Annotated in this window: 108 protein-coding genes, 3 tRNA genes and 2 pseudogenes (1 of these 113 running past the window's edge); 63 read left to right on the forward strand and 50 right to left on the reverse strand. The window is 66.7% G+C overall.

Going from position 1 to position 110474, the window contains the following annotated elements; translation table 11 throughout:
• Positions 1-210 precede the first annotated feature (210 nt).
• The 4 genes from AVMA1855_RS10695 to AVMA1855_RS10710 all read right to left on the reverse strand — a co-directional run bounded on the left by AVMA1855_RS10695 (position 211) and on the right by AVMA1855_RS10710 (position 3997).
• The gene (locus AVMA1855_RS10695; RefSeq protein WP_284425695.1) at positions 211-1248 is read right to left on the reverse strand and encodes a replication initiation protein; all 1038 of its coding nucleotides are present in this window, start codon (positions 1246-1248) and stop codon (positions 211-213) included.
• Between the two features lie 290 nt (positions 1249-1538).
• Positions 1539-2852, reverse strand: a complete 1314-nt coding sequence (locus AVMA1855_RS10700) for a site-specific integrase (protein WP_284425696.1) — start codon at positions 2850-2852, stop codon at positions 1539-1541.
• Between the two features lie 109 nt (positions 2853-2961).
• Positions 2962-3035, reverse strand: a tRNA-Gly gene (locus AVMA1855_RS10705).
• Positions 3036-3046: 11 nt separating this feature from the next.
• Positions 3047-3997 (reverse strand): pseudouridine synthase, encoded by a 951-nt coding sequence (locus AVMA1855_RS10710; RefSeq protein WP_284425697.1) that lies wholly within the window; start codon positions 3995-3997, stop codon positions 3047-3049.
• A 148-nt stretch (positions 3998-4145) separates the two neighbouring features.
• On the opposite strand from AVMA1855_RS10710, the gene AVMA1855_RS10715 reads away from it, so the two are divergent.
• Positions 4146-4613: a hypothetical protein gene (locus tag AVMA1855_RS10715; RefSeq protein WP_284425698.1), complete on the forward strand. Its 468-nt coding sequence runs from the start codon at positions 4146-4148 to the stop codon at positions 4611-4613.
• 73 nt (positions 4614-4686) lie between these two features.
• Here AVMA1855_RS10715 and AVMA1855_RS10720 read toward each other — a convergent pair whose 3' ends face one another.
• Entirely contained in the window at positions 4687-6291 is a 1605-nt protein-coding gene (locus AVMA1855_RS10720; RefSeq protein ID WP_284425810.1) for a rhodanese-related sulfurtransferase, read from the reverse strand.
• 5 nt (positions 6292-6296) lie between these two features.
• Complete coding sequence (locus AVMA1855_RS10725) at positions 6297-6965, reverse strand: cysteine dioxygenase family protein (RefSeq protein ID WP_284425699.1); 669 nt, start codon at positions 6963-6965, stop codon at positions 6297-6299.
• 208 nt (positions 6966-7173) lie between these two features.
• Here AVMA1855_RS10725 and AVMA1855_RS10730 point away from each other — a divergent pair, with 208 nt between their 5' ends.
• Positions 7174-8280, forward strand: a complete 1107-nt coding sequence (locus tag AVMA1855_RS10730) for an LLM class flavin-dependent oxidoreductase (RefSeq protein ID WP_284425700.1) — start codon at positions 7174-7176, stop codon at positions 8278-8280.
• 71 nt (positions 8281-8351) lie between these two features.
• On the opposite strand, the pseudogene AVMA1855_RS10735 reads toward AVMA1855_RS10730, so the two are convergent.
• Positions 8352-9667, reverse strand: a pseudogene (locus AVMA1855_RS10735) (MFS transporter).
• A 96-nt stretch (positions 9668-9763) separates the two neighbouring features.
• On the opposite strand from AVMA1855_RS10735, the gene AVMA1855_RS10740 reads away from it, so the two are divergent.
• Positions 9764-10726, forward strand: a complete 963-nt coding sequence (locus tag AVMA1855_RS10740; protein WP_284425701.1) for a LysR substrate-binding domain-containing protein — start codon at positions 9764-9766, stop codon at positions 10724-10726.
• Positions 10727-10954: 228 nt separating this feature from the next.
• Here AVMA1855_RS10740 and AVMA1855_RS10745 read toward each other — a convergent pair whose 3' ends face one another.
• Positions 10955-11908 carry an aromatic alcohol reductase gene (locus tag AVMA1855_RS10745; protein ID WP_284425702.1) on the reverse strand — a complete coding sequence of 318 codons (954 nt, stop codon included), beginning with the start codon at positions 11906-11908 and terminating at the stop codon, positions 10955-10957.
• A 95-nt stretch (positions 11909-12003) separates the two neighbouring features.
• On the opposite strand from AVMA1855_RS10745, the gene AVMA1855_RS10750 reads away from it, so the two are divergent.
• Positions 12004-12417 carry a winged helix-turn-helix transcriptional regulator gene (locus tag AVMA1855_RS10750; protein ID WP_284425703.1) on the forward strand — a complete coding sequence of 138 codons (414 nt, stop codon included), beginning with the start codon at positions 12004-12006 and terminating at the stop codon, positions 12415-12417.
• Positions 12418-12522: 105 nt separating this feature from the next.
• Here AVMA1855_RS10750 and AVMA1855_RS10755 read toward each other — a convergent pair whose 3' ends face one another.
• The gene (locus tag AVMA1855_RS10755; RefSeq protein WP_502870310.1) at positions 12523-13155 is read right to left on the reverse strand and encodes a DUF7822 domain-containing protein; all 633 of its coding nucleotides are present in this window, start codon (positions 13153-13155) and stop codon (positions 12523-12525) included.
• Positions 13156-13554: 399 nt separating this feature from the next.
• Positions 13555-14520: a LysR family transcriptional regulator gene (locus tag AVMA1855_RS10760; protein WP_284425705.1), complete on the reverse strand. Its 966-nt coding sequence runs from the start codon at positions 14518-14520 to the stop codon at positions 13555-13557.
• A gap of 99 nt (positions 14521-14619) precedes the next feature.
• Here AVMA1855_RS10760 and AVMA1855_RS10765 point away from each other — a divergent pair, with 99 nt between their 5' ends.
• Positions 14620-15852 (forward strand): MFS transporter, encoded by a 1233-nt coding sequence (locus AVMA1855_RS10765; protein ID WP_284425706.1) that lies wholly within the window; start codon positions 14620-14622, stop codon positions 15850-15852.
• 18 nt (positions 15853-15870) lie between these two features.
• Here the strand turns inward: AVMA1855_RS10765 and AVMA1855_RS10770 are convergent, their stop codons facing one another.
• Positions 15871-16905 (reverse strand): ABC transporter substrate-binding protein, encoded by a 1035-nt coding sequence (locus tag AVMA1855_RS10770; protein ID WP_284425707.1) that lies wholly within the window; start codon positions 16903-16905, stop codon positions 15871-15873.
• Between the two features lie 235 nt (positions 16906-17140).
• Between AVMA1855_RS10770 and AVMA1855_RS10775 the strand changes: the two genes are divergently transcribed.
• From AVMA1855_RS10775 to AVMA1855_RS10795, 5 genes are all read left to right on the forward strand, one after another.
• Positions 17141-17956, forward strand: a complete 816-nt coding sequence (locus AVMA1855_RS10775; RefSeq protein WP_284425708.1) for a class II aldolase/adducin family protein — start codon at positions 17141-17143, stop codon at positions 17954-17956.
• Positions 17953-19098 (forward strand): acyl-CoA dehydrogenase family protein, encoded by a 1146-nt coding sequence (locus AVMA1855_RS10780; protein WP_284425709.1) that lies wholly within the window; start codon positions 17953-17955, stop codon positions 19096-19098. Before AVMA1855_RS10775 ends, AVMA1855_RS10780 begins: the two co-directional genes overlap by 4 nt.
• Positions 19099-19180: 82 nt before the next feature.
• On the forward strand, positions 19181-20140 hold the full coding sequence (locus AVMA1855_RS10785) for an ABC transporter substrate-binding protein (protein WP_284412869.1): 960 nt from the start codon (positions 19181-19183) through the stop codon (positions 20138-20140).
• 344 nt (positions 20141-20484) lie between these two features.
• Entirely contained in the window at positions 20485-21552 is a 1068-nt protein-coding gene (locus AVMA1855_RS10790) for a methionine ABC transporter ATP-binding protein (protein WP_284425710.1), read from the forward strand.
• 1 nt (position 21553) lies between these two features.
• Positions 21554-22219 (forward strand): methionine ABC transporter permease, encoded by a 666-nt coding sequence (locus AVMA1855_RS10795; RefSeq protein ID WP_272547794.1) that lies wholly within the window; start codon positions 21554-21556, stop codon positions 22217-22219.
• A 55-nt stretch (positions 22220-22274) separates the two neighbouring features.
• Here the strand turns inward: AVMA1855_RS10795 and AVMA1855_RS10800 are convergent, their stop codons facing one another.
• Positions 22275-23060, reverse strand: coding sequence for a GNAT family N-acetyltransferase (locus tag AVMA1855_RS10800; RefSeq protein ID WP_284425711.1), 786 nt, complete (start codon positions 23058-23060; stop codon positions 22275-22277).
• 131 nt (positions 23061-23191) lie between these two features.
• Between AVMA1855_RS10800 and AVMA1855_RS10805 the strand changes: the two genes are divergently transcribed.
• The 8 genes from AVMA1855_RS10805 to AVMA1855_RS10840 all read left to right on the forward strand — a co-directional run bounded on the left by AVMA1855_RS10805 (position 23192) and on the right by AVMA1855_RS10840 (position 30973).
• Complete coding sequence (locus AVMA1855_RS10805) at positions 23192-23989, forward strand: MetQ/NlpA family ABC transporter substrate-binding protein (protein WP_284401167.1); 798 nt, start codon at positions 23192-23194, stop codon at positions 23987-23989.
• Between the two features lie 242 nt (positions 23990-24231).
• Positions 24232-24711 carry a rhodanese-like domain-containing protein gene (locus tag AVMA1855_RS10810; RefSeq protein WP_284425712.1) on the forward strand — a complete coding sequence of 160 codons (480 nt, stop codon included), beginning with the start codon at positions 24232-24234 and terminating at the stop codon, positions 24709-24711.
• A gap of 70 nt (positions 24712-24781) precedes the next feature.
• The gene (epsC, locus tag AVMA1855_RS10815) at positions 24782-25681 is read left to right on the forward strand and encodes a serine O-acetyltransferase EpsC (protein WP_284425713.1); all 900 of its coding nucleotides are present in this window, start codon (positions 24782-24784) and stop codon (positions 25679-25681) included.
• Between the two features lie 69 nt (positions 25682-25750).
• Positions 25751-26020, forward strand: a complete 270-nt coding sequence (locus AVMA1855_RS10820) for a helix-turn-helix domain-containing protein (RefSeq protein ID WP_272569047.1) — start codon at positions 25751-25753, stop codon at positions 26018-26020.
• 60 nt (positions 26021-26080) lie between these two features.
• The gene (locus AVMA1855_RS10825; protein WP_284425714.1) at positions 26081-27013 is read left to right on the forward strand and encodes a family 2A encapsulin nanocompartment shell protein; all 933 of its coding nucleotides are present in this window, start codon (positions 26081-26083) and stop codon (positions 27011-27013) included.
• A gap of 16 nt (positions 27014-27029) precedes the next feature.
• Positions 27030-29078 (forward strand): family 2A encapsulin nanocompartment cargo protein cysteine desulfurase, encoded by a 2049-nt coding sequence (locus tag AVMA1855_RS10830; protein ID WP_284425715.1) that lies wholly within the window; start codon positions 27030-27032, stop codon positions 29076-29078.
• Between the two features lie 260 nt (positions 29079-29338).
• Positions 29339-29893, forward strand: coding sequence for an NADPH-dependent FMN reductase (locus AVMA1855_RS10835; protein WP_284412884.1), 555 nt, complete (start codon positions 29339-29341; stop codon positions 29891-29893).
• A 123-nt stretch (positions 29894-30016) separates the two neighbouring features.
• Positions 30017-30973, forward strand: coding sequence for a bifunctional helix-turn-helix transcriptional regulator/GNAT family N-acetyltransferase (locus AVMA1855_RS10840; RefSeq protein ID WP_284425716.1), 957 nt, complete (start codon positions 30017-30019; stop codon positions 30971-30973).
• Positions 30974-31045: 72 nt separating this feature from the next.
• Here AVMA1855_RS10840 and AVMA1855_RS10845 read toward each other — a convergent pair whose 3' ends face one another.
• A complete protein-coding gene (locus AVMA1855_RS10845; RefSeq protein ID WP_284425717.1) occupies positions 31046-31690 on the reverse strand; it encodes an FMN-dependent NADH-azoreductase in 645 nt (214 codons plus the stop codon).
• A 136-nt stretch (positions 31691-31826) separates the two neighbouring features.
• Between AVMA1855_RS10845 and AVMA1855_RS10850 the strand changes: the two genes are divergently transcribed.
• The 7 genes from AVMA1855_RS10850 to AVMA1855_RS10880 all read left to right on the forward strand — a co-directional run bounded on the left by AVMA1855_RS10850 (position 31827) and on the right by AVMA1855_RS10880 (position 38389).
• Entirely contained in the window at positions 31827-32783 is a 957-nt protein-coding gene (locus AVMA1855_RS10850) for a LysR substrate-binding domain-containing protein (protein WP_284425718.1), read from the forward strand.
• 181 nt (positions 32784-32964) lie between these two features.
• Positions 32965-33642: an RBBP9/YdeN family alpha/beta hydrolase gene (locus AVMA1855_RS10855; RefSeq protein ID WP_284425719.1), complete on the forward strand. Its 678-nt coding sequence runs from the start codon at positions 32965-32967 to the stop codon at positions 33640-33642.
• Positions 33643-33846: 204 nt separating this feature from the next.
• Positions 33847-34857, forward strand: coding sequence for a sulfate ABC transporter substrate-binding protein (locus AVMA1855_RS10860; protein WP_272569056.1), 1011 nt, complete (start codon positions 33847-33849; stop codon positions 34855-34857).
• 3 nt (positions 34858-34860) lie between these two features.
• Complete coding sequence (cysT, locus tag AVMA1855_RS10865) at positions 34861-35748, forward strand: sulfate ABC transporter permease subunit CysT (protein WP_272569058.1); 888 nt, start codon at positions 34861-34863, stop codon at positions 35746-35748.
• Positions 35745-36671 (forward strand): sulfate ABC transporter permease subunit CysW, encoded by a 927-nt coding sequence (gene cysW / locus AVMA1855_RS10870; RefSeq protein ID WP_284425720.1) that lies wholly within the window; start codon positions 35745-35747, stop codon positions 36669-36671. Before cysT ends, cysW begins: the two co-directional genes overlap by 4 nt.
• 13 nt (positions 36672-36684) lie before the next feature.
• Positions 36685-37809 carry a sulfate/molybdate ABC transporter ATP-binding protein gene (locus tag AVMA1855_RS10875; RefSeq protein WP_272569061.1) on the forward strand — a complete coding sequence of 375 codons (1125 nt, stop codon included), beginning with the start codon at positions 36685-36687 and terminating at the stop codon, positions 37807-37809.
• A gap of 46 nt (positions 37810-37855) precedes the next feature.
• Positions 37856-38389, forward strand: coding sequence for a disulfide bond formation protein B (locus AVMA1855_RS10880; RefSeq protein ID WP_284425721.1), 534 nt, complete (start codon positions 37856-37858; stop codon positions 38387-38389).
• Between the two features lie 72 nt (positions 38390-38461).
• Here the strand turns inward: AVMA1855_RS10880 and trhO are convergent, their stop codons facing one another.
• Both trhO and AVMA1855_RS10895 read right to left on the reverse strand, forming a co-directional pair.
• Complete coding sequence (trhO, locus tag AVMA1855_RS26620; RefSeq protein WP_349817102.1) at positions 38462-40135, reverse strand: oxygen-dependent tRNA uridine(34) hydroxylase TrhO; 1674 nt, start codon at positions 40133-40135, stop codon at positions 38462-38464.
• 53 nt (positions 40136-40188) lie between these two features.
• Positions 40189-41067 (reverse strand): LysR family transcriptional regulator, encoded by an 879-nt coding sequence (locus AVMA1855_RS10895; RefSeq protein ID WP_284425722.1) that lies wholly within the window; start codon positions 41065-41067, stop codon positions 40189-40191.
• A gap of 129 nt (positions 41068-41196) precedes the next feature.
• Between AVMA1855_RS10895 and bla the strand changes: the two are divergent.
• Positions 41197-42131: pseudogene (bla, locus tag AVMA1855_RS10900) on the forward strand (class A beta-lactamase).
• A 28-nt stretch (positions 42132-42159) separates the two neighbouring features.
• Here bla and argA read toward each other — a convergent pair.
• The 3 genes from argA to AVMA1855_RS10915 form a co-directional block, all read right to left on the reverse strand.
• A complete protein-coding gene (gene argA, locus AVMA1855_RS10905) occupies positions 42160-43506 on the reverse strand; it encodes an amino-acid N-acetyltransferase (protein WP_284412906.1) in 1347 nt (448 codons plus the stop codon).
• A gap of 88 nt (positions 43507-43594) precedes the next feature.
• Positions 43595-44956, reverse strand: coding sequence for an NAD(P)/FAD-dependent oxidoreductase (locus tag AVMA1855_RS10910; protein WP_284425723.1), 1362 nt, complete (start codon positions 44954-44956; stop codon positions 43595-43597).
• 126 nt (positions 44957-45082) lie between these two features.
• A complete protein-coding gene (locus tag AVMA1855_RS10915; RefSeq protein WP_272569067.1) occupies positions 45083-45325 on the reverse strand; it encodes a hypothetical protein in 243 nt (80 codons plus the stop codon).
• A 343-nt stretch (positions 45326-45668) separates the two neighbouring features.
• On the opposite strand from AVMA1855_RS10915, the gene hrpA reads away from it, so the two are divergent.
• Complete coding sequence (hrpA, locus tag AVMA1855_RS10920) at positions 45669-49850, forward strand: ATP-dependent RNA helicase HrpA (protein ID WP_284425724.1); 4182 nt, start codon at positions 45669-45671, stop codon at positions 49848-49850.
• 200 nt (positions 49851-50050) lie between these two features.
• Here the strand turns inward: hrpA and AVMA1855_RS10925 are convergent, their stop codons facing one another.
• Together AVMA1855_RS10925 and lexA are read right to left on the reverse strand one after the other, a co-directional pair.
• Positions 50051-50173, reverse strand: a complete 123-nt coding sequence (locus AVMA1855_RS10925; protein WP_272569070.1) for a hypothetical protein — start codon at positions 50171-50173, stop codon at positions 50051-50053.
• 610 nt (positions 50174-50783) lie between these two features.
• Positions 50784-51458: a transcriptional repressor LexA gene (lexA, locus tag AVMA1855_RS10930; protein WP_284401200.1), complete on the reverse strand. Its 675-nt coding sequence runs from the start codon at positions 51456-51458 to the stop codon at positions 50784-50786.
• Between the two features lie 84 nt (positions 51459-51542).
• Here lexA and AVMA1855_RS10935 point away from each other — a divergent pair, with 84 nt between their 5' ends.
• Positions 51543-52511: an asparaginase gene (locus AVMA1855_RS10935; RefSeq protein ID WP_284425725.1), complete on the forward strand. Its 969-nt coding sequence runs from the start codon at positions 51543-51545 to the stop codon at positions 52509-52511.
• Between the two features lie 68 nt (positions 52512-52579).
• Here the strand turns inward: AVMA1855_RS10935 and adk are convergent, their stop codons facing one another.
• From adk to AVMA1855_RS10965, 6 genes are all read right to left on the reverse strand, one after another.
• A complete protein-coding gene (gene adk, locus AVMA1855_RS10940; RefSeq protein WP_284425726.1) occupies positions 52580-53236 on the reverse strand; it encodes an adenylate kinase in 657 nt (218 codons plus the stop codon).
• 140 nt (positions 53237-53376) lie between these two features.
• Entirely contained in the window at positions 53377-54174 is a 798-nt protein-coding gene (gene kdsB, locus AVMA1855_RS10945; protein ID WP_284425727.1) for a 3-deoxy-manno-octulosonate cytidylyltransferase, read from the reverse strand.
• The gene (locus tag AVMA1855_RS10950) at positions 54171-54353 is read right to left on the reverse strand and encodes a Trm112 family protein (protein WP_272547767.1); all 183 of its coding nucleotides are present in this window, start codon (positions 54351-54353) and stop codon (positions 54171-54173) included. Before AVMA1855_RS10950 ends, kdsB begins: the two co-directional genes overlap by 4 nt.
• Positions 54354-54372: 19 nt before the next feature.
• Positions 54373-55434, reverse strand: coding sequence for a tetraacyldisaccharide 4'-kinase (gene lpxK / locus AVMA1855_RS10955; RefSeq protein ID WP_284425728.1), 1062 nt, complete (start codon positions 55432-55434; stop codon positions 54373-54375).
• 5 nt (positions 55435-55439) lie between these two features.
• Positions 55440-55865 carry an ExbD/TolR family protein gene (locus AVMA1855_RS10960; RefSeq protein ID WP_284403947.1) on the reverse strand — a complete coding sequence of 142 codons (426 nt, stop codon included), beginning with the start codon at positions 55863-55865 and terminating at the stop codon, positions 55440-55442.
• 32 nt (positions 55866-55897) lie between these two features.
• A complete protein-coding gene (locus AVMA1855_RS10965) occupies positions 55898-56527 on the reverse strand; it encodes a MotA/TolQ/ExbB proton channel family protein (protein WP_284425729.1) in 630 nt (209 codons plus the stop codon).
• On the opposite strand from AVMA1855_RS10965, the gene AVMA1855_RS10970 reads away from it, so the two are divergent.
• From AVMA1855_RS10970 to AVMA1855_RS10980, 3 genes are all read left to right on the forward strand, one after another.
• Entirely contained in the window at positions 56514-56897 is a 384-nt protein-coding gene (locus tag AVMA1855_RS10970) for a hypothetical protein (protein WP_284425730.1), read from the forward strand. The genes AVMA1855_RS10965 and AVMA1855_RS10970 overlap by 14 nt on opposite strands.
• Before the next feature lie 4 nt (positions 56898-56901).
• Entirely contained in the window at positions 56902-58224 is a 1323-nt protein-coding gene (xseA, locus tag AVMA1855_RS10975; protein WP_284425731.1) for an exodeoxyribonuclease VII large subunit, read from the forward strand.
• A gap of 147 nt (positions 58225-58371) precedes the next feature.
• Entirely contained in the window at positions 58372-58953 is a 582-nt protein-coding gene (locus AVMA1855_RS10980; RefSeq protein ID WP_272569080.1) for a superoxide dismutase, read from the forward strand.
• A 96-nt stretch (positions 58954-59049) separates the two neighbouring features.
• Here the strand turns inward: AVMA1855_RS10980 and AVMA1855_RS10985 are convergent, their stop codons facing one another.
• Both AVMA1855_RS10985 and AVMA1855_RS10990 read right to left on the reverse strand, forming a co-directional pair.
• Positions 59050-59538, reverse strand: a complete 489-nt coding sequence (locus AVMA1855_RS10985) for a DUF192 domain-containing protein (RefSeq protein WP_284425732.1) — start codon at positions 59536-59538, stop codon at positions 59050-59052.
• Between the two features lie 130 nt (positions 59539-59668).
• Positions 59669-59896, reverse strand: a complete 228-nt coding sequence (locus tag AVMA1855_RS10990; RefSeq protein WP_284401218.1) for a hypothetical protein — start codon at positions 59894-59896, stop codon at positions 59669-59671.
• 190 nt (positions 59897-60086) lie between these two features.
• On the opposite strand from AVMA1855_RS10990, the gene icd reads away from it, so the two are divergent.
• On the forward strand, positions 60087-61346 hold the full coding sequence (gene icd, locus AVMA1855_RS10995) for an NADP-dependent isocitrate dehydrogenase (RefSeq protein ID WP_284401220.1): 1260 nt from the start codon (positions 60087-60089) through the stop codon (positions 61344-61346).
• Between the two features lie 128 nt (positions 61347-61474).
• On the opposite strand, the gene AVMA1855_RS11000 is transcribed toward icd, so the two are convergent.
• From AVMA1855_RS11000 to AVMA1855_RS11045, 10 genes are all read right to left on the reverse strand, one after another.
• Positions 61475-62794 (reverse strand): S8 family serine peptidase, encoded by a 1320-nt coding sequence (locus AVMA1855_RS11000; protein ID WP_284425733.1) that lies wholly within the window; start codon positions 62792-62794, stop codon positions 61475-61477.
• Positions 62791-63468, reverse strand: coding sequence for an anti-sigma factor family protein (locus AVMA1855_RS11005; RefSeq protein WP_284425734.1), 678 nt, complete (start codon positions 63466-63468; stop codon positions 62791-62793). The genes AVMA1855_RS11000 and AVMA1855_RS11005 overlap by 4 nt, the downstream gene beginning before the upstream one ends.
• A 9-nt stretch (positions 63469-63477) precedes the next feature.
• Complete coding sequence (locus AVMA1855_RS11010; protein WP_284425735.1) at positions 63478-64056, reverse strand: RNA polymerase sigma factor; 579 nt, start codon at positions 64054-64056, stop codon at positions 63478-63480.
• Positions 64057-64141: 85 nt separating this feature from the next.
• Positions 64142-64852, reverse strand: coding sequence for a TorF family putative porin (locus AVMA1855_RS11015; protein ID WP_284425736.1), 711 nt, complete (start codon positions 64850-64852; stop codon positions 64142-64144).
• Between the two features lie 27 nt (positions 64853-64879).
• A complete protein-coding gene (locus AVMA1855_RS11020; protein ID WP_284412940.1) occupies positions 64880-66214 on the reverse strand; it encodes an enolase C-terminal domain-like protein in 1335 nt (444 codons plus the stop codon).
• 49 nt (positions 66215-66263) lie between these two features.
• Positions 66264-67232, reverse strand: coding sequence for a 2-hydroxyacid dehydrogenase (locus AVMA1855_RS11025; protein WP_284425737.1), 969 nt, complete (start codon positions 67230-67232; stop codon positions 66264-66266).
• Between the two features lie 128 nt (positions 67233-67360).
• Positions 67361-67819 carry a nuclear transport factor 2 family protein gene (locus AVMA1855_RS11030; RefSeq protein ID WP_284425738.1) on the reverse strand — a complete coding sequence of 153 codons (459 nt, stop codon included), beginning with the start codon at positions 67817-67819 and terminating at the stop codon, positions 67361-67363.
• A gap of 103 nt (positions 67820-67922) precedes the next feature.
• On the reverse strand, positions 67923-68834 hold the full coding sequence (gene kdgD / locus AVMA1855_RS11035) for a 5-dehydro-4-deoxyglucarate dehydratase (RefSeq protein ID WP_284425739.1): 912 nt from the start codon (positions 68832-68834) through the stop codon (positions 67923-67925).
• A gap of 42 nt (positions 68835-68876) precedes the next feature.
• On the reverse strand, positions 68877-69848 hold the full coding sequence (locus AVMA1855_RS11040; protein ID WP_284425740.1) for a Bug family tripartite tricarboxylate transporter substrate binding protein: 972 nt from the start codon (positions 69846-69848) through the stop codon (positions 68877-68879).
• Positions 69849-70000: 152 nt separating this feature from the next.
• Positions 70001-70828 (reverse strand): FadR/GntR family transcriptional regulator, encoded by an 828-nt coding sequence (locus tag AVMA1855_RS11045; protein ID WP_272569095.1) that lies wholly within the window; start codon positions 70826-70828, stop codon positions 70001-70003.
• Positions 70829-70893: 65 nt separating this feature from the next.
• On the opposite strand from AVMA1855_RS11045, the gene AVMA1855_RS11050 reads away from it, so the two are divergent.
• From AVMA1855_RS11050 to AVMA1855_RS11090, 9 genes are all read left to right on the forward strand, one after another.
• Complete coding sequence (locus AVMA1855_RS11050; protein ID WP_284412947.1) at positions 70894-71706, forward strand: NAD-dependent epimerase/dehydratase family protein; 813 nt, start codon at positions 70894-70896, stop codon at positions 71704-71706.
• A 5-nt stretch (positions 71707-71711) separates the two neighbouring features.
• Positions 71712-72641 (forward strand): SMP-30/gluconolactonase/LRE family protein, encoded by a 930-nt coding sequence (locus AVMA1855_RS11055; protein WP_502870311.1) that lies wholly within the window; start codon positions 71712-71714, stop codon positions 72639-72641.
• 73 nt (positions 72642-72714) lie between these two features.
• Positions 72715-73686, forward strand: a complete 972-nt coding sequence (locus AVMA1855_RS11060; RefSeq protein ID WP_284425742.1) for a TRAP transporter substrate-binding protein — start codon at positions 72715-72717, stop codon at positions 73684-73686.
• 104 nt (positions 73687-73790) lie between these two features.
• Positions 73791-74279 (forward strand): TRAP transporter small permease, encoded by a 489-nt coding sequence (locus AVMA1855_RS11065; protein WP_272569100.1) that lies wholly within the window; start codon positions 73791-73793, stop codon positions 74277-74279.
• Between the two features lie 8 nt (positions 74280-74287).
• Entirely contained in the window at positions 74288-75583 is a 1296-nt protein-coding gene (locus AVMA1855_RS11070) for a TRAP transporter large permease (RefSeq protein ID WP_272569102.1), read from the forward strand.
• A gap of 20 nt (positions 75584-75603) precedes the next feature.
• Positions 75604-76704, forward strand: a complete 1101-nt coding sequence (locus AVMA1855_RS11075; protein ID WP_284425743.1) for a lactonase family protein — start codon at positions 75604-75606, stop codon at positions 76702-76704.
• Between the two features lie 106 nt (positions 76705-76810).
• On the forward strand, positions 76811-77866 hold the full coding sequence (locus AVMA1855_RS11080) for an SMP-30/gluconolactonase/LRE family protein (protein ID WP_502870312.1): 1056 nt from the start codon (positions 76811-76813) through the stop codon (positions 77864-77866).
• Positions 77867-77891: 25 nt separating this feature from the next.
• Positions 77892-78887 (forward strand): Bug family tripartite tricarboxylate transporter substrate binding protein, encoded by a 996-nt coding sequence (locus AVMA1855_RS11085; protein ID WP_284425744.1) that lies wholly within the window; start codon positions 77892-77894, stop codon positions 78885-78887.
• Positions 78888-79083: 196 nt separating this feature from the next.
• The gene (locus AVMA1855_RS11090; RefSeq protein WP_284425745.1) at positions 79084-80463 is read left to right on the forward strand and encodes a PQQ-dependent sugar dehydrogenase; all 1380 of its coding nucleotides are present in this window, start codon (positions 79084-79086) and stop codon (positions 80461-80463) included.
• A 17-nt stretch (positions 80464-80480) separates the two neighbouring features.
• Here the strand turns inward: AVMA1855_RS11090 and AVMA1855_RS11095 are convergent, their stop codons facing one another.
• From AVMA1855_RS11095 to AVMA1855_RS11120, 6 genes are all read right to left on the reverse strand, one after another.
• Entirely contained in the window at positions 80481-81536 is a 1056-nt protein-coding gene (locus AVMA1855_RS11095) for a phytanoyl-CoA dioxygenase family protein (RefSeq protein ID WP_284425746.1), read from the reverse strand.
• 4 nt (positions 81537-81540) lie between these two features.
• Positions 81541-82854, reverse strand: coding sequence for a type II toxin-antitoxin system HipA family toxin (locus AVMA1855_RS11100; RefSeq protein WP_284425747.1), 1314 nt, complete (start codon positions 82852-82854; stop codon positions 81541-81543).
• 20 nt (positions 82855-82874) lie between these two features.
• Positions 82875-83183, reverse strand: coding sequence for a helix-turn-helix domain-containing protein (locus tag AVMA1855_RS11105; RefSeq protein WP_284412961.1), 309 nt, complete (start codon positions 83181-83183; stop codon positions 82875-82877).
• 131 nt (positions 83184-83314) lie between these two features.
• The gene (locus AVMA1855_RS11110) at positions 83315-83530 is read right to left on the reverse strand and encodes a YjfB family protein (protein WP_272569111.1); all 216 of its coding nucleotides are present in this window, start codon (positions 83528-83530) and stop codon (positions 83315-83317) included.
• A 99-nt stretch (positions 83531-83629) separates the two neighbouring features.
• Positions 83630-85042: a dihydrolipoyl dehydrogenase gene (locus AVMA1855_RS11115; RefSeq protein ID WP_284425748.1), complete on the reverse strand. Its 1413-nt coding sequence runs from the start codon at positions 85040-85042 to the stop codon at positions 83630-83632.
• Positions 85043-85140: 98 nt separating this feature from the next.
• Positions 85141-85728 carry an IMPACT family protein gene (locus AVMA1855_RS11120; protein ID WP_284425749.1) on the reverse strand — a complete coding sequence of 196 codons (588 nt, stop codon included), beginning with the start codon at positions 85726-85728 and terminating at the stop codon, positions 85141-85143.
• 186 nt (positions 85729-85914) lie between these two features.
• On the opposite strand from AVMA1855_RS11120, the gene azu reads away from it, so the two are divergent.
• The 3 genes from azu (at position 85915) to AVMA1855_RS11135 (ending at position 89311) form a co-directional block, all read left to right on the forward strand.
• The gene (azu, locus tag AVMA1855_RS11125) at positions 85915-86367 is read left to right on the forward strand and encodes an azurin (protein ID WP_284412969.1); all 453 of its coding nucleotides are present in this window, start codon (positions 85915-85917) and stop codon (positions 86365-86367) included.
• 131 nt (positions 86368-86498) lie between these two features.
• Positions 86499-86708 carry a hypothetical protein gene (locus tag AVMA1855_RS11130; RefSeq protein ID WP_284401284.1) on the forward strand — a complete coding sequence of 70 codons (210 nt, stop codon included), beginning with the start codon at positions 86499-86501 and terminating at the stop codon, positions 86706-86708.
• A 167-nt stretch (positions 86709-86875) separates the two neighbouring features.
• Complete coding sequence (locus tag AVMA1855_RS11135) at positions 86876-89311, forward strand: YgiQ family radical SAM protein (RefSeq protein WP_284425750.1); 2436 nt, start codon at positions 86876-86878, stop codon at positions 89309-89311.
• Here the strand turns inward: AVMA1855_RS11135 and AVMA1855_RS11140 are convergent.
• Entirely contained in the window at positions 89252-91807 is a 2556-nt protein-coding gene (locus AVMA1855_RS11140; protein ID WP_284425751.1) for an EAL domain-containing protein, read from the reverse strand. The genes AVMA1855_RS11135 and AVMA1855_RS11140 overlap by 60 nt on opposite strands.
• Positions 91808-92005: 198 nt before the next feature.
• Positions 92006-92422, reverse strand: coding sequence for a hypothetical protein (locus tag AVMA1855_RS11145; RefSeq protein WP_272569117.1), 417 nt, complete (start codon positions 92420-92422; stop codon positions 92006-92008).
• Here AVMA1855_RS11145 and AVMA1855_RS11150 point away from each other — a divergent pair.
• A complete protein-coding gene (locus AVMA1855_RS11150) occupies positions 92421-92606 on the forward strand; it encodes a hypothetical protein (protein WP_284425752.1) in 186 nt (61 codons plus the stop codon). The two genes, AVMA1855_RS11145 and AVMA1855_RS11150, sit on opposite strands and share 2 nt — an antisense overlap.
• On the opposite strand, the gene AVMA1855_RS11155 is transcribed toward AVMA1855_RS11150, so the two are convergent.
• Both AVMA1855_RS11155 and AVMA1855_RS11160 read right to left on the reverse strand, forming a co-directional pair.
• Positions 92595-93374, reverse strand: coding sequence for a DUF1294 domain-containing protein (locus AVMA1855_RS11155; protein ID WP_284425753.1), 780 nt, complete (start codon positions 93372-93374; stop codon positions 92595-92597). The two genes, AVMA1855_RS11150 and AVMA1855_RS11155, sit on opposite strands and share 12 nt — an antisense overlap.
• A gap of 3 nt (positions 93375-93377) precedes the next feature.
• Positions 93378-94259 (reverse strand): CoA transferase, encoded by an 882-nt coding sequence (locus tag AVMA1855_RS11160; RefSeq protein ID WP_284425754.1) that lies wholly within the window; start codon positions 94257-94259, stop codon positions 93378-93380.
• Between the two features lie 219 nt (positions 94260-94478).
• Here AVMA1855_RS11160 and ygiD point away from each other — a divergent pair, with 219 nt between their 5' ends.
• A complete protein-coding gene (gene ygiD, locus AVMA1855_RS11165) occupies positions 94479-95339 on the forward strand; it encodes a 4,5-DOPA-extradiol-dioxygenase (RefSeq protein WP_284425813.1) in 861 nt (286 codons plus the stop codon).
• A gap of 113 nt (positions 95340-95452) precedes the next feature.
• Here the strand turns inward: ygiD and AVMA1855_RS11170 are convergent, their stop codons facing one another.
• Positions 95453-96649 carry an amino acid aminotransferase gene (locus tag AVMA1855_RS11170; RefSeq protein ID WP_284425755.1) on the reverse strand — a complete coding sequence of 399 codons (1197 nt, stop codon included), beginning with the start codon at positions 96647-96649 and terminating at the stop codon, positions 95453-95455.
• 108 nt (positions 96650-96757) lie between these two features.
• On the opposite strand from AVMA1855_RS11170, the gene uvrB reads away from it, so the two are divergent.
• The 16 genes from uvrB (at position 96758) to AVMA1855_RS11250 (ending at position 109037) form a co-directional block, all read left to right on the forward strand.
• Entirely contained in the window at positions 96758-98839 is a 2082-nt protein-coding gene (uvrB, locus tag AVMA1855_RS11175; protein WP_284404007.1) for an excinuclease ABC subunit UvrB, read from the forward strand.
• A 251-nt stretch (positions 98840-99090) separates the two neighbouring features.
• Positions 99091-99627, forward strand: a complete 537-nt coding sequence (gene iscR / locus AVMA1855_RS11180) for a Fe-S cluster assembly transcriptional regulator IscR (RefSeq protein WP_092739258.1) — start codon at positions 99091-99093, stop codon at positions 99625-99627.
• Between the two features lie 87 nt (positions 99628-99714).
• The gene (locus tag AVMA1855_RS11185) at positions 99715-100935 is read left to right on the forward strand and encodes an IscS subfamily cysteine desulfurase (protein WP_284404008.1); all 1221 of its coding nucleotides are present in this window, start codon (positions 99715-99717) and stop codon (positions 100933-100935) included.
• Between the two features lie 34 nt (positions 100936-100969).
• On the forward strand, positions 100970-101368 hold the full coding sequence (gene iscU, locus AVMA1855_RS11190; RefSeq protein WP_272553075.1) for a Fe-S cluster assembly scaffold IscU: 399 nt from the start codon (positions 100970-100972) through the stop codon (positions 101366-101368).
• Between the two features lie 15 nt (positions 101369-101383).
• Positions 101384-101707 (forward strand): iron-sulfur cluster assembly protein IscA, encoded by a 324-nt coding sequence (iscA, locus tag AVMA1855_RS11195; protein WP_092739252.1) that lies wholly within the window; start codon positions 101384-101386, stop codon positions 101705-101707.
• 66 nt (positions 101708-101773) lie between these two features.
• Complete coding sequence (hscB, locus tag AVMA1855_RS11200; protein WP_272569126.1) at positions 101774-102292, forward strand: Fe-S protein assembly co-chaperone HscB; 519 nt, start codon at positions 101774-101776, stop codon at positions 102290-102292.
• A gap of 77 nt (positions 102293-102369) precedes the next feature.
• Entirely contained in the window at positions 102370-104241 is a 1872-nt protein-coding gene (gene hscA / locus AVMA1855_RS11205) for a Fe-S protein assembly chaperone HscA (protein WP_284425756.1), read from the forward strand.
• A 16-nt stretch (positions 104242-104257) separates the two neighbouring features.
• Entirely contained in the window at positions 104258-104596 is a 339-nt protein-coding gene (fdx, locus tag AVMA1855_RS11210) for an ISC system 2Fe-2S type ferredoxin (RefSeq protein WP_272569129.1), read from the forward strand.
• Positions 104596-105324, forward strand: a complete 729-nt coding sequence (gene dnaQ, locus AVMA1855_RS11215; RefSeq protein WP_272569130.1) for a DNA polymerase III subunit epsilon — start codon at positions 104596-104598, stop codon at positions 105322-105324. Before fdx ends, dnaQ begins: the two co-directional genes overlap by 1 nt.
• Before the next feature lie 25 nt (positions 105325-105349).
• Positions 105350-105424, forward strand: a tRNA-Val gene (locus tag AVMA1855_RS11220).
• Positions 105425-105465: 41 nt separating this feature from the next.
• Positions 105466-105540 (forward strand) — tRNA-Val (locus tag AVMA1855_RS11225).
• Between the two features lie 146 nt (positions 105541-105686).
• Positions 105687-106742, forward strand: a complete 1056-nt coding sequence (locus AVMA1855_RS11230) for a histone deacetylase family protein (RefSeq protein WP_284425814.1) — start codon at positions 105687-105689, stop codon at positions 106740-106742.
• Complete coding sequence (locus tag AVMA1855_RS11235) at positions 106739-107842, forward strand: NAD(P)/FAD-dependent oxidoreductase (RefSeq protein WP_284425757.1); 1104 nt, start codon at positions 106739-106741, stop codon at positions 107840-107842. The genes AVMA1855_RS11230 and AVMA1855_RS11235 overlap by 4 nt, the downstream gene beginning before the upstream one ends.
• Before the next feature lie 125 nt (positions 107843-107967).
• Positions 107968-108276, forward strand: coding sequence for an ElaB/YgaM/YqjD family protein (locus tag AVMA1855_RS11240; RefSeq protein ID WP_284425815.1), 309 nt, complete (start codon positions 107968-107970; stop codon positions 108274-108276).
• Between the two features lie 43 nt (positions 108277-108319).
• Entirely contained in the window at positions 108320-108715 is a 396-nt protein-coding gene (locus AVMA1855_RS11245) for a phage holin family protein (RefSeq protein WP_284404019.1), read from the forward strand.
• 4 nt (positions 108716-108719) lie between these two features.
• A complete protein-coding gene (locus tag AVMA1855_RS11250; RefSeq protein WP_284425758.1) occupies positions 108720-109037 on the forward strand; it encodes a hypothetical protein in 318 nt (105 codons plus the stop codon).
• Between the two features lie 79 nt (positions 109038-109116).
• Here the strand turns inward: AVMA1855_RS11250 and AVMA1855_RS11255 are convergent, their stop codons facing one another.
• Complete coding sequence (locus AVMA1855_RS11255) at positions 109117-110187, reverse strand: quinone-dependent dihydroorotate dehydrogenase (protein ID WP_284425759.1); 1071 nt, start codon at positions 110185-110187, stop codon at positions 109117-109119.
• A gap of 36 nt (positions 110188-110223) precedes the next feature.
• Here AVMA1855_RS11255 and rpiA point away from each other — a divergent pair, with 36 nt between their 5' ends.
• A protein-coding gene (rpiA, locus tag AVMA1855_RS11260) for a ribose-5-phosphate isomerase RpiA (RefSeq protein ID WP_284425760.1) crosses the window boundary here: on the forward strand, positions 110224-110474 show its 5' end (the start). It continues 439 nt past the right edge of the window; the window shows 251 of its 690 coding nt (coding positions 1-251); its start codon is at positions 110224-110226; its stop codon lies beyond the right edge, outside the window.

Here is a 110474-nt window from a genome sequence, read left to right on the forward strand (position 1 = left end):
TCTTGTGTTGGCGCGAGGCCTCAGCGAACAGGTCGAACTTCAGGGCGCTACGGGGAGTGATCATGGCAAAGGATGGAGCACGCGTTCTCGATCAACAAGGGACCGGATGGGTTTTGAGAGGTTCCCAAAGGATGGAGCACGCGTTCTCGATCAACAAGGGACCGGATGGGTTTTGAGAGGTTCCCAGTAGTTAAATTCAACTAAGTGTTTTTACTTCTTCTCGTATAGACCAACCTGCGTGTCCACATAGTTCCAGTGATTTTTAACTGTTCTCATTGAGACATCAGCACGGATGGCTACAGATTGCTGAGTAATGGGGATACCTAGAGCCTTCAAACCGATAGCAGCTTGAAGGACCGCTTCTCTGGTGGATTGCTTGGCAGAGTTGTTTGCATGTGCATAGGAGGCACCAGCAACTTGTTTGGCCGTCTTGGGCATGTCTGCTGGTAGCTGCATAATCCCACGGTTCTTTTGCTGTCCTATGGTGCTCCTGTGCCTCCATGTCCAATTGCCTACAGATTTAGCAGTAGAGAGCACTTCTTTGGCGGGGAGAACACCTTTTTCACAGTCTAGAAAGACTTCATTAAGTGACAAAGCTTTTGAGTCCACATCTTGCTGAAAAGGTTCGTAAGAGCTTTGATGTAATACGTCTTGGTATGCCCAGAGCCTTAAAGTATCAAAGAGAGTGGTATTGCGGCCCTCTGGTGATTCTTTGAGGCACTGCTTATTCTTTTTACCCTTGAGTTCAACACCCCATTCCATAAAGTCTTCTAATTCGTATCTAACTGGATGTTGAATTAGCCGCCAGTGGGGATGAAGAGGATTCTTTATGAAGTGACCTACATAGCCTAGATCAGCTCCCAATAAGGTAGTTAGAGCTATATCCGTGGCTTCAAAGAACTTTTGTGGAGCTCTACGTGCTTGCTCTGTATAGTAGACAGGTGTTTTAAGTTCGTAGAGATAGTGGCAATGTGCATTCTCCGGATTGACGATAACAAAGGTAGGTGGGGGAAGCCCAACGCTGTCCCAGAAATATGCAGACCCTGGTTTGTCTATGTCTAATGCAATGTATTTTTTATAAAACTGGGGAAGCTCTACATATAAATGTTGTAGAGCTTTTCTTTTCTTCCTAAACTTACAGCCATACTGAAAATCATCTGTACTTCTCACCTTGTCAGGCAGGGCATTGATAAAAGCATTCAACATAAAATTCCTTTCTTTCTTGCGAAATTCAGGAATTAAATTCATACCCTTGACAATCAGATTTAAATACGTTTAAATATTCTCATCAGGCAGCCCGTTCAAAGCTTTTTTCCTGAAATTCTAAATACCTCTAGCTTCCAACTGGAGGTATTTTTCATTACTCTCTTGTTGTACGAAAATTTCCCGCGCATGTCAAATTTGGAAATATAAAGAGAACACGTCCCGATATTTGACTTTCTGGAGTTTTATGCTTTAATCTTTTTGACAAGCCAAGTGAGGCAATGTGAGGTATATCCTCAAAATAGAAAAAGCCACCGCAAGGTGGCTTTTTCGTCTCAATCAAAAACGGTGAATGCGTGCAGATAGTCAAACCCACTAAAACTAATTTTCTCGTGCCAATCCAGCTTCTCAATGGCATCTTTGAGTGTCTTCATAGGCAACTCATGCAGATAGTTGTAGTGGGTTGACTTGTCACTTACGTGACCCGACAGAGTGTAAATAGTTGAATTATTAACATTCCTTGCCACAAGCCTAGTGATTACCGTGTGCCTCAAGGAATAAAAGCAATTGTCATCTTGTTTGACTTCAATCTCTTCAAGGTACAGAGAGAAATTACGGGACAGGTTCTTTTTAGTCCCATTGTGCCCATTCTTCAAGTACCAGAACAATTTTTCCTTAGGCTTGACCCTTTCAATATAATCCAGTAATCCCAGCTTGATCAATTGTGAATGAATGGGAATAGGGCGAACTCCAGCAGGCGTTTTTGCATCTTTCACCTGAAAGAAGTAAATTCCATCATCCTGCCTAATATTTTTAACCTCAAGCGTTGTTATTTCTTCTGGGCGCATGCCAGTGTAGAGGCAGATAAGAGGCCCCCAGAAATAATCTGGCTTCTTGGCATAGGCTTTATAGTTTGTCCACTCAAAAATAGCCTGCAAGTCGTCTTCATAGAACTGATCTCTGGACTTCAACTGCTTTTTGCTATTCTTGATATACATGCCTTCAACTGGATTTGTTTGCTCTGTCCTCAGTCCATTCTTGATGGCATAGTCAAACAATCCACGCAAGCACCCCAAAAATCCATTAATAGTATGGGGCACCTTCTTCTCTGCCAGCATCTTATTTTTGAATGTCTTGATGTCCTCCTTTGAATAGGAGTTGATATCTACACTTGAGAAATAATTGCGGAAAAACTCAAAGGATTTTTTGTATTTGTAGACCGTGGTACTTTTGAGAGTGGGAGTGAGCTCAGCCAGAAAATCAGTCACTGCCTCGTCATAGGTAGTGATTTTGGTGTTATTAACTGGTGCTGCTTGCAGTGAAGACCCAGCCGCTTGGGCTTTGCCCATAGCCTCCAGGATTTTCAATCCGCGCTCCTGCTCTTCAGCGGTGTCAGCCTGAAAAATTCCATTTTTCAGGTCAATATTGATAAGCTCACGGATATTGTCAAAATCAATGAATGGCTTGGTCATTTCAACTCGCAGATTGAGGACAGCAGCTTTTGCTCTTGCTACCTTATTTTCACGAGTTTTGAGGGAGAAATACAGGCACTTCCGTTGTGTGCCAGCTACTGCACGCGGCAGCACCAGTCTGAAGAAGTAGACACCTGACTTCTGGTCGCGGACCAGTCTCGGCATGGGGATCGGCACGTTGGAGGCTCCAACTGCCTAAATTTCTAGCAACTGTGTGAGTTCTAGGTGTGAGTTGCGTTCTTCATCTTTTGGCAAAAATCGTTATAAATCAACGACTTACAAGAGATGGAGCGGGTGAAGGGAATCGAACCCTCGTATGAAGCTTGGGAAGCTGCCGTTCTACCATTGAACTACACCCGCAGCGGTGCGGATTATAGGCATGGCGGGGCGCGATTCGATCGATCCACCCCTCCGTCCAGCGGCCGCAGTTCGCGGGCGCTGTCGAAACGCCGCGCGGCGCCCGTCACCGGATCGTCGAACACCAGCGACCGCGCCAGCAACTGCAGCGGCTGCGAAAAGTCGCCCTCGGGCGGATCGTTGACCACGGGATAGAACGCGTCGCCGCGCAGCGGCAGCCCCAGCGCGGCCATGTGCACGCGCAACTGGTGGCGCTTGCCCGTCACGGGCGACAGGCGGTAGCGGGCCCAGGCGCCGGCCACCTGCAACACCTCGATGCGCGTGAGCGTGTTGGGCTCTCCCGGCACTTCCTGCATGCGAAAGAACTGCGGGCTTTCCTCCATGCGGCTGGCGTGCTCGCGGGGAAAGGCCAGGCCGTCGCGCCACGGCGCCACGGCTTCATAGGTCTTGGCGATGCGGCGGTCACGGAAGAGGGCTTGGTAGGCGCCGCGCGTTTCGCGTTGCACCGAAAACAGCACCAGCCCGGCGGTGTCGCGGTCGATGCGGTGTACGGGCGCGAGGTCGGGCAGGTTCAGGCGGCGCTTGAGCCGCACCAGCAGCGTGTGCTGCAGGTAGCGGCCCGTGGGCACCACGGGCAGGAAATGCGGCTTGTCGGCCACGAGGATGTGGTCGTCCCGGTAGAGCACGGCTTCCTCGAAGGGAATGGCGGTTTCCTGCTCCAGGGCCCGGTAGTAGTACAGCCGGATGCCGGGGGCGAAGGGCCGCTCGGCCGTGGCCGGCACGCCGAACTCGTCGACCACTTCGCGCGCGGCCATGCGTTGCAGCCAGCCTTCGCGGCCCACGGCGGGCAAGCGCTCCACGAGAAAGTCCAGCAGGCTGCCTTCGCCAGTCGAGGGCAGCGCCACGCAACTGGGGCTCACCCCGTTGCGCATGGGCAGGACGCGGGGATCGTGGCGGTTGTGCATGGCGGGCCGATTGTAGTGAGCCGCTCCGCCTGGTCCCGGTGCCGCCGCGCCATGCGGATTTCGTGGCGCCCCCACCGAAGGGGGGTTGGCTGGAATGGCCCGGCATGGTCCATTAGGGGCCCGAAATCTCTCACCCGAAGGAACTGCCATGCCAGACAGCGCGACGCCACTCCGTTGCAGGATGCAATGGCCCGCCATGGGCGTGGCGGCCGGCCTGGCCTGCGTGCTGTCGGGCTGCGCGCTGACCGGCGCGGCCGGCTATCCGCCGAGCGCATCGCGGGTTCTGGCCGTGCCCGCCGACCTCTCCAATCCGCAACTGTTCGACTGCGCCGCGGCTGGCCTGGCGCGCATGTCCGAGACCAGCAGTGCGTGGCCGGGGATCACGCGCAGGGACGATGCACAGGGCCTTCTGGAGTCGGGCCACTTTCCGGAGTGGAACCGCAGCGGCTTTCGCGTGCGCATCGAGCGCCCGCCCGGGGCCGGCGAGGCCACACTGGCCCTCAAGGCCGGTGGCGCTTACCTCGCCGACCTGGGTGCGGCGCAGGCGATGAACGATTTCGAGGCGGTGTTGAGGCCCTGCATTGGCGCCGCAGGCGGCGGCAGAACTCAAGGCTGAAAGCCTGAAGCCTTTTGGGCCCGATGCCCTAGGATTTCTTGCCCATCTTGCTATCAATTAAATAGCAAAACATTCAGGCGACCGCAAAGCCGTGCGTGCCGTCGCGCGCCAGTTGCTCCACCAGCCCGAACTCCCAGTCCAGATAGCCCTGCATAGCTTCGCGCGGGGCGTCGGTGCCTTCGTAGGGGCGGCGGTAGCGGTCGATGCGCGGGGAGGCCAGGCGCGTCTCGCCATGCTCCAGGGGCAGGTTTTCTTCGATCCACGCCAGCGTGCCGCCTTGCAGCACGGCCGTGGGCGCGCCGGTCAGCCGGGCGACAGCTTCGGCGGCATGGCGGGCGAGGGCGCTGGTGCCGCAGGTCAGCACATAGCGGCTGGCGGGCGGCACGTGTTCCAGTGCCTGCGCCAACTGGGACCGCAGGACGAACCAGGCACCGGGGATGTGGCGCCGAACGTATTGGGCGCTGGCGGTGAAATCCAGAACGGCTGTGTGCCCTTCGGGCTCTTCCCGCAGCCAGCGCGCGAGCTGCCGCGGCGCGACCCAGGTCAGCGGCCCGTGCGGCTCGGGCGCGAGCGGCGGGGGCTGGCCCGTCTCCAGCGCGGCGGCAGGATCGGCGCCGTCCAGCACCCATACGTCCCAGCCCATCTGGGCCAGCCACGAGGCGGTCATGTTCGCTCGCGTGCCATCGTCGTCGGCCAGCACGATGCGGGCGCCGCGCACGGGCGCCGCATGGTCGGTTTCCTGCACGAGCTGGCCGCCCGGCGCGCTGCGAAAACCGGGCAGGTGCCCGGCCTCGTACTCCTCGGGCGTGCGCACGTCGAAGCGGTAGGTGGTGCGGCCGGCTTCGGCGGCGAAGCGGGTGAGATCGGCCGTGCTGGCCCGGCGCACGCCGGCGCGGTCCGCCACCGCACGGGCGCGGGCGGCGGCAGCGGCGCGCTGCTCCGGCGGCACGGGCAGGAAGCGGCGGTCGGCGCCATGCTCCAGCGTCTGGCCGGCCAGCAGCCAGCCGATGGTGCCGTTGCGCAGCGCGGCCACCGGATTGGGCAGGCCCGCGTTCACCAGCGACTGCGTGCCGATGATGCTGCGCGTGCGCCCGGCGCAGTTCACGATGATGCGGGTGGCCGGATCGGGCGCGAGCGCCTGGGCGCGCAGCACCAGTTCCGCGCCGGGCACGCTGATGCCGCCCGGGATGTTCATGGTCTGGTACTCGTCGAAGCGGCGCGCATCCAGCACCACCACGTCGGCCTTGGCCTGCAGCAGCGCCTGCACCTCCTCGGCCGGTAGCGAGGGCGTGTGGCGTTCGCTCTCCACCAGTTCGCCGAAGGCCTTGCTGGGCACGTTCACGTCGATGAAGAGCTCGCCGCCGGCCTCCTTCCAGCCCTGCAGGCCGCCTTCCAGCAGCGACACGTCGCTGTAGCCCAGCGCGCGCAGGGTGCGCGCCGCGGGCTCGGCCAGGCCTTCGCCGTGGTCGTACACCACGATGGGCGTGGTCCGGCGGGGAATGCGGGTCCAGGCGTCCAGCTCGATCCGCCCGGCGGGCAGGTTGGCGGCGAACAGCGGGTGGCCTTCGGCGAACGGGGCCTCTTCGCGCACGTCGAGCAGTGCGATCTCCTGCTGGTCGAGCAGCGCCTGGCGGACCTGGTGGGGGCGGGTGGTGGCAAAGGCGGCGGTATCGGTCATGGCACTCATGGGGCGGCGGAGGCGGAGGGAGAGGTGTGGGAGGCCGGGCCGGCGAGCGGCTGGTTCCAGAGGTTGGGCAGGGTGGCGTTGCTGTAGCCGGAGACGAAGGGGCGCACGGAGCCGTCCGCGCGGTACACCGACCGCTGCACGGCCCCGATGTTGGCGCCGTACACATGGATGCTGATGGATGTCTCGTCGGCCAGCGCGTTGCTCACGCGGTGCACGTCGCCGATGGTGGGCGAGACGGCCTCGGTGTCGCCCGGCTGCAGCCGGTGGGGGGCGCCGCGGGGCTGCCACCGGCCATCGCCGTCCTGCCCGTAGGCCTGAGACAGCTCCGCGCCGCGCAGCATGCCCACCAGGCCCCACACCGTGTGGTCGTGGATGGGCGTGGCCTGGCCCGGCCCCCAGACGAAGCTCACCACTGAAAAGCGCCCCAGCGCATCGGCATGCAGCAGGTATTGCTGGTAGCGCTCGGGATCAGGCTGGGCATATTCCGGTGGCAGCCAGTCGTCGTGCGAGACCAGGTCGGCCAGCAGGGCGCTCCCGCGCGCGAGGATGTCGGGCTCGGCCGGGCGGGGCTCCAGCAGGGCGGCGATCTGCTGCACGAAGTGGCGCAGGCGGGCCGTGTTGGGCGGGTTGTTCACGGGGGCGGTGGGCAAGGAGGCGGTTGGCATGCCGCCATTGCACCAGCCCGGCCACCGGCAAGGGAAGCGGGTTTTTCATATGCATGCATGTTTTTCTTCTTTCCTGCAGCGCCCCGGACCCACGGCGCCCCCGGCAGAAACCGAATGACCACAGGCGTTTTTCTTCGTTGGCGCGGGTGGGCGCGATGCCCATCATCGGTGGCTCGCTGTCTGTCTCACGTTCCTTCAAGGAGTCTCCATGGGTGTCCAGTTCATCGGCATGATCCAGCCGCACGAGGTGTCAGAAACCATCGCCCGCAAGGGCCCGGCCGTGGACCCGGCGTACGTGCGGGCCTTTGCCCAGGCGCATGAGCACGCGGGCTTCGACCGCATCCTGGTGCCGGCCAGCGGCACCAGCCCCGACACGCTGCTGACCGTGGCCTACGCCGCCTCGGCGACGCAGAAAATCGCCTTCCTGCTGGCGCACCGCCCCGGCTTCGTGGCGCCGACCCTGGCCGCGCGCCAACTGGCCACGCTGGACCACTACACCGGCGGCCGTGTGGCGGTGCACTACATCTCGGGCGGCTCCGATGCCGACCAGCAGCGCGACGGCGATTTCCTGGGCCACGACGAGCGCTATGCCCGCACCGACGAATACCTCACGCTGCTGCGGCGCGTGTGGACCGAGGACCGCCCCTTCGACCACCAGGGCACCTACTACCAGGTGAAAGCCGCCGCGTCCGAGGTCAAGCCGCTGCAGGCGCCCTATGTGCCCATCTACTTCGGCGGCGCCTCCGCGCCCGCGCTGAAGGTGGCCGGCAAGCATGCCGACGTGTATGCCCTGTGGGGCGAGTCGCTCGCCCAGGCCGGTGACCTGGTGCGCCAGGTGCGCGCCGAGGCCGCGCAGCATGGCCGGCACATCGAGTTCAGCATCTCGTTCCGCCCCATCCTGGGCCGCACCGAAGAAGAGGCCTGGGCCCGCGCGGACCAGATCCTGGAAACCACCCGCCGCCTGGGCGTGCCCCAGGGCCACGCGCGCGGCGCCGGACCACAGCAGAGCGAGGGTGCGCAGCGCCTGCTGGCCGATGCAGCCAAGGGCGACCGCGTGGACGAGCGGCTGTGGACGGCCATCGCGCGCGAGACCGGCGGTCGGTCCAACTCCACCTCGCTCGTGGGCACGCCCGAGCAGGTGGCCGACGCGCTGCTCAAGTACTACGACTTAGGGATCACCACGTTCCTGATCCGCGGCTTCGACCCCCTGGTGGATGCCATCGAGTACGGCCGCGAACTGTTGCCGCTGGTGCGGGCGAAGGTGGCCGAGCGGGATCGGGTGAATGCCAATCGCGCCGCGTTGAAGGTGGCGTGAACCTGCGCCGCGTTGTCGATCTGACCCGGAATGACCCGGAATGACCCGGGTTGGCGGGGGCGACGGCCTGCTTAGGTGGACCGTCTCCATTCCGTTTTCACGACCGTGTTTTTGACGGCTGCGGCCGCGGCACGGGGCACCAGCAACGGCATGGCCACCAGCGCGCAGCCGCTGGCAGCGAGCCACACCACCGGCCAGCCTTGCAACGTGAGCAGGTGCGGGATCGCGAGGGGCGTGACGAAACACACCAGAAACACACTGGTGTTCGCCATGCCCAACGCGGTCCCCGCACGCGCCGCGCCGGCCAGTGTGGCGAGCTCGGTGTACGCGACGCCGTGCCATGCCGACACGCAAACACCGCTCACGCCGAGCAATCCCACGAGTGCGACGCGCATCGCCAATGGGTCGGCGGCGTGCGTGCCCGCCGCCAGTACGAGTGCCGCCAGCCCGGCGAACAGCAGCGCGCTGAGCGCGCTGCAGGCGCGCAGATAGGCAGGCCGGTTGCGACGGCGGTCGGTCCACCGGCCGCTCCACACACGCACCACCATTGCACCGACCTGCGTGAACACCATGGTGGCGGTGATCGTTGCAAGGCCCGCATGGCCGAAGTCGTTCAGGAACACCGTGCCGAACGACAGCACCGCGAACTGCGGCGTACAGAGAATGCCGATCCCCAGCACGATGCGCCAGACACGCCGATTGCGCAGGGGATGGATGTGGGAGGCGGGCGCTGATTCCGCCACGCGCGCATCGGAGCGCTGCACGACCGGCGGTTCGTGCACCCAGGCCCAGCCCATGACTGCGCTCAGGGCGCAGAGCGCCGCCAGCATGCCGTAAAGCACCGCGAAGCCGAAGTGCAGCGCCACGTACGGAAGTACGAGCGCTCCGACACCGCCGCCCAGCGGCACGGCGGTTTGGCGGTTTGGCGGATGCTCATGGCGAACCCGCGCTCGCTGGAGTCGAACCACGTCATCACCGCACGGCCGCTCGCGCCGTTCACGCTGCCACCCAGCAGGCCGACCAGCAACAGCCCCGCGCCCAGCCAGGCAAGGTCGGGGATGTGCTGCGCACTCGGCGCGGCCCAGAGCGCCATCGCCATGAGGGCGAGCGCGGTGCTGCCCAGGCCGGTCAGTAGCACGGGCCTGTCTCCCCAGCGGTCGGTCAGCATGCCCCACGGCAGCTCGCTGATCGCAATGCCCAAGCCCATGAGGCCGAGCACGAGACCGAGTGCGGCGTTGTCGAGCCGGTAGCCGGTGCGCATGAGCACCGCAGTCATCGGAATGCCGCTGAAAGCCACGGAAAACGCCGCGTTGGCGGCAACGCCTGCGGTCAGCACCTTCCAGCGGTGGCCAGATAAATCCGTCGATGGGGAAGTCGTTGAGGTCATGGTGCAACGCAGTTTCCGCTGGTTCGAAGGTTTTGAAAATCAGAAACTAATGCACCATTCGTCCTGGAAAACAGGATGATGAAAAGGAGTTGCCTCATGAGCCAGGTGATGTTCGATCTCGACGTACTGCGCACTTTCTCCACCGGTATTGCGCTGGGCAGCTATGCGCGCGCGGCCGACAGGCTGGGGCGCTCGACCTCCGCCGTGAGCGCGCAGCTGAAAAAACTGGAGTCGCAGGCCGGTGCGGTGCTGTTTCGCAAGAAGGGGCGTGGCCTGGTGCTCACGGATGCGGGCGAAACGCTCCTGGCCTACGCCCATCGCATGCTCGAACTGAACGACGAGGCCGGTGCGGCGCTTCGTGGCGCCGACTTGCAAGGCTGGGTGCGACTGGGATTGCAGGAGGACTTCGGCGAGACGCTGCTGCCAAACGTGCTGGGGCGCTTCGCCCGCGCCCACCCCAAGGTGCGCATCGAAGCCTATGTGGCGCGCAGTGGCGAGTTGCGAGAGCGACTCGAACTCGGCCATCTCGATCTGGCGCTGGCATGGGACGTGGGAGACCAGCCGCTGTCGCCGTATGCCGAGCGCGTGGCGCGGCTTCCGTTGCTATGGATCGGCCCGACCACGCCCGGGCGGGTCGAGGCCCCATGGTGGACAGAGCGAGAACACCGCGGCTCCGCGGCACGCCAGCCGAAAACCACGGAGCCGCTGCCCCTCATCATGCTCGACGCGCCGTGCCCATTGCGTGAGATCGTCATCGCCGCGCTGGATCGTGCCGGCCTGCCGTGGCGCCGAGCCTTCGGCAGTGCGAGCCTGGCCGCGCTGTGGGCCGCCACGTCGGCCGGGCTGGGACTCACGGTCCGCACGCCGTTCGGGCTGCCCTCGCATGTGCGCGCGCTCGATCGCGCAGAACTCTCGCTGCCGGCGCTGCCGCAGATCTCACTTTTGCTGTATCGCGCGCAGGCCCATTCCGAAGCCCCGGCGAGCCGTCTGGCAACACTGTTGCTGGAGGCGGTGCGCCAGCAGGTGCACCCCATGTCGGAGCCGAGCCGGCCCCGCTAAGCCCCGTCAGGTTCGCTGGTGCGTTGGCAGCAAGGCCGCTTCAGCCCGTTGCAGTCGATGGCTTCGCGCAGACCCATGACGGCTTTGCGCCGCTCCTTTGGCCGCCGAGCTGATTTTTGGAGGCAACGATGGAGCCCAAAGCGGTCGCCCGGGCATGGGCGCCGCGTTCGGGAAACGGGGGGAGGCCCAGTCATTGATGCAACGCATCCAGCAGATGCGACAACCCGATTACTCTCGGCGGCCGAATGCAAGGTTTGCATTGATCCACGACGACACGTCGGTCACGGGAATGGCGCGGCGCTGATTGAACGTCCCGCTCTTGTCCCATGCGACGCCCCGTCCTTGGGCAAATGCCGCTCGGTACTTTCGCATCATGTTCTGCGGCTCGCGCGCCAATTGGTCGAGCAGATACTGTTCAGTCCACTGCGACCGGCTGAAGGGGCGGCCAAGAGCTGCTTGCAGCTTGTCCGCTACCTCGCCGTATGTCACGGTGTCGCCAGCGAGAAACACGATCTCGTTGCGGATGCGCGGTCGGGCGAACACGACAGCAGCTGTCAGAGCTCCGATATCGTCGGGCGTGGTCACCGTCACCGCCGTGTCAAGGTTGCCCAGGGCATGGACTGCGTTGTTCTGCAGGTCAACGACGCCGAATTCCGGCTCGAACAGGTAGCTCATGAACATGCCGGTGGAGATGATGACCCACTCCGTCTGGTCCTGGCTACGCAGCAAATCTCGCACATCCAATTGGGCGTCGAAAATGTCCTGCGGGCTGCCGCGACCGATCACGTCGAAATCCACCCCGAACTGCCAGGGGAAGTACCTTGGAATGCGCGCCTGCAAGGCGGCCCGCGCGAGCTTGATCGGCGTATCGATCCCGGCGGCGTAGCCCGCGCAGCCGATCACCGTGTCGTAGTGCGCGAACACCATGGCAAGCTCATCAATGGAGCTGTTCACCAGATCGCCCACGACGATCTCGATACCGAGGTTTCGGATCTCTGCAACATCCCGCTGCTTGCCTGGCTCGGTGGATTGGACGGCACTGGCGCGCAGCAGCACGCTGATCTTCGCCCCATCCACGTCCTTCGCGCGGCGTGCCAGGTTGCGAAGCACCGGAAGGCCGAGTTCACCGGCCCCGAGGACGAGAATGTTTTGAGACGTCGCGTTAGGATCTGATTGGTTCATCGTGCTGCCCACTGAAGAGAGAGTTGGGCCAGTCTAGCCATGCATCGCAGGCAATGTAAGAAGGCACACGCGTGATACCGGGGAGCAAAACCACAGTGAATCGAGACGAAATTCTTCAGTACGCACAGACCGTGTGTGACGGCTTGCGGGACGATGACGATGGGGTGCGGCGAGAGGTGCTCGCACACGCCGGAAGCCGTTGGTCCCTCGGTATCGTCCACACGCTTGGCGTATACGGCAGGCTGCGCCACGCTGAGATTGGCAGGCGCATGCACGGGGTGACCCAGCGCATGTTGACGCTGACCTTGCGGCAACTGGAGCGTGATGGGCTGGTGCTCCGTCACGACTTCGAAGAGGTACCGCCCAAAGTCGAGTACGAATTGACAGATGCGGGGATGGAGCTGCTTGTACGCATGGTCCCGCTGTGGACATGGATTGTGGAAAATGCGGACCTTTTCCGAGAAGCTCGGCAGCGCTTCGACAGCCAACACCGCGAAGCAAACTCCTAGCCACCACAGCAATGACTTGGAAGCCGATTCGACGGCCGTTAATCGAATGGGTGCGGTCTACAGAGTGCGGCCTGCGACGTCAAGAGACCGCTTTGGGCGGCACCGTCACTTTCCGAGCGCTTCCGAGGCCGCACCTGAATGGTCCAACGTGTAGTAGAGCTGGTTGGACCAATGTCCGAGCCCGACGCTGCGTACGCTCGCCAGCGGGTCGACGGCAGGCTCGCGCGCCCGGGGCGTGCGCCCGAATACTCTGGCAAGAAAGCCCTGCCGAGCCCGTGCAGCACGAGGCAGGATGGTCAGCGTTTCAAGCGCAGCTTCAACCTCTGCCTCCATTTTCCGGATGCTGTCGTGCAGCTGAAGGTTCTGCTCGGCGAGGGGCTCGTCGTTCATCTCCAGGATTTCGCCGGGCTCCAGAAGAAAATAACGCCCCCGGTTGGTGGACGCTTTCAGAAAAGCCTTGGCTTGTTCCACCAGGGGCTGTGCCTCGGCCAGGGTGATGCGCTCCAGAAAGGCGTCGAGGCGAACCACGCCTTCGTCATACCCGCCCATCAGTGCGATCTCGCCCGCGTCGGGCCAGATGGCAGACCGGGAGATCGTGACGTTGCCTGATACCAGCAGTTTGAAGACGAGCGGAATGTCGTAATTCCACTCGGAGATTCCTTTCGGCTGGTGCGGCATGCCAACGGGTTCCGCGCCGGGTCGGTGGTCGGTTGAATAGAGGTAGCTTCGGTTTGCCATGGCACGCGACGATACCGTAGCCGTTCATGTGGCTGCTCCCGCCCCATGCCAGATGAGCTTAGGCGGGCAGATGAGCCAACCATGAAGGTGGAAGGTCGTTGCTATTGCGGCGCCATCGAATACGAAACGCAAGTCTGCCGAGCCCAATCCGGTTCTGCCTTCCGGGCCAGCATTGCCGCACTGGCAGCGGGGTTCCGGCGGGTCAAGGGCACTTTGGCGAAGTCTGCGGGAGTTCGCTGTATGCCTGTGCTCTGGAGAATCCCCGGTCGTATCCATTGCGGATCGGCACGGTGCGGCAACGGCAGGAACGCGTCACCCCGCAGCGCCAGATTTGGGGCCGCCGTAGGTCGCGCAGATCGGTGATGCTGCGGTTTTAGGCCAGAGCCGCCATCCCGAACATCAACCGGCCGTACTCGGCGCCCGCATTCCACTCAGCGTGGGCAATGTGGCGCGCATCGCATCCAGAAACCGCCGCAGCCGCGCCGGGTAGAACCGCGCATGCGGATAGACCAGATACACCGGCAACGGCGCCGCCTGCCACGCGGGCGCCAAGTGCCGCAGGCGGCCCTGGCGCAGGTCGGCCTCCACGGCCCAGGCGGAGGCAATCGCCGCGCCCAGGCCGGCCAGCGCCGCGCTGCGCAGGGCGTAGAGGCTGTCGGTGCCCATGCGCGGGTGGATGGCGAAGCGCTCCACCGCGCCGTCCGGCAGGCGGGTGAGGGACACCTCGCGCTGGTAGTAGGTGCGCAGGGCCAGCCAGGGCAGGTCGCGCAGCGCGCTCGCGTGCTCTGGCACCGCGCCGCCCGGCAGCAGCTGCGGCGCCGCGACCACGATGCGCGGCACCTCGGCCAGGTGGATGGCGACCACAGAAGGGTCGTCCACCGCCCCGACCTGCACGGCGCAGTCGATGCCCTCGGCGATGAAGTCGGGCCGGCGGTCGTGCAGCAGCCACTCGACCGACACCTCGGGATACTGCCGCAGGTAGTCTACCAACGGCGCGATGAGCTGCTCCTGTCCGAAGGCATGCGGCACCAGCACGCGCAGCGTGCCGCGCGGGGCATCGTGCGCGCCGCGCAGGTCGGCCTCCATCGCGCGCCAGTCGTCCAGCAGCGCCTTGGCATGCGCGAAGCAGCGCTCGCCGTCTTCGGTGAGCTTCATGACATGGGTGGAGCGCTGCAGCAGCCTGAGTCCCAGCGACCGCTCCAGCGCCTGCAGACGCCGGCTCACCGTGGGTTGTGTGGTGCCCAACTGCTGCGCGGCGGCCGACAGGTTGCCGGCCTCGACGATGCGCACGAAGGTCTGCATCAGTTCGATGCGGTCCACGCCGGCAAGGGGTGTGGCGGCAGATGGGGTGGCGGCTCGCTTCATGCGCCAAGCGTATAGCAGATCTGCGCCGCAGCCCACTACCCAGACGGGGTTGCATCGCACACACTCCGCCCCATCGCTTTTCATTCAAGGGTCTTCCCCATGTCTTCCATTCCCAACGCGCATGCAGCCCCCGGTGGTGGTTCCACGGGCGTGCCGGCTCCGCTGTTATTGCTGCTGGCCACGGCCGCGGGCCTGAGCGTGGCCTCTCTCTACTACAGCCAGCCCATGCTGGGCGTGCTGGGCGCGGACATCCACGCCGGCGACCGGGCGGTGGGCCTGGTGCCCACGCTCACGCAACTGGGCTATGCGCTGGGCATCCTGCTGCTGGCCCCGCTGGGCGACCGCTACGACCGCCGCCGCATCATCCTGGCCAAGGCGGCGGTCCTCGCCCTGGCCCTGCTGCTGAGCGGCTTCGCGCCGGGCATCGGCTGGCTGCTGGCCGCCAGCCTGGCCGTGGGGCTGTCCGCGACACTGGCCCAGGACGTGGTGCCGGCCGCGGCCACCCTGGCACCCGTGGCGCACCGCGGCAAGGTGGTGGGCACGGTGATGACCGGGCTGCTGCTGGGCATCTTGCTGTCGCGCGTGGTGAGCGGTTTCGTGGCCGAGCATTTCGGCTGGCGCGCGGTGTACGTGGCGGCGGCGGGCGCCATCGCACTCGTGGGGGTGGCCGCATGGCGTGGCCTGCCGAAGTTCGAGCCCACGACCACGCTGCCCTACCGGGCGCTGATCGGTTCGATGGTGGCGCTTTGGCGCCGCCATGGAGCGCTGCGCCGCGCGGCCTGGGCGCAGGGGCTGCTGTCGATGGGGTTCAGCGCGTTCTGGTCCACGCTGGCGGTGATGCTGCACGGCTCGTTCCACCTGGGCAGCGCCGCGGCCGGGGCCTTCGGGCTGGCGGGGGCGGCGGGTGCCCTGGCCGCGCCGCTGGCCGGCCGCATCGCCGACCGCAGCGGCCCGGAGCGGGTGACGCGGCTCGGCGCCGGGCTGGCCGTGGTCTCGTTCGCCGCCATGGGCCTGGCCCACTGGCTGCCGCCGCAAGCCCAGCTGGGGCTGATCGTGGCGAGCGCCATCGGGTTCGACTTCGGGGTGCAGGCCACGCTGGTGGCGCATCAGACCATCGTGTACGGCATCGAGCCCGCCGCCCGCAGCCGCCTGAATGCGCTGCTGTTCACCGGCATGTTCGTGGGCATGTCGGCCGGTGCGGCGCTGGGTAGCCTGGCGCTGGCGCAATGGGGCTGGCTGGGGGTGGTGGCGCTGGCCACCGCTGCCTCGGCCACGGCCCTGGCCGTGCGGTGCCTGCCGGGCCGCGGGGCCGCCACCGCCGCGGCGATCTGAGCGTGTGGAGCGCGGTGCTCAGGCGGCAGCGGGGTCCGCGCCCGCCAGCACCGGGCCGAAGCTGCGGTCCCACAGCGGCGCCACCTGGGCCTTGCCGTCGAGCACGCCCAGTTGCAGGAAGGCATCGGCCACGGACTGGTGGCCCTGCACCACGGCATCGGTCACGGGGCGAAGGTCGTAGTCGGTGCTGCGGTTGTTCCACAGCTCGATCAGATCGCCCACCGGCACCCGGGTTTCGGCGGCCTGGGCCCGCGCGTAGTCCAGGTAATTGCCGTTAGCCCACAGGTAGGCGCGGCGCAGCCGCTGCAGGTAGTCGGCCAATGCCGCATGGCGCAGTGGATCGGCCACCGCGCGCGGGTTGGCGTAGAGCGGAAAGTTGCCAGAGAGGTACCCCACCCCGGTCTTGAGCACCCGCGCGCCGTAGCGCAGCCGGGCGATCTGCCCGTTGTAGCCGTAGATGGCCCAGGCATCCAGGTCGCCCCGGTCGAAGGCCGACAGGCCATCGGACGGCGTGAGGCTGACCGGCGTGATGTCCGCGAACGACAGGCCCGCCTCGGCCAACTGGCGGCTCAGGAAGTAATGCGAGGTGGTGGCCCGCACATAGCCCACGCGCTTGCCTTTCAAATCAGCGATGCGGTGGATGGGCGCGTCCTTGCGCGCCAGCGTGACCTGGTTGTTGAGGTCCTCGCGCGTCACGGCCACGAAGCGCACCTGGGCCTTTTGCCGCGCCGCGAACAGCGCGGGGATTTCGCTGCCCGACCCCAGGTCCAGCGCATCGCCGTTGATGGCCTCGATGTGCAGCACGCCGTTGTTCAGCTCGCGCCACTCGATGCGGTAGGGCGTGTTGGCCAGGCCGGCCGCGCTGATCAGCGGGCGCCACAGGCCCTTGTAGGTGCCGATGCGCAAGGTGACGCCGGACAGGTCGGTCCCCGCAGCCGGTGGCCGCGCCAGGGCCGGCAGGCCCAGCGCGGCGGCGGCACCGGTGGCCAGCGAGCGTTGCAGCAGCGCGCGGCGCTGCGGGGACGGGGGATGGGTGGCGGTGTCGGGGCGCATGGCGGGTTCTCGCTTCGGGCGGTTTGGTCGAAGGCCCGAGCGTGCGGCCGGCGGGCGCCGTCGCCAACGATGGATCCGTAGCAAGCTCATGCGGAAAAGCCTCGACGGCCCCCGGGGTGCGCCTCATGCCGAAACCGCATGTGTTCACGCGCTTTTCTTCGTTGGTGGGGGCGCCGCACGCTCCTAAGGTGGGCGCAGTCCCCTCCTTCGTCTCCGACCGAAAGCCCGACCCACGATGTCTGCCGTTCTCTCGCTCCCGACCGCCGCGCTGCAGCGCCGCCCCGATCCCCAGCGCAAGGACTGGTTCGACGCGCCGCCGCCGCGCCCCACGGTCGAGGCCGAGCGCCGCCACCGGCAGGAGCAGCTCGCGGTGGCGTTTCGCCTGTTCGCGCGGCATGGCTTCGACCACGGGCTGGCGGGCCACATCACGGCGCGCGATCCCGAGTGGCACGACCACTTCTGGGTGAACCCGCTGGGCCTGCACTTCTCGCGCATCCGCGTGTCGGACCTGCTGCTGGTGAACGCGCGCGGCGAGATCGCCATCGGCGAGGGGCCGCTCAACCGCGCGGCGTTCGCCATCCACGCGGCGCTGCACGAGGCGCGGCCCGACATCGTGGCCGCCGCGCACACGCACTCCACGTACGGCAAGGCATGGTCCACGCTGGGGCGCAGGCTCGATCCGCTGTCGCAGGACGCCTGCATCTTCTACGAGGACCATGCGCTGTTCGACGACTTCACGGGCGTAGTGTGGGAAACGGACGAGGGCTTTCGCATCAGCGAGGCGCTGGGTGCGCGCAAGGCGGTCATCCTGAAGAACCACGGCATCCTCACGGCCGGGCCCAGCGTGGAGTCGGCCGCGTGGTGGTACATCGCGCTGGAAAACGCCTGCCACACCCAGTTGCTGGCCGAGGCCGCCGGCACGCCGCAGCCCATCCGGCACGAGGTGGCGCGCCACACCCATGGGCAGATCGGCGGGCCGGGCGGGGCGCATTTCACGTTCAAGAGCCTGTTCGAGACCGTGGTGCGCGAAGACCCCGGGGTGCTGCAGTGAACGCACCGCTCACCGCCGGCCAGCGGGCCCGCACGCTGGCCGCCGAGTTCGGCGCGCGCGCGGCGGCGCACGACCGCGAGGCCAGTTTTCCGCACCAGAACTTCGCCGACTTGCAGCAGGCCGGGCTGCTGGCGCTCGCCGCACCCCGGTCCCTGGGCGGGCAGGGCGCGAGTGCCGCGCAACTGGGCGAAGTGGTCGGCGCGGTGGCGCAAGGCTGCCCCGCCACGGCCCTGGTGTTGACGATGCAATACATCCAGCACCGCGGCATGGGCCGGCCAGGCTCCGCGTGGCCGGTGGAGCGGGCCCGCCAGCTGGTGCACGAGGCGGTGCAGGGCGTGTCGCTCATCAACGCGCTGCGGGTGGAGCCCGAGCTGGGCTCGCCCGCGCGCGGCGGGCTGCCGGCCACCGTGGCGCGGCGCACGGCAGAGGGCTGGCGGCTCAGCGGGCACAAGGTGTACAGCACCGGCGCGCCGGCGCTGCGCTGGTACGTGGTGTGGGCGCGCACGGACGATGCCGAACCGCGCACGGGCTCCTTCCTCGTGCGGGCCGGCCAGCCCGGCGTGCGCATCGAGCCCACATGGGACCACCTGGGCCTGCGGGCCAGCGGCAGCCACGATGTGCTGTTCGATGAGGTGGCGGTGCCCGCCGACCACGTGCTGGAGTTGAGGCTCCCCAAGGACTGGGCGCGCGGCGAGCCCGCCATGCAGGCCGAGATGGCGGTGATGCTGGGCTCGCTCTACACCGGCGTGGCCCGCGCGGCGCGCCACTGGCTGGTGGGTTTTCTGCAGGAGCGAAAGCCGGCCAGCCTGGGCGCGCCGCTGGCCACGCTGGCGCGCGCGCAGGAGGCGGTGGGCCGCATCGAAGGCCTGCTGTTCACCAACGACCGGCTCATCGCCGGGCTGGCCGCCGCGCTCGACACCGGCGCTCCGCTGCCCTCCGAGGAGAGCGGGCTGGTCAAGGCCATCACCACCCACAACGCCATCGAAGCGGTGCAGTCGGCCCTGGCGCTGACCAGCAACCACGGCCTGGCGCGCAAAAACCCGCTGGAGCGCCACCTGCGCGACGTGCTGTGCGGGCGCGTGCACACCCCGCAGGACGACAGCGTGTACCTGGCGGCCGGGCGCCGCGCGCTGGGGCTGTGATCGTTGGCGCGCGGGGCGCGGTGGCGCCGTCTCCTTCCTTTTCCTCAGCCTTTTTTCTTCCCTTTCAGAACACGGAGCTTCCATGGCCTTGCAACGGCGACATTTCCACCGCTTCATGACGGCCTCGGTGGCCGCGGCGTCCTTTCTCTCGCCCGTGCTGGGTCACGCGCAGCAGCGGATCGCACTGCGCGCGGGCGACCAGAAGGGCGGGCTGCGCGCGCTGCTGGAGGCGGCGGGCGAGTTGAAGGGCCTGCCCTATGACATCCAGTGGAGCGAGTTCCCGGCCGCCGCCCCGTTGGCCGAGGCGCTGAACGCGAACGCGGTGGACTTCGGCCCCATCGGCGACGCGCCGCTGCTCTTCACCCTGGCGGCCGGCAGCCAGGTGCGGGCATTCGCCGCCAACCGCTCCGACCCGTACGGCACGGCGGTGCTGGTGCGGCCCGACTCACCCTTGAAGACGGCGGCCGACCTCAAGGGCAAGCGCATCGCCACCAACCGCGGCTCCATCGGCCACTTCGTCACGCTCAAGGCGCTGGAGTCCGCGGGCCTGAAGGGTGCGGACGCCGACGTGCGGTTCATCCCGCCGGCCGACTCCAAGCTCGCGCTCACCCAGGGCTCGGTCGATGCCTGGGCCACCTGGGAGCCCTACACGGCGCTGGCCGAGACGAGCGGGCATGCGCGCGTGCTGGTCAACGGGCGGGGTTTGTCGAGCGGGCTCAGCTTTCTCGCGGCCACGCAGGGGGCGCTGGATACCAAACGCGAGGCCCTGCACGACTTCAAGGAGCGCGTGGAGCGCGCGCAACTCTGGTCGTACCGTAACGCCCGGCCGTTCGCTGAATCGCTGTCGCGCATCATCGGCATCCCGGTGGAGGCGGCGCAACTGCAGTTCGAGCGCCGCGCGACGAAATGGGTGGACATCGACGCCGCGGTGGTGGCCGACCAGCAGCGCACGGCCGACTTCTACCTGGCGGCCGGGCTGCTGCGCCAGCGGCTGGACGTGCGGCAGACCTTCGATACGGGGTTCAACCGGGGCCAGGCGTGAGCCGGGGCCTTGGCTGGAGTTTTGGATGAAATATGCCTCCGGAACAATATCCACTAGGGCATATTGCTATAAAATAAATAGCAATTGAATCCACCCGGTGCCGGGCGGGCGTGGGTCGAGGCCTGCTGCGACCCACCGCCCGGCCATCCCGAACGGCCCGAAACCCCAGCGCGGGAAAAGATCGTTTTGCCACGACTTCGGCGCGGCTACATAACCGCAATGTCTTAGCACCCAATTTCAGGGTCGTTGGCGTTTGGGGTGCAAGCCCGTACATTCCCGCATCCGCATTTTTCCTTTTCAGCGCCGCCGCGGCCTGCGGGCCCCGGTGGCGCCATGGCATTTTCATGATCGATTTACGGGGTATCACCCAGATTTACCAGGGCTCGCAGGGGCCGGTGGAGGCGCTGCGCGGCATCGACCTGCACATCACGCCGGGCGAAGTGTTCGGCATCATCGGGCGTAGCGGTGCGGGCAAGAGCTCGCTGGTGCGCGTCATCAACCTGCTGAACCGACCCACCCGGGGCGAGGTGATCGTGGCGGGTCGCGACCTGACCCGGCTCAATGATGCGCAACTGCGCGAGGCGCGGCGCGAGATCGGCATGGTGTTCCAGCACTTCAACCTGCTGTCCTCACGCACGGTGTTCGAGAACGCGGCCCTGCCGCTGGAACTGGCCGGCATGGACAAGGCGGCCATCCGCGGCCGGGTCGATCCGCTGCTGGAGCTGGTGGGCCTGTCGGCCCTGCGCGACCGCTATCCGGCGCAGATCAGCGGTGGGCAAAAGCAGCGCGTGGGCATCGCCCGGGCACTGGCCAGCCGGCCCAAGGTGCTGCTGTCGGACGAGGCCACCTCGGCCCTCGACCCGGAAACGACCCGCTCCATCCTTGCGCTGCTGCGCCAGGTGAACCAGGAGCTGGGCCTGACGGTGGTGCTCATCACCCACCAGATGCAGGTCATCAAGCAGGTGGCCGACCGCGTGGCCGTGATCGATGCCGGCCGCATCGTGGAGCAGGGCCCGGTGCTGGACGTTTTCACCCGGCCCCAGCAGCCCATCACCAAAAGCCTGATCGACGAGATCGTGCCGCAGGAACTGCCCGCCAGCGTGTTGGACCACGTGCGCCACCTGGCGTCGCAGCTGCGGGCCGCGGGCCAGGGCGGCGTGGGCCAGCTGCTGCGCCTGTCGTATGCCGGCGAGCGCGCCTACCAGCCCATCCTGTCGCGCCTGATCCGTGAGCACGGGCTGGACCTGTCGATCCTGCACGGGCAGATCGACGAGATCCAGGGCCAGACCTTCGGCTCGCTCGCGGTGTATGCCAGCGGCGACGCCGCGCGGCTGGCCACGGCGATCGCGCAATTGCGCACTGAAGGGGTGGTGGTGCAGGAAGTGCAAGCGAGCGAAGAGAGCGGGGCCTGAGATGTTCGAGAATTTTTCGGAAATGATGCTGGAGCTGTTTGCCACCTCGCTGTGGGAGACGGTCATCATGGTGGGCATCTCGGGCGTGGTCGGCGCGCTGCTGGGCATCCCGCTGGGCGTGTTCCTGCGGCTGACCGACCGCGGCGGCGTGCTGGAGAACGGCCCGCTGAACAAAACGGTGGGCTGGATCGTGAACGCAGTGCGCTCCACGCCGTTCATCATCCTGCTGGTGGCGATCATCCCGTTCACGCGGCTCATCACCGGCTCGTCCATCGGCACGGCCGCGGCCGTGGTGCCGCTGACGCTGGCCGCGGCGCCGTTCGTGGCGCGGCTGGTGGAAGCCTCGCTGCGCGAGGTGGACAACGGCCTGATCGAGGCGGCCCAGGCCATGGGCGCCACCACGGGGCAGATCGTCTGGAAGGTGCTGCTGCCCGAGGCGCTGCCCGGCATCGTCGCGGGCCTGACCATCACCTTCGTCAGCCTGACGGGCTACTCCGCCATGGCTGGCGCGATCGGCGGCGGCGGCCTGGGCGACCTGGGCATCCGCTACGGCTACCAGCGTTTCCTGCCCGATGTGATGCTGGCGGTGGTGGTGGTGCTGATCTTCTTCGTGCAGGCCGTGCAGAGCCTGGGCGACTGGGCGGTGCGCCGGCTGAGCCACCGCTGAGCGGCCCGCAGGGAGGGCGCGCGGGCCGGATCACCTGGTCCGGCGGCCGCCCGAATCAAGGGGTGGATCCAGGGTCTGCCGGCACCCGGTAGTGGTAGCGGTAGGTGTCGGTGAACCCCAGCGCGGCGTACAGCCGCCGGGCCGTGGCGTTCTCGCCGCGCACCTGCAGGTAGGCCGAACCCGCGCCGCCCGTGCGGCCCCATTGCATCAGCGCCTGGACCAGCGCTCTGCCATGGCCCTGACCGCGGTGCGCGGGCGCCACCACGATGTCGAACAAGCCGACGGCCCCGCGCTCGCGCACACCCAGACCGAAGCCCACGGCGCGGCCGTGCTGGCGCACGGTGGCGAAGGCGCAGGGCAGGGCGATCGACTGCACCATGGCATGGTGCGTGGCGTGGTGCGCCGCTGCCACGCCGTTGGCGGCGGCGAACCCGTCCAGCCATTCGGCCGTTGGCGCCTGCGCGATTTCCACCGAGGGCTGCAGCGGCGCGCCCTCCGGCAGAGGCGCCTGCATGACCCACGTGGGCTCGAAAAGCGCATAGCCCGCGTCCTGCAGCGACTGCTCGGCGCTGGCGCTCACCAGCGGCGAGATCCGGAACACGGGCCGCAGGCCCTGGCTGGCGTAGAGCGCTTGCGCCGCCTCGAGCACGCCGTCGAACGGCATTCCGGGCTCCAGCGCATTGACCGAATTGGCCCGCTTGGTGAAACCGCCGGACAGGCGGAACACCCAGCCCTGGTGGAAAACGGTCTGGCGGGCGGGCCAGGCATTGAACGCGCGTTCTTCCAGCGCACGCACGGTGGGCAGGTCGAAATCCGGAGCAGAGGTGGCATGGGAAGGCATGCAGGATTTATAGCAGCGCCATCTGCCCTTGTTTTTATGTCCACCTGTAGTAAGGAAATGAAAACGTATTCTTATGGGTTTTATAAGGCAAACCCTAAGATGCCCACATCTCTTCTCAAAAGGTGTTTTCCGTGAACAAGCGTTTCCTGCTGCAATCGACCCTCGCCCTGGCCCTGGCCGCTGGCTTCCAGACCGGCGCCCTGGCGCAGGACAAGCCGCTGAAGATTGGCGTCACCGCCGGCCCGCATGCGCAGATCTTCGAACAGGTCAAGAAGGTCGCTGAAAAGGACGGCCTCAAGCTCCAGATCGTCGAGTTCAGCGACTACGTGCAGCCCAATGCGGCGCTGGCGTCCGGCGACCTGGATGCCAACAGCTACCAGCACAAGCCCTACCTGGACGCGCAGGTCAAGGACCGTGGCTACAAGCTTGTGTCGGCGGGCTACACGGTCAACTTCCCGATCGGCCTGTATTCCAAGAAGGTCAAGAAGCTCGAAGACCTGAAGGAAGGCGCCAAGTTCGGCATTCCCAACGACCCGACCAACGGCGGTCGCGTGCTGCTGGTGCTGCAGGACAAGGGCCTCATCAAGCTCAAGGAAGGCGCCGGCCTGAAGGCCACGCCGCTGGACGTCGTCTCCAACCCCAAGAAGCTGAAGTTCGTCGAACTCGATGCCGCGCAGCTGGCCCGCTCGCTGGACGATCTGGACGCCGCCGCGGTCAACACCAACTTCGCGCTGTCCGCCGGTCTGAACCCCGCCAAGGACGCCATCGCGCAGGAAAGCGCCAAGAGCCCCTACGTCAACCTGATCGCCGTGCGCGAGGCCGACAAGGACAAGCCCTGGGTCGCCAAGCTCGTGAAGGCCTACCAGTCGGAAGAAATCCGCCAGTACATCCAGACGGAATTCAAGGGCGCCGTGCTGCCGGGCTTCTGATCGGCCCGCGTTCGATCAAGCCGCCAGCGCCTTCCCGGGTGCTGGCGGCTTTTTTCATGGGTGCGGGGCGCCGAGGTGGGCCGTCAACGAGTTAACGGGCTGCTTAGATGTTTTTCGATGGAGAAACCGATTTTTTATTCGTTGGATTCGCGCCGAAGCGGTTCTACATTGGCTTGGACGGCCAGGCCCCGCCAAACGGGCGGCTGCAGCCACCCATTCACACAGGTCCAAAGGAACGATCCATGTCCACCGCTGTGCAAGACACCGAACTGCCCACCGCATTGCAAGCCGCCCACAACGACGCTCAGGCCTCGGGCCTGGCCCACGCCGGCGGCGTGCCGCCCACGGTCGCGTGGGACCTCTTCACCGCGGGCCAGGCCCTGCTGGTGGATGTGCGATCAGGCGAGGAACGCAAGTTCGTCGGCCATGTGCCGGGCAGCCTGCACGTGGCCTGGGCCACGGGCACGGCGCTCACCCGCAACCCCCGCTTCGTGCGCGAACTGGAGGCCGCCATCACCAAGGCCGCCACGCGCGATGCCCCCGTGCTGCTGCTGTGCCGCAGCGGCAAGCGCTCGGTGCTGGCGGCGGAGGCCGCGGCCAAGGCGGGCTTGCAGAATGTCTTCAATGTGACCGAGGGCTTCGAAGGCGAGATCGACGACCGCCAGCAGCGCGGCGCGTCGGACGGCTGGCGCCATCACCGCCTGCCCTGGGTGCAGGACTGACGGCGGCCTCGCGGCCCCACCGACGGCCCGCTGCGGGCCGCCATTTTTTCATCCCAGGCAGGAGGCCTTGATGGCTGTCTTCGAGATCGATCACATCGTGCAGTCGCTGCACGCCGTCCGCCGCGAATGGCGCGATTCGCAAAAGCGCTCCCAGGAGCCGGGCGGGCGCGAATTTCCGTCGCGCGATGCGCTGGCGCAGGCGCTGGAGCAACTGAAGGGCGCGCTCTTTCCCATGCGGCTGGGGCCGCACGACCTGTGCCAGGAAAGCGAGGACTGGTACGTGGGCCACACGCTCGATCTGGCGCTGCACACCTTGCTGGCGCAGATCCGGCTGGAGCTGCGCTACGTCGCGCGCCAGCAGGGCACGGGCGACGGCACGGCCATCGAGCCGCAGGCGCTGGAGGCCGCGCAGGCGTTCGCCGCATCGCTGCCGGACATCCGCCGGCTGCTGGACAGCGACGTGCTCGCCGCCTACCAGGGCGACCCCGCCGCGCGCAGCGTGGACGAGGTGCTGCTGTGCTATCCGGGCGTGCTGGCCATGATCCACCACCGCATCGCGCACCGCCTCTACACGCTGGGCCTGCCGCTGCTGGCGCGCATCGTGGCCGAACTGGCGCACGGCCAGACCGGCATCGACATCCATCCGGGCGCGCAGATCGGGGCGGGTTTTTTCATCGACCACGGCACAGGCGTCGTGATCGGCGAGACGGCGGTGATCGGTGAGCGCGTGCGCCTGTACCAGGCCGTCACGCTGGGCGCCAAGCGCTTTCCCACGGATGCCGACGGGACTCTGCAGAAAGGTTTGCCGCGCCATCCGATCGTGGAGGACGACGTGGTCATCTATGCGGGCGCGACCGTGCTGGGCCGGGTCACTCTGGGACGTGGGGCAGTCATCGGCGGCAACGTGTGGGTTACCCATGACGTGCCGCCGGGCGGCAACGTCACGCAGGCGGTGTCGCGAGAAGGGTAGGTGCGGCGCAGTCCCCGAAAACAGGGCGCAGCGCTGTAAAAGTATCAGCAAAAAGAAACAGGGAAACGCATGTCTGTACTGATCAAGAACTTCGGGGTCGCGGTGCGCCAGTCGCGCGAGGCGCAAGGCTGGTCGCAGGAACGGCTGGCCGAGCATTCGGACCTGAACCGCTCCTACGTCGGGGAGATCGAGCGGGGTGCCGCCATCGCCTCGCTGCTCACGGTGGAAAAGCTGGCCGGCGCCCTGGGCGTGCGGCCCTCGGCGCTGGTCACGCGGGGCGAGTCGATCGGCCATGCGAATCTCGTGCGGGGACTGCAATTGACGGCTATAGCCTGTTGAGCGATGCGTTGGAAGCTTTGACACTGCCCAGGCTTTCTTCAACAACGCACGGAGTTTTCCATGTCTGCAACTGTGGGCGGTACGACCGCCTTGGGTGACAACGCCGCACGGCAATTGGCCAACGCGACCAAGACGGTCCCCCAACTCGAAACCATCAGCCCCCGCTGGCTCACGCACCTGCTGCAATGGGTGCCGGTGGAGGCGGGCATCTACCGCCTGAACAAGGTCAAGAACCCGGAATCCATCCGCGTCACCTGCACGGCCAAGGAAGAAGAAAACCAGCTGCCGCGCACCTTCGTCGACTACGAAGAAAACCCGCGCGAATTCTTCCTGAACGCCGTGAGCACGGTGCTGGACGTGCACACCCGCGTGTCGGACCTGTACAGCAGCCCGCACGACCAGATCAAGGAGCAGCTGCGCCTGACGATCGAGACGATCAAGGAAAACCAGGAAAGCGAGCTCATCAACAACCCCGACTACGGCCTGCTGGCCCAGGTGACCGACGCGCAGCGCATCTTCCCGCTCACCGGTGCGCCCACGCCGGACGACCTGGACGAGCTGCTCACCAAGGTGTGGAAGGAGCCCGCATTCTTCCTCACCCACCCGCTCGCCATTGCCGCTTTCGGCCGCGAGGCCACGCGCCGCGGCACGCCGCCGCCCACGGTGAGCCTGTTCGGCTCGCAGTTCATCACGTGGCGCGGCATTCCGCTCATTCCGTCCGACAAGGTGCCGGTGGCCGACGGCAAGAGCAAGATCCTGCTGCTGCGCGTGGGCGACAAGCGCCAGGGCGTGGTGGGCCTGTTCCAGCCGGGCCTGGCGGGCGAGCAGGGGCCGGGCCTGTCGGTGCGCTTCATGGGGATCAACAACCACGCCATCGCGTCCGACCTGATCTCGCAGTACTGCTCGCTGGCCGTGCTCACCAGCGATGCGCTGGCCGTGCTGGACGATGTCGAGGTGAACAAGTACCACGACTACCCGGACACCTACAAGTGAAGCGCAAGGAGCGGCCATGACCCTCGCTTCCTTCTCGCCGGGCGCCGACGCGTCCGGCGCCCCCATCGACCCGGCGCTGATCGCACGCATGGCCAATGCCCTGTTCTCGGCGCTGCCGGGCGAGGCGGCATCGCCTGCAGGCGTGCACTCCGCGGGCGGCCTGCCTTCGGTGCCGCCTGCGTCCGTGCCCGGCCTGGGCGCCGTGCCGCCGGGCGTGCAGGCGCCGGCCAACATCGCGCCGCCCGGCTCGCCCCTGGCCAGCCCCGCCGGCTTCGGGCCCAGCGTGCCCGGCACGCCGATCCCGCAGGGCCAGGTGCCCGGCACCAACCTGCTGCCGGCTTCGCCCACGCAGGTGCTGTCGCTCGGCCACCGCGCCCCCGCGCTGCTGCCGCACGCCACGGCGGCCAACGGCCTGCCCGACACGGTGGTGAGCACGCTGCCGGCCTACGAGCCGCGCCTTGGCAGCGGGGTGCTGGGCGTGCCCGAGGCCTCGGGCGCGAGCGCGTCGCAGGCCGCCGCCTATCCGGCAGCGCCTGCCTCTCCGGCCTCGCCTTACTACTTCGTCGGCGAGCGCCATGCACAGCCATCGCCTGGGGGCGCGCCGGTGCCCAGGGCGCCGTCCGGCGACCGGCTGGATGCGCTGGCGCGCCTGCCGTTCGCGCAGCCGCAGGCAGCGCATGCGGGCCAGGCCCCGGCCGCACCGGCCGGCCTGGCGGCCACGCCGTCGTCCGATCCGAAGTTCTACTTCGTGGACGCGGTGGTGCTGCCCAGCGGCTACGTCACCCCGGCCAAGCCCGCGCCGCACGGTACGGTGCCGCTGGCGGGCCAGGGGCAGCACCCGCCGTTCGACGTGCACGCCATCCGGCGCGACTTTCCCGTGCTGTCCGAGCGCGTGAACGGCCGCCAGCTGGTGTGGTTCGACAATGCGGCTACCACGCACAAGCCGAAGGCGGTGATCGACCGCATCAGCCACTTCTACGCGCACGAGAACTCGAACATCCACCGCGCGGCGCATGAACTTGCCGCCCGCGCCACGGATGCCTACGAAGGCGCCCGCCAGCGCGTGAAGACGTTCATCAACGCGCCCGACGTGAACGAGGTGATCTTCGTGCGCGGCACCACCGAGGCCATCAACCTGGTGGCCAAGAGCTGGGGCGGCCAGCACGTGGGCGAGGGCGACGAGATCATCGTCAGCCATCTGGAGCACCACGCCAACATCGTGCCCTGGCAGCAACTCGCTGCCGCCAAGGGGGCGAGGCTGCGCGTGATTCCGGTGGACGACTCGGGCCAGGTGCTGCTCGATGAGTACCAGAAGCTCCTGAACGACCGCACGAAGATCGTTGCCGTCACGCAGGTCTCCAACGCGTTGGGCACCGTGGTGCCGGTCAAGGAGATCGTGGCGCTGGCCCACCGTGCGGGCGCGAAGGCGCTGGTCGATGGCGCGCAGTCGGTCTCGCACATGCGGGTGGACGTGCAGGACATCGGGGCGGACTTCTTCGTGTTCTCGGGCCACAAGGTGTTCGGGCCGACCGGCATCGGCGTGGTCTGGGGCAAGCGCGAAGTGCTCGAAGACATGCCCCCGTGGCAGGGCGGCGGCAACATGATTGCCGACGTGACGTTCGAGAAGACCGTGTTCCAGCCGATTCCGAACAAGTTCGAGGCCGGCACGGGCAACATCGCCGACGCGGTGGGCCTGGGCGCGGCGATCGACTACGTGAACCGCGTGGGGATCGAGAACATCGCGCGCTACGAGCACGAGTTGCTGGTGTACGGCATGCAGCAGTTGCGCGCCATCCCGGGCGTGCGGCTGATCGGCACGGCCGACGACAAGGCCAGTGTGATGTCGTTCGTGCTGGCCGGCTACTCGACCGAGGAAGTGGGCAAGGCGCTGAACGACGAAGGCATCGCCGTGCGCACCGGGCACCATTGCGCGCAGCCCATCCTGCGGCGATTCGGCGTGGAGACCACCGTGCGGCCGTCGCTCGCGTTCTACAACACGTTCGACGAGATCGACCGGCTGGTGCATGTGGTGCGCCGCCTCGCCGGCCAGCGCCGCGCCGGGTAGGACAAGCGCGCGTTTGCGCCTTGCCCGCACCCCCGGATGCTGCGCTGCAGCGCCGGGGGTGTTTTGCTCGAAAAAGGCGCAAGCGCAATCGATACTAGGGCATATAGCTACAAAAATAATAGCAAATGGCGCTTTGGCGTTCCTCGAAAGCGGGCCCTGAAGGCGCCGCGCGCAGCGTCGGGACGCCGCAGGCCGTGTCTATCATGGCCCGTTGCGGCACCGCGCCGTTCCGTCTTTTGGCTGTTTCACAAGGAGTGCTCATGGACCAATACCAGATCGCCGTCATCGTCGGCAGTCTCCGAAAGGACTCGTTCAACCGCAAGCTGGCCACGGCGCTGGCCCGGCTCGCACCGCCGGACTTCCACTTCACGCAGCTGCGCATCGACGACCTGCCGCTGTACAACCAGGACGACGATGCCCATCCGGCTCCCGCCGTGCTGCGCCTGAAGACCGAGATCGCCCAGTCGCAGGGCCTGCTGTTCGTCACGCCCGAATACAACCGGTCGATTCCCGGCGTGCTCAAGAACGCGCTGGACCACGCCTCCCGCCCCTATGGGCAGAGCGCCTGGGGTGGCAAGCCGGCCGGCGTGATCGGGGTATCGATCGGCGCCATCGGCACGGCCATGGCCCAGCAGCATCTGCGCAACGTGCTGGCTTACCTCGACGTGCCCACGCTGGGCCAGCCCGAAGCCTTCGTTCAGGCCAAGGATGGCCTGTTCGATGACGACGGCAACATCGGCGAGGCCAGCCGCCAGTTCCTGCAGGGCTGGGTCGAGAAGTACGTGGCCTGGGTCAAGCAGCACGCCAAGCTCTGACCAGCCGCTGGTTTTCAGCGCCTCCAGTCCGGCCGCCCTGTGATGGGTGGCCGGACTTTTTATTTGCCATTCGCGTTATTGGTTGCTAAAGTCAATCAATTGTTTGATGAAGGCAAATGAAAAATGGCGTCAGATCCCCAGGTCGCTCCCGCGCCTGCGCCCGTCCCTTCGGCAGCGGTCAAGGCGCTTCGGCAATTCAACCGGTTTTTCACGCGCCGCATCGGCGTGCTCGACGCCTATCTGGGCAGCGACCTGTCCCTGACCGACGTGCGCGTGCTCTACGAGCTGGCCCACCGCACCGAGCCTGTTGCCACCGACATCGCCAGGGACCTGGGCCTGGACGCCGGCTATCTGAGCCGCATCCTGCGCCGGTTCGAGAAGGCCGGCTGGCTGGAGCGCCGCCCGGGCGCACGGGATGCGCGCCAGAGCCTGCTGCGCCTGACCGACGCCGGACACACCGCGTTCGCCCCGCTGCAGCAGCGCTCGCGCGACGAGGCGGCAGTCATCCTGGCGCGCTTGTCGCCCACGCAGCAGGCCGACGCGCTGGCCGCCATGCAGCGGCTGGAGACGCTGCTGTCTCCCGAGCCGGCCAGCCGCCCCCGCCTCGTGGTGCTGCGCGACCCGGTGCCCGGTGACATGGGCTGGGTGGTGCAGATGCATGGCGAAATCTACTGGCGCGAATACGGCTGGAACCAGGCGTTCGAGGCCATGGTGGCCGAGATCGCCGCGCGATTCGTGCGCGAATTCCAGCCCGGGTTCGACAGGTGCTGGATCGCCGAGGTGGATGGCGAGCGCATAGGGGCGGCCTTCGTGGTGCGCGAGTCCGACACCACCGCCCGGCTGCGCATGCTGATCCTGGCGCCCCAGGCGCGGGGCATGGGACTGGGCGGTCGGCTGGTGGACGAGTGCATCGCCTTCGCGCGGGGCCAGGGCTACGCGGAGATGACGCTGTGGACCAACAGCTGCCTGGCCGCGGCCCGCCACCTGTATGCGCAGCGCGGCTTCACGCTCGTGGCCTCGGAACCCTACACCGCCTACGGCCAGTCCCTGGTGGGCGAGACCTGGACGCGTGCGCTATAGGCGCCTTGCAGCGCACGCAAAAAAAGCCGGCGCAAGGCCGGCTTTCCGGGGACTGCGCAGTTGTCCGGTGGATCAGGCGGCTTCGGCCACGGCTTCCTGGCGGGATTGCGCCACGTGTGCCCGGATGTCGGAATCCGCGCTGTCCAGGGCCTTGGACTTGGCGTCTGGGCCCATGGCCACGCCTTCGGCGCGCACGAAGCGCACGTCGGTGATGCCGAAGAAGGCGAACACGGTCTGCAGGTAGCTCTCCTGGTGTTCCATGGCGCGGCCGGCATCGCTCGTCGAATACACACCGCCGCGGCTGGAGGCGACGATCACCGTCTTGCCCTTGGCCAGGCCCTGTGGGCCAGCGGCGGTATAGGTGAACGTGCGGCCCGGCTGGGCGATGCGGTCGATCCAGGCCTTGAGCTGCGTGGGAATGCCGAAGTTGTAGAGCGGCGCGCCGACGACGATGACATCGGCCGCCAGGAACTGGCTCACCAGCTGTTCGGACACGGCGTTTTCACGGCGCTGTGTTTCACTCAGGCCTTCGGTCTGGCCGGTGCGCGGCGCCATGGCCTCCATCGTGAAATGGGCCGGTGCCTGGGCGACCAGGTCCAGGTGCTGCACTTGCGTGCCGGGATGGGCTTCGACCCACGCCGCCACGGTGCGGGCGGTGAGTTGGCGCGAGACGGACTGTTCGCCGGTGATGGCGGAATCAATGTGCAGCAGTTGCATGGAAGGTTCTCCTCGGGATGGGGGCCGCACCCGGTGTGCAGCGTTGGATAGATTGTGCAGATGAGCGCATTGATTGATAAGTCGGCACGTTTGCGATAGATTGTTCTATGGGTGGAACAATCTGCGAGGGGTGACGGTGCAAGATCTCAACGACATGCTGTATTTCGCCGAGGTGGTCGAGCGCGGAGGGTTTGCCGCTGCGGGCCGGGCGCTCGGCATCCCCAAGTCGCGCCTGTCGCGCCGCGTCTCCGATCTGGAGGCACACCTGGGCGTGCGGCTGCTGCAGCGCACCACGCGCAAGCTGTCGCTCACCGAGGTGGGCGAGGCCTATCTGCGCCACTGCCAGGCCATGCGCGAGTCCGCGCAGGCGGCGGCCGACACGGTGGCCCACGTCCAGGCCGAGCCGCGCGGCACGATCCGCGTGGTGTGCCCCGTCACGATCGCGCAGACCCTGCTGGGCGAGATGATGCCGGTGTTCATGGCGCGCTACCCCCTCGTGCGGGTGGAGATCCAGGTGAGCAACCGCGTGGTCAACCTGGTGGAGGAGGGCGTCGATGTGGCGCTGCGCGTGCGGGCCAAGCTGGACGACAGCGGCAGCATGGTCATCAAGCGGCTGAGCGAGGGCGACCTGCTGCTGGTCGCCAGCCCTGCCCAACTGGCGCGCCAGGGCACGCCGCACACCCTGGAGGAACTGGCGCGCATGGACAGCATCGCCATGTCGGCCGCCGACGGCCGTGCGTCGCTGCGTCTGGTCGGCCCCGGAGGGCAGGAGGCCGTGTGGCAGCACAGCCCGCGCTATGTGGCCGACGACCTGCTCACGCTCAAGTTGGCCGCGCAGGGCGGCGTGGGCATCTGCTGGCTGCCCGACTACATGTGCCAGGACGAGCTGCGCAGTGGCCGGCTGGTGCATCTGCTGCCTGACTGGGCCCCGGAGCGTGGTGTGATGCACGCGGTGTTTCCCTCCCGCCGCGGCCTGACGCCCGCGGTCCGGCGGTTTCTGGACTTTCTGGGCGAGACGCTGCAAGGCGCGACAACGGCGGCGCCGGCATCCGATACCGAGGGCCTCGGCAGCGCGGCATCGATCGCTTCTTAAGATCAATTCGCGATTAATTCAAAAGAATATATTCGTTTGGGTTTTAAGGGCGGAATCGCAGAATGGGCCGCATCCACCGTTGAGGAGCCTGTTCCATGGCCACTGCACTGTCGTTCCGCACCTCCTGTGGGGTTCGAATCTTTCCCTTGTTCCATGCCCTGGCCACCGTGCCCTGCCGGCCATGAGCAGCAGCGCACCCACGCCTTTGTCCGCATCCGGGCGGCCGGTCGGCCGGCTCGACGGCGGAGCGCCGCAGGCGGCCCCGTCCGCACGCACCGCTGCGGGCGGCCCGGTCTCGGTGGTCATCGTCCCGGGCTGGCGCGATTCCGGACCCGGCCACTGGCAGAGCCTGTGGGCGGAGCGGCTGCCCGGCGCACGGCGCGTGGTGCAGGACGACTGGGTCACGCCCGCGCGGGCGCCCTGGGTGGCGGCGCTGGAGCGCACCGTGCTGGAGGCGCCGCACCCCGTCGTGCTGGTGGCGCACAGCCTGGGCTGCATCACCGCGACGCACATGGGCGAACCGGCTGCGGCCCGGGTGCAGGGCGCTTTGCTGGTCGCCCCGGCCGATCCGGAACGCCGGGCGGTGCTGAGCGACTTCGCCCCCGTGCCTTATGCGCCGCTGCCTTACCGCAGCATCCTGGTGGCGAGCAGCAACGATCCCTACTGCCCCATCCGCCTGGCCGGCGCCTACGCGAGGGCCTGGGGCAGCGAGTTCGTTCGCCTGCCGCAGGCGGGGCATGTGAATGTGGACTCGGGCCATGGCGAATGGCCCCTGGGCTGGGCACTGCTGCATTCGCTGGTGGATGGCGCGGAGTGGGGCCTCGGCCAGGGTGCCACGGAGACCCGTTCCGCCGCCTGATGGGGTTGCTATTATTTTTGTAGCTATATGCCCTAGTATCCATTGCACTAGGGGCCTTTTTGGCTGAAACCTGCTGCACCGCCCCTTGTTTTTGCCGGGGTTCTATATTCTGGAAGTCGATTAATTAACAAGAATATATTCTTTTGAGTTTTAAGCACTGCCGCCCACAATCGGTTTCACTTTTTCAGTAACGAGGGCGCAGACATGACTTCCCGGACAAAACTCAAGACTTTCCTGGCCGTGGTGGCCCTGGTGGCTGGCGGCGTCGCGTCGGCACAGACGTCCACGCTGCTGAACGCTTCCTACGACGTGGCCCGCGAGTTCTACAAGGACTACAACCCTGCCTTCGCCGCCCACTACAAGAAGACCACCGGCAAGGACGTGAAGATCGACCAGGCCCATGGCGGCTCCAGCGCCCAGGCCCGTGCGGTGAACGACGGCCTCGACGCCGACGTGGTCACGATGAACACCACGACCGACATCGACTTCCTCGCCACCAACGGCGTGGTCGCCAAGGACTGGGCCAAGCGCTTTCCCAACGATGCATCGCCCACCACCTCGACCATGCTGTTCCTGGTGCGCAAGGGCAATCCCAAGAACATCAAGGACTGGGACGACCTCGCCAAGCCCGGCGTGCAGGTCGTCGTGGTGAACCCCAAGACCGGCGGCAACGGCCGCTACGCCTACTTGGCAGCCTGGGGCAGCGTGCGCGAGAAGGGCGGCACCGACGCCCAGGCCGCTGAGTTCGTGGGCCAGGTGTTCAAGAACGTCCCCGTGCTGGGCAAGGGCGGGCGCGATGCCACCAGCATCTTCCTGCAGCGCAACACGGGCGATGTGCTGATCACGTTCGAATCCGAGGTGCTGTCCATCGAGCGCGAATTCGGCAAGGGCAAGGTCGATGCGGTGTACCCCTCCAGCAGCGTGCTGGCCGAAAACCCCGTCGCGGTGGTCGAGCGCACCGTCGCCAAGAAAGGCACGGGCGAACTGGCCAAGGCCTATCTGGACTACCTCTACTCCGATGAGGCGCAGGAGATCGCGGCCCGCCACGCGCTGCGTCCGCGTTCCGAAGCGGTGCTGAAAAAGCACGCCGACCTGTTCAAGCCCGTCAAGCTGTTTACCGTGGCCAAGTACTTCGGCTCCCTCGGCGAGGCACAGAAGGTGCACTTCAACGACGGCGGTCAGTTCGACAAGCTCTACACCCCCGGCGCCAAGTAAGACATGAACGCTGCGACCTCTGCCTTGCCCGGCGCCGCCGTGGCGTCCACGGGCGGGGCCCGGCGCAGCCCGAAGCGGGTCCTGCCCGGCTTCGGCCTGACGCTGGGCTACACCATCTTCTACCTGAGCATCATCGTGCTCATCCCGCTGTCGGCGCTGGTCTTCAAGACCTTCACGCTGACCTGGGACCAGTTCTGGACCGCCATCAGCGCGCCACGCGTGCTGGCGTCCTACCGGCTCACCTTCGGCGCGTCGTTCATCGCGGCGGTGGTCAACCTCGTGTTCGGCCTGCTGATCGCCTGGGTGCTGGTGCGCTACCGCTTTCCGGGCAAGAAGATCGTCGATGCCCTGGTGGACCTGCCGTTCGCGCTGCCCACGGCGGTGGCGGGCATTTCGCTCACCGCCTTGCTGGCCGGCAACGGCTGGGTGGGGCAGTACCTGGAGCCGCTGGGCATCCAGCTGGCCTTCAAGCCCGCCGGTGTGGTGATCGCGCTGATCTTCATCGGGCTGCCCTTCGTGGTGCGCACGGTGCAGCCGGTGCTGGAAGACGCCGAGAAGGAACTGGAAGAAGCCGCCACCAGCCTGGGCGCCACGCGCTGGCAGATCTTCACGCGCGTCATCCTGCCCGCGATCACCCCGGCGCTGCTCACGGGCTTTGCCATGGCGTTCGCGCGGGCGGTGGGTGAATACGGCTCGGTCATCTTCATCGCGGGCAACATGCCCATGATCTCCGAGATCACGCCCCTCATCATCATCGGCAAGCTGGAGCAGTACGACTACGCGGGCGCCACGGCGGTCGCGGTGGTGATGCTGGTGATCTCCTTCGCGCTGCTGCTTGTCATCAACGCATTGCAGGCCTGGCAGCGTCGCCACGCAGGAGCCCCGGCATGACTTCCACCGCTTCCAACTCCGGCGGGCGCAACGTGGTGCGCCGCGCCCAGGCCGGCACGACCGAGGCCCCCTGGGTGCGCTGGACGCTGATCGGCATCGCGCTCGCGTTCCTGCTGCTGTTCCTCGTGCTGCCGCTGGCCGCCGTGTTCACCGAGGCGCTGCGCAAGGGCTTCGGTGCCTACGTGGCGGCGCTCAAGGAGCCCGATGCATGGGCCGCCATCCGGCTGACCCTCATCACCGCAGCCATCGCGGTGCCGTTGAATCTGGTGTTCGGCGTGGCGGCGGCCTGGGCCATCGCCAAGTACGAGTTCCGGGGCAAGGCGTTCCTGACGACGCTGGTGGACCTGCCGTTTTCCGTCTCGCCCGTGGTGGCCGGCCTGGTGTATGTGCTGATGTTCGGCGCCAACGGCTGGTTCGGCCCCTGGCTGGCGGCGCACGACGTCAAGATCATCTTCGCCGTGCCGGGCATCGTGCTGGCGACGATCTTCGTGACCTTCCCGTTCATCGCGCGCGAGCTGATTCCGCTCATGCAGGCCCAGGGGAGCGACGAAGAGCAGGCGGCCATCGTGCTGGGCGCGAGCGGTTGGCAGACCTTCTGGTACGTGACGCTGCCCAACATCAAGTGGGGCCTGCTGTACGGCGTGATCCTGTGCAATGCGCGCGCCATGGGCGAGTTCGGCGCGGTGTCGGTCGTCTCGGGCCACATCCGCGGGCAGACCAACACCATTCCGCTGCACGTGGAGATTCTCTACAACGAATACCAGTCCGTGGCGGCGTTCGCCGCGGCCTCGCTGCTGGCCCTGCTGGCCTTGGTCACGCTGGTCATCAAGTCCATTGCCGAATGGCGCAACGAGCAGGAGCGCAAGGCCGCGGCCGCACTGCCGCCCGAGCGCCCCGCACCCGCCACCGTGGGCGCGCGCTGAACGAAAGCACACCATGAGCATTGAAATCCGCAACATCAGCAAGCAGTTCGGCAGCTTTCAGGCACTGCGCGACGTGAGCCTGGACATCCAGTCCGGCGAACTGATCGCGCTGCTCGGCCCCTCGGGCTGCGGCAAGACCACGCTGCTGCGCATCATCGCGGGGCTGGAGACGCCCGACGTGGGCACCATCCATTTCTCGGGCGAGGACACCACCGACGTGCACGTGCGCGACCGTGGCGTGGGCTTCGTCTTCCAGCACTACGCGCTGTTCCGGCACATGACGGTGTTCGAGAACGTCGCCTTCGGCCTGCGCGTGAAGCCGCGCGGCGAGCGCCCGAGCGATGCGCAGATCAAGCAGAAGGTGACCGACCTGCTCAAGCTCGTGCAGCTCGACTGGCTGGCCGACCGCTATCCGTCGCAATTGTCCGGCGGCCAGCGCCAGCGCATCGCCCTTGCGCGCGCCCTGGCGGTGGAGCCCAAGGTGCTGCTGCTGGACGAGCCCTTCGGCGCGCTCGATGCCAAGGTGCGCAAAGAGCTGCGCCGGTGGCTGCGCCGCCTGCACGACGAACTGCACGTGACCAGCATCTTCGTGACCCACGACCAGGAGGAAGCCCTGGAAGTGGCCGACCGCGTGGTGGTCATCAACCAGGGCCGGATCGAGCAGAGCGGCTCGCCCCAGGAGGTGTGGGACCAGCCGGCCAGCCCGTTCGTCTATGGCTTCCTGGGCGACGTGAACCTGTTTCGCGGCCGCGCCCACGAAGGGCTGGTGCACGTGGAGGGCATGGCCATCGATTCGCCCGAGCATGCGGGCGCCCAGAACGCCAGCGCCTTTGCCTATGTGCGTCCGCACGACCTGGACGTACAGCGCTACTCGCCCGGCGAGGGCGTGGACGCCGACGGGCGCCCGCGCGGCATCGTCGCGCAGCTCAGCCGTGCCATCGTCGTGGGGCCGATCGCGCGCCTGGAACTTATTCCCGATGCCGACCACAAACCAGCGGACAATGCGAGCCCCGACTCGGTGATCGAAGCGCAGATTCCTGCGCAGCAGTACCGGGAGATGGGTTTCAGGGAGGGTGAAACGCTGGTGGTCACACCGCGCCGCGCCCGCGTTTTTCTGGACCACGCCGCCGGTATCTGATGCAGCCTTCGAGGGTTGCCGACCGCGGCCTTCAAGGACAAGAACAATGGTGTTGAACTGGTTGGATGCCGCGCCCCGCCGCGTGCTGGGCCTCATCGCGGCGGCCTGCGTGGCCATGCTGGCTTTTGGCATGTACCTGCAGCATGTCGTGGGGCTCGAGCCCTGCCCGATGTGCATCGTGCAGCGCTATGCGCTCATCGGGGTCGCCGTGTTTGCGGCCCTGGCCAGCGCCCGGGGCACCCGGGGCTGGTGGATGTCGTGGGCCGTCCTGGCGCTGCTGTCGTCGGGATTCGGCGCCTTCGTGGCGGCGCGGCAAAGCTGGCTGCAGTGGTACCCGCCCGAGATCGCCACCTGCGGTCGCGACTTCTACGGAATGATCGAGCACTTCCCCATCGGCCGCGCGATCCCCATGATCTTCCGCGGTTCGGGCGACTGCGCCGCGGTGGACTGGACCTTCCTCGGAGGCTCCATCGCCAACTGGTCGTTCATCTGCTTCGTGCTCATGGCCGTCGTGCTGCTGGTGCTGCTGGCCCGCGGCGGGCGAGGGGGCGCCAACCGCCGCCGGCTGGCTGCGGCTTGAAACCCGCCTGCACTCCGTTGAATGAAAAAGGCGCCTTGAACAGGCGCCTTTTTCTTGGGCGTTGCAAATCCGTCAGATCGGTGCCGGCGCTGCCACGGGCTCCTGGGCGGGAAACACCGGGCCCCGGGTTCCGGGCACCCAGGGCGCCATCTTGTCCATCACCTGCGTGAACGCGGTGCTGGCCTCCCATGCTGTCAGCCACTTTCGCACATGGGGCCAGGGGCCCCCCTGCCAGGCCATGGCGTCGATGCCCGCGAACTGGCGCACGAACGGCATGATGGCCACGTCGGCCAGCGTGGGCTGCGGGCCGCACAGGAAGGCGTGTTGCGCCAGCCGCGCGTCCCATTGGGCCAGGAACGCGGTGGCGGTGGCCTGGGGCGTTAGCGCGTCCTCCACGCCGTTTACCGTGCCGGTCTGCTGCGGATAGCGGTTCGGGTACTTGCAGCGGTCCAGGGCCTGTTTGAAGGTGCCGTCGCAGGCCGCGATGAGCGCATCGGCGTCCCGGGCCGTTGCGGCATCTTCGGCCATCCAGCCCTGCGGGTCGTGGCGAGCGAGCGCCCAGCGCATGATCTCCAGGCTTTGTTCCAGCACCTGGCCATCGGGCAGCACCAGCACGGGCACCGTGGCTTTGGGCGATGCGTCCCGCAACGCTTGCGGCTTGTCGCGCAACACCACCTCGCGCAATTCACAGGCCTGCCCGCTGGCCGCGATCGCCATGCGGGCGCGCATGGCGTAGGGGCAGCGGCGAAAGGAATACAGCACGGGCAGGCCGCTGGGCGTGTCTGAGGGTTGATCATCGGACTGCGCCGCACCCGAGGTGCCCAGGCGCGCGCCGATGTGTTCCTGCCCGCGCTGCCGCGCGAGCTCCATCTGTTGCTCGCGCTCGGCCAGGGCGCGCTCCTGCTCGGGCGTGCGCGTGCCATGGCAATAGGGGCAGCTCACGCCGGGGCGGTACTGGGGCGATGCGAGTTCGGCCTCGCCCAGCGGCATGCGGCAGGACCGGCACAACTGGTGCCGGCCCGTGGACAGGCCATGGCCCACCGACACGCGTTCGTCGAACACGAAACAATCGCCGTGCCAGCGGCTGTCTTCGGCGGGCACGTCTTCCAGGTACTGCAGGATGCCGCCGTCCAGGTGGAACACCTCGTCGAAGCCCTGCGACTTGAGCAGGGCGGTGGACTTCTCGCACCGGATGCCGCCCGTGCAGAACATGGCCACCTTGGGCCGGTGTGCCAGCACGCCGCCCGGCGCGCGCTGCTGCGCCACCCAGGCCGGAAACTCCGTGAAGCTGCGCGTGCGCGGGTTGATGGCCCGGGCGAAGCTGCCGATGCCCACTTCATAGTCGTTGCGCACGTCGATCACCACCACCTCGGGGTCATCGATCAGGGCGTTCCATTGCGCCGGCGGCACGTGCGTGCCGGCATTGCGCGCCGGGTCCAGTCCGGTCACGCCCAGGGTGACGATCTCGCGCTTGAGCCGCACCCGCATGCGGTAGAACGGCATACGGTCGCCCAGCGCTTCCTTGTGGCGCAGGCCGGCCAGCCGCTCATCGGCACGAAGCCAGGCCAGCACGGCCCGCACACCTGCGGGCTCCCCCGCGATCGTTCCGTTGATCCCCTCGGGCGCCAGCAGCAGCAGGCCCCGCACGCCATGGGTCTCGCACACGGATTGCAGCGGTGGCTGCAGTGCGGCGCAGTCGGGCAGATCGACGAAATGGTAGAGGGCGGCGGTGAGGATCTCGGGCATGGGGTGGCGATGATAGCGGTGCGTTTGGAGCGGGCGGAGCGTGTAAGGGGCGATCAGGCCGGTTCTCCCGGCAGGCTGCCGCAGCCGGCCAGCAGCCAGCCGCGGAAGGCCTGCAGCGCAGCACTGGGCGGGCGGGATTTCAAGCGCGTGAGCCAGTAGGCACCCAGGGCGATGTGCGTGCCGAAGGGCTGCACGAGCCGCCCTTGTTGCAGCTCCCTTTGAAAAAGCCGCACCGGCAGCAGCGCCACGCCCGCGCCCTGCGCGGCGGCCTCGGCCAAGGCCAGGGAGGAGTCGAACACCGTGCCACGCACCAGCGGGCAGGGCACACCGGCGGCGCTGAACCAGGCGGCCCACTCGTCCGCGCGGTACGAACGCAGCAGCGATTCGTGCGCCAGGTCGGCCGGCGCCCGCAGCCGCGGGGCGATGGAGGGCGCGCACATGGCGGACAGCGGCGCTTCCAGCAGGCGGTCGGCCTCGGTGCCATGCCAGGCGCCGTCCCCGAACCGGATGGCGCAGTCCAGTCCCTCGCCCGCGATGTCCACCCGGTTGTTGTGCGTGAGCAGGCGCAGGTCCACGAAGGGGCACGCCTGCTGGAACTCGCGCAGCCGCGGCAGCAGCCACCCCACGGCGAAGGTGCCCACGGCGCCGACGGTGAGCACTTCGCGGGGGCGGGTGTCGCTGAACTGCTCCAGGGCGCCGGCAATGCGGCCGAACGCGTCGGCCAGCACCGGCAGCAGGGCCAGGCCTTCGTCCGTCAATGCCAGTCCGCGCGGCAGGCGCCGGAACAGCGGCTTGCCCAGGCGCTCTTCGAGGTTGCGGATGTGCTGGCTGACCGCGGTCTGGGTCACGCACAGCTCCTGGGCTGCACGGGTGAGGTTGAGGTGGCGCGCCGAGACCTCGAAGGCGCGCAGGGCATTGAGGGGCAGGTGCATGGCGTCGGAATCAGGCAGGCAAGTAGCAAGCAGTTTTTCTTGGGGCTCTTCCCGATTATTGTCGATGGTGCTCTGGCCGACATGTCTCTATCGTTCGGGTCTTCTTGCTTCCAACGACAGGTTCATTCCATGCAAAGACGCCAGTTTTCCTTTGATCTCTTCGCCGCCGTGGCCGCCGCTTCGACGGCCGCCTTGTGGGCCGGCCCGGCCCATGCCGCCGCGCCAGCGGGCGAGCGCAACCCGCGGGAGGTGGCCTGGCAGGCCGCCATGCGGCAGCTTGAATTGGCACTGGACGGCCACCCCAAGGCGCGGCTCGGGGTCGCCATGCTCGACACGGGCTCCGGGCTGTCGCTGGGCTGGCGCCAGGACGAGCGCTTTCCCATGGCCAGCACCTTCAAGCTGCTGCTGGCCGCGTGGATGCTGGAGCGGGTCGACCGGGGCCAGGAGGCGTTGGACCGCCGGGTGCATTTCGAAGCGTCGGCGCTCGTGGCCTATTCGCCGGTGACGGAAAAGCGGGTGGGCGACGTCGGCATCACGGTCGGCGAGCTGTGCGAAGGCACCGTCACGCTGAGCGACAACACCGCAGCCAACCTGCTGCTCGCGCGCCACGGCGGCCCGCAGGGCTTCACCGCCTTCGCGCGGAGCCTGGGCGACACGGTGACGCGGCTGGACCGCACCGAGCCCACGCTGAACGAGGCCATCGCGGGCGATCCGCGCGACACCACCACGCCGCAGGCCATGCTGCAGTCGCTGCGCAAGGTGGCCTTGGGCGATGCGCTGAGCCCGGCCTCGCGTGCCCAACTGGTCGAATGGATCGTGGCCACGAAGACGGGCGACAAGCGGCTGCGTGCCGGCGTGCCGGCGTGCCGGGCTGGCGGGTGGGCGACAAGACGGGAACGGGCAACCAGGGTTCGTCCAACGACATCGGCGTGCTGTGGCCGCCCGGCGGCGGTGCGCCCATTGTGGTCACCTGCTACATCACCCAGACCACCGCCACGCCGGAAAAGCGCGATGCCACCATCGCCGAGGTGGCGCGCCAAGTGGCCCGGGCGGTCGCTGCCTGAGCGGTGTGGCCGCAGGCCGGGCCGCCGCCTACAGCTTCTTGACGAGCACCTGGCTGCGGCGGTCCCAGTTGTACTTGCGCTTGCGGGCCTCGGGCAGCCACTCAGGGTCCACGGGCTGGAAGCCGCGCTTGATGAACCAGTGCATGGTGCGCGTGGTGAGCACGAAGAGGCTGGTCAGGCCCATGCCCCGCGCCCGCTGCTCGATGCGCTTGAGCAGCTTTTCGCCGTCGCCCGTGCCCTGGCTGTGCGGCGACACGGTCACGGCCGCCATCTCGGCCGTGCTGCCCTCCGGATAGGGGTAGAGCGCGGCGCAGCCGAAGATCACGCCGTCGTGTTCGATGATGGTGTAGTTGGCGATGTCGCGTTCGATCTCGGTGCGGTCGCGTTTGACGAGCGTGCCGTCCTTCTCGAACGGCTCGATCAGCTGCAGGATGCCGCCCACGTCGTCCGGCGTCGCCTCGCGCAGTTCTTCCAGCTTCTCATCGACCACCATGGTGCCGATGCCGTCGTGCACGTAGATCTCCAGCAGCAGCGCACCGTCCACCGCGAAAGGAATGATGTGGCTGCGCTCCACGCCGTTCTGGCAGGCCTTCACGCAGTGCTGCAGATAGAACGCGGTGTCGGTCGGCCGCTGGCTGGGCGGCACGCGGGCCAGCATCTGCCGGGCCTGGGCCAGCGGCAGTTCCGTATCGATGGGGTTGTCGTCGCTCTCGGGCTCGTCGGGGTTCATGCGGATGCCGGGCACCTCGCACACGAAGACCAGCTTGTCGGCCTTGAGCGCGATCGCCACCGAGGTCGCGACCTCCTCCATCGTCAGGTTGAAGGCCTCGCCGGTGGGCGAGAAGCCGAAGGGCGACAGCAGCACCAGCGCGTCCATGTCGAGCGAGCGCCGGATGCCCGCCACATCCACCTTGCGCACCAGGCCCGAATGCTGGAAATCCACCCCGTCCACGATGCCCACGGGCCGCGCCGTCAGAAAGTTGCCGGAGATCACGCGCACCGTGGAGCCCGCCATCGGCGTGTTGGGCAGGCCCTGGCTGAAGGCGGCCTCGATCTCGTAGCGCAACTGGCCCGCGGCCTCCTGCGCGCAGTCGAGCGCCACCGAATCGGTGACGCGGATGCCGTGCGAATACTTTTCTGCATGTCCCTTGGCCGCGAGCTGCTCGTTCACCTGCGGGCGAAAGCCGTGCACGAGCACGATCTTCACACCCATCGCCTGGATCATGGCCAGGTCCTGCGCGATGGCCTGGAGCTTGCCGGCCGCGATGGCCTCCCCCGTGAGCCCGATCACGAAGGTCTGGTGGCGGAACTTGTGGATGTACGGCGCAACCGAGCGGAACCAGGGGACGAAGGTGAAGTTGAAGACGGCGGACATGGCGAAAGGGTGAAGGGAGCGGGGACTGCACCCTGCGGGGTGGCGCAGGTTGCGTGGGGAGGGCGGGGCGTTTTCCGCTGCGGCCGAATTATCGTCGCCATCGCTGCGGACGGAACGGCGCTAGGTCGATCTCCGGAGGCTGCCCGTCCATGCATTGGGACACTACCCGTCCCGTGCGGGCCGAAGCGCCCAGGCCCACATGGCCGTGGCCGTAGGCATGGATGACGTCCGTGCAGGCGCTGGCGGGGCCGATGCAGGGCAGTCCGTCGCTGGTGCTCGGACGCCGGCCCATCCAGAAGCGGGCGCCGTCCTCCAGCGTGGCGCGGGGCAGCGAAGGGTACAGATCGAATAGGTGTCCCAGCAGGATGCGGGCGCGGCGCCAATCGGGTGCGGCGTGCAGGCCGGCGATCTCCACCTGGCCGGCCACCCGCAGGCCGTGCTCCATCTGGTGCACGATGAGCTTGCGGTCCATCACCATCGTGGAGGTGCGGGGGCCGGCGGGCGCGGGCTCCCCGGCGCGGGCCTGCAGGTCCAGCATCGCGTGGTACCCGCGTTCGGTGTCCAGCCACACGCGATCGCCGGCGGCTAGCGCCAGCGGCCGCGAATATGCGCCCGCCGCGATGACCGCACCCTGGCAGGGCAGGTCGCCCTGGTCGGTCCGCACGGCGTGCAGGCGGCCTGCCTCGATGTGCAGCCCGGTGGCCTGGCCCGTGACCCAGCGCGCGCCGAGGGATTGCGCATGGGCCACCAGGGCCGCGAGGTAGGCACCGGGATTGGCGCAGTGGCCGGCTTCGGCCACGCGCACGCTGAAGCCGTAAGCCGGGGCCAGGTCGGGCTCCTGCGCGCGCAGGCTGGCGCCTTCCACCGTCTCGAATGCGATGCCTTCCTCGCCGCGGAGCCGCCAGCCCAGCGCATCCGCCTCGAAGTCCGCCCGCGAGCGGTAGGCGTGCAGCAGGCCGCGCTGGGCCACCAGGTGCGGGACGCCGGCTTCGCTGGCCAGCCGGGCATGCAGCGCCGGCGCATCGCGCAGCAATTGGCGCAGGGCATGCGCGGTGCGGGCCACGTGCGCGGGCGTGCGGCCCGAGCGCAAGAAGCGCCACAGCCACGGCAGGGCGCGGGGCAGGTAGCCCCAGCGCACGGTGAGCGGGCCCTGCGGGTCCCGCAGGTAGCCAGGCACCTGCTTCCACATGCCGGGCCCTGCGGGCGGAAGAATGGAATGGGAAGACAGCCAGCCCGCATTGCCGTAGCTGGTGGCTTCTTCGCCGGCGGGGGCATGGGGGTTGAGCAGCGTGACCTGGCGGCCGGAGCGCAGCATCTCGATCGCGCACACCGTGCCCACGATGCCGGCCCCGATCACCACGACGTGCCGGCGCCGATCGGCAGGCCCGGCCGCCCTGGCCTGGGTGGTGTGTTCGGCAAGGGCGGGAGTGGCGGAGGCTGTGGCGGGCATGTGTGCGGCTGCGCAGGGCAGCGAGGAGAAGAGGGGGTGTGGGCCGGACCCGGTCGTGCCATTTTTCCACGAAAGGGTCCGGTCCACAGTGCCCTGCCGGCCTGGTGCCCGGTGAGCACCGGCGGATCAGCCTTCCGCGCCGCGGCGCACGGCACGCTGCAGCGCCATGCGGTCGGCGCGGCGCTGCGCGCCCTGGCTGCGGATGTGCTTGCCTGCCGCGGCGCTGGTGCCGCGCGCCGCTAGCGCGCGGGCCACCGGGTTGCGCGGCGGTGCGCTGGCTTCGAGGTGCAGCACCATCGGCTGCTTCATGCGGCGCAAGGCCTTGACCCGGCCTTGCTGGAAGGCGCGGGAACGTTTCTGAGCACTCATGTGCGATTCCTGAAAAGCAAAAAGCCCCGGCTGAGCAAGCCAGGGCTTTCGTGCGGCGCACCCCCATTCGAATGGGGCGGGGGAGCGCAGCCACCTTGGCTGAACGGTGTGTGAGCGACACGGTTCAGCCGGGGCGAGGAACCGTGTTCAGTGAGGGGGGGTGAACAAATGAGGCATGGAAAGACAGCTCCTGAAAGGTGCGCCGCAAGGGTGCTCGTTGCGGCGCTGGTGAAGCGAAGGCGCGATTATCGAAGCGGCTTCGCGGGCGTGGCAAGGCCTGCCGTGGCCCCTGGCGGCCCTTGTTGTGCAGGGCCAACGGCGGGCTCGGATAATGCAGCCCTTCATGACCGAATCCGCGCCTTCCTCTTCTTCCCCTTCTTCTTCCACCGCCGGGGCGCCCAGCGCGCCGTTGCGCATCACCTTCCCGCCGTCGCTGCCCGTCTCGGCGCGGCGCGACGAAATCATGGCGGCGATGCGGGAGCACCAGGTCATCATCGTGTGCGGGGAGACCGGCTCGGGCAAGACCACGCAACTGCCCAAGATCGCGCTGGCATTGGGGCGCGGCAAATGCAACGCCGCGCCGGGGCAGAAAGGCCAGCTCATCGGCCACACGCAGCCTCGCCGCATCGCCGCCAGCAGCGTGGCAAAGCGCATCGCCGAAGAGCTGCAGACCCCGCTGGGCGACGTGGTGGGCTACAAGGTGCGGTTCCAGGACCGGCTGTCGCGCGACGCCTCGGTCAAGCTCATGACAGACGGCATCCTGCTGGCGGAGACCCAGACCGACCCGCTGCTCAAGGCCTACGACACGCTCATCATCGACGAGGCGCACGAGCGCAGCCTGAACATCGACTTCCTGCTGGGCTACCTGCGGCAGATCCTGCCGCGCCGGCCCGACCTGAAGGTGATCGTCACGTCGGCCACCATCGATGCCGACCGCTTTGCCAAACATTTCGCCTTGCCGCGGCGCCTGCCGGGCCGCTCCAAACCAGGCGATGCGCCCCACACCGCAGGGCCGCAGGGCGCGGAGCTGATTCCGGCGCCCATCATCTACGTGTCGGGCCGGACCTTTCCGGTCGAGCAGCGCTGGCGCCCGTTCGAAGAGTCGCGCGACTACGGCCTGAACGAAGCCATCGCCGACGGCGTGGACGAGCTGTGGGCCGGCAACGCCGGCGGCGACATCCTCGTCTTCCTGCCCGGCGAGCGCGAGATCCGCGAGGCGGCCGACCACCTGCGCAAGCACTTGGCGCACCAGCCGGTGATGCGCAATGCCGAGGTGCTGCCCCTGTTCGCGCGGCTGTCGCAGGCCGAGCAGGACCGCATCTTCGACGGACACACGGGCCGGCGCATCGTACTGGCCACCAACGTGGCCGAGACCTCGCTCACCGTGCCCGGCGTCCGCTACGTGATCGACGCCGGCACCGCGCGCGTGAAGCGCTACAGCTTCCGCAGCAAGGTGGAACAGCTGATGGTCGAGCCCGTCAGCCAGGCCGCCGCCAACCAGCGCGCGGGCCGTTGCGGCCGCGTCGCCAACGGCATCTGCATCCGGCTCTACGACGAGGCCGACTTCAACGGCCGGCCCCGGTTCACCGACCCAGAAATTTTGCGGTCCTCGCTGGCCGGCGTCATCCTGCGCATGAAGTCGCTGCACCTGGGCGACGTGGCGCAGTTCCCCTTCATCGAGGCGCCTTCGGGCCGCGCGATCGCCGACGGCTACCAGTTGCTGGGCGAACTGGGCGCGGTGGACGAATCCAACGAACTCACGCCGATGGGCCAGGAGCTGTCGCGCCTGCCGCTCGACCCGCGCGTGGGCCGCATGATCCTGGAGGCGCGCGAGCGCCAGGCGCTGGACGAGGTGCTCATCATCGCCAGCGCCCTGAGCGTGCAGGACGTGCGCGACCGCCCCATGGATGCGCAGCAGCAGGCTGATCAGGCCCACGCCAAGTTCGACGACGAAAAGAGCGAGTTCAGCGGCTACCTCAAGCTGTGGAAGTGGATCAACGAAGCGCGCGGTGGCGCGCCCACCCTGCCGTCGGCGCGCATGCAAAAGCAGGCCGCGCGCAAGGGCGCGCCCTCGCAGGCCGTGCTGCCCGTGGCACAGCGCATGGCCGCGGCGGCCGTGATGCCGCCAGCGGCCACCGAGGCCGCAGCGGCTGCGCCCACCCACAAGCTCAGCAACCGCCAGTACGAATCGCTGTTGCGCCAGAACTTCATCAGCGTGCGCCGACTGCGCGAGTGGCGTGACATCCACACGCAATTGCTGACCGTGGTGACCGAACACCGCTGGCGCATCAACGACCGCCCTGCCAGCTACGAGCAGATCCACCTGTCCATGCTGGCCGGGTTGCTGGGCAACATCGGCGTCAAGAGCGACGAGGACGACTGGTACCTGGGCGCACGCGGCATCAAGTTCTACAAGCACCCGGGCGCGCACCTGTCCAAGAAGCCCGGGCGCTGGATCGTCGCGGCCGAACTGGTGGAGACCACGCGCCTCTTCGGCCGGGGCATCGCGGCCATCGAGCCGCAGTGGATCGAGCAACTGGGCTGGCACCTGCTCAAGAAGCAGCTGCTCGACCCGCACTGGGAAAAGAAGGCGGCCGAGGTCAATGCGCTGGAGCGCGCCACGCTGTACGGCATCGTCATCTACAACAACCGGCGGGTGAACTTCGGCAAGGTGGACCCGTACGCGGCGCGCGACATCTTCATCCGCGAGGCGCTGATCGGCGGGCAGTGGGAAACCCGTCTGCCTTTTCTGGCCGCCAACCACAAGCTCATCGCCAAGGTCGAAGAGCTCGAACACAAGTCGCGCCGCCAGGACGTGCTGGTGGACGACGAGTTGATCTATGCCTTCTACGACCAGCAGTTGCCGGCCGACGTGTGCAGTGGGCACAGCTTCGAGGCGTGGTACCGCGAGGCGAGCGCGTCGAACCCCGACCTGCTCAAGCTGACGCGCGAAGAACTCATGCGCCACGAGGCCGCGGGCATCACCGGCAATGCCTTCCCGCGCACGGTGCGGCTGGGCGGCGTGGATTGCGCGGCGAGCTACCTGCACGAGCCGGGCGATGCGCGCGACGGCATCACGGTCACCGTGCCGCTGTTCGTGCTCAACCAGGTGAGCGACGAGCGCTGCGAATGGCTGGTGCCCGGCATGCTGCAGCCCAAGATCCAGGCCCTGCTCAAGAGCCTGCCGCAGCGCCCCCGCAGCCGGTTCGTGCCGTTGCCCGACAGCGCAACCCGCCTGGCCGGGCTGCTCGGCACACCCGAACGCTTCGGCCACGGCAGCCTGGTCGAGGTGCTGCTCAAGCAGGTGCGCGATGAGACCTCGCTCGACGTCAAGCGGGCCGATTTCAAGCTCGACATGCTGAGCCCGCACCTGTTCATGAACTTCCGCGTGGTGGACGAACACAGGCGCCAGCTCGGCCATGGGCGCAACCTGGGCGCCCTCAAGGCCGAATGGGGTGCGAAGGCGCGCGGCGCCTTCCAGGCCCTGGCAGGGCTCAAGCTGGGCGGCGATGCCAAGGGTTTTGAAGAAAAACAGTCTCCAGCGCAAGAAGTACTAAGGCATTCTGCTATCAAAAGTGAAGCGCCTCCCGCTGCCGCGGGGCGCCGCGGCCCTGCGGCGGTGACGGCGCCGGCCGCTTCCGCGCCAGCCGCCGCTTCGGGCCGGCAGGCGCCCGCCGGCCAGCGTCACACCGCATGGACCTTTGGCGAGCTGCCCGAGCTGATGGAAATCCGCAAGGGCGGCCAGACGCTGATCGGCTTTCCCGCGCTCATCGACGGTGGCGATGCCGTCACCATCGAGGTGTTCGACGAGCCCGAACTGGCCGCCGCCCGGCACCGTGCGGGCCTGCGCCGCCTGTTCGCGCTGCAGATCAAGGACGCGCTCAAGTACCTGGAAAAGAACATTCCCGACCTGCAGAAGATGGCCGTGGCCTACATGCCGCTGGGCACGCAGGAAGAACTGCGCAGCCAGATCATCGACGTGGCGCTGGACCGGGCCTTCCTGCTCGACCCGTTGCCCACCGATGAGGCCGCTTTCAAGCGCCGGGTGGACGAGGGACGCGGCCGGCTCACCCTGATCGCCAACGAGGTCGCTCGGCTCGCCGGCACGATCTTGCTGGAATACGCCGCCGCGGCGCGCAAGATCAAGGACACCAAGAACGCACCCGAAGCCGTGCAGGACGCGCAGCAACAACTGCAGCGACTCATGCCCAAGGCGTTCCTGGCCGCGGCACCGTGGGCGCAACTGGCGCACTTTGCCCGCTACCTCAAGGCGATCACGCTGCGGCTGGACAAATACCGTGCCGATCCGGCGCGCGACGCCAGCAAGCTGGCCGAGCTGCGCCCGCAGGAACAGCGCTACTGGCGCCTGGTGGCCGAACGCAAGGGCGCGGTGGATGCGCGCATGCAGGAACTGCGCTGGCTGCTGGAAGAGTTGCGGGTGAGCTTCTTCGCCCAGGAGTTGCGAACCCCGCAGCCGGTGAGCGTGAAGCGGCTGGACAAGCTCTGGGCGCAACTCAACAGCTGAGGCGGGCAGCCAGGCTGTGCCGCGCGGCGCTTCGCATCGACACCGGTACAGTGGGCGGCGGGGCACGGGACCCATGGTGGATGACTTGCCCAACCCTGCTCGGCCCCATTCATCACGGAGCGGCTTCTCCTGAGCACCCACCAAGCACCTCCGGGTGCTTCAGCGCTGCCGTGCTTTCGGTGCGGCTGGGATGTGCGGCCTCAATGGGGCGCCTGCAAGGCCGCCTCGGCCCGCACGAGGCGATCCAGTTCGGCGCACACATCGGCCATGCGGCCGGAGATCAGCACGCGCGCCGCCGCACCGGGGCCGCGGCGATCCAGCACCCGCAGCGGGCGCGCAGCGGGCCGGGGGCGGCTGCAACCCGCAAATGCCCCACTGTCGTTGGCGCTGGTGCTGGACCATGCCCGTGCAGACGGGGTGGCAGCCGGCGTGGGAGGCCATGCTGAAACGGGCTGATCGGGCGGTGCCTGCCGTGGCCGAACCACCACGAAGCGCCGGGGCAGCGGGGCGAGCGCGGAAGGACACGGCAGGCCCTCTGCCGCCTCACTTTCCAAGGCGGTGCACGGCAGCGGTTCGATGGCTACCCGCCGCCTGGCGGACGGGCCGATGGCGTCGGCATGGAGGCCCGGGGCAACGGCATGCACCGCGCCTCTGCCGCTGGCGCCGCCGCCAGGCTGGCCTGCAGCGGCCCTGCGGTCCTGGCGCGGAGGTCGGCAGGCGGGCGCGCGCAGCCACCGTGCCAACGCATTCAGCGGTTGCGAAAAGGAAGAAAAAGCGAGCAGGGCAAATCCCATGTGAAAACTCCAGCGAAGTGCGAGGGGGTTGAACACAGGCAGGATTGCCGAGGAAAAACACACTGCCGCAGGGTTGGCTGGCCAGGGCTTCTTGCCCCTGGCCGCCAGACGCCCGCCACCTGCGGCGGTGTGCGCTGGGCTACATCAGCATGGTGTTGCGGATCAGGCCCACGGCGAGCCCTTCGATTTCGAAAGGCTCGCCCGGATGCACGGTGATGACGGGGTAGTCGGGGTTTTCGGGCAGCAGCTCGATGGCCGTGGCCGTGCGGCGCAGGCGCTTGACGGTGACGTCGTCGCCCAGCCGGGCCACGATGATCTGGCCGTTGCGCGCCTCGCGGGTGGATTGCACGGCGAGCAGGTCGCCGTCCATGATGCCCGCATCGCGCATGGACATGCCGCGCACCTTGAGCAGGTAATCCGGCTTGTGCTGGAACAGGCTGCCCTCCACGCTGTAGGTCTGGTCGACATGTTCCTGCGCGAGAATGGGCGACCCTGCCGCCACCCGCCCCACCAGGGGAAGCGACAGCTGCGAAAGACCCGGGATGGGCAGGTTGAACTGGGTGCCGCGGGCGGCATTGATGGAGCGCACCGTGTCGCTGCGCAGCCGGATGCCGCGCGACGTGCCGCTGACCAGTTCGATGACGCCCTTGCGGGCCAGGGCCTGCAGGTGCTCTTCGGCCGCGTTGGCGGACTTGAAGCCGAACTCGGCGGCGATTTCCGCCCGGGTGGGGGGCGCGCCGGTGCGGGAGATGGCGGTCTGGATCAGATCGAGGATCTGCTGCTGGCGGGCGGTGAGCTTGGGACTGTCGAACATGAGTGACTCCGGTGCTGAACGGATAGGCAGAGAGAGGCCTGTTTTTTAATCCAGTCACTGTATTTTTAACCAGTTTTTTGGAGCGTGCAAGTGGGCACAGGAAAAATCGTGGTGCTGGGCACCGGCGGAACCATCGCGGGCAAGGCCGCCGAGGCCGGAGACAACATCGGCTATACCGCCGGGCAGGTGGGCGTGGGGCAGTTGCTGGAGGCGATTCCCGGGTTGGCGCAGGCGGCCCGTGGCCGGATCGAAGCCGAGCAGATCGCGCAGATCGACAGCAAGGACATGGATTTCGCCGTATGGCGGCAACTGGCCCACCGATGCACGCAGTTGCTGGCCGATCCCGATGTGCGCGGAGTGGTGGTCACGCACGGCACCGACACGCTGGAGGAGACGGCGTGGTTCCTGGACTCGGTCCTGGACACTGCCGAACGCCCTGTGGTGCTGGCCTGCGCCATGCGGCCGGCAACGGCCATCGCGCCGGACGGTCCGCAGAATCTGCTCGATGCGGTGGCGGTAGCGGCCACGCCCGGGGCGCGCGGGGTGCTGGCGGTGGTGGCAGGCACGATCCACACCGCGCGCGACGTGCAGAAAGTGCACCCCTATCGCGTGGATGCCTTCAGTTCAGGGGACGCCGGGCCGCTGGGCTGGGTGGAGGAGGGCGCGGTTCGCCTGACCAATGGCTGGCCGGCCCCTTCGGTTCCGAGATCGGATGCGCTCCACCACATCGCCAATACCTACCTTTGGCCGCGGGTGGAGGTGCTCATGAACCATGTCGGCGCCGACGGCCGCATCGTCGACCTGCTGGTACTCGACGGCGTGGACGGCCTTGTGGTAGCGGCGACGGGCAACGGCACGCTGCACCACGCCCTGGGCAAAGCCCTGGAGCGCGCGCACGAGAGCGGAGTGGAAGTGCGCGTGGCCACCCGCTGCCCGCTGGGCCGGGTGCTGCCCAAGCCGGGGGACGCCTTGCCCCATTCGGAGGGGTTGAGCCCGGTGAAGGCCCGCATCAGCCTGCTGCTCGATCTGCTGGTCCGGCCTCGGCGCCCCTGAAACGGAAACGCCCCGCAGAGCGGGGCGTTTCAGGCACGGCCGAGGTGCCGTGTGGGTTCAGTCAGAAATCAACCAGCCAGTGCGGCCAGCGCGCGCTGGGTGATCTCTTCCACGCTGCCCGTGCCGCTGATGGCGCGGTATTTGGGCGCGCCGGCCGGATCGGACTTGGCCCAGCTGGAGTAGTACTCCACCAGCGGACGGGTCTGGGCGCTGTACACATCCAGGCGCTTCTTGACGGTGGCTTCCTTGTCGTCTTCGCGCTGGATGAGGTCTTCGCCGGTCACGTCGTCCTTGCCTTCCACCTTGGGTGGGTTGAACTTGACGTGGTACGTGCGACCGCTGGCCGGGTGGGAGCGGCGGCCGCTCATGCGTTCGATGATGGCATCGAAGGGCACGTCGATCTCGAGCACATAGTCGAGCTTGACGCCCACGGCCTTCATGGCGTCGGCCTGCGGGATCGTGCGGGGAAATCCGTCGAACAGGAAGCCGGACGCGCAGTCGGGCTGTGCAATGCGCTCTTTCACGAGATTGATGATGAGGTCGTCGCTGACCAGCGCACCCGCATCCATGACGGCCTTGGCCTGCTGCCCCAGTGGCGTGCCCGCCTTGACGGCAGCACGCAGCATGTCACCGGTGGAGATTTGCGGAATACCGTATTTCTGGCAAATGAATGCGGCCTGCGTGCCCTTTCCGGCGCCGGGTGCGCCCAAAAGAATCAGTCTCATGGATGTCCTCTAAGTGTTGAATTCGGCTGGCGCCACTGGCCACGGGCTTGCCTCCGGCCCGGGATGCGGCGCTCTGATCGCGGGCAAGGATAGCACGTGGGTCCACGCGCTTTCCTGACACGGCGGGGACTCTGAAAACGCTAGGAAAACAGCGCTCGCACGCGTTCCAGATCCTGGGGGGTGTCCACGCCGGGGCCGGGTGCCGAAGCGGTCACATGCACGGCGATGCGGTGGCCGTGCCATAGCGCCCGCAACTGCTCCAGTGCCTCGACCGCTTCGGTGGGCGCGGGCGGCAGGGCCGGAAACTGCCGAAGGAATGCGGCGCGGTAGCTGTAGAGGCCGATGTGGCGCAGCGGCGCATACCCTGGCGGCACGCCGGGGGCCGCGCCATCGGGCCCCCGCGACCACCAGGCAGCGCCGGCATGGTCGCGTGCATGCGGAATGGGCGCCCGGCTGAAGTAGTGCGCCAGACCGCGCGCATCGAGCACGACCTTCACGACATTGGGGTTGGTGTAGTCGGCCAGCGTGTCGATGGCATGGGCGGCGGTCCCCATGCTGGCGTCCGTGCGGGCCGGCAGCAGGGCGGCCACCGCATCGATCAGCGCGGGATCGATCAGCGGTTCGTCGCCCTGCACATTCACCACGATGTCGTCGCCTGCCAGGCCCAGTTGTTCGCAGGCCTCAGCCAGGCGGTCGCTGCCGCTCGGATGGTCGGGCCGCGTGAGCAGGGCCTGCACGCCATGCGCCTGGCAGGTTGCAAGGATGCGGGCATCGTCCGTGGCCACGACCACGCGGGTGGCCTGGCTTTGCGCCGCGCGTTGCGCCACGCGCACCACCATGGGCAGTCCGGCGATGTCGGCCAGCGGCTTGTCGGGCAGCCGCGTGGAGGCCAGCCGCGCCGGTATCAGGATGGTGAAGGGCGTGGCGGGCGCGGTCACGCCTCCAGCTCCTCGTCCGTCAGGGTGCGTGCTTCGTTTTCGAGCAGCACCGGAATGCCGTCGCGCACCGGGTAGGCCAGGCGGGCGCTGCGCGACACCAGTTCCTGCCGCTCCCGGTTGAAAGTGAGCGAGCCCTTGGTGACGGGGCAGACCAGCAGTTCGAGCAGTTTGGGATCCATGGCGGTAGTGGCTTCGGGGTCAGTCGGAGGGCGATGATAGCGAGCGGCGTGCGGCGGCCCGCAACCGCTCGTCCAGCAGGGAGAAAAAAGCGCTGTCGATTTCCAGGTGCAGCGGCACGGCCAGCGCTTCGGGGTGGAGTCGCCACAGTTTGGTGGCGTCCTTTTCGGTGCAAACGAGCGTCATGCCGGCGGTTTGATTGCCTTTCCAGCTATCAAAATCATAGTGATCCGGCAAGGCGGTGGTCTGCTGCAGCGTGAGCCCTTTTGCCCGCAGCATGGCAAAGAATTCCTGTGGCCTCGCGATGGCGGCCACGGCGTGCAAGGGCTGGCCGCGCCACTGCGCCAGCGGCGCGGCGCTGCCGTCCGCACGCATGGCGTCTGGCCCGAGCGAGCGTCTCAGGGAGAACGCCGGTGATCCGCCAGCTGGGGCCTGTCCGGCATGGAGCACGCAGTCGACCCGGCGTGGCCAGGGTTCGCGCAGCGGTCCGGCCGGCAGGAGGAATCCGTTGCCCACGCCGTCGTCGTTGAACACGCAGACCTCGATGTCGCGGGCCAGCGCCAGATGCTGCAGACCGTCGTCGCAAACGATCACATCGGTGCGGGGATGCTGTGCCAGCAGTGCGCGCGCCGCCTGCGCCCGGTGCCGCGCCACGAACACGGGAACGCCGGTGCGCTTCGCGATCAGCAACGGCTCGTCGCCCACTTCGGTCGCGCGGCTGTCCGCGCATACTTCGCGGCAGTCGTCGGTGGACCGTCCGTACCCGCGCGACACCACGCCAGGCTGCCATCCGCGCGCCACCAGATGTCGCACGATGGCCTGCGTGACCGGGGTCTTGCCCGCCCCTCCGGCGATCACGTTGCCCACCACGATCACCGGCACCGCCATGCGCTCGGCGCGCAGGACGCCCAGCCGATAAAGCGCTCGCCGGATGGCCACAGCGGTCCGATACAGGCAGGACAGCGGCCACAGCGCCCAAGCCAGCGGCCCACGCCGTTTCCAGGCCGCTTGCAGGGTGGATGCCTGGGTATGGGGGGCTGTGGAAGAGGGTTCAGAGGGCGGCTGCGGCCCGGCGGCAGCCATCGCGGCTACTTGCCGGCGCTGGCCGTGGACTGGGTGGCGAAGGTAATCTGCGACAGGCCCACGCGGCGCGCGGCTTCCATGACGGTGACCACCGCCTGGTGCGGCGAATTGGCGTCGGCACTGATGATGACGACGCTGTCCTTGCCGGCGCTGGCCGCCGCGGCCAATGCCTGGGCCACCACGTCCACGCTCTTGCCCTCGACGGCCAGCTTGTTGATGGCATAGCGGCCATCTGCGGCGACCGCCACGATCACTTCCTTGGGATGGTCGCGCTGCTGCTCGGCATCGGCCACGGGCAGGGTCAGTTGCAGCTCGGTGAACTTGCTGTAGGTGGTGGACAGCATCAGGAAGATGAGCACCACGAGCAGCACGTCGATGAACGGAATCAGGTTGATTTCCGGCGCTTCGGTGGGGCGGGAGCGAAAGTTCATGTCCGTTCAGCCGATGGGAGGTGGGCCATGATTTATTTGCGCAGCCGGCTGATGTGCCGCACGAACTGCTCGGAGGCCAATTCGAGGGTCAGCAGATAGGCATCCACGCGGCTGCGGAAGTAGCGCCAGAAGATCAGCGCCGGAATGGCCACGATCAGGCCGAACGCCGTGTTGTACAGCGCAATGGAAATGCCCTGTGCCAACTGAGCCGGGTTGCCGCCGCCGGACTGCCCGGCACCCGCCTGGGAGCCAAAAATCTCGATCATGCCGATCACTGTGCCCAGCAGGCCGAGCAACGGGGCGGCGGACGCGATGGTGGCGAGCGCACTGAGGTATTTTTCGAGGCGGTGGGCCACGGCCCGGCCGGAACTCTCCATCGCAGCGCGCACGTCGGCTTCGGTGCTTTGCGGATTGCTGTTGAGCGTGCGCAGGCCGCTGGCCAGCACCTCACCCAAGGCGGAGTTCTGCGCCAGCTGGTTCACCACATCGGGTGTGGGAACGGAGCGGGAAGACACGGTGATCGCTTCATCCAGCAGCTTGGGTGGGGCGACTCGCGCGGTTTTGAGGGCGATGAAGCGCTCCACGATGAGTGCCAGCGCCAGGACGGAGCAGGCTATCAAGGGCCAGATCGGCCAGCCTGCGGCTTGTATGATCGACAGCAATTCTCTCTCCGCGCAGATGGAAGCAATCCGCGATTATGGCCCAGTTGATGCGGTGGTCCGTGCCGAAAAACGGCCGGACGACCCGGCCCGTTCTGCGCCTTCCCATCCCCTGCCGTCACCCACATTTTCTGTGGATAACTTTGTGGGCAACCGGGCTGCGATGGCCCGCCAAGCGGCACCAGCCCGTGAATTTGACAGATTGATGAAAAATAACGCACCGAAAAAACGTTTGAAATCAATGGGTTGCACGTATCTGCTAGCGATGCGCGGGGATGTGTGCGTGAATGCCGGACAAATCGGGCATCCTCCCGCGCTGTGGACTAGTGCTCCTTGCCAATGGCCTGCAACCCCTTGCGCCATCGGTGTCTGACGGCATGAACCTCGCAACGGCGCCACGTATCTGGCAGGTTGGGGCGCTATGCCGCGCCATTGCTGACACCCTGGAAGCCTGCTTCAATCCCGTGGCCGTGCAGGGCGAGATCACGGGCTTTTCGCGCGCGTCCAGCGGGCATTGCTATTTCACGATCAAGGACGGCCAGGGCCAGATCCGCTGCGCCATGTTCCGCCGTGCCGCCCTGTTGCTGGACTTCGCCCCGCGGGACGGGGAACTGGTCGAGCTGCGCGGCCGTCTGGGGGTGTACGAGGCGCGCGGCGATCTGCAACTCATCGTCGAAAGCATGCAGCGGGCCGGCCAGGGTGCCTTGTTTGAGCAATTCCTTCGGCTGAAGTCGCAACTGGAGGCCGAAGGGCTCTTCGACAACGCGCGAAAGCGGCCCTTGCCCCTGATGCCGCGTGGCATCGGCCTGGTCACCTCCCCGGGTGCGGCTGCCCTGCATGACGTCGTGACCGCCTTGCGCCGGCGCGTGCCGCACATTCCGGTCACGCTGGTGCCAGCGCTGGTGCAGGGCGCCAATGCCCCCGCGTCGATGCGTGCCGCGCTGTCCAAGCTCTACGCACTGGTGGACGCGGGCAGCGGGGCGCCGCAGGGCACGGCGTCCCGCCAGCCCCCGTGCACCATCGATGTCATCCTTCTGGTGCGGGGCGGCGGGTCCATGGAGGACCTGTGGGCATTCAATGACGAGCAGTTGGCCCGCACCATCGCCCAGAGTCCGGTGCCGTTGGTTTGCGGTGTCGGGCACGAAACCGACTTCACGATTGCCGACTTTTGTGCCGACCTGCGTGCACCCACGCCGACCGCCGCCGCCGAACTCGTCTCCCAGCCACGGGCCGTCTGGCTGGGCGCCATCGATCTGTTGGCCGATCGATTGTCGGACGGCGTTCAGGCGCAGTTCGATGTGCGCCACCAACGCCTGGACTTGGTGGCCCAGCGCCTGGGCCGGCCTTCCGGCCTGGTGGCGCGCCAGCAGACGCGTCTGGCACGGCTGGCGGAGCGCATGCGCCACAGCGTGCTATTGAAAATGCAGCGCCTGGCCCAGCACCCGCGAGCGCTGGAGACAGAAATGCCGCAGATGCTGCAGAGACGGATGGCCCGCCAGTCCGAACGCTTGGATCGTGCGGCGCTGCGCTTGCAGTTGCTGGACCCGCATCTCGTCCTGCAGCGGGGCTATGCACTGCTCACCGATGCGCAAGGCCAGCCGGTGACGAAGGTGGCCCAGGTGCGACCAGGCGACGCTGTCCGGGCGGCGGTGACCGACGGTGAGATCGATCTGCAGGTGTCACCGCGCCGGTTGCTGTAAATGGAGTGGCTGGGGCGCTTTTTCTGCGATTGGCCCTCGCCTACAGCAGGCGCTGCTATTACTTTCTACAATGCCCGTTCGGATCGCTCCGGCCCTTGGAGGGCAGCGGCCCCATTCCAAGAATTTCAACCCACGAAGGACTGCACCATGGAACATACCCTGCCACCGTTGCCCTATGCGATCGACGCACTGGCGCCTCACTACAGCCAGGAAACCCTGGAATACCACCACGGCAAGCACCACAACGCCTACGTGGTGAACCTGAACAACCTGCAAAAGGGCACGGAATTCGAGAGCATGACGCTCGAGGAAATCGTGAAGAAGTCCAGTGGCGGCATCTACAACAATGCAGCCCAGATCTGGAACCACACCTTCTTCTGGAACTGCATGGCTCCCAGCGGCGGCGGCGAGCCGTCCGGCGCCCTGGCCAATGCCATCAACGCCAAGTGGGGCAGCTACGCCGCCTTCAAGGAAGCTTTCGTGAAGAGTGCCGTGGGCAACTTCGGCTCCGGCTGGACGTGGCTCGTGAAAAAGGCCGACGGCAGCGTCGATATCGTGAACACCGGCGCGGCCGGCACCCCGTTGACCACGGCCGACAAGGCCCTGCTGACGGTTGACGTGTGGGAGCACGCGTACTACATCGATTACCGCAACCTGCGCCCCAAGTTCGTCGAAACCTTCTTCGACAAACTGGTGAACTGGAAATTTGCCGAAAGCAACTTCGCCTGAGCGTTCCCCGCCCAATAAAAAACGGCCCTTTGGGCCGTTTTTGTTTTTGGCATGCCCTCTGTCTCTAAGGGAGGGCTTGTGGACATGCTCAGCCGGTCAGCGGCGGGCGAAGGGCGTACCGGACAGTTTGAAGCCCGCCTTGATCCCCTTTTTCGAGAACCAGCCCTGGTTCATTTCCAGCACGTAACGCACCGGCTTTTCCGAGCAGTGTGAATCTTCGGTCTGCGGCTTCATGTCCGCCAGATTGACGATGGTGCCGTCGTCCGCGACGAAAGCAGCGGTCAATGGCAGGATCGTGTTTTTCATCCAGAAGCACTGGACGGCAGGTGCTTCGAACACAAACAGCATGCCTTCCTGCTGGGGCATCTCCTTGCGATGCATGAGGCCGATCTGACGCTCTTGCGCAGACGCCGCGACCTGTGCGTCGATGCGGTGCATGCCGGCGCCCAGTTCGACGCGCTGCAGGTTCATCTGGGGTGCTTCCTGAGCGCCTGCCGCCGTACAGACGGAGAGGACGAGGGCAGCCAAAAGCGGGGCAAGGGCTTTTTCAGAGCCGTGCGCCCCGCGCACGAGAAGGGATTTCATCATCCGGCTTTCCATAAATGCAATGGGAATCGAAAGGGTAGCAGCCAAAGGCAAAAAAGCCCGCGGAGGCGGGCTTTTTTGGAGGGCGTCGGCACGGGCTGAAGGCCTTGCCGACGATGGTGCTTACTCTTTAGGCAGCCGTCTTGGCGTGCTTCTTGGTGGCCTTTTTGTGGGCGACCTTGTGGGCTGCAGGCTTCTTGGCCTTGGCCTTGGCGTGCGCCTTGGGGGCGGTGGCGGCTGGCTCGGCGCTGGGGGCGGAAGTCACGGCGGGGGTTGCCGGTGCGGCTGGCGTTGCGCCTTGTGCAAAAGCACCAGCGGCGAACAGACCAGCAACGAGGACAGCGAGGAGTTTTTTCATATATGCCAATTCCTTGAAGAGGTTCGGATGGGAGCCGCGCGAAGTGCCGCGAAGCACCTCCACAACGGCGTCGTCACGGAGGCCGTTGACAGGAAATATGTGATTTTTTAAAGGCTTAGAATCGCCGGCTGTACCGCGTTTGCCCAACCAGCTGAAGCCCCTTCATCGTTTCACCGGAGAGACCCGCTCAATGACCAGCTACCAGCACATCAAGGTGCCCGCCGAAGGCCAGAAAATCACCGTCAACGCCGACATGTCGTTGAACGTGCCGGATCAGCCCATCATCCCGTACATCGAGGGCGACGGCACTGGTTTCGATATCACTCCCGTGATGCTGAAGGTCGTGGACGCTGCGGTGGCGAAGGCCTATGGTGGCAAGAAGAAGATCCACTGGATGGAAGTGTTCGCTGGCGAAAAGTCGACCAAGGTCTACGGCCCCGACGTGTGGCTGCCGGAAGAGACGCTGCACGCCGTGCGCGACTACGTGGTTTCCATCAAGGGCCCGTTGACCACCCCTGTGGGCGGTGGCATCCGTTCGCTGAACGTGGCGCTGCGCCAGGAACTGGACCTGTATGTCTGCCTGCGCCCCATCCAGTACTTTAAGGGCGTGCCTTCGCCGGTCAAGGAGCCCGAGAAGACCAACATGGTGATCTTCCGCGAGAACTCGGAAGACATCTATGCCGGGATCGAGTTCGAAGCCGAGTCCGAAAAGGCCAAGAAACTCATCAAGATCCTGCAGGAAGAATTCGGCGTCAAGAAGATCCGCTTTCCCGACACTTCCGGCATTGGCGTCAAGCCCGTGTCCCGCCAAGGCACCGAGCGCTTGGTGCGCAAGGCGATCCAGTACGCCATCGACAATGACAAGCCCAGCGTGACCATCGTGCACAAGGGCAACATCATGAAGTTCACCGAGGGCGGCTTCCGTGACTGGGCCTACGCGCTGGCTGCGAAGGAGTTCGGCGCCGAGCTGATCGATGGTGGCCCCTGGATGAAGTTCAAGAACCCCAAGACGGGCAAGGACATCACCATCAAGGACAGCATTGCGGACGCCTTCCTGCAGCAGATCCTGCTGCGCCCCGCCGAGTACAGCGTGGTGGCAACGCTCAACCTGAATGGCGACTATATCTCTGACGCGCTGGCGGCCCAGGTGGGTGGCATTGGCATCGCTCCTGGCGCCAATCTGTCCGACACGGTGGCGATGTTCGAAGCCACGCACGGCACCGCGCCCAAGTATGCCGGCAAGGACTATGTGAACCCCGGCTCTGAAATCCTGTCGGCCGAAATGATGCTGCGCCACATGGGTTGGACGGAAGCCGCGGACCTGATCATCCGGTCCATCGAGAAATCGATCGCCAGCAAGAAGGTCACCTATGACTTCGCCCGACTGATGGAAGGCGCGACGCAAGTGAGCTGCTCTGGCTTTGGCCAGGTCATGATCGACAACATGTAATCACGTCAGCGGGTACCGGGAGGCTCGGCTGGCTGGTGCGGAAACCCTCGAAGTCCTGTCCGGACTTGGAGGGTTTTCTTTTTGGCTAGAGCGCGTTTCTGGCAGATGGATGGCTGGGCGGTGGCCGGTCAGCGTTTGGCCAGCCGCTGGCCTTGGTTCGGCAGGGATTCCAGCGCCCGCTCGGCATTGACCATCCATGGCTTGCCCACACTTTTTTCGCTGTCCAGCAGGAGGTTCTTGATCGTCGTGATGTCGAGTTGTGGGGCACTGGATTGGAGCAATGCGATCATCCCGCTCACGTGGGCTGCGGCCATCGAAGAGCCTGTGGCGAAGTCGTAGCGCCCCTGGGGTTGCAGCGTGAGCACGTCTTTTCCGGGGGCAGCCAGAACCCCCTTGGCCGCCAGATTGGCGTTGTCGGCCATTCCCACGACGATCACACCGGGCACGCCGGCGGGAAAACCCGTGCGCTCCCCGCTGGACGGAAGCGCTGCGACCACCGCACGGCCTTGTTTGACCAGTTGGCCCAGCAGTGTGCTGAGCAACGGGTCATCCGGGCCGCCCAGGCTCATGTTGATGGTGCGCGCATCGGACGACATCACGGCCACGAGCGCCTTGGCCAGGGTGAAGGAGTTGCAGCGTGCCCCGGCTGAAGGCTGATGCGCCGGATACCAGCAGGCTTTGTACAGGCTTACCTTCGCCTCGGGCGCGACACCCACGATGCCCTGCAGGTTGTTGCCCACCGCGGCGATGATGCCCGCGACCTGGGTCCCGTGCTGATCTTGCTGAAAGCCCGCGGCATTTTCATCGACGAGGTTGTAGGCGGCATCGATCTGCCCGCGCAACTCCGGATGCTCCGTCTGGGCGCCCGTGTCGATCACGGCAATGTGTGCTCCTTTGCCGGTGCTGAGCTTGTGCGCCCGTGCCACCTGCATGTCCACAAAGCCCTGTTGCAAGGGCATGTAGGGGTCGTTGTAGGCCACGGCCGAAGCCTCCGGCTCCGGGCCTGCGTTGACCGAAAAGTCCTGCAGGGGCTGCGCCAGTTGCACGCGGGCATCGCGCGAAAGCGCGTGCAGCAGCGCTTCGCGGGACGCGGTGGCGCTGATCTCGAACACCACGCAGTGCGCATTCATCGGCGGGATCGGCCAGGCAGTCACTTCCCGCAGGCCGTAGTCCACGGCGATGGCCTGGACTGTCCTTGCCGCACGATTGCCCATGGTGTAGCGCGGTGGGGCGCCATAGCTGGACAGGCTGGTGCCCGCGCGGCCCGGGACATGTTCCAGCGGATTGGGAACCGCCACGATGATGTAGCGGGTGCTGTCGGCGCGCATGCCCGCCTCGCCGGATGGCCGCAGCGTCGTGGCGTCAGGAGGGAGTTCCGCCGGCACGCTGCTGCAACCAGCCAGTGTGCATGCCAGCAGCAAGGCCGCAGTCAGAAGACGGGTGGTCATGGCGGGCCTCCGATGGGTTCGACCATCTGCATTCCCGGGGTGCTGCGCAGCCGCTCCAGGGCCTGGGTATTTGATTGGCGCATGTCTTTCGCGGACACCGCATAGGCCCCCATCGCGTTGGGCCCACTGACCACCTGCAGGTTCAACGAATCCAGCAACGCCTTCCAGTCTGCCAGGGTGATGCGTCCATCGGGAACGACACGGATGGCGTTTGGCTGATCAACGCCCGCAGCGCCCGGGGCGGGAGGGCTGCTCAATGTCTGGAACGCCGATGGTTCCTGTTCGGACAAGCGATGTCCCATGAAGGCCAAGGCAACGGCTTGCAAGACGGCGAAGGTGGCCAGCGCATAGGTGAGCCGGCCACCCTGCCGGCGTGCAACTGCGGCGGTTTTGGGCAGCGGTTGATCGCACAGGGCATCCAGCTCGATGCGCGCCAGCAGCTTGTCCAGGCCCGCCTGTTCATCGGGCACGCGTGTGGGGGGCAATGCCATGGCGGCCTGCACCTGCTGCTGTGTCTGGAGTTCGTCCCGGCAGTCGGCGCACTGTGCCAAGTGCTTTTCCACTTCCGCGCGCTGTTCATCGCTGGCACGGCCGTTGACGATCCAGGGCAGGGCCTCCTGGGTGAGCAAATGGGAGCGGTCCTGGCTCGGGGAATCTGGGAAACGGGAGGGCATGGTGCAATCCTATTGAGCGATGCTGCGGGTGGCCAAGGCCGGCAGCAAGTTGCGCAGCTTCACACGCGCGTGGAACATGCGCGCTTTGACCGTTCCGACGGGTGACTGGGTGATGACGGCGATTTCTTCCAGAGAATGCCCGCCTGTATAGGCCAGCTCCAGCACCAAACGCTGGTCCACCGAAAGCCGCTCCATGCCCTTGTCGAGCCAGTTGCGCAACTCCCTTGCTTCGCCAGGGTCCGTAGCCAGATCGGCCTGGACTTCCGGATCATCGTCAGCGACGGACGGCATGTCCGCCCCTCCGTCCTGCCGCAGGGCCTTGAGCCCGCAGCGATAGGCGATGCCCATGATCCAAGTAGAGACTTTCGACTCTTCACGGAAACTGCCCGCTTTTTGCCAGACGATCCAGAAGCAATCGTTGACGATCTCTTCGATCAGGTCGGACCGGCGGGTCAGGCGGGTCAGAAACTGGCAGAGCCGGCCATGGTACGCCCGGTACAACGCTGCCAGGGCTGCGCGATCGCCGGATGCGATGCCATGCAGAAGTTCGAGATCGGCTGAATCGTCAGGAAAGGAGAGGGCAGCCATGGCGTAGAAGCGGGCGGATGGACGTCTTGGAGGATTGAATCTTGCGACGTGTGTGCCTGCAATGCACCAAAAGGTTGCGGATGCTTCAAAAAGAACGGGCCCACATGAACGACCAATGGCCGGCCGTATTGCCCGGATACACCGACTGAGCCCGATCGTCGGTCGCCAGATAGCTGAGGGAGGCGCGCCAGGGTCCTTGGCGCCAGGCGGCGCCGACGCTGCCATACGCATACCGGCCTTGCGGGCGGACCTGGGCCAGGCCGATGGTGCCCGTCAAGGAAAATTGCTCGTCGATCGGTAGCCGGCCGCCCAGATCCACGGCCCAACGCATGGGCCGGGCGGCATCCTGGGTGTGGGGATAGCGAAACACCGAGGCCCCCGCCGTGATCAGATCGCGGTAGCTGAAGCTCAGCGCCGTTTCCAGCCGGTCCGTCAGCCGGGCGGTTGGATTGTCCGGATAGGCGTAGTACTGGGTGACGGCCTGATATTGCCAGTCATTGGAGAGTACGCCGTCATAGGCGAGGCGCACGATGGCCCGGCCGTAGCGGCGGCCGTTGGTCTGCATCCCCAGCACGGCACCTGCCGACCAGCCCGTCGCATCGTAGAGCGTGATCAGTCCCTGGACGATGGGGCGCCTGATGGGCGTCTGGAAACCACGTTCGGTCAGGTCACTGCTGACGGCGATCTCACCGGTGACATCACGGGTCTGTGCGCCGCAGCCGGCTGTCGCTCCCAAAAGGATCCAGGGCAGCAGGCTTCGGGCGGTGCTGTCAGGCCATGCATGTGAAAAAGGCATGACAGCAGTTTAGGCCAGCCTGGCGGGTCAGCGAACGAGGCAAGGGCGCTTGGGATCGAACTTCCAGCCGGTGTGAAGGTACTGCATCGCGATGCTGTCGTCGCGGGCCCCCAGCCCGTGCTGCAGGTAGAGCTGGTGCGCGCGCTCCACGGCCGCCATGTCGAGCTGAACGCCCAGGCCTGGGGTGGTCGGCACGGTCACATGCCCGTCCACGATCTGCAGCGGCGATTGCGTCAGGCCTTGGCCGTCCTGCCAGATCCAGTGGGTATCGATGGCCGTGACCTTGCCGGGAGCCGCGGCCGCCACATGCGTGAACATGGCCAGCGACACGTCGAAATGGTTGTTGGAGTGCGAACCCCAGGTCAGGCCCCAGTCGCGGCAGGTCTGGGCCACGCGCACCGAGCCGGCCATGGTCCAGAAGTGCGGGTCGGCCAGCGGAATATCGACCGACTGGAGCGAGAGCGCATGCACCATCTGGCGCCAGTCGGTGGCCACCATGTTGGTGGCGGTGGGCAGCCCGGTGGCGCGGCGGAACTCCGCCATGATCTCGCGCCCCGAGAAGCCGTCTTCGGCACCGCAAGGGTCTTCCGCATAGGCGAGCACGCCGTGCAGGTCGCGGCACAGACGCACGGCGTCCTTGAGCAGCCAGCCGCCGTTGGGGTCGAGGGTGACGCGCGCCTTGGGAAAGCGCTCGTGCAGCGCACGGATGGCCAGGACTTCGTCCTCGCCGCGCAGCACGCCTCCCTTGAGCTTGAAGTCGTTGAAACCATAGCGTGCGTGCGCGGCCTCGGCCTGGCGCACGATGGTCTCGGGCGTGAGGGCCTGCAGATGGCGCACGCGGCTCCAGTCGCTTTCGGGGGCATCCACATCCTGGGCCCGCACGTAGGGCAGATCGGTTTGGCCGGCATCGCCCACGAAGAACAGATAGCCCAGCATTTCCACGCGGTCGCGCTGCTGGCCTTCTCCGAGCAGTGCGGCCACCGGCACGCCCAGGTGCTGGCCCAGCAAGTCGAGCAAGGCCGACTCCACGGCGGTGACGGCATGGATGGCGATGCGCAGGTCGAACGTCTGCAGGCCACGCCCGCCGCTGTCGCGCCCTGCGAGCGCGGCCTGCACCCGCTGCAGCAGCGCCAGATGGTTGCCCACCGGCTGCCCGACGAGCAGGGGCCGGACATCTTCCAGGGCCTGCCGGATCTTTTCGCCACCCGGCACTTCGCCGACTCCGGTGCGCCCGGCACTGTCGGTGAGGATGAACAGGTTGCGCGTGAAGAACGGGGCGTGCGCGCCGCTCAGGTTGAGCAGCATGCCGTCGCGCCCGGCGACCGGAATGACACGGACTTCGGTGACGGTAGGGGTGTGCATGGCAGTGGGCATGGGTGTGGGCTTCGGAGAGTGGCGGAGCGAAATGGGTTCAAGCCGTGCCGGTGCCGGGCACCGGGGCGCGGACAGCACCTGTGGCATAGAAGGCGTGCAGGTTGTCCAGCACCATGTCGGCCATGGCGCGGCGGGTTTCATGGGTGGCGCTGGCGGTGTGCGGTGTCAGGACTACGTTGTCCAGCGCCAGCAGCGCGGCCGGTACGGATGGTTCGTTTTCGAACACGTCGAGGCCCGCACCCGCGATGCGGCGTTCTGCCAGGGCCTCGATCAGCGCCGCCTCATCGACCACGCTGCCCCGTGCCACGTTGATCAGAAAACCGCGGGGGCCGAGGGCCTCCAGCACGGCCCGATCGACCAGATGGCGGGTTTCCGCCCCTCCGGCCACGGTAAGCACCAGGTAGTCGGCCCATCGGGCCAGTTCAAGCAGCGAGTCGAAATAGGGCAGGGCGGACTGGGCGCTGGGCCGGCGGTTGTGGTAGCCGACCTCCATGCGAAAGCCCGAGGCCCGTTCGGCCACGGCCTGTCCGATGCGGCCCATGCCGACGAGCCCCAACCGCTTGCCGGACACCCGGGTCTGGGGCGCGAACCGGGCGGTGGTCCAGTCGCCGCGCCGCACGAAGCGGTCGCTGGCGCTGACGCCGCGCGACACATCCAGCAGCAGGGCAAAGGCCAGGTCTGCCACGCAATCGTTCAAGACGCCGGGCGTGTAGCCCACCTGGATCCCCCGCGCGCTGGCCGCCGGGATGTCCAGCGCGTCGAAGCCCACGCCGAAGCTGCTGATGACCTGCAAACGCGGCAAGGCGTCGATCACTTCGCGTTTCAGGCCAATGGAGGCGGAGGTGACCACGCCCGTGAAATCAGCGCCGCGTTCGGCAAGGAAAGCGGCGGGATCGGGTTGGTCGGACAGGCAAACGATGTCGAACTGCGCAGCCAGGTCGGCTTCGAGCGCCGGCAAGGGCAGGCGGGCGATTTGCAGAAGGCGGGGCCGGGGTGTGATGCTCATGGGCGGGGATGGTACGGCGGCGCATCCAGGGCCTTGGGGTGCAGGCCGGTGTGAAAGCGGTCGCAGGGAGCAAAAAGATTCGAAGCCCCAAAAGAAAGCCGCTCGCGCGGCCCCCTCGTGGGCGGGAATCAGGGCGCTGCGCGGACGGCTTGGCGGGCCAGCAGCTTCCAGTCGGCGCCTTGCTTTTGCCAGACGCCCAGGATCTTGATCTGCACCTTGCCGGGCTTGCCCGAGTCGTTGGTGTCGGCCGTCAGGGTGTGGCGGACGATGGCCACGTCGCCGACCACCTTGATGGTCTGGTCGCTGATGACGATGGTGACGAAGTCCGACTTGCCGTCGAGCAGGTCGCTGATGAAGCTGGCCTTGGTGTCCACCCGGCCTCCCGAGTGGCCATAGCTCAGGTCGTCGGCCACGAGCTGATTCAATGCGGCGGAGGACGGGTCGATCATGGCGATCCGCAGGCGCTCGGCCGCGGTGGCGACCGACTGCGGCGCATCGGTGCCCGCGCCGGCCGGTGCCGTGGCGCAGCCGCCCAGGGCCAGCAGGGTGACGGCCGTGGCCGCGGCCAGGAACAGTTTCTTGTACATCTCTTGTCTCCGTTGTGGTGTGGTTTTATGGATGCCCCGTGCGGATGGCTTGACCCACCGGCGCCCGTGCACGGCCGGGCGCCGGATCTTCAGCCACGGCGCCTTATTGCGGGCCGAGCTTGTCGATGAGTGCCTTGAGTTCCTGCATTTCGCCGGGCTTGAGGTCCGTGAGCGGGGCGCGGACGGGGCCGGCATCGTGGCCGACGATCTTCGCGCCGGCCTTGACGATGCTGACGGCATAGCCGGCCATGCGGTTGCGCAGTTCGAGGTAAGGCATGAAGAACTCGCGCAGCAGGTGGTGCTGCGTCGCCAGATCGTCGTTCGCCACGGCCTTGTAGAAGTCCATCGCCGTCTTGGGGATGAAGTTGAACACGGCCGACGAATACACCGGCGTGCCCAGTGCCTTGTAGGCCGCGGCATATACCTCGGCGGTCGGCAGGCCGCCCAGGTAGGCGAAGCGGTCGCCCATCTTCATGTAAATGGAGTTCATCAGCTCGATGTCGCCCACGCCGTCCTTGAAGCCCACCAGGTTGGCGTTGCGTTCGGCCAGGCGTGCCAGCGTTTCGGGAGTGAAGCGGCTCTGGCCGCGGTTGTAGACGATCACCCCGAACTTCACGCTCTTGCACACCTCTTCGACGTGCGCGGCCAGGCCTTCCTGGCCGGCTTCCGTCAGGTAGTGCGGCAGCAGCAGGATGCCGTGGGCGCCGGCCTTCTCGGCCGCCTGGGCGCACTGGATGGCAAAGCGCGTGGGGCCGCCGGCGCCGGCGATGATCGGCACCTTGCCGCGGCAGGTGTCCACGGCGGTCTTGATGATGCCGGGGTACTCGTCTGCCGTGAGCGAGAAGAACTCACCCGTGCCGCCTGCCGCGAACAAAGCGCTGGCACCGTAGGGGGCCAGCCATTCCAGGCGCTCCGCGTAGCCCTTGGCGTTGAATTGGCCATGGGCGTCGAAGTCCGTGAGCGGGAACGACAGGAGGCCGGAGCCCATGATGGTCTTGAGTTCTTGAGGTTGCATGGCGGTACGGGGTAGTGGGTGGAAAAAGGGAAAAGTGAAAAATCAGTCGAGCCGGATCTGCGCCGCCGACACCACACTGGCCCAGCGTGCGCGCTCCTTCTCGAAGAACTTGTCCTGCTCGGCGGCGGCCATGGTCACGACCTCGGCGCCCTGGCCCGCGAGGCGCGAGCGGATTTCCGGCGTGCGGATGACGGAGATGAGGGCCGTGTTCAGGCGCTGCACGATCGGATCGGGCGTGCCGCGCGGCACGAGGATGCCTTGCCAGGTGCCGGACTCGAAGCCGGGGATGCCCTGCTCGGCGATGGTGGGTACATCGGCCAATAGCGGCATGCGCGTGGCCTTGGACAGCGCCAGTACCTTGAGCTTGCCGCTCTGCACGTGGGGCAGGGTGGCGAGCATGCCGTTCATCAGCACCTGGGTCTGGCCGGCCATCGTGTCCTGGATGGCGGTCACTCCGCCCTTGTAAGGCACATATTGCCAGCGGGCGCCACTGGCGCGCTCCAGCGCCACGCCGGCCAGGTGCGGTGCGCTGCCCGTGGCGGTGACGGCGAAATTCAGGTCGGCCGTCTTGGACAGGGCGATCAGTTCCTTCAGGTTGTTGGCGGGCACGGACGGGTGCACCACCAGCATGTGCGGCGAGTAGGCCAGCATGGTCGCGCCACGCAGGTCCTTGGAGGGGTTGAATGGCAGCTTGGTATAGACCGAGGGGCTGATGGCCAGCGCCCCCACGTCGCACAGCAGCATGGTGTAGCCGTCGGGCTGCGCCTTGGCGACGAAGTCGGCGCCCAGGTTGCCGTTGGCGCCGGGCTTGTTTTCCACGATGACGTTCTGCTTGAGCATGTCCGACAGCGGCTGGCTGATGGCGCGCGCAATGATGTCCGAACTGCCGCCGGGCGGGTAGGGCACGATGAGTCGCAACGTTTTGGTGGGCCAATTGGCGGTCTGGCCCATGGCCGTGGTGCTGGCCAGGGCGGCGGCACCATAGACCATGGCGTGGCGGCGGTTCAAAGTCATTGCATGTCTCCTTGCTTGGGTTAGGTCATTTATTGTTGTACGTCATCATACAACTTAAAAATAGCAAGGCACAAGCGCCGGAGGATGCTTTTCCGCGGCTCTTCGGGTTAACGATGACCCGTGCGCCCGGCCTTCGGGCCAGTGGCTGGGTTTCAGGCTTCGGGTGTGGCGGCAGGGGCTTGTACTTGAGCCGGCGGGGTTTTGGCCGCCTCCTGCGCCAGGCGCAGGCGCTCGCGGCTGTTGGTGAGGTGGATGCGCATGGCCGCGCGCGCCGACTCGGGGTCCTTGCGGGCGATGGCCGAATAGATCTCTTCGTGCTCGCGGTTCACCCGGCTCAGGTATTCGTGGCCCCGCACCGCGTTGCGGATGCCCGAGATGCGGGTGCGCGGAATCAGCGTGGTGCCCAGGTGGTTCATGATGTCGGCGAAGTACGGGTTGCCCGTCGCCTCGGCGATCTGCAGGTGGAAGCGGAAGTCGTGCCCCACCGTGTCGCCGCCCATGGCCACGTTGCGCTCGAAGTCGTCCAGCGCCTGGCGCATGGCCTGCAGGTGCGTTTCGCTGCGGCGCATGGCCGCGAGGCCGGCCGATTCGGTTTCCAGGCTGATGCGCAGCTCCAGCACGGCCAGAACGTCCACCGACGCCGTGAGTTCGGACGGGTCCAGCCGGAACACGCCGCCGGCACGCGGGGGCAGCACGAAGGTGCCGATGCCGTGCCGCGTTTCCACGAGGCCGGCGGCCTGCAGCTTGGACAGGGCCTCGCGCACCACGGTGCGGCTCACGTCGTGGGCGCGCATGATTTCCGATTCGGTGGGCAGCTTGTCGCCCGGCGTCAGCAGCCGGTCGCGGATCTTTCCAGAGAAGTCTTCCACCACGGCGTTGGCCAGTCCGCGAGCGCGCCGGACCGGGGCCGGGGACAGGTTCGGGGCCGTTGATTCGGTGGGGGCGGGGTATGCGGGTAATCCCTTTATCGGTGCGGCCATGGCGGTGATGATAATCGCTGAACGTTGTATGACAACATATGACAAATACTAGCCAGAGGAGCTTCATGAGCCAGCCGTCCCGTTTACCCCGTCTTCTTTTGACCGGCGCCGCAGGCGGCCTGGGCCAGGTATTGCGCGAAAGATTGCGCCCGTATGCCGAGGTGCTGCGGCTGTCCGACATCTCCACCGTGGCCCCGTCGCGCGGCCCCGATGAAGAAGTAGTGCCCTGCGATCTGGCCGATAAGGCTGCGGTGGACGCGCTGGTGGCTGGCTGCGACGCCATCGTGCACCTGGGCGGGGTATCGGTGGAGCGGCCTTTCGAGCAGATCCTGGAAGCCAACATCAAGGGCGTGTTCCACATCTACGAAGGTGCGCGTCGCCACGGCGTGCGCCGCGTGGTGTTCGCCAGCTCCAACCATGTGACGGGCTTTTACCGCCAGGATGAGCGCATCGACGCCAACGCCCGCCGCCGGCCCGATGGCTATTACGGCCTGTCCAAGTCGTTCGGCGAAGACATGGCGAGCTTCTATTTCGACCGCTACGGCATCGAGACGGTGAGCCTGCGCATCGGCTCCTCGTTCCCTGCGCCGCGCGACCGCCGCATGATGAGTTCCTGGCTGAGCTACGACGACCTCACCCAGCTCGTCGAAAAGGCCCTGTTCACCCCGGACGTGGGCCACACCGTGGTGTATGGCGCCTCCGCCAACCGCGATCTGTGGTGGGACAACCATGCGGCAGCGCACCTGGGCTTCACGCCCAAGGACAGCTCCGAACCCTTCCGCGCCCAGGTCGAGGCCCAGCCCGCACCCGCGCCGACCGATCCGGCCGCCATCTACCAGGGCGGAGCCTTCACGGCCCAGGGCCCGTTCGAAGGATGACCGCCGTGAACGCCAGCGCGGAACTGGTGCTGGATGCGCGCTGCGCGACGGGCGAGAGCCCGGTGTGGCGCGCGGCCGAGCAGGCGCTGTACTGGGCCGACATTCCCCAGGGCGTGCTGCACCGCTGGTCCGCGCAGACCGGCGAGCAGGCGCAGTGGAAGGCCCCCGAGATGGTCGCCTGTATCGCCCCCTGGGGCGGGCAGCCCGGCCGATGGCTTGCCGGTTTGGAAAGCGGCTGGTTCCAGCTCGACTTGCCGCAGGGCGGTGCCGCATCTGGCCCGCTGCAGGCGCAGCGCCTGGCCACGGCCGACTACGCCCGGGCGGGCATGCGCTTCAACGACGGCCGCTGTGACCGCCAGGGCCGGTTCATCGCCGGCACCATGCTGCAGGACATGGGCGCCGCCGCCCGCGTGGGCAAGGTGTACCGGTTCGGTGCGCAGGAGATGGCGGCCGGCGCGGGCACCGACCTGGCGCTGGGCGATTTGATCGTGCCCAACGGCATCGCTTTCAGCCTCGATGGGCGCACGATGTACCTGTCCGATTCGCACCCCCAGGTGCAGGCGATCTGGGCCTTCGACTACGACACCGAGACCGGCACCCCGAGCCGCCGGCGCCTGTTCGCCGACATGAATCCGCTGCCGGGGCGCCCCGATGGCGCGGCGATCGATGTGGATGGCGGCTACTGGATCTGTGGCAACGACGCGGGCCTGGTGCACCGCTTCACCCCCGATGGCCGGCTCGACCGGTCCCTGGCCGTGCCGGTGAAAAAGCCTGCCATGTGCGCCTTCGGCGGCCCGCAGCTCGACACGCTGTACGTCACCTCCATCCGCCCCGCAGGCGTGGACCTGTCGGACCAACCGTTGGCCGGCGGTGTCTTCGCATTGCGCCCGGGTACGCAGGGCGTGCCGGAGCCAGAATTCACCCCCCCTGTCTGAACGGGGCCTGGGTCCCTCTACCGATTTCTCCCCCAAAACGTATTTCCAACAGCAAAAGAGACGAGGCAGACAAATGAAATTCCTGAAGACCACCCTGGCCACCCTGGCCGCACTCACACTGGGCTTCGGCGCCGCGCAGGCCACCGAGCTGCGCTCCGCGGACATCCACCCCGACGACTACCCGACCGTGACGGCGGTCAAGTTCATGGGCGAGCGCCTGAAAGCCCTGTCCGGCGGCAAGCACACCATCAAGGTGTTCAACAACGGCGCCCTGGGCAGCGAGAAGGACACCATCGAGCAGGCCAAGATCGGCGCCCTGCAACTGGTGCGCATCAACATCGGCGCGATGAACAACATCTGCCCCGAGACCGTGGTGCCCACGATGCCGTTCCTGTTCCGTTCGGTCGATCATCTGCACAAGGTGCTGGACGGCCCGATCGGCGAGGAAATCCTCAAGGCCTGCGAAAAGCAGGGCTTCGTGGGCCTGGCCTACTACGACAGCGGCGCCCGCTCGATGTTCACCGCCAAGAAGCCCGTGCGCAGCTTCGCCGACATGAAGGGCCTGAAGGTGCGCGTGCAGCAGTCCGACCTGTGGGTGTCGATGCTGGAGGCCATGGGCGCCAACGCCACCCCCATGCCCATGGGCGAGGTGTACACGGGCCTCAAGACCGGGCTGATCGACGCGGCCGAGAACAACTATCCCACGTATGAGAGTTCGCGTTCGTTCGAGGTGGCCAAGTACTACACCAAAACCGAGCACTCCATGGCCCCCGAGATGCTGCTGTTCTCCAAGCGCGCCTGGGACCGCCTGTCGCCCGAAGAGCAGGGCTGGATCCGCCAGGCCGCCAAGGAGTCGGTGCCCTACATGCGCAAGCAATGGGCCGAACGCGAGATCAAGTCGCTGGCGACGGTGAAGGCCGGCGGTGCCGAGATCATCGAAATCGACAAGGCCCCGTTCCAGGCCGCCATGAAGCCGGTGTACGACAAGTTCATCCCGGACGCCAAGCTCAAGGACCTGGTCAAGCGCGTTCAGGACACCCAGTAAGTCCCTTTCTGCCCACTTCCTGAAGTGGGCTTTTTTTGCTCTTAAATCAATAGCATGGTGCCCTAGTGAATATTGTGCCAGGGGCCTTTTTTACTCATAACAACATGTATACCCAAATTTGCCGCACGCTCGCCCGCGTCTGCATGTGGCTGGGCATCCTCGGCCTGGTCGCAGTGATTTGCGCCGTGAGCTGGCAGGTGTTCGGACGCTATGTGCTCAACAACACGCCCACCTGGGCGGAAAGCCTGGCCCTGCTGCTGGTGATCTACGTCACCATGTTCGGCGTGGCCGTGGGCGTGCGCGATGCCGGCCACATCGGGCTCGAATCGTTCCTGGTGCTGGCGCCCGACTGGCTGCGCCTGAAGATGGAATACCTCATCCATGCGCTGGTGCTGGTGTTCGGCGCCGTGATGGCCTACAGCTGCGCGTCGCTCGCGCAGTCGGTGTGGGACTACCGGCTGCCCACGCTGTGGATCTCCGAAGGTTGGAAATACGTGCCGGCCGCGATCGCCGGCGTCCTGATCGTGATGTTCTCGATCGAACACATCATCGCGCTGGCCCAGGGCCGCGAAGTCGAACCCGCCTGGGGCTGAGAAAAACCATGACCGTGCCACTTTTGATCCTGAGCGTGTCGTTCACGCTGTTCCTGCTGCTGGGCGTGCCCGTGGCGTTTTCCATCGGCCTGTCGGCCCTGGCCACCCTGCTGTACGAAGGCCTGCCCCTGGAGGTCGGCTTCCAGCAGATGACCTCGGGCATGGGCATCTTCTCGTTCCTGGCGATTCCGTTCTTCATCTTCGCGGGTGAGCTGATGCTGTATGGCGGCATCGCCGACCGCATCGTCAACTTCGCGCGCAACCTGGTGGGCCACGTGCGCGGCGGGCTGGGCATGTCCAACGTGGTGGCCTGCACGCTGTTCGGCGGCGTCTCGGGCTCGCCGGTGGCGGACGTGTCGGCCATGGGCGCCGTGATGATCCCGATGATGAAGAAGGAGGGCTACCACGCCGACTACGCCGTCAACGTGACGACGCACGCGGCGCTGGTGGGGGCGCTCATGCCCACCAGCCACAACCTCATCATCTATTCGCTGGCGGCCGGCGGCAAGGTGTCCATCGCGGCGCTGATCCTCGCGGCGCTGATTCCCGCGCTGGTGCTCACCATCAGCAATCTGGCCGCGGCCTACCTCGTGGCCGTCAAGCGCGGCTACCCGGCAGGCACGTTCCCGGGCTGGCAGATCGTCGGGCGTTCGTTCGCCGCCGCGCTGCCGGGGCTGTTCATCGTCGTGCTGATCCTGGGGGGCATTCTTTCGGGCATCTTTACCGCCACCGAATCGGCGGCCGTGGCCGTGCTGTATGCGTTGGGCCTGACCGTGTTCCTGTACCGCACGCTGAAGTGGGAGCACTTCATCAAGGCGGCCTCGAAGGCGGTGCGCACCACGGGCGTGATCCTGCTGCTGATCGGCATCTCCAGCACCTTCGGCTACCTCATCAGCCTGTACGGCGTGGCCGAACTCACGGGCCAGATGCTGTCGCAGGTGACCAGCACGCCATGGGTGATCTTCCTGCTGATCAACATCATCCTGTTCGTGCTGGGCACCTTCCTGGACATGGCGGCCACCATCTTGCTGTGCACGCCGATCTTCCTGCCCATCGCCCAGCACTACGGCATGAGTTCGGTGCAGTTCGGCATCGTCATGCTGATCAACTGCGCGCTGGGCCTGAACACGCCGCCCGTGGGCACCACCCAGTTCGTGGGCTGTGCGATCGGCGGCGTGTCGGTGGGCACCGTGATGCGCACGATCTGGCCGTTCTACGGCGCGCTGATCTTCGCGCTGGCCCTCGTGACCTTCGTGCCGGCCTTCTCGACCTGGCTGCCCAGCATGTTCATGGTGGTCAAGTGACCCCGGAAAGAGAGCGATCCATGGCGATTTCTTCTTCCTTTCTGCGCGCGGTGGCGTTGGCCCCCGTGGCCGCCGCCACGCTGATGGCGGCCAGCGGCGCGGCCTCGGCCGCCACCTGGGTCTATGTGTCGAACGCCGACAGCCAGGACGTGTCGGTGTACGAGCTGGACCGCGCCGCCGGCAAACTCCAGCCGGTGGAGACCGTGCCCGTGGGCGGCCAGGCCATGCCCATGGCGGTCTCGCCCAACAAGCGCCAGCTGTACGTGGCGCTGCGCTCGCAGCCTTTTCGCGTGGTGACGCTGGCCATCGATCCGGCCAGCGGCCGCCTGAAGAAGCAGGGCGAGGCGGCCCTTGCGGACAGCATGGCCAACATCGACACCGATGCCACCGGCCGCTGGCTGTTCGCCGCGTCCTACCCGGGCCACAAGATCACCGTCAACAGCATCGACAAGGACGGGCTGGTGGGCGCGGTGCAGCAGCTCATTCCCACGGCGCCCAACGCGCACGCCATCCATGCCGACGCGGCCAACCGCTACGTGTTCGCTACCAGCCTGGGCGGTGACCATCTGTCGAGCTGGCGCTTCGACGCCACTACCGGAAAGCTGACCGCCAACGAGCCGGCGCTGACCGCGGTGGCCCCGGAAAAGGCCGGCCCGCGCCACTTCGTCTGGGACAAGGCGCAGCGGTATATGTACGTGGTGGACGAGCTGGACGCGGCCCTGCACGTGATGGCATACGACGCCGAGCGCGGCACGCTGCGCGAGGTGCAGCGCACCACCACCTTGCCCCCGGGCTTCACCGGCAAGCCCTGGGCGGCCGACCTGCACCTGTCGCCCGATGGGCGCACGCTGTATGCGTCCGAGCGCACGTCGAGCACGCTGTCCACCTTCCGCGTCGATGCGGCCACCGGGAAGCTCGAGCCGCTCGGCCAGGTGGCCACCGAGAAGTCGCCGCGCGGCTTTGCCGTCGATGCCTCGGGGCGCTTCCTGATCGCGGCGGGGCAGGACTCGCACAGCGTGTCGCTGCACCCCATCGATCCGGCCACCGGAGTGCCGGGCACGCCCACGCGCGTGGCGGCGGGCAAGAACCCCAACTGGGTCGAGATCGTCGATCTGCCTTGAGGCATCAACGCCTTGGTGCGTGGGCACGCATGCGCCAGCCCGCCCGCGCGGCCTCGGGGCATGTGGCCTGCCGCGCTTCCTGAAAACACGACCGGAGACAAAACCCATGCAAAGAGCGACACAAGACGCCGCCCCCCAGACCCCGCCATCGCGCCGCCGTTTCATGGCCGGCGCGCTGGCCGCCACGGCCACGGGCCTCGCGCAGGCCCAGGCGTTCGACTTCAAGCCGCAGCAGCGCTACCCCGATCCCTCGGTGCAGATCCTGGACCCGTCGTTCGCCAAGTACCGCCTGTTCAGCAGCAGCGTGGAGCAGATCGCCACGGGCTTTCGCTGGGTCGAAGGCCCGGTGTGGTTCGGCGATGGTCGCTACCTGCTGTTTTCCGACATCCCCAACAACCGCATCGTGCGCTGGGATGAGGCCACGGGGCAGACCGGCGTGTTCCGCCAACCCTCCAACTTCTCCAACGGCCTGGGCCGCGACCGCCAGGGCCGGCTGCTGGCGTGCGAGCACCTGACCCGCCGCGTGACCCGAACCGAGTACGACGGCAGCATCATCGTGCTGGCCGACCGCTTCGAGGGCAAGCGCCTGAATTCACCCAACGACATCGTCTGCCCGAGCGACGGCTCGGTCTGGTTCACTGACCCGCCGTTCGGCATCGGCGGCCACTGGGAGGGCGACAAGGCCGTCTCCGAGCTCCCGCATGCGCTGTACCGCATTGATCCGTCCGGCCGGCTGGACCGCGTGCTGGAGGCGCGCTTTCCCAACGGGCTGGCGTTCACGCCGGACGAAAAGCAGCTCTACCTGGTGGCGCGCACAGCCGACAACCGCCGCCAGATCGTGCGCTACGACGTCACCGCCCGCCAGGGGCTGGCCAACCCGACCGTGCTGATCGAGGGCGGGGCGGGCGCGCTGGACGGATTCAAGGTCGATGAAGACGGCAACCTGTGGTGCGGCTGGGGCAGCACGGGCGCGGCCGACTCGGTCGCCGCGGACCTGGACGGCGTGATGGTGTTCAACCCGGCCGGCAAGGCCATCGGCCACATCCGCCTGCCCGAGCGCTGCCCGAACCTCGTCTTCGGCGGCCCGAAGAAAAACCGCCTTTTCATGGCCAGCAGCCACTCGATTTATTCGCTCTACGTGGAAACGCGCGGAACGGTCTGATTTTCAAAACCAGGAGACAACGCACATGCAACGCAGAACCTTCATTGCCGCCGCGGCCGCTGCGGCCGCCGCCGGCAGCCTCATCGGCCTGCCCGCCTTCGCGCAGGGCACCTGGCCCACCGGCAAGACCATCACCTACCTCGTGCCGTTTGCGGCCGGCGGCACCACCGACACGCTGGGCCGGCTGATCAGCCAGCAGCTCGGCACCGCCCTGGGCACCACCGTGGTGGTGGACAACAAGGGCGGGGCGGGCGGCAGCGTCGGCTCGGAAATCGCGGCCCGCGCGGCACCGGACGGCTACACGCTGCTGGGCGGCACCATCAGTTCGCACGCCATCAACGTGAGCCTGTACCCGAAGCTGGGCTACGACCCGGTGAAATCGTTCACGCCCGTCACGCTCATCGGCACCAATCCCGTGGTGCTGGTGGTGGCGGCCAGCAGCCCCTACAAAACGCTGAAGGACGTGCTGGATGCGGCCCGCGGCAAGTCGGGCGGCCTGTCGTCGGCCTCCGCCGGCACCGGCACCTCGCAGCATCTGGCGCTGGAGCTGCTGGCCTACAAGTCGGGCGTGAAGTTCACCCACGTGCCTTACAAGGGCAGCGGCCCGGCCATCCAGGACGTGATCGGCGGGCAGGTGGACATGATGTTCGATACCACCGTCGTGGCCGCGCCGCACATCCAGAGCGGCAAGCTGCGCGCCATCGCCGTCACCTCGGCCAAGCGCCTGGGCTCGATGCCCGACGTGCCCACTGTGGCCGAATCCGGCTTGAAGGGCCTGGCCGACTTCGAGGTGCAGTCGTGGCAGGCCATCTTCGTGCCCGCCGGCACGCCCGAGCCGGTCGTGACCCGCCTGCACACCGAGATCCGCAAGATCCTCGCGCAGCCGGACATGCAGACCCGCCTCAAGAGCTTCGGCATGGAGCCGGCCGACATGACGACCGCGCAGATCGCCACCTTCCAGAAGGCCGAAGTTGCCAAGTGGGCGCAGGTGATCAAGGCCGCCAACATCAAGGTGGACTGACGCCGCGCGGTGACGTGACCCGGCCCGGTGCCCTGGCGCCCGGGCCCGCTGCATGCCGGGGAGGGGATGGGACACCGGTCAGGCGCGTTCGCGCCCATGGCTGACAGGGGCGATGGTGCCAGCGCGGCACACTGGCCCGCATCGCGGCGCATCCGCCGCGATCGGCACCCCAACAGCACAGAAGGCAGGTTCTCCCATGCACGCGCAACGCTCCCATCTCCCCCCGTTTTCAACCGCCCGCTGGCCTGTCGCCGTCCTGGGCTGCGCGCTGGCCGGGGCCCTGGCCGGCTGCGGCGATACGGCACGGCTGCCGCCCGAGGCCGGCGTGGGCCCGTCGCCCACGCTGCCCGAACCCCACAAGACCCTGATCCCCACCGTTCACATCGCACCCGCCAAAGGGTGGCCCGACGGCATGCAGCCCACCCCCATGGCGGGCATGAAGGTCACCGCCCTGGCCAAGGGGCTGGACCATCCGCGCTGGGTGTACGTGCTGCCCAACGGCGACGTGCTGGTCGCGGAGAGCAACACGCCGGCCAAGCCCAAGGAAGACCAGGGGCTGGTGAAGAACGTGCGCAACTGGGTCATGGGCAAGGTCATGGGCCGCGCGGGCTCGGGCGCGCCATCGGCCGACCGCATCACCTTGCTGCGCGACACCGACGGCGACGGCGTCGCGGAAACCCGCAGCGTGTTCCTGCAGGGCCTGCACTCCCCGTTCGGCATGGCGCTGGTGGGGGGCGATTTCTACGTCGCCAACACCGATGCGGTGGTGCGCTTTCCGTACACGGCGGGCCAGACCACCATCACGGCGCCGGCCACCAAGGTGGTGGACCTGCCCGGCCTGCCGTTCAACCACCACTGGACCAAGAACCTCATCGCCAGCCCGGACGGCAGCAAGCTCTATGTGACGGTGGGCTCCAACAGCAACGTGGCCGAGAACGGCATCGAGGCCGAGCAAGGCCGCGCCGCCATCTGGGAGGTGGACCGCGCCAGCGGCGCCCACCGCATCTTCGCCAGCGGCCTGCGCAATCCGAACGGCCTGGGCTGGGCCCCCGGCAGCGGCGCGCTGTGGACAGTGGTGAACGAACGTGACGAGATCGGCAGCGACCTCGTGCCCGACTACCTCACCTCGGTGAAGGAGGGCGCGTTCTACGGCTGGCCCTACAGCTACTACGGCCAGCATGTGGATGTGCGGGTGAAGCCACCCCAGCCGGACCAGGTCGCCAAGGCCATCGCACCCGACTATGCGCTGGGCAGCCACGTGGCACCGCTGGGGCTGGCCTTCTCGGGCCCGCCCTCGGCCGGCAACGGGTTGCCGCAGCAACTGGCCCAGGGGGCATTCGTGGGCCTGCACGGCTCGTGGAACCGCAAGCCGCGCAGTGGCTACAAGGTGGTCTTCGTGCCCTTCGAGAACGGCCAGCCCAAGGGCCAGCCGATCGACGTGCTGACCGGATTCCTCAGCCCCGAAGGCGATGCCTATGGCCGTCCCGTCGGCGTGGCGTTGGATGCGCGCGGCGGGCTGCTGGTGGCCGATGACGTGGGCAACGCCATCTGGCGGGTTTCGGGCACGCCCCGATAGGGGATGGTGGAGGCTGCTCAGCGCCAGATCGCCTGAATCGGCACGTCGGCGGGCATCATGTTGATGTACTGCACCAGACGGGGCCGCGCACCGCGGTTGGGGCTGGCGCCGTGGGGCAGCGCCTGTTGCCAGATCACCAGATCGCCGGCCCCCGCGCCGATGGGCCGGGCGCCCAGCGCCTGGAAATCCTGCCTGCGCGGATCGGCGTTCGGCGGCAGTCCGGCCAGCCACCCTTCCACCTGGCGGTGAAAGCCCGGCACCACGGTGAGCGCGCCCTGTTCGGGCGGCGTGTCCGTGAGGTACAGGATGCCCTGGGTGCAAAACGGGATGGGTGGCTCCAGGCTCACATCCCAGTGCAGCCCCTGCGCCTGGTAAGGGTGGCCGGGGCGCTCCGGCACATTGAAACCGCAGCGGTCCGTGCTGCGCCACAGGTCGGCGGTGCCCCACAGCTGCGCGAACGCCTTGTGGATGCGCAGCGCCCGGCGGTTCGCGTCGAACGCGGGGTGCTGGAACAGCTGCACCATGATATTGCGCGGGGCGTTGCGGTACCACGACTCGACATCGTCCGGCGTGGCGCCCACCGCCTCCCACACCACTTGCGCGGCGGCGGCGCTGTCGTCGGGCGCCACGGCCTGCCGCACGATTACGTAGCCGTGCTCGTCCCAGTGCGCCAGGTCGTCGGCATCCAGCACGGGCGGCATGGCGTCGATCCGGGCGTGCAGCCGGGCCACGGCGTCGGGCACGGGCCCGCCGTCCACCAGCGCCTGGATGCGGGCGATGGTGGCAGCATCGGGCGCCCCGGCGGTGCGCACGATCCAGTCCTCGAAGTCCGCGAACTCCGGCGCATGCCACAGCACGTGCTGCATGGTCTGCTCCAGGCCCAGGCCCAGTGCCGCGAGCACGATCTGCGTGCGATGGGATTCCGCGTTCTCGCCCATGGGCAGGCCTTGGCGCGCCGCCATCCAGCGGGACCAGCAGCGCTTGAGGTAGGGCACCTGCAAGGCGCCGCGCTCGCCGGGCGGGCAAAGGGGATCGGCTCGGTTCAATGATGGGTTGGTCATGCTGGGAGTCATGCTTTCAGTTCCGTGTGAGCGCGACACCGCCTGCCAGGCGCTCCGCGACCGATCGGCGCATCGCGGGTGGCGCGTCGGCGATGCGCTCGGGCCACGTCTGCTGGGCCAGGCGCACCGAGTCGCGCAGCAGCGCAAGATGGCGTGGCGCCCGCAGCAGGCCGGCGGCCTTGATCAGCCCTTCCATGTCGTCCCATGAAAAGGCGCGCAGGGTTTTGTCGATGGCCCGATTCACCGCGTACTGGCTTTCGGGCACACCCTCGAAGAACGCGGCGACGCACACCGGGTCGTACAGCGGCGACAACTGCGGTGCGCGCCCGTCAGGATAGACCAGCGCCCAGTTCTTGAGGTGCGCATCGGTGTTGCCCATGAGGATGAAGGCGACCATGCGGGCGAGGAACTCGCGGGTGTCGTGCACGGGTTGGTGGCTCAGGCGGTCCAGCACGCGCAGCATGGTGGCGTAGTCCTGCAGGATGCCCTTGCCATACTTCTGCCGCGGCGTGTAGCCCAGCACCTGGTTGAACTCTTCCATGTGCACCCGCTGGCCGCCGGGCAGGTGGTCGAACCGCTGCACGGCCAGGATCTCGTCGAAGGGCACAGCGTCGGGCAGGTCGGCCTCGGCGCGGGTGATGACATCCGCCTGGGCGCAGGCCAGACCGAGCGCCCGGCACAGCTGGTAGCCGGCGTGTTCGTTGGCCACCAGGTCGGGGTGGGCGGTGGTGGGCAGCTTCAGGATCACGCTGCCGGCCGCGCCCTTGCGGTGCATGGTGTAGCGCCGCCCTTCCTGCACTGCACTGAACTTGGTGACCACGCCGGGCAGCGAGGCCGCGTCCTCCACGGGGTATTCGACGAAGCCCGGCTCCAGCACGTCCAGGCCCTGGGTGGTGTGCCAGTGGCGAACCACGTCGGGCACGCCGTCCTGCGCGGGCACGGGCTCCACCTCCAGTGCGCCCATCAGGTCGTGGCCCGCGGCGGCCAGCAGCTCGAACTCGTCGTCGGGCGTGCAGCCGCGTTCTCGCGCGAGCCGCTCGCGGTTGTGGCCTTCGGGCAGCAGGTTCTGGAAGTACACCGGCCAGCGGCCATCGGTGCGCACCAGCCGGGCGTCGCGCGCCGAAGCCAGGATCTGCTGCGTGGCGGCCTCGGTCTCGCCCTGAAAGCTGAGCGACAGGGTGGGGCGGCCGGGGTCGTTGATGTAGCTGGCATCGAACGACACGCGCAGGATGTCTCCGTACTGCGAGAGGTAGCCGATCGCCATGCGGTCGGCGCCCTGGCCGGCTGGGCGGTGCAGGTACAGGCGCAGGTAGCGGATGGAGGTGCTCATGGCGGGTCAGCCGGCCGCGCTCAGCCTTCTTTGCGCAGGCTGTCGATCACCGAAGGCGGGGCATCCACGCCCTGGGGCTGACCCAGGAATTTGCCGCCTGACTGGATGAAGGCCTGCAGGCTCGGCCGGAGGCTACTGGGCACGGCGATGATGTCCATCCCCAGTACGCGGGCCATTTCCGTCAGGGTGGAATAGCGGGGGTCCAGGTCGCCCCCTTCGGTGCGCTGCACCGTCATCCGCGAGAGGCCGGCCCGTTCGGCCAGCTCGGCCTGGGTGAGCTGGCTGGCCTTGCGTGCCACGGTCAGGCTGTGGATCAGATCGTTGGTCATGATCCTGTTTATACTCTTTTTTTGCTAAAAGAGTATTATAAGTTTCACCCAATGGTCGTCTGGGTGAACCAGACCGGGGCTGTCGCCACGGGACCGCTCCCTGTACTGGGCGGCACCTCGGGGCCAATGGCTCAGGCGAACGTGTTGACCTGGGTGCCCAGCGCGCCGGAGGTGGCCAGTGCCGGTTGGGGCATCGATTGCTTCATCGACTCGATCAGCAAGGTGGCGGAGGCCTCCTGGGTGTCCAGCGCCTTTTTCAGCACCCGGATGTTCAGGGCATCGGAATTCTTCTGGCTGGCCATGGCCGTTGCGGTGTTGACGACCGATTGGGAAAGCGCGACATCCATGGGGTGCTCCTGTTGGGGCCTCGGGGCGAGGCGAAGGCAAAGACCCCTCCCTTTTCGGCACCCCCGCCTGGAACTGAAGCCCGGGCGGGGGCGGAATATTCAATCGAGCGCGCTGGCCCCATAGGCGGAGCAGGCCGACAGGTCCGACGCGCTGCCGCTGGGCAGGTGCGAAGCCGCATCGCGCAGCGCGGTGCGCAGGCCTTCCTCCAGGACCGGGTGGTAGAACGGCATGCGCAGCAGGTCCTGCACCGTGAGCGACCGGTCGATGGCCAGCGCCAGCAGATGCGCCAGGTGCTCTCCGCTGGGGGCGCACAGCTCCGAGCCCAGGATGCGGCCGCTTTCGCGCTCCGCATACACGTTCAGGCGGCCCTGGTTGTGCTGCGCCGCGCGTGCGCGGCCCTGGCGGGAGAAATCCACCGAGCCCGTCACGAATTCGCCCTCTTTCAGGTCCTTCCAGGCCTGGCCGATCACCGCCGCGTTGGGCTGGGTGAACACGATGGACAGCGGCGTGCGCCGGCGAAAGCACTGCGGCTCGGGTGCCATGGCGTTCAGGGCGGCCATGTGGCCCTCGTCGGAGGCCTCGTGCAGCAGCGGCCGGCGGTCGTCGGCATCGCCGGCCATGAACACGGGCAGGTCCGCGATCTGCATGGTGCGCGCATCCACAGGCGGCTTGCCGTGCGGATCCAGGGGGATGCCCAGGGTATCGAGGCCGAGGTGTTCGATGTTCGGCCGCCGCCCCATGGCCGCCAGCACCTGGTCCACCACCACCGTGGTGCTGCCGTTGCTGACCTCGATGCCGCCCGGCACTTCGCGCAAGCGGGCCTCCTCGCCCACGCTGACCACGAATTCGTCTTTCAGCACGGCCTTGAGCGCGCCGAGGATGTCGGGGTCGGACAGCCCGGCCAGCGATGGCCCGGTCGAGAACGCCGCCACCTCCACGCCCAGCCGCGACAGGGCCTGCGCCAGTTCCGCGCCCAGCGGTCCCAGCCCGATGACCGCCATGCGCGGCCCCAGGGTGGGCTGCTCGAAGAGGGTGTCGGTGGTCAGGATGCGGTCGCCGAACGCCAGCCATTCCTCGGGAATGATGGGGCGCGAGCCGGTGGCGATGATGACGCTGCGGGCGTGGTAAGTCTGCCCGCCCACTTCCACCGTGCCCGGGCCGCGCAGCCGCGCGTGGCCAGAAATGCCCTGGTCGCCGACCGCCGATGCCTTCTCGGTGCCCGCCACGAACTCGTCGCGCAGGGCGCGCACGCGCTCCAGCACGGCTGGCATGTCGACGGAGAGGCCGTCCCCGCCGCGCAGGCCGAAGGTGTCGAAGGCGTGGCGCCGGTGGTAGGCGTTGGCCGCTTCGATCAGCATCTTGGAGGGCATGCAACCCACCCGCGCGCAGGTGGTCCCCCAGGGGCCATCGTTGACGATCCGCACGCGGTCGGTGCGTTTGCGAACCTCGCGCAACGCGGCAAGGCCTGCCGATCCCGCGCCGATGATTATGGCGTCCAGGGGTGGGCTCATGGGTCGATCTCCTCAGGGGTGGCGAATGGCTGAGTGTCCCCGGGCCGCAGGGCGGGGCCTGTAGGTGCAGGGCACTTTCGGCGCAGGCGATGGCGGCGCTACGGCGCGATCCAGCCGATCCGGCCCTGGCAGGCGTCGTTCAGCCGCTGCACGAACGCCGCCTCCTGCGGCTGAGGCAGCTGGAGGCGCACGGCCACCAGCGAGCCGTGGGCCACCTCGCCCAGCGTGGCGCCGGCCGCCTCGACCTCGCGGCGCACCAGGCCCTCCAGGGCGTAGGGCACCTCGCACTGCAGCACCACCATGCGCTGCAGCGGCACCTTCTCGGCCGGCAGCAGCGCCTGCGCGATGGTGTCGGTGTAGGCCCGCACCAGCCCGCCCGCACCCAGCTTGACGCCGCCGAAATAGCGCACCACGGTGGCCAGCACGCCTTCGAGGTCCTGGTGGCGCAGCACCTCCAGCATCGGCCGGCCCGCGGTGCCGCCGGGTTCGCCGTCGTCCACCGCGGCCGACTGGCCGCCCGCCAGCAGCGCCCAGCAGACGTGCGCGGCACCGGGGTGCTGCTGCCACAGCGCATCGACGGTGGCCTGGGCCGACGCGCGGTCCGCCATGGGCTGCACGCAGCCGATGAACCGGCTTTTCTTGATGACCAGTTCGCTGTGGGTGGGGGTTCGCACGGTGTAGGGCATGGGCGGCGGAGCTTAACTGCACGCCGGGTCCATGGATGGCGTTCGGCACAAGGCTTGATGCACCTCAAGGCGCTGCAGGGACCCCGCGCATACGCTCCCTGCATCGCGCTGTTGCGCCGCCAGGCTGCATGGAGCAGCCCGGCAACGCCAGGCGCAAGCACCTGTTTTATGAAGAAGGAAGACCTCATGGCAAACCACTGGAAATTCGCTGCGCTGGCCCTGGTATTGGCGGCTGGCCCCACCTGGGCCGCCGACTGCACGGCCGAGATCGAAGGCAACGATGCGATGCAATTCAACAAGGCGACCCTCGCGGTGCCGCAAAGCTGCAAGCAATTCACCGTCAAGCTCAAGCACGTGGGCAAGCTTCCCAAGACCGCCATGGGCCACAACTGGGTGCTGAGCAAGGCCGCCGACCTGCAGGCCGTGGCCACGGACGGCATCGCTGCCGGGGCCGCCAAGAACTACGTGAAGGACGCGGACGCCCGGGTGATCGCGCACACCAAGATCGTGGGCGGTGGCGAGAGCGATTCGGTGACGTTCTCCACCCAGGCGCTCAAGGCCGGCGAGTCCTATGCCTATTTCTGCTCCTTTCCCGGCCATTCCGCGCTGATGAAGGGCACGCTGACCCTGGCGAAATAACCTTCCGCCACCCGGTGTTGTCGCCGGTTGCATACAGAGGGGGCCCTTTTCAGCGGCCCCTTTTTCGTTGACACGAAACAGTCACCCCGCCGCCATACGCTGGCGGCAACCCCGCATGAAAAGGACCCGCCATGCTTGCCGCTGCGCTGACCCACGTGATGAACGCCATGGTGTTTCCCGCTGCCCTGGCCGGCGCCAACGGGCCGGGCCGCGTGGAGGAGGGCGCTTTGGCCGCTATTCCTACCGCCTGGACCGCCAGGGCCACCGAACTGCACTCGCCCTACGGCGAGCCGCCCGCCCCGGATCTGGATCAGCGGGTGCGTGCCTCCGGCGAATGGTGACAGGCCGATCGGGGCCCTCCACGCCGCGCACCGAGGCCGCCGCCAGGCTGCTTGCCACCCGCGGCTAACCCACTGCGGCGCAGGGCGCGTGAACGCGCCTTGGCCTTCGGTTTCGACAGGAAAGGCCCAAAAGCCTAAAATCGCGGCTTCCCCACGCCTTGCCCTCCATGAACGCCCCCGTCGACGTTTCCTTTTTCGCGCGCGCCGCGAAGCCGCTGACCAGCTATCGCCCGTATTGGGCGAAACGCTTCGGCACGGCCCCGTTCCTGCCCATGAGCCGCACCGAGATGGAGCGCCTCGGCTGGGACAGCTGCGACGTGATCCTGGTGACGGGCGATGCCTACGTCGACCACCCCAGCTTCGGTATGGCCGTGATCGGCCGCACGCTGGAGGCGCAGGGCTTTCGCGTGGGCATCATTGCGCAGCCCGACTGGCAGAGCGCCGATGCCTTCAAGGCCCTGGGCCGCCCGAACCTGTTCTGGGGCGTGACGGCGGGCAACATGGATTCCATGATCAACCGGTACACCGCCGACCGGAAGATCCGCAGCGACGACGCCTACACCCCCGGCGACGTGGGCGGCAAGCGCCCCGACCGGGCGGCCATCGTGTACAGCCAGCGTTGCCGCGAGGCCTACAAGGACGTGCCCATCGTGCTGGGCGGCATCGAAGGCAGCCTGCGCCGCATCGCCCACTACGACTACTGGAGCGACAAGGTGCGCCGCTCCATCGTGGTGGACGCCAAGTGCGATCTGCTGCTGTACGGCAACGCCGAACGCGCCCTCGTCGAAGTGGCCCACCGCCTGGCCGCGCGCGAGCCCGTGGAGCAGATCACCGACGTGCGCGGCACCGCCTTCGTGCGCCGGTCCGACGATGAAACCAGCCAGGGCTGGTTCGAGATCGACTCCACCAGCGTGGACGAGCCCGGCCGCGTCGAGGCGCACGTCAACCCCTACATGACGACCAGCGAGCAGGCCGCCGCCCAAGGCAGCACCTGCAGCAAGGAAGATGCTCCTGATTCAATAGCATTCATGGCAATGGATACTAAGGCGCAAGGGCAAAACGACTCGAAATCCGCCGAGCCCAACCCGGCCATCCAGCCGATGCTGTTCGTGGCCAACCCGAACCTCAAGGCCAAGCTCAAGGTGCCGCCGCGCGAACGCAGCGTGATCCGCCTTCCCAGCTACGAGCAGGTCAAGAGCGATCCGGTGCTCTACGCCCACGCCAACCGGGTGCTGCATCTGGAGACCAACCCCGGCAACGCCCGCGCCCTGGTGCAGGCCCACGGCGAGGGCCCGACGGCGCGCGACGTGTGGATCAACCCGCCGCCCATCCCGCTGACCACGGCCGAGATGGACTACGTGTTCGATCTGCCCTACGCGCGCGGCCCGCACCCGAGCTATGCCGACGAGAACGGCAGTCACGACGGCGCGACCAAGATCCCGGCGTGGGAGATGATCCGCTTCAGCGTGAACATCATGCGCGGCTGCTTCGGCGGCTGCACCTTCTGCTCGATCACCGAGCACGAGGGCCGCATCATCCAGAGCCGCTCCGAAGACTCGATCATCCAGGAGATCGAGGACATCCGCGACAAGGTGAGCGGCTTCACCGGCACCATCTCCGACTTAGGTGGCCCCACGGCCAACATGTACCGGCTGGGCTGCAAGAGCCCCGAGATCGAGGCCGCTTGTCGCAAGCCCAGCTGCGTGTACCCGGGCATCTGCCAGAACCTCACGACCGACCACGGCCCGCTCATCAAGATCTACCGCCGCGGCCGTGCGCTCAAGGGCATCAAGAAGATCCTGATCGGCTCCGGCCTGCGCTACGACCTGGCCGTGAAGTCGCCCGAATACGTCAAGGAGCTGGTCCAGCACCACGTGGGCGGCTACCTCAAGATCGCGCCCGAGCACACCGAGCAGGGACCGCTCACCAAGATGATGAAGCCGGGCATCGGCAGCTATGACAAGTTCAAGCAGATGTTCGAGCAGTTCAGCGAAGAGGCGGGCAAGAAGCAGTTCCTGATCCCGTACTTCATCGCCGCGCACCCGGGCACGAGCGACGAGGACATGATGCACCTGGCCATCTGGCTCAAGAAGAACGGCTTTCGCGCCGACCAGGTGCAGACCTTCTACCCGAGCCCCATGGCCACGGCCACGGCCATGTACCACTCGGGCAAGAACCCGCTGCGCAAGATCGGCCGCGACAGCGAGGCGGTGGACATCGTGCGCGGGGAAAAGCGCCGGCGCCTGCACAAGGCCTTCCTGCGCTACCACGATCCCAACAACTGGCCGCTGCTGCGCGAGGCGCTGAAGACCATGGGCCGGGCCGACCTGATCGGCAACGGCAAGCACCACCTGATTCCGACCTTCCAGCCGATGACGGACGGCAGCTACCAGAGCGCGCGCCGAAAGAACAGCACCGTGGCCCCGGTGGCGGCGCCTCGCAAGCCGGCACCCGCCAAGGGGGTGGCGTTCAACAAGGCCGCACAGCAGCCCGTGGCCGGCCGCATGCTGACCCAGCACACCGGCCTGCCGCCCCGCGCCGGCCTAGCCGGCAAGCCCGCCGGCGGGACCCCTTCCGGTAAAACGTTCCGCAAGGGACGCTGAGCCCTCCGGCGGCGGCGCGCCCGGCCCGCCCGCCGGGGCCGCGCCCTGGACGGCGGCCCGGGGCATCGGTTCCGGGCGGCTGATGGCATGGCCCTGTGCATGGTCCACACCCATGGCGCGCAGCGCCTCCACGATGGCCGGCGTCTCGGCGAACTCGGCGATCGTCTGCTTGCCCATCACGTGGCCGATGTGGTTGATCATCTCCACCATCGCCCGGTTGGCCGGGTCCTCCAGCATGTCGCGCACCAGCGCGCCATCGATCTTGAGGTAGTCCACCGGCAGGTGCCGCAGGTAGGTGAACGAAGACATGCCCGCGCCGAAGTCGTCCAGCGCGAAATGGCAGCCCTGCTGCTTGAGCTCGCGGATCAGGCGGATCGCGTTGGGCAGGTGGGCGATCGCCGCGGTCTCGGTCACCTCGAAGCACAGCTGGTTGGCCTGCACGCCGTAGCGGGCCATCTGGTCGCGCAGGTACTCCAGCAGGCTTTCGTCGCCCACGCTGGTGCCGGACAGGTTGATGGCGCATAGCGTGATGGGCCGCTCCTGCGGCTGCCGGCGGCGCTCGGCCAACGCGGCGAAGGTGTGCTCGACCACCCAGCGGTCCAGGGCCTGCGCGAGGCCGAAGCGTTCCGCGGCCGGCACGAATTCGCCGGGGAAGATCGCCTGGCCGCCTTCCCCCTGAAGGCGCAGCAGCACCTCCACATGCACGCCGCCATCGCCCGGCGCTCGCAGCGGGGCGATCTCCTGCGTGTAGAGCTGAAAGCGGTCCTGATCCAGCGCCTGGCGGATGCGCTGCACCCAGTGCATGTCGTCCAGGTGGCGCGACATGGCCGCGTCCTGCGGCTGGTAGACGTAGACCGTGTTGCGCCCGCGCTCCTTGGCGCCGTAGCAGGCCATGTCGGCCACGCGCAGCACCTCCTGCAGGCTGGTGAGGTCGGCCGTCAGGTGCACCAGGCCGATGCTCAGGCCGGTGCGCAGGGTGCGGGCGCCCCAGGGCAGGCGCAACTCCTGCGCGTGGTGGCGGATCTGCTCTGCGATTCGCTCGGCCACCTCCTGGGGGCAGTCGTGCAGCAGCACGCCGAATTCGTCGCCGCCCAGCCGCGCCAGCGTGTCACCCTCTCGCAGGCCGCGTTGCAGCATGCGGCAGACCTCGCGCAGCATCTCGTCGCCCGCGGGGTGGCCGCAGGTGTCGTTGATCACCTTGAACTGGTCCAGATCGATGTACAGCAGCGCGCCCGCCACCTCGGAGGGCCGCGGCCGCGCCAGCATCTGGCCCAGGCGCCGCTCGAACTCGCGCCGGTTCACCAGGCCGGTGAGCGTGTCGTGGCTGGCCTGCCAGGCGAGTTGCTCCAGGTATTGCTGCTCGCGCGTCACGTCGTGCAGCACCAGCACGGCGCCCGCCAATTGGCCCTGGTTCATCAGCGGCGATCCCACCAGCGTGACGGGCACCGTGCTGGCGTCCGGCCGCACGATGCGGTGCGGGTGTTCGTCGTGCAGCCCGACGGTGCCGTGCAGCGCGCGTTCGAGCAGTTGGGCGATGCTCCCGTGGGGGGCGGGTGGCTCGGCGGTGCCGGTGGCCTTGGCGCCGTCGTGGGGGCCCGTGTGCAGCAGCTGCGCCAGCGGCATGCCCAGGCTGTCCTGGCCGGAGCGGGCCAGCAGATTTTCCGCCGCGGGATTCATGTAGCGCACGTTGCCGTGCAGGTCGGTGGTGACGATGCCATCGCCGATGGCCGCCAGGGTGGTGTGCGCCTGTTCGCGTTCGGCTTCCAGAATGGCTTCCACTTGGCGGCGCTGTCCCATCAACTGGCGGGTGTGCGCCAGGGTGAGGGCGATCAGCGCCAGCACCGTGGCCACGTTCAGCCACAGCAGCCAGCCCATGATGCGCCGCGAACTGTCGCCCATCGCCGCGCTGAAGTCGGTGGCGGCCGGTGTGACGCCGACGTCGATCTCATCGACCAGGCGCTGCCAGCGCTGCACCATGTCCGGCGTCACGCCGCCGGCCACGTACCCCGCCCGGATTTCGCGCGACAGGGCGTCCAGCCGCTGCAGGTATTCGTCGCCCAGCATCCAGTGCCGGATGGGTTCGCGCAGGATGTCGTGGTCCCGGAACAGGCGCAGCATCCAGATCAGCCCGGTGAGGTCGCTCGGGTGGTTGCCGCCGCGCAGGAGGGCCTCGCGGGCGCCGGCCACATCGGGCTCGGGGGCCTCGATCAGCAGCCGCGCCTCGCGGTCGGCCAGCGGAATCTGCAAGGCCTGGTGGAACTGCTCGTACAGGCGGCCCTCGCCGGTGACGACGTATTGGCCCAGGTGGTGAATGGCGTCCTTCTGGCCCTTGGTCCATTGGCTTTCGCCCGCGACGAACGCGCGCACGGTGGACAGCACGTACAGGCTGGCGGAGGCCACGACGGCCTGCAGAATCAGGATGGCAATGAAGGGGCCGGTGAGGCCGGACGTCCACGGGCGCCGACGGTTTCCTTGCGGGGGAGTCGGCGCGTCCATGCAGTCACCAGGAAGGGATGGGGACGTTCGCCGGCGGGCGGCGAAGGTCCTGCGGCAAGGCCATGCCCGGCGCTCCCATCGCGAAGGGGAGGCATCGGGCAGACGACGCAGGGAGGCAGGCCATGGCGAACTATATCGGCAGGGGCGCCAAAGTCCAAGGCGCCGGTCCGGTCACGTTTCGGCTCGCTGCCCTGCCTGTCAAGGCACGGGCTGCGGAATCAGGTCCTCGATGATGAGCCGGCGGTAGTAGAAGGCGGCTTGCGCGCCGTGCGGCTCCAGCGCGGCCTGCAGGGTTTCCGCATCGTCGTCGTCGCCCACCTTGACCAGCAGGCCATGGTGCCCGGCCGCGGCCAGGTCGGAGATGCGGCGAACGATGGTGCCTTCCGCGCCCACCGAGGGCAGGGGGGTGTCGGCATTGCCCAGCGTGCGCACCACGTGCTGCAGGATGGCGTCCGGCGTGGCGTGGGAGATGTCGGTGCGTTCGCCATCGGCCCCCAGGGCTTCGGCGGCATCGCGGGCGTGGGCCTCGTCGGGAAAGAGGGCGAAGACATGGCCGGTGGGGTAGAAGGTGCCGGCCGAGGACGTCATGTCCGGGTCGAGGACGAAGGGCTTCATGGGGTTCCTCTCGCTGTGGATTCAACGGCCATTGGGCCCGGGCCCGGACGCCAGCGCTGTAGGGCGGGGCAAGGCCACCGTGTGGGACGCGTCCGAGACGGGCGTGGCCGGGCTGGCGCAGACCAAGCATCGGAACGCCCTGCGGCGCAATAAAATCGCCGGCATGCCGCTACTAAAAATGTAGCAATATGCCCGACTGATGGGCCAGCACCGCGGCCAGCGCGGCGCAGTGCACGGCCACGGTGAGCCAGTAGACCGCGCGGAACGATGCCTTGCTCGACTTGTGCCGCAGCCACTGCTGTGCCCACCACGCGGCCGGCCAGCCGCCCAGCACGGCGAGCAGATGCAGTCGCTGCTCGCTGGTGCGCCATCCCCCGCTGCGTGCGGCGTCCTTGTCGCTGGCATACACGGCAAAGGTCACCCCGTTGACGGCCACCAGGGCCGCCAGCCATCCCATGGAAATTCGCTGCGTCCAGACGCCCCAGGCCACGAGCGCCAGCCACGCGACCATCCACGAATAGGCCACGCCATGGTTCGCGGAGCGCGCATCGCGCGAAGGGGTGCGCCGCCGGGCCGTTGGCGACGCAGCGGCGCGTGCCTGGGCGCCTCCAGCAGGTCCACGCTGGTGGGTTTGCCGGGGCGGTGCGCGGCCAGGATCATTCCGGGCTGGCGGGGCCGATGCCGGGGACGGGGGGCGCGGCCCGCGTCGCGCCACCAGCTGAGGACCTCCACCCGCCTGAAACGGCCCGTGGGCGGCCCGCACGGCCATCGCCCGCGGCCCTTTTCCGCCCACGTGGATTTCCTCGTACACCACGGCCAGGCCGGGCCGCGGCTCCGGTAGGCCCTGCAGGTCCCGCGCATGAAAGAACACATCCACGCCCGTATCGCCGCTGCGCAGAAAGCCGAATCCGCGCGTGGCGTCCCAGCGCAGCACCGTGCCTTGCTTTTGCATCGTTCAGTCCAGCGTGTGCAGGGGGATGTCCTCTCCCGTGGCCAGCGCGTCGAGCGCGGCGCGCGTCTGCCCCTGCAAGAACGCTGCGATCGCGGCATGGGTGCCGGGCGCCCGGGGATCGGCCTCTGGCGGCAACCCTGCCGCCCTGGCCAGGCGCGCGAAGAAATGCGGCTCCAGGGCCGCCACCGCCACCCGCCCGTCGGCGCACGGATAGACCCGGTAGCCCGCATGCGCGCCGCCCACATCGCCATCCGGCAGGGTCAGGCCCCAGTCGCGCGGCTGGGCCAGCCACTCGGCGGCGTCCGACAGGGCCACGTCGATGCACGTACCCTGGCCGGACGCGGCGCGCGCCAACTGCACCTGCAGCACGGCCTCGCTGGCCATGAGGGCGCCGCCCATGTCCGCATACAGCGTGGGCGGCAGCGTGGTGCCGGTGACCAGCCCCGCATCGGCGAGGTAGGTGAGATCGTGCCCCGGCTCTTCCGCACGGCTGCCCGGCGCGCCCACGATGCGCACCATCGACAGCCGAGGGTGGCGCGCGTGCAGCGCGTCCCAGCCCAGCCCGAGCTTGGCCAGCGCCGACGGCCGAAACGAGGTGATGAGCACATCGGTGCGCGCCAGCTCCGCCTGCAGCACGGCCTGACCTGCATCCGTCTTGAGGTGGGCGTGCACCACGCGGACCTGGGCATGCATCGCCGAGTAGGCGGGCGGGCTGTACATCGCCATCGGGTCCGCGCTGGAATGGCCTTCGGGCGGTGGCGGCTCCAGCTTCGTGCATTCGGCGCCCAGGCGCTGGCAGCGCAGCAGGGCGGCGGGGCCGGGCAGGTTCAGCGCCAGGCTCAGGAGCCGGACGCCACGCAGGGGCAGCAGGGAAGGTGCAGTCATGGGTGGAAGGCGAGGTGAATGGAAAGCGCGGCGCGGGGTGGAACAATGCATGGCCCGGGCCGGGCCGTGGAACGTGGCGAACCGGCCGGAACTCCGGCCCACCGTGCCGCTCCGTCCCCGCGGTTATACAAAATCCCATTCCATCGCCCCTTTCGCATGCAACGCAGAACGTCCGTGGCCGCCCTGGCCGGCCTCGCCACCCTTCCCGGAGCTTTCCTCATGTCGCCCTTGTCCAGTGCTACCACGGCCAACGCCCTGGAGCGGCTCAAGCCCTCGCCGCGCATGCCGGTGCTGTTCGTGGGCCACGGCAGTCCGATGAACGCCATCGAGGACAACGCTTGGCGCCGGGCATGGCAGGCCATGGGCACCGAGTTGCGGGCGCGCGGCACGCCGCCGCAATTGATCCTGTGCATCTCGGCGCACTGGCTCACCCGGGGCGGGTGGCAGCTGACGGGCATGGCCGCCCCGCGCACCATTCACGATTTCGGCGGGTTTCCGCAGGCGCTGTTCGACCAGCAATACCCCGCGCCGGGCGCACCGGCGGTCGCCGCGGGCCTGGCGGGCGAGTTGCGGTCGCCGGCCACGGGCCAGCCGCTGGCGGTGGATGCGGGCGAGTGGGGCCTGGACCATGGCACCTGGTCGGTGCTCAAGCCCATGTACCCGGCGGCGGACATCCCCGTGCTGCAGCTCAGCATGGACTACGGCCGCCCGCCGGCCGAGCACTATGCGCTGGGCCGGCAACTGCGCGCCCTGCGCGAGCGCGGCGTGCTCATCGTGGGCAGCGGCAACATCGTGCACAACCTGCGCGTCACCCGGCGGGGCACGGCGCCCACCGAAGCGTACGACTGGGCGGTGGAGTTCGACACCGTGGTGCAGAACCAGATCAAGCAGGGCGCGCTGGATGCGCTGCAGCACTTTCAGCGGCTGGGCCCGGTCGCGCAGCAGGCCCACCCCAGCCACGAGCACTACCTGCCGCTCCTGTATGCCGCCGGTGCGGCCGAGGCGCGGGAGATGCCGCGTTTCTTCAACACGGGCTACCAGTCAGCCTCGATCTCGATGCGGTCGGTGCTGTGGGGTTGATTGCTATATTATTTATAGCGATATGCCCTAGAAGATATTGCGCTGGCGGCCTGAAACACTCTCAATAAAAAACCGCCCGAAGGCGGTTTTTTATGGGCGGCCGGGGCAGGGGGTCACACCACCTTGGCGATCGACTGGCAGACGTAGTCGATGTTCTTGCTGTTGAGCGCGGCCACGCACATGCGGCCGGTGTCGGTGCCGTACACACCGAACTCGCTGCGCAGGCGCACCATCTGGTCCTTGGACAGGCCGGAGTAGCTGAACATGCCGATCTGCTGCGTGATGAACGACATGTCCTGCTTCACGCCGGCAGCCTTCAGGCCATCGACCAGCTTCTGGCGCATGGCCTTGATGCGCACGCGCATCTCGCCCAGTTCCTTTTCCCACAGCGCGCGCAGCTCGGGGTTGCCCAGCACGGCCGCCACCACCGCGCCGCCGTGGATGGGCGGGTTGGAGTAGTTGGTGCGGATGGCGATCTTGAGCTGGCTCAGCACGCGGCCGGCTTCTTCCTTGTCGGCGCACAGCACCGACAGGCCGCCCACGCGTTCGCCGTACAGGCTGAAGCTCTTGCTGAACGAGGTGGACACGAAGAAATTCAGGCCGGCGGCGACGAACTTGCCGATCACCGCACCGTCTTCGGCGATGCCGTGGCCGAAGCCCTGGTAGGCCATGTCCAGGAAAGGCGTCAGGCCCTTGGCCTTGACCACCGCAATCACCTGGTCCCACTGCTCGGGCGTGATGTCGTAGCCGGTGGGGTTGTGGCAGCAGGCATGCAGCACGACGATGGTGCCGGCCGCGGCCGCGTTCAGGCTGGCGAGCATGCCGTCGAAGTTGACGCCGCGCTTGGCCGCGTCGTAGTAGGCGTAGGTATCGACCGTGAAGCCGGCGTTGGTGAACAGCGCGCGGTGGTTTTCCCAGCTGGGGTCGGAAATCAGCACCTTCGCGTCGGGGCTGACCTTCTTCAGAAAGTCGGCGCCGATCTTGAGGCCGCCCGTGCCGCCGATGGCCTGCACCGTGGCCACGCGGCCGGAGGTGACGGGCTCGCTGTCCGCACCGAACACCAGGGCCTTGACCGCGTTGTCATAGGCCACGATGCCGTCGATGGGCAGGTAGCCGCGGGCGGCAGGCTTTTCCATCATGGCCTTTTCGGCTGCCTGGACACATTGCAGCAGGGGCAGCTTGCCGTTGTCGTCGAAATACACACCCACGCCCAGATTGACCTTGTTGGGGTTGGTGTCCGCGTTGTATTGCTCATTCAGACCCAGGATCGGGTCGCGGGGGGCCATTTCGACGGCGGTGAACAGAGACATTGAATAGTCCTTGGAGGTTGGAAAACTGACGTTGCGCCCCAAGCTGCGATAGGCTTTCGGGTCAACCGCCGATTTTAGCGGCCCATGCAAGCGAGTCGCCCCCACACCATGCACCCAGTCATCACCGAACCCGTGACCGGCCAGTTCGTCAGCTTCGCGGACTCGCCGTTCGAGCTGTACCAGCCCTATCCCCCTGCGGGTGACCAGCCCGAGGCCATCGAAAAGCTCGTGGAAGGGGTGAGGGACGGCGAGGTCTTCCAGACCCTGCTGGGGGTGACCGGCTCCGGCAAGACGTTCACCATGGCCAACGTGATCGCGCGGATGGGGCGTCCGGCCATCGTTTTCGCGCCCAACAAGACCCTGGCCGCCCAGCTCTACAGCGAGTTCCGCGAGTTCTTCCCGAAGAACGCCGTGGAATATTTCGTGAGCTATTACGACTATTACCAGCCCGAAGCCTATGTGCCGCAGCGCGATCTCTTCATCGAGAAGGATTCCGCGATCAACGAGCACATTGAGCAGATGCGCCTGTCGTGCACCAAGAGCCTGATGGAACGGCGCGATGTGGTGATCGTGGCCACCGTGTCGGCGATCTACGGCATCGGCGAGCCCGAAAGCTACCACCGCATGGTGATGACGCTGCGCGTGGGCGACAAGCTCAGCCAGCGCGACGTGATCGGGCAGTTGATCCGCATGCAGTACCAGCGCAACGAGCAGGACTTCAGCCGCGGCAAGTTCCGCGTGCGCGGCGACACCATCGACGTGTTTCCGGCCGAGCACTCCGAGCTGGCGATCCGCATCGAGCTGTTCGACGACGAGATCGAGAGCCTGCAGCTGTTCGACCCGCTCACCGGGCGCGTCAAGCAGAAGATCCCGCGCTTCACGGTATACCCGAGCAGCCACTACGTGACCCCGCGCGACAAGGTGCTGACGGCGGTGGAGACCATCAAGCTCGAACTGGCCGAGCGCCTGGGGCAGTTCGTGTCCGAAGGCAAGCTGGTGGAAGCGCAACGCCTGGAGCAGCGCACCCGGTTCGACCTGGAGATGCTCAGCGAAGTCGGGCACTGCAAGGGCATCGAGAACTACACCCGCCACCTGTCGGGCGCTGCGCCGGGCGATCCGCCCAGCACCCTGACGGACTACCTGCCCAGCGATGCGCTCATGTTCCTGGACGAGAGCCATCAGATGATCGGTCAGCTCAACGCCATGTACAGCGGAGACCGCTCGCGCAAGACCACGCTGGTCGAGTACGGCTTCCGGCTGCCGTCCGCGCTGGACAACCGCCCGCTCAAGTTCGAGGAATTCGAGACGCGCATGCGCCAGGTGATCTTCGTGTCCGCCACGCCGGCCGACTACGAAAAGACCCATTCCGGCCAGGTGGTGGACCAGGTGGTGCGCCCCACCGGGCTGATCGATCCCGAGGTCGAAGTGCGCCCCGCCACCCACCAGGTGGACGACGTGCTGCAGGAGATCCGCATCCGCGTGGACAAGGCTGAGCGCGTGCTCATCACCACGCTGACCAAGCGGATGGCCGAGCAGTTGACCGACTACCTGAGCGACAACGGCGTGAAGGTGCGCTACCTGCACTCGGACATCGACACGGTCGAGCGCGTGGAAATCATCCGCGACCTGCGGCTGGGCGCGTTCGACGTGCTGGTGGGGATCAACCTGCTGCGAGAGGGGCTGGACATTCCCGAGGTGTCGCTGGTGGCGATCCTCGACGCCGACAAGGAAGGCTTCCTGCGGGCCGAGCGCAGCCTGATCCAGACCATCGGGCGCGCCGCGCGCAATCTGAACGGCAAGGCCATCCTCTACGCCGATCGGGTGACCGAGTCCATGAAAAAAGCCATCGGCGAAACGGAACGCCGGCGCATCAAGCAGATCGCACACAACGAGGAAAAGGGAATCACCCCCCGCAGCATCGTCAAGCAGGTGAGAGACCTGATCGACGGGGTGTACAGCGAGAAGGCCGGCAAGGACGCCGAGCGGCTGGAGCAGGAATCGATGCGCCGCGCCCAGGTGGAAGACATGTCCGAGAAGGACGTGGCCCGGGAAATCAAGCGGCTGGAAAAGCTCATGCTGGAGCACGCTCGCAACCTGGAGTTCGAACAGGCGGCCCGTGTGCGGGACCAATTGGGCCAGTTGAAATCGCAGGCGTTCGGGGCCTCCGGGGGCGACCAGGTGGCGCTGTAGCGGCCAAGTTGGCGACGGTTGGGGAGAAAAGGTGACTGATGGGTTTTGTTACCCGACAAAAACAATAGGGATTTGTGCTATACTTGGGTGAAACACTCAACAAAACAGCCCAACGATGAAGGGCTCCCAAAGTCTCTTCGCTTTCAAGCGAGAGGTGCACGGAGTTAGGGGCGGAGACGGTGCCTCAGGCGGCAATCATGTTGCCTCGGGGCGTTTCTATAACGGACAAGCCTGACGACAAGGAGCTTGCGATGCGTCTCACTACCAAAGGCCGTTTTGCGGTCACTGCCATGATCGATCTGGCCCTGCGCCAGAACAATGGCCCCGTCACTTTGGCGGCAATCAGCCAGCGGCAACAAATTTCGCTCTCCTATCTTGAGCAGCTTTTCGGCAAGTTGCGCCGGCACGAACTGGTCGAATCCACCCGTGGCCCAGGCGGCGGCTACACGCTGGCCCGCAAGGCGGCGGACATCACCGTGGCGGACATCATCGTCTCGGTGGACGAGCCCATTGATGCCACCCAGTGCGGCGGCAAGGAAAACTGTCTGGGCGAAGCCGGTCGCTGCATGACGCATGAGCTGTGGGCGTCGCTCAACCAGCGCATGGTCGAGTTTCTGGACTCGGTCACGCTTCAGAAGCTGGTGGACGACCAACTGGCCAAGGGCGTTCAGATCGAAGACAAGCCTGTCGTGCGCCGTGCTATCTCGACCACGCCGGTCGTGAAGCCGATTCGCGTCAATGCACCCAACTCGGTTTTCGCGTTGGGCAACGTGTTCGCCAAGTCGTGAGTGGATGCCCGGCGTTGGCCGGGCAGTCGCACACGCCGGATTTTTGACTGCTGACTCTCGCCAGCCAGACCCATTACTGAGCCAGCCATGGACATGACCCCCCACTTTCCCATCTATCTCGACTACGGTGCCACCACGCCAGTGGACCCGAGGGTCGTGGATGCCATGATTCCGTGGTTGCGCGAGCATTTCGGCAATCCGGCCTCACGGAGTCACGCCTGGGGTTGGGAGGCGGAAGAGGCCGTTGAAAAAGCCCGTGTGGAAGTTGCTCGCCTGATCAACGCGGACCCGCGTGAGATCGTCTGGACGAGCGGAGCCACCGAGTCCAACAACCTGGCCATCAAGGGTGCAGGGCAGTTCTACAAGGGCAAGGGCAAGCACCTGATCACGGTGAAGACCGAGCACAAGGCCGTGCTGGACACCATGCGCGAGATGGAGCGCCAAGGCTTCGAAGTCACCTACCTGGACGTGCAGGAAAACGGCCTGCTCGATTTCGAGGTGCTCAAGGCGGCCATTCGCCCAGACACCATCCTGTTGAGCGTCATGTTCGTGAACAACGAAATCGGGGTGATCCAGGACCTGCCGGCGATCGGTGCCCTGTGCCGTGAAAAGGGCATCATCTTCCACGTGGATGCTGCGCAAGCCACGGGCAAGGTGGACATCGATCTTTCGACGCTGCCTGTCGATCTGATGAGTCTGGCGTCTCACAAGACATATGGCCCCAAGGGCATTGGCGCGCTGTATGTGCGGCGCAAGCCACGCGTGCGGCTGGAAGCGCAGATGCATGGCGGTGGGCATGAGCGCGGGATGCGTTCCGGCACATTGCCGACCCATCAGATCGTGGGCATGGGCGAGGCTTTCCGCATCGCCCGCGAAGAGATGGCGCAGGACCTGGCAAAAGCCAAGGCACTGCAAAAGCGCCTGCTCGATGGTTTGCACGATATCGAACAGGTGTTCGTGAACGGCGACATGGAGCGCCGTGTGCCGCACAACCTGAACATCAGCTTCAACTACGTCGAAGGCGAGTCGCTGATCATGGGCATCAAGGGCCTGGCCGTGTCGTCGGGCTCTGCCTGCACCTCCGCCAGCCTGGAACCCAGCTACGTGTTGCGCGCTCTGGGCCGCAGCGACGAGCTGGCACACAGCAGCCTGCGCATGACGATCGGCCGCTTCACCACCGAAGAAGAGATCGACTACGCGGTATCCACCATCCGACACAACGTGGCCAAGCTGCGCGAGTTGAGCCCTTTGTGGGAAATGTACAAGGACGGCGTTGACATCAGCGCCATCCAGTGGGCCGCGCATTGATGGCGCCGGTCAGCAGATTCAAAAGGTAAACATCATGGCTTATTCAGACAAAGTGATCGACCATTACGAGAACCCCCGCAACGTGGGATCGTTCGACAAGGGCGATGATTCGGTGGGCACCGGCATGGTAGGCGCACCGGCCTGCGGCGACGTGATGAAGCTGCAGATCAAGGTGAACCCCGAAACCGGTGTGATCGAAGATGCCCGCTTCAAGACGTATGGCTGCGGTTCGGCGATTGCATCGTCGTCCCTGGTCACGGAATGGGTGAAAGGCAAGACGCTGGACGAGGCCGCTGCCCTCAAGAATGCGGAAATTGCGCAGGAACTGGCCTTGCCTCCGGTCAAGATCCATTGCTCCATCCTGGCGGAAGACGCGATCAAGGCGGCCGTGCAAGACTACAAGGCCAAGCACACCGCTATGGCCGCTGCCTGAACGGGGCGAGGTGACATGGCGATCACATTGACCGAAGCTGCGGCCCGACATGTGAGCCGCTATCTCTCCCGTCGCGGCAAGGGCGTCGGGGTTCGGCTGGGCGTGAAGACGACAGGTTGCTCCGGTTTGGCTTACAAGCTGGAGTATGTGGACGAGCAGGGCCCGGAAGACATGGTGTTCGAAGACCATGGTGTGAAGGTGCTCATCGATCCCAAGAGCTTGGCCTACATCGATGGCACCCAGCTGGATTTCGTGCGCGAGGGGTTGAACGAAGGCTTCAAGTTCAACAATCCCAACGAGCGAGACCGGTGTGGCTGCGGAGAGAGCTTCCGGGTTTGACCTTTCTATCCACGCTGGTTGCAATGAACCGCCAACGCGTTCCGTGCTGGCGGTTTTTTTCTTGACATGAACCTTCAATCCGACGACTTCGAACTCTTCGGCGTGCCGCGCCAATTCGCTCAGGATCGCCCGGCCCTGGATGCCCGTTGGAAAGAGTTGCAGCGCGAAGCCCATCCTGATCGATTTGCCATGCATGGCCCCTCGGCGCAGCGCCTGGCAATGCAATGGTCGGTGCGCATCAACGAGGCATACCAACGCATCAAGGACCCCCTCAAGCGCGCGGCCTATCTGTGCGAACTGGGCGGCGCGTCGATCCGGGCCGAAGACAACACGGCCATGCCCACCGATTTTCTGATGCAGCAGATGGAATGGCGCGAGGCGCTCGACGACGCGGCAGATCCTTCTTCGCTCGATGCGCTGGACCAAGCCGTTCGAGATGCGCGCGCTGCTGCGCTGCAGCGTTGTAAACAGCTTTTGGATGGGCAGCGCGACTACGCCGCCGCCGCGAACGAAGTCAGAGCCCTCATGTTCATTGCGCGATTTGCCGACGATATCGACCGCCGCAGAGACGCACTGGGACAATAGCGTCTGCCTTTATTGATTGATCGATCGAATGGATGCGGCAGCCAGTGCATGCCGCCTCCCACCTAGAAAAAGACCCCATGGCGCTTTTGCAGATTTCAGAACCCGGCCAATCTCCTGACCCGCACCAGCGGCGCATTGCCGTGGGCATCGATTTGGGCACCACCCATTCCCTGGTGGCGGCTGTGCGCAACGGCGTGGCCGAGTGCCTGCCCGACGACCAGGGCCGCGTGTTGCTGCCGTCTGTCGTTCGCTACTTGGCAGAAGGCCGCCGCCAGATCGGCTACGAAGCGGTGGCAGCCCAGGCGCAGGACGCGGGCAATACCATCGCGTCGGCCAAGCGGTTCATGGGGCGCAGCCTGCAGGATATTGCCCATCCCGAAAAGCTCCCCTACGACTTTGTCGAAGCGCAGGATGAAGGCGGCGGTGGCATGGTCTCCCTGAAAACCGTGGACGGCGCCAAGTCGGCGGTGGAGGTCAGCGCGGAGATACTGGCGACGCTGCGTTTCCGTGCCGAAGACAGTTTCGACGACGAGATTTTCGGTGCGGTCATCACCGTCCCGGCTTATTTCGATGATGCGCAGCGCCAAGCCACCAAGGACGCAGCGCGTTTGGCGGGCTTGAATCTGCTGCGGCTCATCAACGAGCCGACCGCCGCCGCCATTGCCTACGGCCTCGACAATGCCAGCGAAGGCGTCTATGCGGTGTATGACCTCGGTGGTGGCACGTTCGATGTGTCGATCCTGCGGCTGACCCAAGGTGTGTTCGAAGTGATCGCCACGGGGGGAGACTCCGCTCTGGGGGGCGACGATTACGATGCGGCGCTGGCCGATTTGGTGCTTCAGCAAAAGGGTTTGGTGGCCGTTACGGCTCAGGAGAAGGCCGCCGTTCGGCTGGCCGCACGCGCGTGCAAAGAGGCTCTCAGCGCTGCCGAGACTGCGGCCTTCGTCGCCGAGGTATCGGGTGCCAGCATCGACGTTCCCGTGCACCGGGCCGATCTGGAAGCGGCCACGGCGGCGCTCACCCAGCGTTCGATTGCGGCGGCGCGCCGCACCCTTCGCGATGCGCAGCTGTCTCCCGAGGAGGTGCAAGGCGTGGTCATGGTGGGTGGCTCCACGCGCATGCCGCAAGTGCAGCGCGCCGTGCAAGCGTTCTTCGGAACGGAGCCGCTGAACAACCTGAATCCGGACGAGGTCGTCGCACTGGGCGCAGCCCTTCAGGCAAACCAGTTGGCAGGCAACAATCCATCGGGCGACATGCTGCTGCTGGATGTGATTCCTTTGTCGCTCGGCATCGAAACCATGGGCGGGCTGGTCGAACGCATCGTGTCTCGCAACGAAACCATTCCCACCGCCAAGGCACAGGACTTCACCACGTACAAGGACGGCCAGACCGCCCTGGCCATTCATGTGGTGCAAGGCGAACGCGATCTGGTGGCGGATTGCCGGAGCTTAGCGCGGTTCGAGCTGCGTGGCATTCCACCGATGGCTGCAGGCGCGGCCAGAATCCGGGTCACGTTCACCGTCGATGCCGATGGCTTGCTCAACGTGAGCGCGAAAGAGCAGGGCAGTGGCATCGAAGCGCGTGTCGACGTCAAGCCTTCCTACGGCCTGTCGGACGACCACATTGCACGCATGTTGCAGGAGGGCTTTGCAACGGCCGCGCAGGACATGCGGGCGCGGTCGCTGGTCGAGGCGCGGGTGGATGCCGATCGCATGTTGATGGCCACCCGCAGTGCGCTGGATGCCGATGCCGATCTGCTCGAAACCGACGAACGCGAAACCATTGAAGCACTGATGCTGGCCTTGCAGCAGGCGCGCGAACTGGACGACGCGGCAGCGATCGAGGCGGCGACCCAGGCCCTGGCCCACGGGACCGAGGCATTCGCCGCGCACCGCATGAATCGCGGTATCCAGCAGGCCCTTGGCGGCAAGAACGTGCAAACCCTTTAAACGACGATCCAGCCCCATGCCCGTCATCAAAATACTGCCCCATCCCGAGTACTGCCCCGCGGGCGCCGACATCACCGCGCCTTCCGGTACCTCGATCTGCGAAGCCTTGCTCGACAACGGCATCAAGATCGAACACGCTTGCGACATGAGCTGTGCCTGCACGACCTGCCATGTGATCGTGCGCGCCGGAGGGGCTTCCCTCAACGAGGCCGAAGAGGAAGAAGAGGATCTGCTCGACCGCGCCTGGGGCCTGGAGCCACAGTCGCGCCTGAGTTGCCAGGCGATTCTTGCCCAGAGCGACGTGACGGTGGAGATCCCCAAGTACACCATCAACCACGCCAAGGAGAACCACTGATGTCGCGTCAGATCGTTCTGGACACGGAAACCACCGGCCTGTCGGCCGAAGGCGGCGACCGCATCATCGAACTGGGATGCGTGGAACTGCTGAACCGCAAGCTCACCGGCAACAACCTACACCTGTATTTCAATCCGGGGCGCGACAGCCATGAAGACGCGCTCAAGGTGCATGGCATCAGCAACGAATTCCTGCGGGACAAGCCGAAGTTTGCGGAGATGGCCGACGACATCCTGCAGTACCTGCAGGGTGCGGAAATCATCATCCACAACGCAGCCTTCGACGTGGGCTTCCTCAACAAGGAACTGGAACTGACGGGCCGCCCCGGCTTCAAGACGTACGTCGAAAGCGTGACCGACACGCTGGTGATGGCCAAGGAGATGTTCCCTGGCAAGCGCAATTCGCTGGATGCCCTGTGCGACCGGCTCGGCGTCGACAATTCCGGCCGCACGCTGCACGGCGCACTGCTGGATGCGGAACTGCTGGCCGACGTCTACATCAACCTGACGCGCGGGCAGGACCCGTTGCTGATCTCTGACGAAGAAAGCGACACCAAGTCCGGCATTCGTGTGGCGCCGATCGATCTGAGCGCGCTGGTGTTGCAGGTGCTCACCGCCAGCGAGCAGGAATTGTCGTTGCACGAAGAGACGCTGGCCCACATCGACAAAGCCAGTGGTGGAAAAACAATTTGGCGAATTGAGTCTTCGGTCGAAAAAGCTGTGCAATAATCATGGGCTTGTCGCGAGACAACACGGGTGATTAGCTCAGCGGTAGAGCACTGCCTTCACACGGCAGGGGTCACATGTTCGATCCATGTATCACCCACCAGTGTTTTTTGAATCAGAAGTGCGTTGCATGGTTGATTCAATGGGTGATTAGCTCAGCGGTAGAGCACTGCCTTCACACGGCAGGGGTCACATGTTCGATCCATGTATCACCCACCACATCAACCCCTGCAGGCTTTGTCTGCAGGGGTTTTTTGTTGCCTGCTTAGCGATGGATGAGGCCTCGCCGGATGCCCGCCGCCCATGTGTTCGGCGCGCTGCGTTCGGCCACAATCGATGGTTTCGATTTCCGAGGCCGCCAGACGATGCTCACCTTTCACAATCCCCTGCACAACGCCCATGCCCCGGTGCATGAGTTCTTTCGTGGCGAACGGGTGCCGTGCTTCGAGAAGCCGGCGCGCCAGGATTATGTGGAGCAGCGTCTGAAAGAGTGCGGCCATGCGCTCCTGGCACCCAATGTCGACAGTGCTGCCGTGTTGAAGCAAATCCATGCCGAGCGGTACCTGTCCTTTCTCCAGACCGCGTGGCCGCAATGGCTGGCGCAAGACCCTGCGAATGCCACTGTTCAGCCGTTTCCCTCGGTGTGGCCGGTTCGCACCTTGCGCTCGGACATCGAACCTGCGAATTTCACGGCGCGCTATGGCTTGTATTCGATGGACAACGGGACGCCGCTGGCCGAAGGCACCTGGGCCGCGGCCAAGGCCGGCGCCGACGCGGCTGCCAGTGCCGCGTTCGCGGTGGCCAGCGGCGCCGCGGGTGCCTCCTTTTGCGTGACGCGGCCGCCCGGCCACCATGCGGGGCCGGACTTCATGGGAGGCTACTGTTTTCTCAACAACGCGGCCGTCGCAGCCCAGACGCTGCGCAACTCCGGCATGCCTCGCGTGGCAGTGCTGGATGTGGACTACCACCACGGCAATGGCACCCAAAGCATTTTCTACGAGCGTTCGGACGTGCTGTTCATCAGCATCCATGGCGACCCCATGACCGAGTACCCTTTTTATCTGGGCCATGCGGATGAGACCGGCCACGGTGCTGGTGCGGGCTTTAACCTGAATCTGCCGCTGCCCGCCGGCACCGGGTTCGACGCATGGTTTGCCGCGTTGGAAAAGGCCTGCACGGCCATCCTGGCTTACGGGCCGCAGGCGGTGGTGGTCTCCCTGGGCTTGGATACGTTCGAGGGGGATCCCATCTCGCGCTTCTCCTTGGCATCCCAGGACTTTTCTCGGATCGGGCAACGCCTGGCACAACTGAACCTGCCGACCGTGTTCGTGCTGGAAGGCGGCTATGCCGCGGCGGAGCTGGGCCTCAACGCGGTGAACGTGATCGATGGGTTCGAAGCGCAAGGCCGGCAGCCATCATGACCGAGTCGGTGGATTGCGTCATCGTTGGCGCGGGGGTGGTGGGGCTGGCCGTTGCGCGTGCCCTGGCCTTGCGGGGGCGCGAGGTGCTGGTGCTTGAGGCCGCCAATGCGATTGGCACGGGAACCAGTTCCCGCAACAGCGAAGTGGTGCATGCGGGGATTTACTACCCCCAAGGATCGCTCAAGGCCCGGCTGTGCGTGCAGGGCCGCGACATGCTCTACGCGTATTGCGAGGCAAGGGGCATCGCGCACCGGCGCTGCGGCAAGCTGATCGTTGCCACGTCGGACGAGCAGCGGACATCGCTGGAAAGCATCCAGCAAAAGGCGCATGCCAATGGCGTCACCGACCTGCAATGGCTGACGCGGGAGCAGGCCCGGGCGTTGGAGCCCGCGCTGGAATGCGTGGCCGCATTGCTGTCGCCCAGCACCGGCATCGTGGACAGCCATGCATTCATGCTCTCGCTCCAAGGCGATCTGGAGCACCAGGGCGGCATCGTGGCACTGAATTCGTCTCTGGCGCATGCGGTACTAGGGGGTGATGCTATCGTTTTGGAAGCAAGCGACGGCACGCGCTTGAGTGCCCGCACGCTGGTGAATGCCGCAGGCCTGCAGGCGCCCGATCTGGCCAAACGGCTCCATGGCCTCGATCCGCGCCATGTGCCAACGGCCCGGTACGCGAAGGGCAGTTACTTCACGCTGACGGGCGCATCGCCGTTTTCCCGCTTGATCTACCCTGTTCCCGAAGCGGCCGGGTTGGGCGTGCACCTGACACTGGACATGGGCCACCAAGCCAAGTTCGGTCCCGACGTGGAGTGGGTGGGCTCGGCCGACGACCTGTCGGTCGATCCCGCGCGCGGCGAGGCGTTCTATGCGGAGGTGCGCCGGTATTGGCCCGGACTGCGGGATGGCGCCCTGGTGCCTGGCTATGCAGGCATTCGGCCCAAGATCCACGGGCCGGGCGAGCCCGCAGCGGACTTTTGCATCCAAGGCCCTGAAACGCATGGCATGGGTGGGCTCATCCAGCTGTTCGGCATCGAGTCGCCAGGCCTTACCAGTGCCCTGGCTCTGGGCGAGCATGTCGCAGATCAAGTCTCCCGCTGACTTTCTCATCCAAGCGGCCATGGCCTACGGCCGTATGTAAAGCGTGTGACTAAGATGGGACATCCGCCTACAGCCCGGCTGTATGGGGCGGATTACCTTTATTCCATGCTATGAAAGGCTTCTTCATGACTTCTGCATCCAACACGCTTTCTTCCGCGCAAAACGAACTGGAAAAGCTGGTTTCTGACTTGCGTGGCATTTTGTCCAGCAAGGATCTGGACAGCGTTCCGGAAATCAAGCAACTGCGCCAGCGCCTGGACGATGGCATCCATTCGGTGCGTGACTCCGCTGTGCGCGCTGCCCAGGATGCGGCCTACCAAGCCAAGGAAGCCGCACGCGCTGCCGATCAATACGCCCATGACGAACCTTGGCGTGTGGCCACCGCTGCCCTGGCAGCAGGTGCCCTGGTCGGCTTCCTGCTGGCACGCCGTTAATCCCGTTTAAAAACAATGACCTGATGGCTCAAGAGAGGCTCGCATGAATTGGTTGGCACTTCTGGGATTGGACGGCTGGGTTGCGCGATGGCGCGCTGCTGTCATCGAAGGGGCCATTGCTGCGGAAGACCGGCTGGATCTGGTGAGGCTCGAATGGGCCGAGCAGAAGCGGCGCTTGGGCTTGATGGTCATGCTGGTGGTTGCCGTGGGTGGTCTCACGGTCGTCACCCTGGTGCTGGCGTCACTCGCTGTTTTGGTGCAATTCTGGGATTCGCCCCAGCGCACGATGGTGGGCTGGCTGGTGGCGGGCACTTGGCTGGTGCTGTGGGCCGGGGCCTTGATCGGATTGATCTCCGTGGCCAAGCAGGCGGGCAACGCTTTCGTGCTGACGCGGCAAGAGCTGGCCCAGGATTGGCGCGACATCAAGGAAAGGCTTTGAACCCATGACTTCCAAATCGCAAGATGGCTCCGCTTCTTTGAGCGATCGCCAGCAAAAGGTTTTAGAGCGCATCGCCATGCAACGCCAGCGCGTGCGCGCACGGCGCGCCGCTCGATCGCAGGCCATGCAGGTGCAGGCCGCACAAGACCAACGGCAAGCTGCTGACTCAGACACTTCGATGACCATCCGGTTGCTCGCCTTCGCGCGATCGCATCCGGCCGCTGTTGCCGTGGTGGCCGGACTGGCAGTAGTGGCGGGGCCTGCGCGGCTGATTCGGTGGGCGAATCTGGCCATGCCGCTGATCATGCAAATGCGGCGTTGAGGCCGCGCGTTGCACGCGTCGTAGCCTTGAAAGCGTAAAACATTAGAAAGGACCCTGTTGGGTCCTTTTTGCATTGGCTTCAGCGCATGGCCTTGATCGCCCGGGCTGCCTGCGGTACCAGCGAAGGGCCTTGGTAGATGAGGCCGGTATAGATCTGCACCACGTCGGCCCCCGCCTTGATCTTGCTCACCGCGTCGTCCGCACTCAGAATGCCGCCCACGCCGATGATCGGAAATTGCGGCCCCAATGCCTGCCGCAGTTGGCGGATCACCCGATTGCTGGCTTCCAGCACCGGCGCGCCGCTGAGCCCGCCGGTTTCCTCGGCATGCTGCATTCCCTTGACGGCATCGCGGGCGATCGTGGTGTTGGTGGCCACGACGCCGTCCATCCCGTGGCGCTGCAGCGTCGCCGCAATCAGTTCAACCTGGGCCGCGTCCAGATCGGGGGCGATCTTGACGAACACCGGTACGCGGCGCGGAGCGCCCTGTGCGTTGGCATGGCGCTGGGCCAGGGCTTCCCGGCGCTCGGCGATAGCGCCGAGCAGCCCGTCCAAGGCTTCATCGCTCTGCAGGGCGCGAAGATTCTGCGTGTTCGGTGAGCTGATGTTCACCGTGACGTAGTCCGCATGGGGATAAACGCCGTCCAGGCAGGCCAGGTAGTCCGCAGTGGCGTTCTCGATCGGCGTGGTGGCGTTCTTCCCGATGTTCAATCCCAGCAACATGGGGTGTTTGCGCGCCTGGGTGCGAAAGCGCGCCTGCTGCACGTTGTGCAGGAAAGCGTCCAGCCCTTCGTTGTTGAACCCCAAGCGGTTGATGAGCGCGTTGGCCTGCGGCAGCCGGAACATGCGCGGTTTGGGGTTGCCCGGCTGGCCCTTGGGCGTGACGGTGCCGACCTCGACGAAACCGAAGCCCATGGCACCCAGTGCGTCGATGCAGCGGGCGTTCTTGTCCAAGCCCGCGGCCAACCCGACCCGGTTGGGAAAGGTCAGGCCTGCCAGCGTCACGGGGTCGTCCACGGTGTCGTTGCACCAGGCCCATTGCAAGGGCGTGCGTTGGCCGCGCGACAGCATGTCCATGGTCATGTCGTGGGCGGCTTCGGCATCCATGCCGAAAAGAAGAGGGCGGGCGAGGGCGTAGGGGATCAAGGACATGGGGATAATTCGGTGAACTACTCTCGATTTTCCCCCATGACGACACCTTCACCCCTCACCCAAGAAGAACTCAAGGCCCTGGTCGGCCAGGCGGCCCTGCAATACGTCGTGCCCGGCGAGATCGTCGGCGTCGGCACCGGCTCCACGGTCAACCATTTCATCACCGCGCTGGCCACCATCAAAGACCGCATCCGGGGCGCCGTGTCCAGCTCCGAAGCCAGCACCCAGCGGCTGAAAGCCTTGGGGATCCCCGTGTTCGATGCGAATGAAGTCGAGTCCCTGGCGGT

The sequence above is a fragment of the Acidovorax sp. SUPP1855 genome, assembly GCF_030158955.1.
In the GTDB taxonomy this organism is placed as follows: Bacteria; Pseudomonadota; Gammaproteobacteria; order Burkholderiales; family Burkholderiaceae_C; genus Paracidovorax.

Bases quoted from the DNA above. Each gene is read 5' to 3' on its own strand.
- AVMA1855_RS10695 (WP_284425695.1), bottom strand. From the start codon at position 1,248: ATGAATTTAATTCCTGAATTTCGCAAGAAAGAAAGGAATTTTATGTTG.
- AVMA1855_RS10710 (WP_284425697.1), bottom strand. From the start codon at position 3,997: ATGCACAACCGCCACGATCCCCGCGTCCTGCCCATGCGCAACGGGGTG.
- AVMA1855_RS10715 (WP_284425698.1), top strand. From the start codon at position 4,146: ATGCCAGACAGCGCGACGCCACTCCGTTGCAGGATGCAATGGCCCGCC.
- AVMA1855_RS10720 (WP_284425810.1), bottom strand. From the start codon at position 6,291: ATGACCGATACCGCCGCCTTTGCCACCACCCGCCCCCACCAGGTCCGC.
- AVMA1855_RS10725 (WP_284425699.1), bottom strand. From the start codon at position 6,965: ATGCCAACCGCCTCCTTGCCCACCGCCCCCGTGAACAACCCGCCCAAC.
- AVMA1855_RS10730 (WP_284425700.1), top strand. From the start codon at position 7,174: ATGGGTGTCCAGTTCATCGGCATGATCCAGCCGCACGAGGTGTCAGAA.
- AVMA1855_RS10740 (WP_284425701.1), top strand. From the start codon at position 9,764: ATGAGCCAGGTGATGTTCGATCTCGACGTACTGCGCACTTTCTCCACC.
- AVMA1855_RS10745 (WP_284425702.1), bottom strand. From the start codon at position 11,908: ATGAACCAATCAGATCCTAACGCGACGTCTCAAAACATTCTCGTCCTC.
- AVMA1855_RS10755 (WP_502870310.1), bottom strand. From the start codon at position 13,155: ATGGCAAACCGAAGCTACCTCTATTCAACCGACCACCGACCCGGCGCG.
- AVMA1855_RS10760 (WP_284425705.1), bottom strand. From the start codon at position 14,520: ATGAAGCGAGCCGCCACCCCATCTGCCGCCACACCCCTTGCCGGCGTG.
- AVMA1855_RS10765 (WP_284425706.1), top strand. From the start codon at position 14,620: ATGTCTTCCATTCCCAACGCGCATGCAGCCCCCGGTGGTGGTTCCACG.
- AVMA1855_RS10770 (WP_284425707.1), bottom strand. From the start codon at position 16,905: ATGCGCCCCGACACCGCCACCCATCCCCCGTCCCCGCAGCGCCGCGCG.
- AVMA1855_RS10775 (WP_284425708.1), top strand. From the start codon at position 17,141: ATGTCTGCCGTTCTCTCGCTCCCGACCGCCGCGCTGCAGCGCCGCCCC.
- AVMA1855_RS10785 (WP_284412869.1), top strand. From the start codon at position 19,181: ATGGCCTTGCAACGGCGACATTTCCACCGCTTCATGACGGCCTCGGTG.
- AVMA1855_RS10790 (WP_284425710.1), top strand. From the start codon at position 20,485: ATGATCGATTTACGGGGTATCACCCAGATTTACCAGGGCTCGCAGGGG.
- AVMA1855_RS10795 (WP_272547794.1), top strand. From the start codon at position 21,554: ATGTTCGAGAATTTTTCGGAAATGATGCTGGAGCTGTTTGCCACCTCG.
- AVMA1855_RS10800 (WP_284425711.1), bottom strand. From the start codon at position 23,060: ATGCCTTCCCATGCCACCTCTGCTCCGGATTTCGACCTGCCCACCGTG.
- AVMA1855_RS10810 (WP_284425712.1), top strand. From the start codon at position 24,232: ATGTCCACCGCTGTGCAAGACACCGAACTGCCCACCGCATTGCAAGCC.
- epsC (WP_284425713.1), top strand. From the start codon at position 24,782: ATGGCTGTCTTCGAGATCGATCACATCGTGCAGTCGCTGCACGCCGTC.
- AVMA1855_RS10820 (WP_272569047.1), top strand. From the start codon at position 25,751: ATGTCTGTACTGATCAAGAACTTCGGGGTCGCGGTGCGCCAGTCGCGC.
- AVMA1855_RS10825 (WP_284425714.1), top strand. From the start codon at position 26,081: ATGTCTGCAACTGTGGGCGGTACGACCGCCTTGGGTGACAACGCCGCA.
- AVMA1855_RS10830 (WP_284425715.1), top strand. From the start codon at position 27,030: ATGACCCTCGCTTCCTTCTCGCCGGGCGCCGACGCGTCCGGCGCCCCC.
- AVMA1855_RS10835 (WP_284412884.1), top strand. From the start codon at position 29,339: ATGGACCAATACCAGATCGCCGTCATCGTCGGCAGTCTCCGAAAGGAC.
- AVMA1855_RS10840 (WP_284425716.1), top strand. From the start codon at position 30,017: ATGGCGTCAGATCCCCAGGTCGCTCCCGCGCCTGCGCCCGTCCCTTCG.
- AVMA1855_RS10845 (WP_284425717.1), bottom strand. From the start codon at position 31,690: ATGCAACTGCTGCACATTGATTCCGCCATCACCGGCGAACAGTCCGTC.
- AVMA1855_RS10855 (WP_284425719.1), top strand. From the start codon at position 32,965: ATGAGCAGCAGCGCACCCACGCCTTTGTCCGCATCCGGGCGGCCGGTC.
- AVMA1855_RS10860 (WP_272569056.1), top strand. From the start codon at position 33,847: ATGACTTCCCGGACAAAACTCAAGACTTTCCTGGCCGTGGTGGCCCTG.
- cysT (WP_272569058.1), top strand. From the start codon at position 34,861: ATGAACGCTGCGACCTCTGCCTTGCCCGGCGCCGCCGTGGCGTCCACG.
- cysW (WP_284425720.1), top strand. From the start codon at position 35,745: ATGACTTCCACCGCTTCCAACTCCGGCGGGCGCAACGTGGTGCGCCGC.
- AVMA1855_RS10875 (WP_272569061.1), top strand. From the start codon at position 36,685: ATGAGCATTGAAATCCGCAACATCAGCAAGCAGTTCGGCAGCTTTCAG.
- AVMA1855_RS10880 (WP_284425721.1), top strand. From the start codon at position 37,856: ATGGTGTTGAACTGGTTGGATGCCGCGCCCCGCCGCGTGCTGGGCCTC.
- trhO (WP_349817102.1), bottom strand. From the start codon at position 40,135: ATGCCCGAGATCCTCACCGCCGCCCTCTACCATTTCGTCGATCTGCCC.
- AVMA1855_RS10895 (WP_284425722.1), bottom strand. From the start codon at position 41,067: ATGCACCTGCCCCTCAATGCCCTGCGCGCCTTCGAGGTCTCGGCGCGC.
- argA (WP_284412906.1), bottom strand. From the start codon at position 43,506: ATGTCCGCCGTCTTCAACTTCACCTTCGTCCCCTGGTTCCGCTCGGTT.
- AVMA1855_RS10910 (WP_284425723.1), bottom strand. From the start codon at position 44,956: ATGCCCGCCACAGCCTCCGCCACTCCCGCCCTTGCCGAACACACCACC.
- AVMA1855_RS10915 (WP_272569067.1), bottom strand. From the start codon at position 45,325: ATGAGTGCTCAGAAACGTTCCCGCGCCTTCCAGCAAGGCCGGGTCAAG.
- hrpA (WP_284425724.1), top strand. From the start codon at position 45,669: ATGACCGAATCCGCGCCTTCCTCTTCTTCCCCTTCTTCTTCCACCGCC.
- lexA (WP_284401200.1), bottom strand. From the start codon at position 51,458: ATGTTCGACAGTCCCAAGCTCACCGCCCGCCAGCAGCAGATCCTCGAT.
- adk (WP_284425726.1), bottom strand. From the start codon at position 53,236: ATGAGACTGATTCTTTTGGGCGCACCCGGCGCCGGAAAGGGCACGCAG.
- AVMA1855_RS10950 (WP_272547767.1), bottom strand. From the start codon at position 54,353: ATGGATCCCAAACTGCTCGAACTGCTGGTCTGCCCCGTCACCAAGGGC.
- lpxK (WP_284425728.1), bottom strand. From the start codon at position 55,434: ATGGCTGCCGCCGGGCCGCAGCCGCCCTCTGAACCCTCTTCCACAGCC.
- AVMA1855_RS10960 (WP_284403947.1), bottom strand. From the start codon at position 55,865: ATGAACTTTCGCTCCCGCCCCACCGAAGCGCCGGAAATCAACCTGATT.
- AVMA1855_RS10970 (WP_284425730.1), top strand. From the start codon at position 56,514: ATGATCGACAGCAATTCTCTCTCCGCGCAGATGGAAGCAATCCGCGAT.
- xseA (WP_284425731.1), top strand. From the start codon at position 56,902: ATGAACCTCGCAACGGCGCCACGTATCTGGCAGGTTGGGGCGCTATGC.
- AVMA1855_RS10980 (WP_272569080.1), top strand. From the start codon at position 58,372: ATGGAACATACCCTGCCACCGTTGCCCTATGCGATCGACGCACTGGCG.
- AVMA1855_RS10985 (WP_284425732.1), bottom strand. From the start codon at position 59,538: ATGAAATCCCTTCTCGTGCGCGGGGCGCACGGCTCTGAAAAAGCCCTT.
- AVMA1855_RS10990 (WP_284401218.1), bottom strand. From the start codon at position 59,896: ATGAAAAAACTCCTCGCTGTCCTCGTTGCTGGTCTGTTCGCCGCTGGT.
- icd (WP_284401220.1), top strand. From the start codon at position 60,087: ATGACCAGCTACCAGCACATCAAGGTGCCCGCCGAAGGCCAGAAAATC.
- AVMA1855_RS11000 (WP_284425733.1), bottom strand. From the start codon at position 62,794: ATGACCACCCGTCTTCTGACTGCGGCCTTGCTGCTGGCATGCACACTG.
- AVMA1855_RS11005 (WP_284425734.1), bottom strand. From the start codon at position 63,468: ATGCCCTCCCGTTTCCCAGATTCCCCGAGCCAGGACCGCTCCCATTTG.
- AVMA1855_RS11010 (WP_284425735.1), bottom strand. From the start codon at position 64,056: ATGGCTGCCCTCTCCTTTCCTGACGATTCAGCCGATCTCGAACTTCTG.
- AVMA1855_RS11015 (WP_284425736.1), bottom strand. From the start codon at position 64,852: ATGCCTTTTTCACATGCATGGCCTGACAGCACCGCCCGAAGCCTGCTG.
- AVMA1855_RS11020 (WP_284412940.1), bottom strand. From the start codon at position 66,214: ATGCACACCCCTACCGTCACCGAAGTCCGTGTCATTCCGGTCGCCGGG.
- AVMA1855_RS11025 (WP_284425737.1), bottom strand. From the start codon at position 67,232: ATGAGCATCACACCCCGGCCCCGCCTTCTGCAAATCGCCCGCCTGCCC.
- AVMA1855_RS11030 (WP_284425738.1), bottom strand. From the start codon at position 67,819: ATGTACAAGAAACTGTTCCTGGCCGCGGCCACGGCCGTCACCCTGCTG.
- kdgD (WP_284425739.1), bottom strand. From the start codon at position 68,834: ATGCAACCTCAAGAACTCAAGACCATCATGGGCTCCGGCCTCCTGTCG.
- AVMA1855_RS11040 (WP_284425740.1), bottom strand. From the start codon at position 69,848: ATGACTTTGAACCGCCGCCACGCCATGGTCTATGGTGCCGCCGCCCTG.
- AVMA1855_RS11045 (WP_272569095.1), bottom strand. From the start codon at position 70,828: ATGGCCGCACCGATAAAGGGATTACCCGCATACCCCGCCCCCACCGAA.
- AVMA1855_RS11050 (WP_284412947.1), top strand. From the start codon at position 70,894: ATGAGCCAGCCGTCCCGTTTACCCCGTCTTCTTTTGACCGGCGCCGCA.
- AVMA1855_RS11060 (WP_284425742.1), top strand. From the start codon at position 72,715: ATGAAATTCCTGAAGACCACCCTGGCCACCCTGGCCGCACTCACACTG.
- AVMA1855_RS11065 (WP_272569100.1), top strand. From the start codon at position 73,791: ATGTATACCCAAATTTGCCGCACGCTCGCCCGCGTCTGCATGTGGCTG.
- AVMA1855_RS11070 (WP_272569102.1), top strand. From the start codon at position 74,288: ATGACCGTGCCACTTTTGATCCTGAGCGTGTCGTTCACGCTGTTCCTG.
- AVMA1855_RS11075 (WP_284425743.1), top strand. From the start codon at position 75,604: ATGGCGATTTCTTCTTCCTTTCTGCGCGCGGTGGCGTTGGCCCCCGTG.
- AVMA1855_RS11080 (WP_502870312.1), top strand. From the start codon at position 76,811: ATGCAAAGAGCGACACAAGACGCCGCCCCCCAGACCCCGCCATCGCGC.
- AVMA1855_RS11085 (WP_284425744.1), top strand. From the start codon at position 77,892: ATGCAACGCAGAACCTTCATTGCCGCCGCGGCCGCTGCGGCCGCCGCC.
- AVMA1855_RS11090 (WP_284425745.1), top strand. From the start codon at position 79,084: ATGCACGCGCAACGCTCCCATCTCCCCCCGTTTTCAACCGCCCGCTGG.
- AVMA1855_RS11095 (WP_284425746.1), bottom strand. From the start codon at position 81,536: ATGACTCCCAGCATGACCAACCCATCATTGAACCGAGCCGATCCCCTT.
- AVMA1855_RS11100 (WP_284425747.1), bottom strand. From the start codon at position 82,854: ATGAGCACCTCCATCCGCTACCTGCGCCTGTACCTGCACCGCCCAGCC.
- AVMA1855_RS11105 (WP_284412961.1), bottom strand. From the start codon at position 83,183: ATGACCAACGATCTGATCCACAGCCTGACCGTGGCACGCAAGGCCAGC.
- AVMA1855_RS11110 (WP_272569111.1), bottom strand. From the start codon at position 83,530: ATGGATGTCGCGCTTTCCCAATCGGTCGTCAACACCGCAACGGCCATG.
- AVMA1855_RS11115 (WP_284425748.1), bottom strand. From the start codon at position 85,042: ATGAGCCCACCCCTGGACGCCATAATCATCGGCGCGGGATCGGCAGGC.
- AVMA1855_RS11120 (WP_284425749.1), bottom strand. From the start codon at position 85,728: ATGCCCTACACCGTGCGAACCCCCACCCACAGCGAACTGGTCATCAAG.
- azu (WP_284412969.1), top strand. From the start codon at position 85,915: ATGGCAAACCACTGGAAATTCGCTGCGCTGGCCCTGGTATTGGCGGCT.
- AVMA1855_RS11130 (WP_284401284.1), top strand. From the start codon at position 86,499: ATGCTTGCCGCTGCGCTGACCCACGTGATGAACGCCATGGTGTTTCCC.
- AVMA1855_RS11135 (WP_284425750.1), top strand. From the start codon at position 86,876: ATGAACGCCCCCGTCGACGTTTCCTTTTTCGCGCGCGCCGCGAAGCCG.
- AVMA1855_RS11140 (WP_284425751.1), bottom strand. From the start codon at position 91,807: ATGGACGCGCCGACTCCCCCGCAAGGAAACCGTCGGCGCCCGTGGACG.
- AVMA1855_RS11150 (WP_284425752.1), top strand. From the start codon at position 92,421: ATGGGGTTCCTCTCGCTGTGGATTCAACGGCCATTGGGCCCGGGCCCG.
- AVMA1855_RS11145 (WP_272569117.1), bottom strand. From the start codon at position 92,422: ATGAAGCCCTTCGTCCTCGACCCGGACATGACGTCCTCGGCCGGCACC.
- AVMA1855_RS11155 (WP_284425753.1), bottom strand. From the start codon at position 93,374: ATGCAAAAGCAAGGCACGGTGCTGCGCTGGGACGCCACGCGCGGATTC.
- AVMA1855_RS11160 (WP_284425754.1), bottom strand. From the start codon at position 94,259: ATGACTGCACCTTCCCTGCTGCCCCTGCGTGGCGTCCGGCTCCTGAGC.
- ygiD (WP_284425813.1), top strand. From the start codon at position 94,479: ATGTCGCCCTTGTCCAGTGCTACCACGGCCAACGCCCTGGAGCGGCTC.
- AVMA1855_RS11170 (WP_284425755.1), bottom strand. From the start codon at position 96,649: ATGTCTCTGTTCACCGCCGTCGAAATGGCCCCCCGCGACCCGATCCTG.
- uvrB (WP_284404007.1), top strand. From the start codon at position 96,758: ATGCACCCAGTCATCACCGAACCCGTGACCGGCCAGTTCGTCAGCTTC.
- iscR (WP_092739258.1), top strand. From the start codon at position 99,091: ATGCGTCTCACTACCAAAGGCCGTTTTGCGGTCACTGCCATGATCGAT.
- AVMA1855_RS11185 (WP_284404008.1), top strand. From the start codon at position 99,715: ATGGACATGACCCCCCACTTTCCCATCTATCTCGACTACGGTGCCACC.
- iscU (WP_272553075.1), top strand. From the start codon at position 100,970: ATGGCTTATTCAGACAAAGTGATCGACCATTACGAGAACCCCCGCAAC.
- iscA (WP_092739252.1), top strand. From the start codon at position 101,384: ATGGCGATCACATTGACCGAAGCTGCGGCCCGACATGTGAGCCGCTAT.
- hscB (WP_272569126.1), top strand. From the start codon at position 101,774: ATGAACCTTCAATCCGACGACTTCGAACTCTTCGGCGTGCCGCGCCAA.
- hscA (WP_284425756.1), top strand. From the start codon at position 102,370: ATGGCGCTTTTGCAGATTTCAGAACCCGGCCAATCTCCTGACCCGCAC.
- fdx (WP_272569129.1), top strand. From the start codon at position 104,258: ATGCCCGTCATCAAAATACTGCCCCATCCCGAGTACTGCCCCGCGGGC.
- dnaQ (WP_272569130.1), top strand. From the start codon at position 104,596: ATGTCGCGTCAGATCGTTCTGGACACGGAAACCACCGGCCTGTCGGCC.
- AVMA1855_RS11230 (WP_284425814.1), top strand. From the start codon at position 105,687: ATGCTCACCTTTCACAATCCCCTGCACAACGCCCATGCCCCGGTGCAT.
- AVMA1855_RS11235 (WP_284425757.1), top strand. From the start codon at position 106,739: ATGACCGAGTCGGTGGATTGCGTCATCGTTGGCGCGGGGGTGGTGGGG.
- AVMA1855_RS11240 (WP_284425815.1), top strand. From the start codon at position 107,968: ATGACTTCTGCATCCAACACGCTTTCTTCCGCGCAAAACGAACTGGAA.
- AVMA1855_RS11245 (WP_284404019.1), top strand. From the start codon at position 108,320: ATGAATTGGTTGGCACTTCTGGGATTGGACGGCTGGGTTGCGCGATGG.
- AVMA1855_RS11250 (WP_284425758.1), top strand. From the start codon at position 108,720: ATGACTTCCAAATCGCAAGATGGCTCCGCTTCTTTGAGCGATCGCCAG.
- AVMA1855_RS11255 (WP_284425759.1), bottom strand. From the start codon at position 110,187: ATGTCCTTGATCCCCTACGCCCTCGCCCGCCCTCTTCTTTTCGGCATG.